The sequence below is a fragment of the Nonomuraea sp. NPDC049486 genome (assembly GCF_040676925.1).
Taxonomy (GTDB): Bacteria; Actinomycetota; Actinomycetes; order Streptosporangiales; family Streptosporangiaceae; genus Nonomuraea; species Nonomuraea ferruginea.
The window spans coordinates 1-110,828 of the sequence record NZ_JBFAPV010000020.1; the positions used below are offsets into that span (position 1 = coordinate 1).

The following is a 110,828-nucleotide window of genomic DNA, read 5'->3' on the forward strand; positions in this document are numbered from 1 at the left end:
GCCGGCGCGCTGGCCGCCCTGGCCATGCCCCGGCGTGCTGAGGCGGCCTCCGCCTCCCTCGGGCGCCGAGCGTTCCAGCAGCCGCTCGACCTGCACGGTCAGCGAATCGTACCCCTCGGACGTGACCCACTCGCCGGCCCACGGCTCGCGCACGTACACCACGCGCAGCGCCAGCCCGCGCCGCCCGGCGTCCGCCGCCGCCCAGTCCAGCGCCAGGGCAGCGCTGTCGGATCCGTCCACGCCCGCGACGACGTGTCTGCCCATGTCCAGCCTCCTCGAGTACGGGAGCGCGGGTGAGCACCCGTGCCTCCTCCCGCCCGCTTCCCGCCGGGGTGTCCGCTTCCATGCTCACCCGACGGCAGCTACCCGGGCAGGGCCGCACGTCACCCCGCCGCCAGGACCTTCGACCTTCAACCGGGCAAACGTTTCACCCAGTGCGGGGAACGTACGAGGCCGACGACGAGCAGCGTGAGCGGCCCGCGACCGCCGGCACCCATCGGAGGTTGACCGGTTCGTCCTGCGCGTACGCCCGTGCGAGCGGGCGCTGTCGTGCCAGGTTCAGCAGGGGGCCGCCGCGCCCGCCGCCACCGGCTGACGCGCGGTGGGCTGTGGGGTCGTCGGTTGCGGGGTGCCGATGACGGCCACGGGGCAGGGCGGCCAGCGTAGGCAGGCGAGCAGTACCGCGCCCAGCCGGCCGTCGCCCGCGTGGTGCGCGGCCGAGCCGAGCACCAGGAGGGCCGCCGCCCGGGCCTCGTGCCACAGGACCACCTCCGGGCGGCCCCTGATGGTCCGCCCGGTCACGGCCACGTCCGGATAGGCGGCACGCGCCCGCAGGACGGCCCGCTCCAGGACCGCTTCCGCGTGTTCGCCGGTGCCGTGCCCGCCCGTGGGGCGCGCGTACGGGGCGAACGCGCGGGCTCGTGGCTCCCAGGCGTGCACGACGACCAGCCGCGCCCCCGCTCGCCGGGCCTCGCCCGCGGCCCACATCAGGGCCGCGTCGCCGCCGCCCCTGCCGTCAACGCCCACCACGATCTGTTCCATGCCTCCATGGTCGGCGACCCCGCGGTGGTGCCGGCAGGGCCGTTCCTCCCGACTTCATGGGTCTTTGGTCAGCGGGTGAGCGAAGTCGGTGTTGTCGATCACGACGTCGGCGCGGGCGATCGGGTCGGCCTCGCGCTGGTAGACGCGCTGGGCGACCAGGTAACGGTCACGGTGGATCGCCTCGGCGCCGGAGCCTGCCCAGTCCTGGTCGCGGGCGGCGCCGCGGGCGACCGACAGCTCCTCGTCGATGTGCATCCAGACGCGGTAGTCCCAGTACGCGTCGATCTCCGGGCGGAAGGCGAACACGCCGTCCACGATGAGCACGCTGTCCGGGGAGAGCGGCGTGACGACCGCCGAGTGGTCCACCTGGGTGAGGGGGTCGATCGAGCACAGGGCGCAGGCGCCGGCCCGCGGGGAGCGGCACGGGTCCAGCAGCAGGCGTCTGGCGGACTCGTAGTCGTAGGCGTTGCGGTAGTAACCCTCGCCGGACTCCCTGTCGTAGAGGTGGCGGTCCTTCCACGGCTGCTTGAAGTCGTCCAGCGTGGCGCGCAGCGCCGGGCGTCCGGCGGCGGCGACGGAGGCGGCCAGCTCGTGGCCGAAACTGGTCTTGCCCGAGGCGGTCAGGCCGTCGATCCCCACCAGGAGACGGCCGTCGCCCAGGGCCAGCACCCGCCGGGCGATCTCGCCGACCAGGGCGGCTCGTTCGGGGGACGCCGGGCCGGGGCAGGGCTGCTGCCACGTGGAGACGGAGTGATCGATCTGCGACACGGCCCCAACCTATCCAACCGCCTGTCGCGTACACGGGCAGGATGCCCCCGGGCCCTCAGGAGGCCGGGACGGGGAAGGAGGCCGCGAGGGTTTCGCCCCACTCGCGGGCCCGGTCCAGCTCGCCGTCCACGAGAGGCCCCTTCGTCCCGATGACGTAGAAGCTGTGGGCGGGCGCGGCGCTCCTGACGCCGAGGCGGCGCAGCCGTCTGGCGGCGCCGCGGGCGGCCGACCCCGGCAGGCGGGGCTTGGCGACGCGGGTGTCGAAGGCGGCCGCGGCCAGCCGGGCGGAGCCGGTACGCAGGCCGGACAGCCATTCGCGGATGCCGTCGCCCCGGGACACCAGCCCGTCCGGGGCGTCCTGGGCGGCGGACTGGCGGGTGGTGGCGCGGGTCATGGCGAAGGCGTGCGTGGGCCCGCCGACCACGAGGAGGGTCACGTCCTCGCCGACGGCGGCGGGCGCGGAGCCGACCTCGACCACGTCGGCCCGCATCCGCCCGGCCAGTCCTTCCGCGACGGCCTCGGCGATCCGCCGGGTGTTTCCGTACATCGACTCGTAGACGACGAGCGCGCGCATGCCGCGCCTCCTGATCAGGGAAGGATGGGTTCGAGGTGGAACATGCCGGTGACGAGCTCGCCCGGCTCGCCGGACGGCTTGACGCGCCCGGCGACGGCGGCGAGCACGTCACCGGCGGTGATCAGCCCGACGATCCCGCCGGCGTGGACCACGGGCACCGCGTCGCACCCGGCGTCCAGCATGACGGCGGCGACCCGGTGCAACGGATCCCCGGGTTCGACCCGCGGCCGGCGGCGGCCGGTCAGCAGCGAGCCGACCTGGCGGCCGGACTGCTCCTGAGGCCCGCAGGACCAGGTCGCCGCGAGTTCCTCGCGGGTCAGCACGCCGAGCACGTGCCGCCCCTCGACGACCGGCAGGTGGCGGACGCCGGCGCGGCGCATCAGCTCCCACGCCATGAGAGGCGACTCCCCCGGCTCGACGGCGACCAGCACGCGGCTCATCACCTGTTCGGCGGTCAGCTCCGCGACCGGCCTCGCCTGCGCGGCAGGCTCGCCGGCGGGACGCGCGCCTTCCTTCGGCACGGCACGCGGGGCGGTTGTGGTGGCACGGATGGCGGTCGGAGCGGTCATGATGTCTCCTCCGTTCGGGGACGGACGACGGCGACAGGGCAGATGACGTGGTGCAGCACGCCGTGGCTGACGGAGCCGAGGACGGCCGCGGCCAGCCCGCCGCGCCCGCGCGAGCCGACGACGACCAGGTCCGCCTGCTTGGAGGCCTCGATCAGCAGCGAGACGGGGTGCTCGCAGGCGTGCCCGTCGGTGATCCGCACGTCGAGGTTCTTCTCCCGCCACGGAACGACGCGCTCACGCGCCGCGCGGGCCTCCTCCTGCATGACGTCCTCGATGAGCGAGTTGTAGGCGACCGCGTACGGGGAGTACGCCGGCATGGTCCAGCCGTAGGCGACGTACAGTTCGGCGTCGCGGCGGCGGGCCTGCTCGATGGCGTACTCCATGGCGGCCTCCGCGTGCTCGGAGCCGTCGTAGCCGACGACGATCCGCCCGTGCGTGATCGGGGAGGTGCCGCGGACGACGACCACGGGCCCGGCGGCGTGACCGGCGACGGCGATGCTGACCGAGCCCATGACCAGGCCCTGGAACCCGCCGAGCCCCCGGCTGCCGATGACGACGCTGTCGGCGGAGGCCGACTCGGCGATGAGCGCCGGGGCGACCTCCCCGGTGAGCAGCTCGGTCGTCACCTCGACGCCGCCCGCGAGGGCGCGGGCCCGGTCCGCGGCGGCCTCCAGGGTGCCCGCGCAGTATTCGGACTCGCCATGGCCGTGCCGCCACTGCTCGCAGATGTGGACGATGCGCAGGTCCAGCCCTCTGCGCCGGGCGTCGGCGGCGGCCCATTCCACCGCCGCGGTCGCCGGTGCCGATCCGTCGATGCCCACCACGATCTGCCGAGCCATCACGACGCCTCCTTCACCCGTTCTGCCGTTCTCACCTCCAGTTTTTCCGATCGGGGGCGGCGGTGCCCGGGGAGGAGGACCCCGATCGGATGGCCTTTAGTCCCGAATTTGTGCTGCGTTCACCTTCTGGTGGTGGGCGTCCAGCCGGGGGTGCGGGTGACCGGCTCGCGGCTGCGGTAGACGATGTACGGGCGGGTCAGGTAGCCGATGGGCGCGGTGAGCATGTGCACCAGCCGGGTGAACGGCCAGATGGCGAAGAGCACCAGCGCGCTGAAGGCGTGCAGCTGGAACAGCGGCGGCGCCCCGGCCATCAGCTCCGCCCGCGGCTGGAGGGCGAAGACCGACCGGAACCACGGCGAGACCGTGACCCGGTAGTCGTAGCCGCCGCCCAGCACGTTCGCGGCCACGGTGGCGGCCAGCCCGAGCACGATCACCAGGGCCAGGACGGCGTACATGAGCTTGTCGTTGCGGGTCGTCGCGGTGAACACGGGCCCGACGGTGCGCCGCCGGTAGATGAGGATGGCCAGGCCGGCGAGCGTGCACACGCCCGCGATGGTGCCGAGCACGACCGCGACCACGTGGTACATGCTCTCGGTGACGCCCACCGCCTCGGTCCACGACTTGGGGATCACCAGCCCGCCCACGTGCCCGAGGATGACGACCAGGATGCCGAAGTGGAACATCGGGCTGCCGATGCGCAGCAGCCGCGACTCGTACAGCTGTGAGGAGCGCGTGGTCCAGCCGAACTTGTCGTAGCGGTAGCGCCAGACGTGGCCGAGCACGAAGACGGTCAGCGCCACGTACGGGGCCACGACCCACAGCAGCAGGTCGAGCGCGTTCATCGGAATCCTCCATCGGTGGGGAACGACGGTGTCGGCCCCGCCTCGGGGCCGGAGCCGTTCACCGGGTAAGGCGGCAGGCCGACCTCCTCGGCCGGCGGCCCCTCGGCGGCCAGCTTGGCGGCGGCGGCGCGCTCGCGGGCGGTGGCGGGCGGCAGCGTGGCCAGCACCGCGGCGACCACGTGCGCGTACGGGGAACGCTCCGACTCCAGCGCCCGCAGCAGCAGGTCCAGGCCCGGCCGGTGCTCGCGCAGCAGCCGGGAGGCCTGGGCGGTGCCGCCGCGCGCGGACAGCTCGCACACCACCGCCAGATGGTCGGGCAGCTCCCCCTCGGCGGGCTCGAACCCGGCCTCGCGGAAGGCGTGCTTGAACCGCAGCAGCGCCATCCCGCGCTTCCTGGTGTCGCCGTAGGTGTAGTAGGTCAGATACGGGCAGCAGCGGCGCTTCAGGTCGAAGGTGGCCACGTAGTGCTCGGCCAGGTCCTGCGGCGGTGTGGCGGCGGCGTGGTCGAGGAAGGCGCGCAGCCGCCGCGCCGGCTCGCCCGCGGGCAGCGTCCCGACCGTTTCCGTCAGCAGCGGCAGCGCCTCGGCCAGCCGCTCGTCGGGGTAGCTGAGCAGCACCGACGCGGTGAGGTGGACGGCGCGGTCCATCACTGGCCCTCCTTGTCGCGCCGGGGGAACAGGCCCTCGGGGGTGCCCTTGCCGTCCCAGTTCAAGAGGTTGACCCGGCCGCGCAGGTCCTCGCTCCGCTCCAGCTCGTCCCCGCTCTGCCGCTCGCGCAGCGCGTGGAAGTTCTCGACCGCGATCGGCGCGGGCGTGCCGGACGCCTCGCCGAACGGCCCGCCCATGCCGGGGCCGCCCTCGTAGTCGAGGCTGCACCCGGTGGCGAGCTCCTCCAGGTCGGCGGCCTGCTCGGCGTGCGCCTTGGGGATGACGTACCGCTCGCCGTAGGGGGCCAGGGCCAGCAGCCGGTGCATGGACTCGATCTGGGCGCCGGTCATGCCGACCGCCTCGGCGATGCTCTCGTCGGGCTCCTGGCCGAGGTTGAGCCGGCGCATGTACGAGCGCATCGCCGCCAGGCGGCGCAGCACCAGCCTGACCGGCGCGGGGTCGCCCGCGGTGAACAGCTCGGCCAGGTAGCCGATGGGGATGCGCAGCGACTCGATCGCGCCGAACAGGTTGCCGGCCTCCTCGCCGTCGTGCCCCGTCTCGGACAGCACGTCGACGACCGGCGACAGCGGCGGGATGTACCAGACCATCGGCATCGTGCGGTACTCGGGATGCAGCGGCAGCGCGACCCCGTACTCGAAGATGAGCTGGTGGATGGGCGAGCGCCGGGCCGCCTCCAGCCAGTCCTCCGGGATGCCCGAGACGCGGGCGCCGGCGATCACCTCCGGGTCGTTCGGGTCGAGCAGCACGCTCTTCTGCGCCTCGTACAGGTCCTTCTCGTCCGGCGTCCGAGCCGCCTCTGCGACCCGGTCGGCGTCGTACAGGATGAGCCCGATGTAACGCAGCCGCCCCACGCACGTCTCGGAGCAGACGGTCGGGATGCCGACCTCGACCCGGGGGAAGCAGAACGTGCACTTCTCCGCCTTGCCGGTGCGGTGGTTGAAGTACACCTTCTTGTACGGGCAGCCGGTCACGCACATCCGCCAGCCGCGGCAGCGGTCCTGGTCGACCAGGACGATCCCGTCCTCGGAGCGCTTGTACATCGCGCCCGACGGGCACGAGGCCACGCAGGAGGGGTTCAGGCAGTGCTCGCAGATGCGCGGCAGGTAGAACATGAACGCCCGCTCGAACTCCAGCTTGACCTGGTCCGACACCTTGCGCAGCACCGGGTCGGCCTTGGTCAGCTCGGGGCCGCCGCCCAGGTCGTCGTCCCAGTTCGCGGACCACGTGATCTTGGTGGGCTCGCCGGAGATGAGCGACTTGGGGCGGGCGACCGGGGTGTCCTCCGTCGCGGGGGCGGAGAACAGCCGGTCGTAGTCGTACGTCCAGGGCTCGTAGTAGTCCTGGATGGACGGCATCAGCGGGTTCGCGAAGATCGTCAGCAGCTTGCGCAGCCGCCCGCCGGCCTTCAGCTTGAGCCGGCCGCGCGAGTTCAGCTCCCACCCGCCCTGCCATTTCTTCTGGTCCTGGTAGGTGCGGGGGTAGCCCTGTCCCGGCCGGGTCTCGACGTTGTTGAACCAGACGTACTCGGTGCCGGCCCGGTTCGTCCACGCCTGCTTGCACGTGACCGAACAGGTATGGCAGCCGATGCACTTGTCCAGGTTCATCACCATGGCCAGCTGGCCCATGACCTTCATCAGTAGTCCACCTCCTGGGAGCGCCGCCGGATCACGGTCACCTCGTCGCGCTGGTTGCCGGTGGGGCCGAGGTAGTTGAACGCGAACGACAGCTGGGCGTAGCCGCCGATGAGGTGGGTGGGTTTGACCAGCAGCCGGGTGAGCGAGTTGTGGATGCCGCCGCGCCGGCCGGACGTCTCACTCTTGGGCACGTCCACCACCCGCTCCTGCGCGTGGTACATGTACACGGTCCCCTCGGGCATCCGGTGGGAGACGACGGCGCGCGCCACGACCACGCCGTTGCGGTTGACCGCCTCGATCCAGTCGTTGTCCGCGATGCCGGCCTTGGCCGCGTCGGCGGGGCTCATCCAGATGTTCGGCCCGCCGCGCGACAGCGTCAGCATGAGCAGGTTGTCCTGATACTCGGAGTGGATGGACCACTTGGAGTGCGGCGTCAGATACCGCACCGTGATCCCCTCCGCCGTCGAGTCGCCGATCCCGGGCTCGCCGAACATGGCCGTCATGTTCAGCGGCGGCCGGTAGACCGGCAGCGCCTCACCCGCCTCCTGCATCCAGTCGTGGTCCAGGTAGAAGTGCTGCCGCCCGGTGAGGGTGTGCCAGGGCTTGCGATGCTCGACGTTGATCGTGAACGCCGAGTAGCGGCGGCCGCCGCTCTCGCTGCCCGACCACTCCGGCGAGGTGATCACCGGGACGGGACGCGCCTGCGTGTCGGCGAACGTGATGTGCCGGTGCTCCTCGGCCAGCCCGTCGAAGGAGGTGCCTGTGCGCCGCGACAGCGTGGCGAACCCCTGCGCGGCCAGCCGCCCGTTGGTGGTGCCCGACAAGGCCAGGATGGCCTCGCACAGGTCCACGTCCCGCGCCAGCGACGGCCGGCCGTCCGCGGTGGACCCGTTGACCCGCCGCAGCCGGTCGATCTCGCCGCTCAGGTCGTAGGTGATGCCCTTGGTGGTGGCGCCCAGCCGCTCGGCGAGCGGGCCGAGGGAGGCCATCTTCGCGGCGATGGCCGCGTAGTCCCGCTCCACTTCGACGATCTTCGGGAAGTCCAGGCCCGGCGTCGGCGTATCGCCGGTCCGCCGCCAGTCGCGCACCCGCCCGTGCGGGGTGGCCAGCTCGTCGGGGGTGTCGTGGATCAGCGGCATCGCCACCAGGTCGGTCCGCGTGCCCAGGTGCTCGGCGGCCAGCGTGCTGAAGGCGCGGGCGATGGTGTGGAAGGCGGTGAAGTCGCTGCGGGTCTGCCACGGCGGGTCGATCGCCGGGTTGAACGAGTGCACGAACGGATGCATGTCCGTCGAGGACAGGTCGTGCTTCTCGTACCAGGTCGCGGCCGGCAGCACGATGTCGGAGAACAGCGTGGTCGAGGTCATCCGGAAGTCGAGCGACAGCAGCAGGTCGAGCTTGCCCCGCGGCGCCTCCTCCCGCCAGGCGACGCCCTCGGGCCGCTGGCCGGGCCCCGCCTCCCGCGCGCGCAGCGAGGCGTCGGTGCCGAGCAGGTGGCGCAGGAAGTACTCGTCGCCCTTCGCCGAGGAGCCCAGCAGGTTGGCCCGCCACACGGTCAGCACCCGCGGCCAGTTCTCCGGCGCGTCCGGGTCCTCGCAGGCGAACCCCAGCTCACCGGAGGCCACCTTCTCCGCGATGTACGGGCCGGGCTCCTGCCCGGCGGCCCGCGCCTCGTCCGCCAGGTCGAGCGGGTTGCGGCCGAACGTGGGGTACGACGGCATCCAGCCCAGCCGCGCCGACTGCGACAGCAGGTCGGCCGTGGTCTTGCCGGCGAACACGCCGTCGCCCAGCGGCGAGGACACCACGTCCGCCTTGTAGGTGTCGTAACGCCACTGGTCGGTGTGCAGATACCAGTACGCGGTGCCGATCATCTGGCGCGGCGGCCTCGACCAGTCGCCGCCCGAGGCCAGATGCGCCCACCCGGTGACCGGCCGGCACTTCTCCTGGCCGACGTAGTGGGCCCAGCCGCCGCCGTTGACGCCCTGGCAGCCGGTGAGCGTCACCAGCGCCAGGAACGCCCGGTAGATCGTGTCGGAATGGAACCAGTGGTTCGCCCCGGCCCCCATGATGATCATCGACCGGCCGCCGGACTCGTCGGCGTTGCGGGCGAACTCGCGGGCGATCCGCGTCGCCTTCGCCGCCGGCACCGACGTGATCGCCTCCTGCCAGGCCGGCGTGTACGGCTCGCCCGCGTCGTCGTACCCCTGCGGCCAGCGGCCCGGCAGCCCGCCGCGGCGCACCCCGTACTGGGCCAGCAGCAGGTCGAACACCGTCGTCACCAGGTGGTCGCCGACGCGCCGCACCGGCACGCCGCGCTCCAGCACGCCGCTCTCGGCCCCGTCGAAACGGGGCAGGCCCACCGGGACCGACTCGCCCGTGTCGAGCATGGTCAGCGCCGGCGACACCTCGCCCAGGTCCAGGTTCCACCGGCCCTGGCCCTGCTCGGAGAAGCGGAACCCGAGGGAGCCGTTCGGGACGGCGACCTCACCCGCGTCCGCGTCCCAGACCGCCGTGCTGAACGCCGCCTCCTTACCTTCCTGCCCGAGATCGGCGGCCGTGAGGAACTTGTCCGGCACGTACTGGCCGGGCTCGCGCTCGCGCAGCCGCACCAGGAACGGCAGATCGGTGTAGCGGCGCACGTAGTCGGCGAAGTACGGGGTGGCGGAGTCGACGAAGAACTCCTTGAGGATCACGTGCCCCATCGCCATCGCCAGCGCCCCGTCGGTGCCCGGATGCGGGGCCAGCCACTCGTCGGCGAACTTCGCGGCGTCGCTGTAGTCCGGCGACATCACCACGACCTTCTGCCCGCGGTAGCGCGCCTCGGTCATGTAGTGCGCGTCCGGGGTGCGGGTGACGGGCACGTTCGAGCCCCACAGCATCAGGTACGACGCGTCCCACCAGTCGGCCGACTCCGGCACGTCCGTCTGGTCGCCGAACACCTGCGGCGAGGCCACCGGCAGGTCGGCGTACCAGTCGTAGAACGACAGCATCGCCCCGCCGATCAGCGAGACGAACCGGGAACCGACCGCGTGCGAGGCCATCGACATGGCCGGGATCGGAGAGAACCCGGCCACCCGGTCCGGCCCGTACGTCTTGATCGTGTGCACGTGCGCGGCCGCGATCATCTCGGTCGCCTCGTCCCAGGAGACCCGCACCAGCCCGCCCTTGCCGCGCGCCGACTGGTAGCGGCGGCGCTTGCCCGGATCGGTGGTGATCTCCGCCCAGGCCGCGACCGGGTCGCCCAGCCGCGCCTTCGCCTCCCGGTACATCGACACCAGCACGCCGCGCGCGTACGGGAAACGCACCCGGGTCGGCGAGTAGGTGTACCAGGAGAAGGCGGCCCCGCGCGGGCAGCCGCGCGGCTCGTACTCCGGCCGGTCCCCGCCCACGCTCGGGTAGTCGGTCTGCTGCGCCTCCCAGGTGATCACGCCGTCCTTGACGTACACCTTCCACGAGCAGGAACCGGTGCAGTTCACGCCGTGCGTCGACCGCACGACCTTGTCGTGACTCCACCGGTCACGGTAGAACGCGTCGGCCTGACGGCCGCCGATCTGGTGCAGTGTTCGCAGGTCAGGGGACATCGTGCCGGGGTGCAGATAACGTCCCAGCCGGAGCAGGGCATCGGTGAGAGGCCCGTCCATGCCCGACATGTGGCTCTCTTTCTGTTAGGGGTGCGCGCGAGGGCGCAGAATGAACCAGCAGTAGACGAAGGCGCCGAAAGCCATGGCGGCCAGCAGCATCAACCCGATCGAGTACGAGCCCGTCGCCTGAAAGATCAGCCCCATCACGATCGGCGGCAGGAACCCGCCGAGGCCGCCGGCCGCGCCCACCACACCGGTGGCGCTGCCGACCATCGCGACCGGGACGGCCCGGCCCAGGATGGCGAACACCGCGCCGTTGCCCAGCCCGAGCGCCGCCGCCATCGCCAGGAACCCGACCGTGGCCACCGGCATCCCGGGCGCGAACGAGACCACGATCGCGCACGCGAACACCACCGCCAGCACGTACGCCAGCACGGACTCGCCGCCGACCCGGTCCGACAGCCAGCCGCCCACCGGGCGGGCGAGCGTGGCCAGCACCACGAACCCCGCCGCGCGGGCCGCCGCGTCCGCCACCGTCAGCCCGTACACGCTCTGCAGATACAGCGGCAGGTAGACACCGAACGCGACGAAACCACCGAAGGTGAGCGCGTACATCCCCGCCAGCTCCACCGTGACCCGCATCCGGGCGGCGGCGGTGAACCTCTTGAGGAACGGCTCCGCGGCCGGCTTCACGCCGGGGGCGTCCCGCCCCACCAGCAGGAAGACCACGCCCGTCACCGCGAGCGCCGCCGCGACCACGTAGAAGGGGGCGCGCCGGCCGAACTCGTCGGCCAGCCACGGGGTGGCGAACCCGGAGATGGCGGTGCCGATGTTGCCCATGCCGAAGACGCCCAGCGCCAGGCCACGCCGCTCCGGCGGGAACCAGGCGTTGACGAACGGGACGCCGATCGCGAACGTCGCACCGGTCAGGCCCAGCAGCAACCCGCCGACCAGCAGCAGCGAGTACGTCTCCACGAAGGCGAGGAAGACGACGGGGATCACGCCGATCAGCGTCGTCACGCCGAACACCAGCCGGCCGCCGTAACGGTCGGTCAGCGCGCCGAGCACGATGCGGCCCAGCGACCCGACGATCACCGGGACGGCCACCAGCACCGACACCGCGGTGGCGCTCAGCCCCAGGGACCGCTGGTAGACGGGGCCGAGCGGGCTCAGCAGGGCCCAGGCCCAGAAGTTCACCGCGAACGCGATCGTGGCCAGGATCAGCGCGGTCACACGGCTCGCCGTGGACGTGACCGCGGCGGGGGACGGTGCGGCAGGCATGGCGGGGACCACCTCCGGTCGGACGCTAGGGCCACCCCAGTCTTCTGGACTGCACCATGCCCACTTAAGGGTCTTTAGTCCCATCAATAAGGATCAAACAACGATCATCTTCGTGGCCCGCCCCCCGGCGCGCGAGGGATCCGCGGGGCGGGGGCCGGCCGGCCGCACGCGGGGCGCCGGCCGACAGCGAGCGTCCTGATTTTTTTCCTGACATAGTTGAAAACTGTGCTTTTCACAGTCTGTCAGGACGAATTTCGCATCCACCCCAAGAAACGGCGGACCAGAATCACCAGATAAAGCACCCAACCCGCAGCGATCACCACCAGCGCGGCCACCGGTTCCCACAATGCCCCCGAAGCCAACTCCCCCATCGCCCGGCGAACCACCGCCACCGTGATCGGCACCGTATAAAGGGCGAAAAACGCCAACCCCAGCACCCGCCCCACAACCACGAACCACGCGTACACCCGCACACTCCGCCGCGCCCCACCACCCCGCCCACGCAGATACGCCTGCGCGTCCGCCATCAAATTCTTGTTCCCCGTCGCGTTCGCGAAGACGTAGTACACATCCGTACGCATGAAGAACAGGAACTGCCAGACCACCTGCGCCAGACAGATCACCATCACCAGCCGCGCCGGCGCCGACTCGGTCACGTACAGCACGCACGCCGACCCGCAGATCAGCACCCAGTCCACCCGCATCCCCGCCAGATGAGCGCGATAGCGCGCCCGCCGCGGCACCCCCCACACCCCGGTGATCCGCGTCTGCACCACCAGGAACTGCAACCGCGTACCCAGCGACAACTCCGCCCGCACGCCCAGCGACCGCGCGGCGGCCACATGCCCCAGCTCGTGCAGCAGCACCAGCGCCCACGACCCCGCCGCGAACGCCAGCGTGAACGACAGACTGCCCGGCCACACCAGCGACGACACCCCCGGCCGCACCCTCGGCTCGGCCACCGCGGCGGCCACCGCACACCCCGTGAGCAGCACCAGCACGACGTCGGCCGGACGGGAGAAGAACCAGGCCACCTGCCGCGGCCGGATCCGGTCCCACACGTTCGGCCGCCGCTCCGGCCGTCTCATCAACCCCGCGTCCGCCAAGCCGCCGACGAAGGCGGCCACGTCCACGTCCACCCCCCGCTCGGCCCGCACCCGCTCGCGCGCCTGCGCCACCGTCCGCGTGCCGTCGAGCGCCGACACCACCGCCGCCGCCACCGCCGGCACGTGCACGAACGTCTCCCCGTTGCCGATCACGTAGTCGTCCGGCCCGTCAGCCACCACCGTCAGGAACGACAGATCGGTGTTCACCCGCAGACCCCGCACCGGTCATACCGGTGGAACTCCCTCGTCGTGGTCGTCAACGTCAGCAGATCGAGCCACACGCTCCGGCCCTCCACCGCCGGCGTGCCCGCACCCGTCAGATAGCGGAGCACCTCCGAGGCCAGCATCCCGGCCACGATCTGGCACAACGGCCCGAACGACGGGATCACCCGCCCCGGGTTGTCCCCGGTGGGCAACTCCGTCCGGCCGTAACGGGCGGCCAGCGAACGCTCCTGACACGACAGGCAACCCGTCTTGCCGGGCACGACGAGCGGCCCCACCAGCCCCACGTGCTGGTTGAACCCGCCCGTCACGAACGGCACCCCCGCCTCCACACACGCCCGGTTCACCCAGCGCGCGATGTGCGGCTGCGGCGTGTCCACCGTGCTGACCACCAGATCGGCGGCCACCACCACGTCCCGCGGCCCGCCGATGCGCCGCTCGACGGTGTCCACCCGCACACCGGGACGGTGCGCCCGCAACCGCCGCGCCGCCGCCACCGTCTTGAGCTCACCCACGTCCCCGGCCGTGTACAGGTACTGGCGATGCAGATTGCTCGCCTCCACCCGGTCGTCGTCGACCAGCGTCAACCGCCCCACCCCGCTGGTCGCCAGCTGCAGCGCGACGGCGCCCCCGATCGCCCCCGCGCCGAGCACCGCCACATGCGTACGCCGCAGCTCGCCGAGCACGGCCGTCACCTCGGCGGCCGGCCGGAACATCGACAGGAAGAGCGCGAACCGGGAGAGCCCCGCATCGGCCGCCAGCGCGTCGAGATCGTCGGCGGTGACCAGGATGCGCGCCTCCAGCAGCCGCGCCACGGCCGCGTCGATCTCGGCCGGAGGCACCTCGCCGAGCAGCGCGTACAGATCGGCCCGCTCCACCGGCTCACGGGCGCACAGCCGGATCAGCCGGCGCAACGGCGCCGCCGCCGGGTCGAGGACCAGGCCCGTCGGCGGGAAATCCCCCAGCCGCACCCGCTCACGCAAATCATCAATGAAAAGGGGAAAAGCCGGATTCACCTGAATCCTGGGCATGAAGAAGACTCCCGTAAGCACGAAGGCGGGGCCCTCGCAAAGAGGGCCCCGCGACAGTTCAGCAGCTGTTGCTGTTACCTGTGGTCTCGACTTCTTCGACCTTCCTGATCTCGATCGTCATGCGCGATCCCTTCATAGATCGTGTTGGCCGATGTGATCGTAAGAAGAATCATCGGCACCAGGGAGGCCCAATGACGTTCTGTGCGGCAATTGATGCCCTAAGTCGCGGAAACCTAGAATTCTCAATAACTTCGCGCACTGGTCGCGGATGGTGTTGTTCTGACGTTTGTGATATCGGGGTTGCTTCCGGCCCAGCGCCTTTACAAAGTAGATCACGACAGGGTCGCCATCCCGGAGCGCGACATGTCGCCACTGTTTGGTGTATCAATGTAATGATTGACCAGAGCGCCAAGCTCCCCACGAGGAGCCCGTAGGAGCCCCCGTGAAGTTCACCGTCGAGTACCCGATCAGCGCGCCCGGCTACGACCCCGCCCTCGTCCGCCCCGGCGGGATGCGCCGCGTCGTGCGGGCGGCGGAGGAGGCGGGTTTCGCCGCCGTCGGGTTCACCGAGCACCCGGCGCCGTCGAAGAAGTGGCTCGACGCCGGCGGGCACGAGGCCCTCGACCCGATCGCCGCGCTGAGCTACTGCGCCGCCGTGTCGGAGCGGATCCGGCTGATGACCCATCTGCTCGTGCTCCCGTACCACAACCCGTTCCTGCTGGCCAAGAGCCTGACCACGGTCGACCTGCTGTCCGAGGGGCGGCTGACCGTGGTCGCCGGGGCCGGTTACCTGCGCTCGGAGTTCCTGGCGATGGGCGTGGACATGGCCGGGCGCAACGCCCGCTTCGACGAGTCGATCGAGGTGCTGCGGGGCGTGTGGGGGAACGTGCCGTTCGACCACAGGGGGCCGCTGTTCGAAGGCCGTGACGTGGCCGCCCTTCCGGCTCCGCTCACGCCGGGCGGGCCGCCCATCTGGATCGGCGGCAACAGCGCGCTGGCCCGCCGCCGGGCCGCTCGCAACCAGGGCTGGAGCCCGTTCATGACGGACGGGGAGCTCGCCCGTACCGCCCGCACCGCGGCGATCACCACGGTGGAGCAACTCGCCCGGCACGTCGAGGAGGTGTGTGAGCTGGCCGGCAGGGCCGTCGAGGTGCAGGTGCGCACGCCGGCGCACCGCTACATGATCGACGGCGGTTCCGCCGAGGAGCACCGCGACCACCTGGGCCGCCTGGCGGAGGCCGGCGTCACCTCGTTCGTGGTGCGGCCACCGGGCGCGAGCGTGGCGGCCGCGGTCGAGGCGCTGCACGGCTACGCCGAAACGTTCCGGCGGGGCTAGGGTCCGTCAGGCATGTCCGATGACCACCCAGGGTGCCCGGGCGGACACGTACGGCCACTGCCCGTGAGGACGGTCCAGCCGTGCGCGGACACGAGAAGGGGATCGGCGCCGTCCGGGTGCGAGCTCTCGGCGACCGCGAGACCTGAGGTGTCCAGGGGGAACCGGTACGGCTCCGGTCCGGTGTTCAGCAGGGTGAGCAGCCTGCCTGCACCCGTGCTCTCCAGGGCCACGGCCGTGTTGGTCAGATGGGGCACGGCCGTGCGGGCCCGGGCCAGCCACGGGTGGCGGCGTCGCAGCCCGATGAGCCGCTGGTGCAGCCGGTAGACCGGCCACCCCGCCGGATCGAGCTCCGCGGGACCGGCGGGGAAGGCGGGCCTGACGGCGTCGTCGCCGCCCGGCCGGTCCTCCTTCAGCCCGCGGAAGCCCTGCTCGTCGCCGTAGTAGACGCTCGGGACCCCGCCCACGGTGAAGAGCACGGCGAGCGCGTGGCCCAGGTGGCGCTCGTCGGCCAGGCGGGTGGCCAGCCTGGTCACGTCGTGGTTGCCGACGAACGTGAGCGGCTCGAACGACTCCAGCAGGGCGTCGTGCCGGTCCACCGCCCAGGCCAGCTCGTAGAAGTTGCCGTCGTTCAGCGAGCTCCAGATCGCCTTCCACAGCTCGTACTGGGTGACCGAGTCCAGCCCGCTCTCCGCCACGTAGCCCGCGAAGTCGCCGTGGATCACCTCGCCGGCGAACCAGGCCGCGGGGTGGCGCGGGCGCACCCGGGCGAGCGCCTCGCGCCAGAAAGCGGCGGGCATCGCGTACGCGGCGTCCAGCCGCCATCCGGACGCCCCGCGGCTCAGCCAGTGGTCCATGACGCGGACCACGTGGTCGAGGACCTCGGGGTGGTCGTGGTTGAGGGTGACGAGCCCGGAATGGCCCTCGAACGTGGCGTGACCGCCGCCTTCGGGCACGAACCAGTGCGCGAAGCGCGGGTCGCCGAACTTCGGATGGCCCCGGCCCACGTGGTTGAACACCCCGTCCAGGACGATCAGCAGGCCGCGCTCGCGGGCCGCGCGCACCAGCCGGTCGAAGTCCGCCTCGTCGCCGAGCCTCGGGTCCACGCGGAAATGGTCCAGCGTGTCGTACCCGTGCGTCTCGGACGCGAAGATCGGCCCGAGCTGCAGGACCGAGCAGCCCAGCTCGGCGGCGTAGTCGAGCCACCCCTCCAGCCGTCGCAGGCGATGGCGCACCGGCGTGCCGGGCGGCGGAGCCGCGGGCTCCGCGCCGGTGAAGCCGAGCGGGTACACGTGCCACCAGACACCGTCTCTCACCATGACGGAACGGTCCTTCCCGCGTCGCCGCCCGCTACTCAGCCGTCGAGCAGCCGCCACGCGGTGAGGGCGAGCCTGGCCCGGGTCAGCCCGGCGGGGTCGCCGAGCTCGATGCCCAGAGTCCTGCCGAGCGCTTCGAGGCGGCGCGCGACGCTGCTGTGGTGCAGGTGGAGAAGGTCGGCGGCCTGGCGCAGGGAGCCGGTGGCGCAGTAGGCGTCGAGCGTCTCCAGGTCCTCGGGACTGCCGGCCAGGAGGGTGATCGCGGCCACGTCGGGGTTGCCGCGCAGGGAGTCCGCGGGGATCTCGGCCAGGAGCGCCAGCGCGCCCAGGTCGTCGTGGTGGACGACCGGCCGGCGCGGCGTGGCGAAGCGCAGGGCGGTGCGGGCGTGCGCCCAGGACCGGTCGGGGCTTTCGGCCGTGCCGACGCCCGCCCGCACGCCCGCCGGGAAGCGGGCCAGGTCGACGGTGGTGGCCAGGATGACGCCCACGTCGGCGAGGGGCGCGGCCTTCACCGGGCGGGCCGGGCAGATCAGGCCGCCGACCTGGTCGAGCGGAAGCCGCGACCGCACGGCGACGGCGCGGACGGGCAGGTCGGCGGCGAAGCCCAGCAGGCGCAGCGCCCGCGCCCTGGCCGCCTCGTCGCTGTCGGAGCTGATCACCAGCTCGACGAGCGCGGGATCGGCCATGGTGGTGCGGGCCGGGCCGTACTTCTCGACGACCGTCGCGGCGGCGATGGCCAGCCGGTCCAGCACCACCTCGTCGAGCGACTTCGGCGGGCCGGGGCGCTCCAGCCAGACCGTGCCGATCTCCTCGTCGTCGAGGGTGATCGGCGCCGAACTGGACGCCGGGGCGACCGGGCCGCGCGCCGGCATGCCGTCGTCCGCGACGCGGATGACCCGTCCCGTGCCGTGGAGCCGGATGCCCGCCACGCACCCGGCCAGGCCGGCCGAGGCCCGGGCCAGCGCGGGCAGGTCCACCCGGCGGCGCATCAGCGTGTCGTAGAACATGACGACCCGGAGCGCGCCTTCGACCTGCGTGTCCAGCTGCGACAGCCGTTCGGCCAGTGCCTCCATGATTCCCAGGGTATGCGCCGATCGGCGCGCGGGCGGGCGTCGTGCCCGACATCTGGCGGGTCCGCCCGCTGACCGGCGACGATCCGGCGGACAGTACGATCAGCTGGTGACCGAGATAACCGAGACCTCGCCCGGCTGGCTCGCTCCCGAGGAGCTCGAGTCGGTGCGCGGCCGCATGCCGATCCTGTACGTCGACGCGGTGCCGGTGCGGGTGGACGACACGGGCGCCGTGACCCGCGTCGGGCTGCTGCTCCGCATCGCCGCGGACGGGACCGTCAGCAGGGCCCTGGTCTCCGGGCGGGTGCTCTACCACGAGCGTGTCCGCGACGCCCTCCTGCGTCACCTGGAGAAGGACCTCGGCCCGGTCGCCCTGCCCAGCCTGCCCGTGTCGCCGGTGCCGTTCACGGTCGCCGAATACTTCCCGACGCCCGGCGTGACGCCCTACCACGACCCGCGCCAGCACGCCGTCTCGCTGGCCTACATCGTGCCGGTCCGCGGCGACTGCCGCCCCCGGCAGGACGCGCTCGACCTCGTGTGGTTCACGCCGGAGGAGGCGGCCTCGCCGATGGTGCAGCAGGAGATGACGGGTGGCCAGGGTGTGCTGCTCAAGCAGGCGCTCGCGCACGTGGGCCGGCTGACCTGAGTCACTGGTGCCCAGAACGGCCTGACTTCCGCGGCTGGTTGCGCTCGCGAACCAGTGATGTGCGCGTCTCCCCCGCCACGTAGGCGGCACCCGTGTCGCCCGGGCAGCACCGGTGACGCCGCCGCGGCGCACCCGCCGCAGGTCGTGCGGGCTCGTCGCTTCCCAGCACCTCCCGTACACCCACTCCCCTCCCCCAGCGCGCGGCTTCGGACGGCTTGGCCGTACGAGCCCCCGGCTTGACCTGGAGTGCGCTCCATTCCGTAACGTCGCGGACATGACCACAGCGCAACAGAGCATCGGATCCGGCTTCGGCGCCCGCAGCACCGCGCGCGAGGTGCTGCGCGGCATCGACCTGACCGGGAAGCTGGCGATCGTCACGGGCGGCTACTCGGGGCTCGGCCTGGAGACCACGCGGGCGCTCGCGGAGGCGGGCGCCCGGGTCGTGGTGCCCGCCAGGCGGCCCGAGCACGCCGCGGAGGCGGTCGCCGGGGTCGCCGGGGTCGAGGTGGACGCGCTCGACCTGGCCGACCTCGGCAGCGTACGCGACTTCGCCGAGCGCTTCCTCGGCTCCGGCCGGGACGTGCACATCATGATCAACAGCGCGGCGGTGATGGCCGCCCCCGAGACGCGGGTCGGGCCCGGCTGGGAGCTGCAGTTCGCCACCAACCACCTGGGCCACTACGCGCTGGCCAACCGGCTCTGGCCGGCGATCCGGCGCGGCGGCGGACGGGTGGTGTCCGTGTCGTCGAACGCCCACCGCATGACCGGCATCCGCTGGGACGACGTGCATCTCACCACCGGTTATGAGAAGTGGCTGGCGTACGGGCAGGCCAAGACCGCCAACGTGCTGTTCGCCGTCCACCTGGACAGGCTCGCGGCTCCGTACGGGGTGCGCGCCTTCGCCCTGCACCCGGGCGGCATCCTCACCCCGCTCCAGCGGCACCTGCCCAAGGCGGAGATGGTGGCGGCCGGCTGGATCGACGAGGACGGCAACCAGGTCGCCGACAGCTTCAAGACCCCGGAGCAGGGGGCGTCCACCCAGGTGTGGGCGGCCACCTCGCCTCGGCTCGACGGCCTGGGCGGCCTCTACCTGGAGGACTGCGACGTCGCCCCCCGGTCGGACGGAACCGCCCCGGGCCCGGGCGTCCGCCCCCACGCGACGGACCCCGACGAGGCCGCCCGCCTGTGGCACCTCTCAGCGGAACTCACCGGCGTGAACGCCTTCTCTCAGAGATAGACGATCGCGAACGAGTGACCGGCCACTCCCGTCCGGACACTCACCCGCGCCCGCCCTCAGACTTCCGTACCGGACCCCCGCAAGATCTGGCCAGCCCGCCCTTGGCACCCGCCGCAGGCTATGACCGGCCAGATCCCGGTCGGCACTCGCCGCACGCCAGGCCTATTGCTCTGACCAGCCAATTCCGTCCCGGAAGGTTCGTACTGGGTTACGTGAGGGGGTGGTGCGGCGGTAGGCGCCCGGGGCGAGACCGTACTCGCGCTTGAACGCGTGCGCGAGGGCGTGCTCGGAACCGTAGCCGACCTGGGCGGCGATGGCCGTGAGCGGCTCGTCGGTGTCGCGGAGCAGGCGGGCCGCGCTGGTGAGACGCCACCAGGTGAGATAGGCCAGCGGCGGCCGCCCCACCAGTGCGGCGAACCTCCTGGCGAACGCCGCCCTGGAGAGCCCGCCCTGCCTGCCCAGCGCCTCGACGGTCCACGGCCTGGCCAGGTCGCCGTGGACGGCGCGCAGGGCCGCGTCCACGGCGGGATCACGCAGGGCCCCCGCCCAGCCGCCGGACTGCTCGGCCAGCCAGGCCCGCAGGATGTAGAGCAGCAACAGGTCGAGCAGCGCAGGCAGAGCGGCATCACCACCGGGCGCGCCACCCCCGAGGGCAGGCACCCGGCCATCCTCCTGGCCGGACAGCACCGGCAGGCCGTCACCGTCGACGCCCCGCGCCTGGCTGGACAGCAGAGGCAGGGCGTCGCCCTCGGTGGTCGGCGCCCGGTCGAGTTCCTGGGCGAGCAGTTCGACGACCGCTTGCAGCGACGGATCGCGGCCCACCTTCGCGGGCAGGTGGACGATCTCGGGCAGTTCGGTGAGCAGCGGGTGCACCCGGTCCTGGTCCATCGGGTAGCCGCCGCACAGCAGGACGACGGTCCCGCCGGGCGGCGCGGCGGGGGCGGAGGCCAGCCCGTGTGCGGCGGCCGTGGGCAGGAACACCACGTCGCCCACCGCGAGCGGCACCGGATCCGCCTCGCGGGGCAGCAGCAGGCACGAGCCCTGCAGCACGACGTGGAACCCGGCGCAGCCCTCCCCCGCTGGGAAGTCCGCGGCGAAGGGCACCTTCCCAACGAGGCGGCTGGAGTGCGGGCGGCCCACCCGCGCGGCCGTGACCGCGTCCGACAGCACATCCATGCCGGGAGCATAACGGGAGACGCTCCCGCAAAAGCGGAGCAACCTGGAGCATCAGCCGTCTTTCCGGTTCCAGCGAGCGACCGCCCACGGCCACGACGTAGACATGAACAGCTCCATGCGGCCGGTGACGCAGGCGCCCGCCCCCGAGCAAGTCCCGAACACACTCGTCCTAACCTGGAGAACACGGGAGCCGTCAGGGAAGGAACTCGCCTGATACACGTACTTTTCCCTGTTTTCCCAGATCAGAGGGACCGATCCTGATCTCGCGATCGTTCACTGGAGAAAGCGAGACCTGCGATGACCACCGACCTGAGCCTGGACACCGACCGCACCGACCGGCTGGTGGACCGGTTGTTCGAGGGCACCGTCGGCGCCCTGGAGCTCTATTCGGTCTATCTGGGCACCGAACTGGGCCTGTACCGGGTGCTGCACGAGCAGGGCCCGCTCACGCCGGTCGAGCTCGCCCACGACGCCGGCATCGCGCCCCGGTACGCCCGCGAGTGGCTGGAGCAGCAGGCCGTGGCCGGGCTGCTGGACGTGGAGGAGCCGCCCGGCGGCGAGCGCCGTTTCGCCCTGCCGCCCGAGCACGCCCGCGTGCTGGTGCACGCCGACGACCCGGCGTACGTCGCCCCGTTCGGGCATCTGCTGGCCGGCATCGGCGGCGTGCTGGACCTGGTCGCGCACGCGTACCGCACCGGCACGGGCGTCCCCTACTCCTCGTACGGGCGCGCGTTCCGGCACGGGCAGGGCCACATCAACCGGCCCGCGTTCACCCACGACCTGACCGGCGAGTGGCTTCAGGCCATGCCCGACGTGGTCGAGCGGCTGCACGCGGCGCCCCGCCCGCGCATCGCCGACGTCGGCTGCGGCCAGGGCTGGTCCACGCTCGCGCTGGCCCGCGCGTTCCCGAACGCCCGGGTGGACGGCGTGGACCTGGACGACGCCTCCGTCGCCGACGCGCGGGCCAACGCCGCTGAGGCCGGGCTCGACGGCCGGATCAGAGTGCTGCATGCCGACGTGGCCCGGCTGCCCGAGACCGGCCCGTACGACCTGGTCGTCATCCTGGAGGCGCTGCACGACATGGCGCAGCCGGTGGAGGCGCTGCGCGCGATGCGCGACGCCCTCGCCCGCGGCGGCGCGGTCCTGGTCGGCGACGAGCGGGTGGCGGACACGTTCACCGCGCCGGGCGACCAGGTGGAGCGCCTGATGTACGGGTGGAGCGTCACGCACTGCCTGCCCACCCAGCTCGTGGACCGGCCGACGGCCGCGACCGGCACGGTGATCCGCGCGGGCGCGGTGCGGGAGCACGCGGCCGCCGCCGGCTTCGGCCGCTGCACCGTGCTGCCGGTGGAGCACGACTTCTTCCGCTTCTACCGGCTGGACGCCTGACCGTCGCGCCAGGAACTCGGCCTCCACCTCGTCCGCCCGCGCCCGGGCGAACAGGGTGCCGGAACCCGGTGGGTCAACCGGTTATCGGCCGCTCCAGTGGGCGGGACGGTCGAGGGCGGGCGGCAGCCTGGTGGCGGTGTCGCCCTGGGCGGAGCCGATCTGGGACCGGGTGAGGAAGAGGCTGCCGGTGAGGTCGGCGCCGCTGAGGTCGGCGGCGCGCAGGTCGGCCCCGATCAGGTCGGCCTGCCGCAGGTCGGCGCCCTTGAGCTGGGCGCCGATGAGGTAGGCGCCGCGCAGGTCGGCGCCACGCAGGTCGGCGCCCTTGAGGTTGGCGCCCATGAGGTCGGCGCCCCTGCGCTTCTTGCCGCGCAGCCCGGCCCGGGCCAGCTCGCTGGCGCGCAGCAGCAGCGGGTTGACCCGCTCGCGGCAGGCGGCCACGTCGGCGGCGAGGATCTCCTCCGGGGTGGCGCGGGTGAGCCGCCCGGTCTCGTCCAGGAGCGCGCGCAGGTCGGCGTGCAGGGGGCGGGCGGCGGGGAGCGCGAGCGCCTCGGTGAGGTACCACAGCAGCTCGTGGAGCTGCCGCACCACGGGGAAGACGGCGAACATCTCACGGGCGGACCCGGGCCGCCGCCGCCAGTCGCGACCCTCGTACACGACCTGGGTGACCTTCTGGCCGGCGCCGAAGCAGTCGTAGGCCACGCAGCCGGGGAAGCCCTCGCGGCGCAGGTCGCGGTGGATGCCGCAGCGGAAGTCGTCGCGGAGGTTGCGGCACGGCTCGCCGGCCGCCTTGTCGACGGCGAAGTCGGCGGAGCGGGAGAAGGGCAGCGCCACGCAGCACAGCCCGGAGCAGCTCGCGCAGTCGGCTTTCAGTTCGTGCACGCGCGTCGTCGCCCCCGGGTCAGTCGTCCAGATAGCGCAGGATCGCCAGCACCCTCCGGCTGTAGGCGGGGGTGGCCGGCAGCTCCAGCTTGTCGAAGATGGCTTGGATATGTTTCTCGACCGTGCTCAATGATACGTGCAGGCCTTCGGCGATCGCCCCGTTGGCGTAGCCCTGTGCCAGGCGGTGCAGGACCTCGCGCTCGCGGCCGGTGAGCCGGCGCAGCGGGTCGGCGCGGCTGGTGCGGGCCAGGAGCTGGCGGACCACCTCGGGGTCGATGACGGTGCCGCCGGCGTGCACCCGTTCCAGCGAGTCGAGGAACTCGGCCACCTCCGACACCCGGTCCTTGAGCAGGTAGCCCAGCCGGTCGCCGGACCCGGCGAGCAGCTGGGCGGCGTAGGTCTTGTCGACGTACTGCGACAGCACCAGCACGCCCACCTCGGGCCAGCTCTCGCGGATGCGCAGCGCAGCGCGCAGGCCGTCGTCGGTGTGGGTCGGCGGCATGCGCACGTCGACCACGGCCACGTCGGGCCGGTCGGCGGCGACGGCCTCGACCAGGGCGGGCGCGTCGCCGACCGCGGCCACGACCTCGTGGCCGGCGTCCTGGAGCAGGCGGGCCAGCCCTTCGCGCAGCAGCACGGCGTCGTCAGCCAGGATCAGCCGCACGCCCCCTCCTTGGGCAGAACCGCGGTCACCCGGGTGCCGCCGCCCGCGGGGCTCGCCACCTCGAACGTGCCGTCGAGGGCGAGCACCCGGCGGGCCAGCCCGGACAGGCCGCCGCCGGAGGGGTCGGCCCCGCCCTGGCCGTCGTCGGAGATGTCCACGCGCACCGCCTTCCCGTCCTCGCCGAGCACGACCAGGATGTCACGGGCGCGGGCGTGCTTGACCGCGTTGGTGATCGCCTCCCGGGCGACGAAGTAGAGCGCGGTCTCCACCTGCGGCGCCGGCCGGTCGCCGAGCCCGTAGTGCACGGTCACGGGTACGGGCGAGCGCTCGGCCACACCGGCCAGCGCGGCGCGCAGTCCCAGCTCGTCGAGCGCGGTCGGGTAGACGCGCCAGGCGACGCTGCGCAGCTCGTCGAGCAGCCGGCGGGACTCGGCGTAGGCCTGGTCGACCAGGGCGGGGGCGTCGGCGGGGCTGTGGCGGGCGCGGCCGAGCAGCATGGCCAGGGCGACGCCGCGCTGCTGCACGCCGTCGTGCAGGTCGCGCTCGATGCGGCGCCGCTCGTCGTCGACGGCGCGGACGATGCCGGACCGGGTCGTGGTCAGCTCGGCGATGCGCCGCCTCATCTGTTCCTGGACCCCGGGGCCGAGGAAGCGGGCGGCCAGGCGGCGCTCGGCGGCCACCGTCGCCCAGCAGCAGAGCGCGGTCAGGGCCAGCAGGACGGCGGCGCAGACCAGGCCGATGATCAGGCTGTCGGTGGTGAGGTTGATGCCGGGGAAGCGCAGCACCACCGGGGTGGCCGACCCGGTCACCACGGCCCATCCGGCGCCGCCCAGGAACAGCGCGCCGACGAAGCCGAGCGCCAGTGTCAGGTAGCCGCCGGCCAGGCCGGTGACCGCGCGGGCCGCGAGGTAGCCGGTGCCCGCCGTGCCGGCCTCGGCGTCGTACCCGAGCAGGGCCCGCAGCCGGGCGCGTTCCAGCGCCACCAGCCGCGGCGCCCAGCGGGCGCGGGCGGGCCAGGCCAGCGCGAGGAGCAGCAGCTCGGCTCCCCCGGTGACCGCCCCGGCCAGCACCCCGGCGAGCCTGCGCAGCATGACGTCCACGGCTGCGCAGTCTAGGCGTCGCGCCGGCGCAGCACCGCGTAGCCCGCGGCCACGGCCAGCGCGGTCCAGGCGGCGAGCCAGGCCAGGCCCTCGCCCGGCGGGTAAGGGAGCGGCCCGCCGGTGAGGTTGTCGGTGCTTCCCAGGAACGCCATCCCGGCGAACGTCGGGAGCCGCAGCGACACCTCCACCGCGGCGGGGACGCCCGTCATCACCAGCAGCAGCGGCAGCCCGAGCGTCGCCATGAACAGCGCCGCGAGCGACCCCGCCGAGCCGCGCAGCGCCGCGCTCACCCCCACCGCCAGCACCCCGACCAGCGCGTGGAAGACGCCGAGCCGCAGCAGGTCGGCCGCGGTCTCGGCGGGCGCGAGCGCGGGCGCCGAGCGGAACACCGGCGCGAGCAGCACCAGGTAGGTGGCCAGCGCGGCGGCCGCCCCGGTCAGCACTCCGGCGGCGAACAGCACGGGCGCCACCACGAGCGACTTGGCCGCGAGCATCCGCCCGCGCACCGGCACGGCCTGCAGGGTGGGCCTGATGGTGCCGGAGGCGTACTCGGTGGTGACGGCCAGCACGGCCAGCGCGATGGCCGCGTACTGGGAGAACAGGATCACCGACACGACGGGCTCGGTCGCCTGGACGTGCTCGCTCTCCATCGCCGCCGCGCCGCCCAGCGTGATCGCGCCGAGCACGCTGACCACGACGCCCGCGGCCAGGCAGAGCCAGGTGGAGCGGATCGACCGGAGTTTGACCCATTCGGCCGCCATCGCGTCCCTCATCGGGTCACCCCGTACTCAACGCTGCCGGCCGTGAGCTCCTGGAAGGCCTGTTCCAGCGAGGGTTCGCGAGGGCTCAGCCCGTGCAGCCGCACGCCCGCCTCGTGGGCGAGGTCGCCGACCCGTTCCACGGTCGCGCCGGTCACGACCAGCTCGTTCTCGCCGCGCCGGACGGCCGTCAGGCCGGCGGCGGTCAGGCGGTCGGCCAGGTCGCCCGCGTGCGGGCTGCGGACCAGCACCTCGGTGGCCGCCAGCAGCCGCGACAGCGGCGCGTCCGCGAGCAGTCGTCCCTTGCCGATCACCACGAGGTGGTCGGCGGTGAGCTGCATCTCGCTCATCAGGTGGCTGGAGACGAACACGGTGCGGCCCTCGGCGGCGAGCGACCGCATCAGCTCGCGTACCCAGCGCACCCCGTCCGGGTCCAGCCCGTTGACGGGCTCGTCGAACATCAGCACCTCGGGGTCGCCGAGCAGCGCCGCCGCTATCCCCAGGCGCTGGCTCATGCCCAGCGAGTACGTGCCGGCCCGCTTGCCGGCCACCGTGGCCAGCCCGACCCGTTCGAGCACCCGCGTGACGCGCGCGGCGGGGATGCCGTTGGCGCGGGCCAGGGCCAGCAGGTGGGCCCTGCCGCTGCGTCCGGGGTGCGCGGCGCGGGCGTCGAGCAGCGCGCCGACCGTGCGCAGCGGCCTGTCCAGCCGGTGGTACGGGGTGCCGCCGACGAGCGCGGTGCCGGAGGTGGGCCGGTCGAGTCCGAGGATCATGCGCATCGTGGTGGACTTGCCCGCGCCGTTCGGGCCGAGGAAGCCGGTGACGGCGCCGGGCTTCACCTGGAGGGTGAGGCCGTCGACGGCGGTGCGCTCGCCGTACCGCTTGGTGAGCCGGTCAAGAGTGATCATGTGTTCTCACGCTAGGCGGGCGCGGGTGCCGCGACCATGGGGCCGCCCGTCGACTCGTATGGCGGATTCCCGTATTGCACAGATCAGTCCAAAACGCTACCGTACGGAACATGGCACGACCGAGGACCTTCGAGGAGGAGCAGGCCGTCGAGGCGGCCATGCGGGCGTTCTGGGAGTCCGGCTACGAGGCGACCTCGACACAGGACCTGTGCGCGGCGACCGGGCTGGGCCGCAGCAGCGTCTACAACGCCTTCGAGAGCAAGCGCGAGCTTTTCCTGAAGGCGCTGCGGCGCTACATGGAGCGCAAGGACGCCGAGCTGGCCGAGCTGCTGGACAGCGAGCTGCCGATCAGGGAGAAGGTGCGCACCCTGCTGTGGTACGCGGTCGACAGCCCCGAGGGCGAGCCGCCGGGCTGCATGGTGGTCAACACCCTGGTGGAGCTGGGGCCACGCGACCCAGAGCTGGCCGAGCCGGCCAGGCGCCACCAGGAGGAGCGGGTGGCCAGGCTGCGTGACGCGTTCGCGGCGGCGCGCGCCGAGGGCGAGCTGGGCCCCGACCGGGATCCCTGCGCGCTCGCGCACTTCCTCATGGCCACGGTCGGCGGCATGCGGGTGGCCGCTCGCGGCGGCGGCGACCGGGCGGCGCTGGAGGCGATCGCCACGACCGCGCTGCGGGCCTTCTGAGCTTTTCCCGCCCTTGTTTTGTACTGATCTATCTAAAATTGGAGTGATCATTGTGCCGCTAGCCGTCTACATCCTGGGCGTGGCCATCTTCGCCCAGGGGACGTCGGAGCTGATGCTCGCCGGGCTGCTGCCGGAGATGGCCGCCGACCTGGGCGTGTCCGTGCCGGAGGCGGGCCTGCTGATCTCCGGGTTCGCGCTGGGGATGCTGGTGGGCGCCCCGGTGCTGGCCGTGCTGACCCTGCGCTGGCCGCGCCGCGACGCGCTGCTGGCGTTCATGGCGGTGTTCGCCGTCACCCACGTGGTGGGGGCGCTGACCTCCTCCTATGGGGTGCTGCTCGCGACCCGCGTGGCGGGGGCTTTCGTGTACGCCGGATTCTGGGCGGTGGCGGCCGTGACGGCGATCGGCCTGGTGCCGGTCAGCGCCCGGGGGCGGGCGATGAGCGTGGTGGCGGGCGGGCTCACCGTGGCGACCCTGGTCGGCCTGCCGGCGGGCACCCTCGTGGGGCAGAGCCTGGGCTGGCGTGCCGTCTTCTGGGCCGTGGCCGCGCTGTCGGCGCTCGCCGCGGCCGGCGTGCTCGCCACCGTCCCGGCCGCCCGCCCGGAGCCGCCGGCGGGCGGGGAACTGCCGCTGCGCGCCCAGGTGCGCGCGCTCGCCCGGCCGCAGGTGTGGCTTGCCTGCGCCACCACCGCCGTCTCCACCGCCGCCCTGCTGGTCGTCTTCGCCTACCTCGCCGCGCTGCTCGTCGACACCACGGGCCTGGCGCCGGCCTGGGTCGCGGGCGTGCTCGCCCTGTACGGGCTGGGCTCGCTGATCGGGATCACGCTCGGCGGCCGGGTGGCCGACTCCCGGCCGTTCGCCCTGCTGTTCACCGGACTGTCCGGAGTGACGCTGGTGTCGGCCGGGATCGCGCTGGGCGCGGAGGCGGCGTGGGCGGTGGTGCCGCTGGCGTTCCTGCTGGGCGGGTTCGGCTTCGCCGTCAACCCTGCGCTCAACACCCGCGTGTTCGCGCTGGCCGCGGGCGCGCCGGCGCTGGCGGCGGCGGTGAACGTGGCGGCCTTCAACACCGGCATCACCGTGGGCCCCTGGCTGGGCGGGCTGGCGCTGGAGGCGGGGTTCGGGTACGGGTCGATCGGCTGGATCGGCGCGGCCCTCGGCCTCGCTGCCCTGGGCACGGTGGCGCTGGCGCGGGTGACGCGGGCGCCGGAGGTTCAGGCGGCGCCGGTCGAGCCGGTCGGCCGCGCCTGATAGACGCACACCGAGAACGGCCGGTGCGCCGTGGTCTCCACCCGCTCGCTCACCTGGGACAGCGGGCTCGCGTGCACGAAGCGGTGCAGCCGCCTCGCCTCCGGCCACGGATGCACCAGCACCAGCACGCCGCCGGGACCGAGCAGCCCGGCCAGCTGCTCGCTGGCCCGCTTCAGCCGGTCGCGGCGGCCCAGGTAGTAGAGCGTCTCCGCGCAGAACACCAGGTCGTAGCGGTGCTCGGAGGTGAAGGTGAGGATGTCGGCGGCCAGCAGCCTGGTCCGGCCGGACGCCTTCTCCACCCGCTCGGCCGCCCTGGACAGCGCCCGCTCCGAGATGTCGAGCCCGGTGATGTCGGCGTCGGGATAGGCCTCGGTCAACAGCTTCGTGAAGACGCCCTCGCTGCACCCGACCTCCAGGATCCGCCCGTAGGGGCGGTCGGGGATCTGCGCGAGGGTGGCCGCGTACTTGGCCTGCTCGTACGCGTCCGTGCCCATGTGCCAGGGGTCGGGGTTGCGGTGCCACCAGTCGAAGTAGCGGCGCAGGAGGGCTCCCTGACCGCGGGAGCCCAGCAGGGAGAGCGTCCGGAAGAAGGTCCGGTGCATGAGATCCCCGACGTCCTTGACACCCGCCATGCGGCCCCCTTCGGGTCGGAACTCCGGCCGTTTCATCCTGCATGATGAGATCGCCGCGCGAGCGGCGGCGACGCGGCCCCTCTCTCCGGCTCCGGCGAGAAGGGCCGCCGCGTCCGCTGAGCCGCTGGTCGGAGAGACGAAAATGTCGGTGCCGGTTGGAAGGATGAAGCTCATGACCGACACCGCGCCCCACACCGTCCTGGCCGACCGGGCCGCCTATGCCGAGGCCGTGCGGCGGGCCCTCGACGCCAACGCCGCCTATTACGGCACCGGCGAGTCGGAGCTCGACGACGACGACTACGACCGGTTGTTCCGCGGCATCCAGGCCTACGAGGCCGCCCACCCCGGCGAGGTGCTCCCCCACTCCCCCACCGGCAAGGTGGCCGGCGGCGCGGTGACCGGCGACGTGCCCCACACGGTGCCGATGCTCAGCCTCGACAACGTGTTCTCCGCCGAGCAGCTCGCCAAGTGGGTGGCCGGGCTGGAGCGGCGGCTGGGCCGCCCGGTGGCGGCCTTCAGCGTGGAGCCCAAGCTCGACGGCCTGGCCGTGTCGGCGCGCTACCACCGGGGCGGGCTCGTGCAGCTCGTCACCCGCGGCGACGGCGCGGCCGGTGAGGACGTCTCCCACAACATCGGCGCCGTCACCGGGCTGCCGCGGCGGCTGTCCAGGCCGGTCACCGTGGAGATCCGCGGCGAGGTGCTGATGACGGCCGAGCAGTTCGAGGCCGCGTGCGCCAAGCGGCAGGCGCACGACGGCACGACCTTCGCCAACCCGCGCAGCGCCGCCGCCGGCACGCTGCGCGCCAAGGACCGGCCCTACGTGTGCGAGCTGACGTTCTTCGGCTACAGCGCGCTGCCGCTGCCGCCCGATGACGACTCCGAGCTGGCGGCGAGCCTGCGCGAGCTGCCGCACAGCGAGATCATGGAGCTGGTGGCCGAGCTGGGCGTGGCCACGACGGCGGCGACCCCGGTGGCCGGCATCGTGGCGACGACGGTGGAGCGCATCCAGGAGCGCATCGGCGAGGTGGCGGCGGCGCGGGCGACGCTGCCGTTCGGCATCGACGGCATCGTGATCAAGGCCGACAGCGCCGCCGACCAGGCGGCGGCGGGTTTCGGCACGCGCGCGCCGCGCTGGGCGACCGCCTACAAGCTGCCCGCCACCGAGAAGATCACCAAGCTGGTCGGGGTCGAGTGGGGCGTCGGCCGCACCGGCGTCATCGCGCCCCGGGGCGTGCTGGAGCCGGTCGAGCTCGACGGCAGCACCGTCACCTACGCCACCCTCCACAACCCCGCCGACATCGCCCGCCGCGGCCTCAGGCTGGGCGACCAGGTCATGGTCCACAAGGCGGGCGACGTCATCCCCCGGATCGAGGCGCCGGTGGTCCACCTGCGCACGGGCGAGGAGACGGAGATCGTCTTCCCCGAGTCGTGCCCCAACTGCGCGGGCGAGATCGACCGGTCGCAGGAGCGCTGGCGGTGCGTGCGGGGCCGCGCCTGCCGCGCACTGGCGTCCATCCTCTACGCGGCGGGGCGCGACCAGCTCGACATCGAGACGCTCGCGGAGAACCGCATCGTCCAGCTGCTCGACGCGGGCCTGATCATCGACTTCGCCGACCTGTTCACGCTGACCCGCGACCAGATACTCGGGCTCGACCGGATGGGCGAGACCAGCGCCGACAAGCTGCTGGCCGCCCTCGACCAGGCCCGCGCCAGGCCGCTGAGCAGGGTGTTCTGCGCGCTGGGCGTGCGCGGCACGGGCCGGTCGATGTCACGCCGCATCGCCCGCCACTTCCGCACGATGGACGCGATCCTCGCCGCCGACGCCGAGGCCGTGCAGCAGGTGGAGGGCATGGGGCCGGAGAAGGCCACGCTCCTGGTCGCCGAGCTGGCCGAGCTGCGCCCGCTGATCGCCAAGCTGGCCGCCGCGGGGGTCAACATGACCGAGCCGGGCCAGGCTCCGGACCCCGCCGGGCCGGCCCCGGCCGGCGAGACTGCCGAGCTTCCCCTCACGGGCAAGACCGTGGTGGTCACGGGCGCCATGACAGGCGAGCTGGCAGCCCTGACGCGCAACCAGATGAACGAGCTGATCGAACGGGCGGGCGGCAAGTCGTCGTCGAGCGTCTCGGCCAGGACCAGCCTGCTGGTGGCGGGCGAGAAGGCGGGCTCCAAGCGGGCCAAGGCGGAGTCCCTCGGCATCACCGTCATCACCCCCGACGACTTCGTCACGCTGGTCGCCGGCCACCTGACTCCGGCGACCTGAACGGATCCCGAAGACGACGTCCTGGGGTCCGGTGCCGTCACTCGCCGTGAATCGGCGGCGTGGCGTGCTTCAGGCCGCCGAGCGGGGATCTGCCCGGCCTGTAATGAGTTCTCATGTCTGGCGTGGCGTTTCCTCCGAAGCCAACTTGGCTACGTATAGTGACGGATCGATACCACTTCGTGATCAAGGGGAGATCATGAAAACTTCGCTCATCGCCGCGGGTGGCCTGCTGTTCGCTTCGGCCGCCTTCGCTACCGCCATGGCCGTTCCGGCCGCTGCCACCGTCTCGTACCCGCCGTGCACGTTCGACGCGGAGTACGACGGCGCCTGGATCAAGACGCACGGCGACGACGTCGCGCTCGGCACGCGTGACGTCGAGGTGTGCAAGCGGTTCTGGGGCTTCCACCACGACCACGGCTTCGAGCCATTCGGCGAGGACTGATACGGGCTCCTGATAATGACGACCGGCGCCGGCACGGATCTTCCGTGCCGGCGCCGGCGCTTGTCGCGGATATCCTCGACGCGTAGAGAGATCCCCGAGGAGCCGCACGTTGGTCGTCTACGCCGGGCAAGGTGATCCACGCCGGTCGATGGCGCTGCTGTGGCGGGCCGGGCCCGCCCAGGAGGCCCGTCCCGGCCCCAAGCCCGGGCTGAGCGTCGACGAGATCGTCGACGCCGCCATCGCCATCGCCGACGCCGAGGGCATGGCCGCGGTGTCCATGCGGCGGGTCGGCGAGCGGCTGGGCCGCAGCGGCATGGCGCTCTACACGTACGTGCCGGGCAAGGGCGAACTCGTCGACCTCATGTACGACCGGGCGCTGGCCGCGTTGCCCGCGGCCTACGACCTGTCGGACGGCTGGCGGGCGGCGGTGTCGGCGTGGGCCCGCGAGGTGCGTGCCTTCTACCTGCGCCACCCGTGGGCGTTGCGGCTCTCGCAGGCCCGGCCGGTGCTCGGGCCGAACGAGTTCACGCTGCTGGAGTCGCTGGCGGGGATCCTGCACGAGACCGGCCTGCCGCCGGAGGTGCTGCGCGGCGCCGTGTCGCTGCTCACCGACTTCGTCCGCGGGTCGGCCGCCACCGTGGCCGAGACCCGGCGGGCCGGGGCCGAGACGGGCGTGTCCGACGAGGAGTGGTGGCGGGCCAGGGGCGCGATCCTGGCGGAGGTCGCACCCGGCTTCGCCGGCCGCTATCCGATGCTGTCGCGGGTCGAGGCCGGGCCGCCGCGGCCGGGCGAGGAGCCCGTCGCCTATCTGGAGCGCAAGTCGAGCCAGGCGTTCGAGACGGGGCTCGCCCTGGTCCTCGACGGCCTGGAGGCCGCCAGGTCACGCCGCCCATAGCTCACCGCTCCCCCGCCGGCACCGGCACGGGCCGCGACGCCGCCGCCGGCCGCAACGCGCCGGCCAGCAGGCCCATCACGGCGGTGAGTGCGGCGAACACCCAGAACACGGCGGGGAAGGACGCGGCGTCCGCCAGCCAGCCGGTCGCCCCCGGCGCGGCCAGCCCGGCCAGGTACGTCATCGTGGCGGCCCCGGCCACGCCGGTGGCCGTGTCCTTGCCCGCGTTGCCGGCGGCGGCGAACACGAGCGGGATGACGACCGCCATGCCCACCCCGAACAGCGCGAACCCCGTGACGGTGACGGCCGGGACGCGCCCGGCCGCGATCACCACTGTGCCGAGTGTGGCCAGCACGGCGGCCCACCGCACGGTACGGACCGGGCCGAACCTGCCGATGACCGCGTCCGCGCGGAACCGGGCGAGCACCATGAAACCGGCGAAGACCGCGTACGCGACGGCGCCCACGGCCTCGCTCGAACCGGTGACCGCGATGGTGTAGACGGCGGCCCACTGCATGCTGGACAGTTCGACCACCGCGGCGCACACCCCGACCAGGCCGATGACGAACACGGCCTTCGACGGGAGGGCGAAGTGCGGCGGCGCGTGCCCGCCCGAGGCGGGCCGCCCGCCGGGAACCCCTCGGAGCGCCGGTACGGTGGCGGCCATCAGCAGTGCGGCCACCATGACGTGGTGGGCGCGGGCGTCGAGCCCGGCGTGCGCGGCCGCCACGCCGACGCCGGCCCCGGCGAAGTTGCCGACGCTCCACATGCCGTGCAGACCCGCCATCACCGAACGGCCGACCCGCCGCTCCACCTCGACGCCCTGCGCGTTCATGACCACGTCGACGGCGCCGGCGGTGGCGCCGAGCAGGAACATCACCAGGCACAGCCAGCCGAACCCGGGCGCGAACGCGGGCAGCACCAGCGCCGCGCAGTTGAGCGGGAGCAGCACCCGCAGCACGGTCCGCGCGCCGAAGTGGTGGGCTAACCGGCCGGTCGTGGGCATCGTCAGGAACGCCCCGACCGGCGGGCAGAGCAGGGCCAGCCCGAGCATGGCGGGCTCCAGGCCGAGGTTGTCCTGGATCCACGGCGTGCGGGTGACCAGGCTGCCCGTGACCGCTCCGTGCAAGGCGAAGGCAGCGGCGATGGCGCGATGATGGGGATGTCTCATGGGTAGTAAATTATCAGGCAGGGTTCCTGATGAAAAGAGGAAAGATGCGTACGGCGACCCCGAGCACCGCTCGCGCGATCAACGACCGGCTGGCCCTGGACCTCCTGCTGGAGCAGGGCCCGCTGACGGCGCCGCAGCTCAAGACGCTGACCGGGCTGTCGCGGCCCACCGTGTCGGACCTCATCGAGCGGCTCCAGGCCGGCGGGCTGGTCGAGGCGCACGGCATGACCGGCGGCGACCGGCGCGGCCCGAACGCCAAGCTCTACCGGATCGTCGCCGGACGCGCGCACGTGGCGGGCGTCGGCGTGCGCCGCGACGCCATCCACGCGGTCGTCACCGACCTGGCGGGCACGACCGTCGGCACCCGCACCCGCGAGGCGGGCGGCGACCTGGCCGAGCAGGTCGCCGCGGCGGTCACCGAGGCGGCGGCCGGCCGGGCCGTCGACGCGGTGGCCGTCGGCGTGCCCGGCGTGGTGGACCCGCGGACCGGCGACATGCTGGAGGCGAGCATGCTCCCCGGCTGGCGGCCCGGCCTGCTGGGCGACCTGCGCGCACGGCTGGCCGCGCCGGTCGTGCTGGAGAACGAGGTCAACCTGGCCGCGCTGGCCGAGCACCGCGAGGGGGCGGCGGCCGGGCGGGACGACTTCGTCATGCTCTGGCTCGACGAGGGGATCGGCGCGGCCGTCGTGCTCGGCGGCAGGCCGCGGCAGGGGGCGTCGGGCGGCGCGGGCGAGATCGGCTTCCTCGACTCCTCGGCCGGCTCGATCTGCGACCTGCTCACCAGGCAGGAGGTCTCCCGGCTGGACCTCGGCGAGCTGGCCCGCCGGGTGGTGCTGGCGGCGTTCCCCGGGGTCGCGGTGCTGGACCCCGGCCTGGTCGTGCTGGCCGGCGACACCGGGCGCGAGGGCGGCGCGGAGCTGGCAGCCCGGGTCGCGGACGGGCTCGCGGCGGTGGCACCCGTCCCGACCGAGGTGCGGGTGACGGAGGTCGAGGGCGACCCGGTGGTCAAGGGGGCGGTGGTGACGGCCCTGACGACGGCCCGCGACGCGATCTTCGGCGCGCCGTGAGTCCTAAGCCGTCGGCGGAAAGCCTGGCCGGGTAACGGGCGGCGTGATCCGCTGAGGAGATGAAGGCCGCTTACGACGAGATCGCCGACTGGTACGCAGAGGAGTTCCTCGGCGCCGGTGACCCGCTGGGCATCGAGGGGGTGCTGCGCGGGCTGCTGGGCGAGGGCGCGGGCCCGTGCCTGGAGATCGGGTGCGGCACCGGCGTGCACGCCCGGGTGGTGCGCGAACTGGGGTGGGCGCCGTTCGGGGTGGACCTGTCGGAGCGGATGCTCCGCCACGCCCGGGGCCGCCTGCCGACGCTGCGGGCGGACGCGGCGCGGCTGCCGTTCGCGGACGGCCGCCTGCCCGCCGTGATCGCGGTGATGGTGCACACCGACATGCCCCGCTACCCCCAGGTGCTGCGCGAGGCGGCCAGGGTGCTGCGTCCCGGCGGGCTGTTCGTGCACGTGGGGGTGCATCCGTGCTTCTGCGGCGGGTTCGCCGACCGCAGCGACCCGGGGGCGCTGGTGATCCGGCCCGGATACCGCGACAGCCACTGGACCAAGGAGTCGTGGACCGACAAGGGCGTGCGCGCCAAGGTGGGCGCCAGCCACTGGCCGCTGTCCGGCCTGCTCAACGACTTCCTGGCGGCGGGGCTGACGCCGGAGCGGTTCGAGGAGAGCGGCGGGCCCGTCCCGCTGGTGCTGGCGGTACGGGCCCGCAAGGCTCAGCCGTAGAGCCGTTCCAGCCAGGCCCGCCAGGCCGGGCCCTGGCCCGAGGCGTCGCCGAACACGTGGTGGGAGGCGATCATCGGGCCGTGGAAGCCCTGCATGAACCGGTAGAGCGCGTCGGGTGCGCGGATGCCCAGCGTCTGGTCGCCGCGGTGGTAGACGACGCCCTCCACCCCGGCCGCGTCCAGCCGGACCTTGTCGCCCGGCGTGGCGTGCCCGAGTTCCGCGTACAGGATCTCCCAGGCGCGCGGCCAGTCGGTCACCGGCGGGCCGAACTCCACGACCGGGGTCGCGTGGCGGCCGCGGAAGTGCGTCAGATACTCCACGAGCGTGGCGAAGAACAGGGACAGGCCGCCGGACATGGCCTCGAACTCGTCGGCCCAGTCGTCGCCTGGCAGGAAGCCGCTGGTGACCATGCGCACCATGGTGCTGCCCTGGCCGCGGCCCTCGACGAGGAACTCGTAGGCGACGAAGCGCCCGTCAGCGGCGATGTCGCTGGTGTGGGCGAAGTGGCGCGGCTCCTCCGCCGCGGTCACCCTGGACGGCTCCATCTCGCCGCCGCCGAAGGCGGTGCGCACCACCCCGCCGGCCACCTGGCTGCGGCCCAGGTACCACGAGTCGATGCCGGGGCCGGTCGAGATGGCCGCCCACACCTCCTCCGGGGTCGCCTCGACGACGGCCTCCTGGGGCAGCTCGAACTCGCGTCCCACCTCAGCGCTCCTCCTTCACCGCGGGGTGCACGGCGACGACGAGCCGGTGCTCGCGACCGCCCGCGGCCTGCTCGTCGTGATACTTGCTCACCAGATGGGTGACGGCGTCGGCCAGCTCCTCGGCGAACGCCGCCCGGTCGGCGGCCGAGGCGAAGCGAACCTCTCCGTCGATGGCGAACGTGGCCACCCGCTTGCCCGCCGTGGCGGCGCCGGTGATCAGCGTGCCCACGTCGCGTACCAGCTTGGCGGCCACGGCCAGCAGCCAGCGGGCCGACAGCCGGTCGGGGGCGCGCTCGGGGTCGGGCTGCACGGCGGCCAGCGCCACCGGGGAGATCACGAAGGACGCGGCCTTGGCCTGCATCACCCGCTCGGTCACGTTGCCCTTCTTGCGTTCCTCGACCAGCTCGACCAGGCCGTGCTTCTCCAGCGTGCGCAGATGGTAGTTGACCTTCTGCCTGGCCAGGCCGACCTTGGCGGCGAGCGAGGTCGCCGAGCCCGGCTCGACCAGCTCGGCCAGCAGCCTGGAGCGCATGGGATCGAGCGACGCCTCGGCCGCCGCGGGATCCTCGATCACCGTCACTTCGTACATGGGCCCAACATCGCACCGAAAAAAATAATTGTCAACTATTGGGTCAGCGCACCGCGGCCGCCCTGTCCTCCAGATAGCGGCGCTCGGGCAGGCTGGTGGTGCGGCGGGCGGCCTCACGGTAGGCGTCCGCGGCCGCCTCCGGCTCACCCGCGCGTTCGAGCAGGTGGGCGCGGACGGAGTGGAGCCGGTGATGGCCCGCCAGCCGCCCGTCATGGGCCAGCTCGTCGAGCCGCGCCAGCCCGGTCCGCGGGCCGTGCACCATCGCGGCGGCGACCGCCTGGTTGAGCGCGACGACGGGATTGTCGTCCAGCTCCGCGAGCACCCCGTACAGGGCCAGGATCTGCCGCCAGTCGGTGTCGGCGGCAGCGGGCGCCTCGTCGTGCACGGCCGCGATCGCGGCCTGCACCTGGTAGGGGCCGAGGGGCGCGCCGGTCAGCGCGCCGGTGACGAGCTCGACGCCCTCGGCGACGAGCCTGCGGTCCCACAGGGCGCGGTCCTGCTCGTCGAGGGGGACGAGCCGGCCCGCCTCGTCGGTGCGGGCCGGGCGGCGCGCCTCGGTCAGCAGCATGAGCGCCAGCAGGCCCGTGACCTCGCCGTCGCCGGGCAGCAGCCGGTGCAGCTCCCTGGCCAGCCGGATCGCCTCGGCGGTCAGCTCGGGCCGGTGCAGGTCGGGGCCCGAGGTGGCGGCGTAGCCCTCGTTGAAGATCAGGTAGAGCACGTGCAGGACCACGCGCAGCCGCCCCGCGCGCTCCGGCTCGGGCGGCGGCGCGAACGGCACGCCGGCGGCCCTGATGCGCTGTTTGGCCCGGCTGATGCGCTGCGCCATGGTCGCCTCGGGCACCAGGAAGGCGGCGGCGATCTCGGCGGTGGTCAGGCCGCCGACGGCGCGCAGGGTGAGCGCGAGCTGGGAGGGCTGTGACAGCGCCGGGTGGCAGCACAGGAAGAGCAGGGTGAGCGTGTCGTCGCCGCCGGGCGCCCGCTCCTCGCCGGGAGCCGGGGCGACCAGTTCGTCGGCGGGCGTGCGGGCGGCGGCGTTCTCCTCCCTGCGGCGGCGGGCGGACTCGCTGCGCACCTGGTCGGTCAGACGGCGGGTGGCCACGGTGAGCAGCCAGGCGCGCGGGTTGTCCGGCAGGCCCTGCGCCGGCCACTGCACGGCCGCGTCGATCAGCGCCTCCTGGACGGCGTCCTCGCAGGCGTCGAACTGCCCGTGGCGGCGCACGAGCACGCCGAGAACCTGGGGGACGAGCTCGCGCAGCAGGTCGTCGGCCACAGCCGTGCTCACGCGGTGACCTCGTTGATGATCGGCCGCACCTCCATCGCGCACAGGCGGGCGTCCGGCCAGCGGGCGGCGATGTCGGTGGCCCGCTCGACGCTGTCGCACTCGACGATGAGGTAGCCGGCCAGGAACTCCTTGCTTTCAAGGAAGGGCCCGTCGGTGACCGCGGGCACGCCGTCGCGCACCACGACCGTCTTCGACTCGGCGGGCCCGGCCAGGGCCTGGCCGCCGACCAGCTCACCGGTCGCGGCCAGCTCCTTCATCAGCGTGTCGACCTCGGCCATGACCTGGTCACGCGCGCGGGCGATCGCCTCCTGGGACGCGGGGTTGCCGTAGATCAGCAGTAGGTACTTCATCGGCGTTCCTCATGCACGCTGACAACCCTAACGCGGCGCCCTACTCCAAGGACTTGAGCTCTTCCAGGTACTCGGCGAGCGGCTGCAGCCCGGCCTCGGCGCGGCGCTCCTCCACCCCGGCCTCGTCCTCGATAGGGGTGCGCGGCCGCCACTGGCCGTCCTGGGTCGGCTCCCACTGGGTGCCGTAGCGCTGCGGCTTGCCCTCGGCGACGCGCACCCGGTCCTCCAGGTAGGCGAGGTTGCCCGGGGAGGCGTCGCCCTTCGCGACCGCCTCGCGCAGCAGGGCCAGAGCCCGGCGCTGCAGGTCGAGGGCGCGGTCGGCGTGCTGGACGAGTGCCCAGGCGGCGTCCTCGCCGTCCTCCCCCACCAGCTCGTAGCCGGGCCAGCCGTGTTCGTCCAGGATCTGGCGCATGCGCTCGGTGTTGGCGCGTTCGATCCGGTCCCAGTCGGCCTGATCGGCGTCGGGGGTCCTGACCTCCTGGTCCAGCCGCAGCATCTCCAGCAGCTCCGCGCGCAGCCGCGGGTCGGCGGGGGCGGCGTCTCCGCAGGCCGTGGTCAGCAGCAGGGCGGTGATGAGGCACGTCAGTAACGTCCGCATGCCCGACCGTACCGCGCGGCTGATCGCCGACCAACGCGGAACGGAGCTTTCCGCGTCGTCTCGTACGGTGAAGGCGTGATCGAGATGACGTGGAGCCAGGTGAGCGCGCGGCGGCTGGCCCGGGCGGGGCTGGACGGAACGGCGGCGGGCGGCGGCCGGCCGGCCGGGGTGGTGGCGGCGATGTGCGGGGCGCACGCCCAGGTGATGTCGGCGGCCGAGGTGTCGGTGGCGCTGCGCATGGATGACGCCACGCGGGCCGACGTGCGCGAGGCGCTGTGGGGCGCGCGCAGCCTGGTCAAGACGCACGGGCCGCGCGGCACCGTGCACCTGCTGCCCACGCGGGACCTGCCCCTGTGGGTGGGGGCGATGTCCTCCATCCCGGCCGGGACGAACGCGTTCTCCGAAGGGGTGCGGATGACGGCGGAGCAGACCGAGCGGGTGGTGGCCGCCATCCGGGAGGTGGTGGCGGGGCGGACGCTGACGATCGACGAGCTGAGCGAGGCGGTGATCGAGGTGGCCGGGCCGTGGGCGGGCGACCTCGTGATGCCGGCGTTCCAGACCATGTGGCCGCGCTGGCGGCAGGCGATGGCGCTGGCGGCGCACCGGGGCGCGTTCGTGTTCGGGCCGGTCAGGGGCCGGAAGGTGACCTACACCGCGCCGCCGGGCGAGCTCCGGCCGGTGGACGGGCGGGCCGAGCTGGTCAGGGCCTACCTGACCGCGTACGGGCCGGCCACGCCCGAGCACTTCGCCCAGTGGGCGGGCGGGCCGAAGCGGTGGGCCGTGGCGGCGTTCGAGCTGGTCGAGCTGGAGGAGGTGCGGCTGGACGGCCGGTCGGCGTGGGTGCTCGCGGGCGACACCGGGGTGCCGGACGAGCCGCCGCGCGGGGTCCGGCTGCTGCCGTACTTCGACGCGTACGTGGTCGCGGGCCGGCCGCGCGAGCTGCTGTACGAGGGCGCCGCCGCGCGGCGGGCGCTGGCGGGCGGGCAGGCGGGCAACTATCCGGTGCTGCTCGTGGACGGGCAGGTCGCCGGGGTGTGGCACCAGCGGCGCTCGGGCAAGCGGATCGACGTCACCGTGGAACCGCTGGCCGAGCTGTCCGCCGCCGCGCTGCGTGAGCTGGACGAGCAGGTGGCGCGGATCGGCGGCATCCTGGAGGGGACGCCGCGGCTGACGGTGGGCCCCGTCGGCGTGGGAGCTCACGCCTAGGCCGAGACTTGGTGAGAATTTGGGCTTGCGCCCACTGGCCAGGCGGTAGGTCTGAGGAGAAGACTCGTGCGAGGAGTTGCACCATGTATGGCGAGTCGCCGTCTCAGACCCGTCCCGCCGCGCGGCGATGCGCGCGCCGGTCGGTTCCTGTCGTCCCCGGACGCCGGCCGGTCCCGGCCGTGGCCGGGCGGCGGTCAGGCACGGCCGCGCCCGGATGCCGCCGGCCCCACCGCACCTTAACCCGCCTGCCCGGATTCCGGCCGGCCGTCCGCCCGCCCGGTTTCCGCCCCGCGATTCACCTGGCCGCACGCGGATCGCCGAACCGCCTGTCCGAATGCGGGTTCCCGATCCAACCGGCCGACTGCGAATCGCCCGTCCGCCTGGCCGGATGCGGCTTGCCGGCCCGCCTATCCGGTTGCCGGTCGACGATCCACCTGCGTGGATGCCGATCCACCGCGGAACTGCAGCGTCACGGGTCGCACTCGTTCGAACCGGACCCCAGCCGCGCGCCCGTCTCACACAAGTGGGGGGCGACGTCGCGGAGGGCATGGGGAGCCGTCTTCCGGCCTTCGGCCGCCTGGGAGGCCGTCCACCAGCCCGGTGATGATCAGGGGGAAGGACCGGTGCAGCCCGCCGGCCACGAGAGCCTGCGGCAGGGATGGCAGCACCTCGGCGGAGTCCGCCGCCCGCGCGACCGCTTACAAGCCGGTCCCCCGCAGATCCCCCCGCATCCCCCACCGATCAGGCACCACCGCCCAGCCACGCGTCGATGCCCTCCAGCATCTCCGCCTTCAGCTCCGGCCCGGCGAACGACGCCACGACACCCGCCCTGGCCAGCGCCGCCAGCTCGGCGTCCGGCCACCGGAACGTGTCGCGCACGCGGGCGTACTCGTCCGCCAGTGACGTCTCCCCGTCGGTGTTGAGCGTCACCACCAGCCCCGCCTCGCGCAGCAGCGGCAGCGGATGCGCCGCCAGCGACGGCACCAGCCCGAGCAGCACGTTCGACGTCGGGCACACCTCCAGCGCGATCCCCCGCCCGCGCACCTCCCGCACCAGCTCCGGATCCTCCAGCACGCGGATGCCGTGCCCGATCCGCCCGGCGTGGCCGAGGGTGAGCGCCTCCCGGATGCTGCCGGGCCCGCCGAACTCGCCCGCGTGGTGCACCAGGCGCAGCCCCGCGTCCCTGGCCGCGTCGCACACCCCGGCGAACGGGGCCAGCGGGTAGCTCTCGTCGCCGGCCAGCCCGATGCCCACCACATCCTCGTACCGCTGCGCGAGCTTCAACGTCCGCCACATGCGCTCGACCGGGCGGCGGCGGGAGTGGTCGAGGAGCAGGCGGCACTCGATCCCGTACCGCCGCCCCTCGGCCAGCCCGTCGAGCACCGCCTCCAGCAGCATCTCCGGCGCGCCCACCCGCTCGCCGTGGGAGGCCGCGGTGAAGGTCACCTCGGCGTAGCGCACGCCCTGGGCGGCCTCGTCGGCGCAGAACTCCACCGCGATCCGCCGGAAGTCGCCGGGGGTGCGCAGCAGCTCGCGCACCCGCGCCCGCCGGTCGGCGAATTCGCGGAAGCTCCGGAACGGCGTGTCTCCGGGGGGCGTGCCGCCCAGGTCGCGGATGGTCTCGGGCCGTACGGTGCTTTCGAGGTGGACGTGCAGGTGGGCCTTGGGCAGTGCCCGGATGTCTCTCACCCGGGCACTCTAGGGACCCGCCGGTCCCGGACGCATTCCGATATTTCAGGACCGCCGGGTGACGCGGATCTTCGACTGCTTGTGCGGGAGCTGCTCCCAGTCCTCCATGAAGACGGCGTCGAGCCCGTGGCGGGCGGCCAGCGCGACGAGCGTCTCGGTGCGGTAGTAGAAGTCCTCCCGCAGCACGTGGTGCTCCTTGCCCTCGGTGCGGTCGAAGGTGAAGTCGAACCAGGCGTGCGGCTTCATGACCCGCCCGACGTGCGCGAAGCACTCGTCGATCACCTCGATCGGCGAGTGGGAGAAGACGCTGTGGGCGTGCACGACGTCGAAGTGCTCGTCGGGCAGGAAGGCGAAGCGCAGGTCGCGGACCGGGGTGAGGTGGGGCAGCTTGTCGCGCAGCCCGTGCGCGACCAGGGTGTCCTGGGCGGCCATGAGGATGTCGGGCGAGATGTCGAGGCCGTAGTAGTTGCCGGTGTCCAGGTAGTCGACGAACAACCTGCCGGCGCGCAGGTTGCCGCAGCCGATCTCCAGCATCCGGCACTCCGGTTTGAGCCCGTGCTCGACCAGGTAGTCGAACTGCATCTGGCCCATCGCCAGCCAGCGCCGGTGGGAGTGGGACCCGACGGCGCCCTCGGGGCTGCGCGCGGCGTCGTCCTTCATGACGGCGCGGTAGTAGGAGACGTGGTCGCGGGTGCGCAGCCGCAGCCAGGTGTCGCGGCTCAGTCTCCGCAGGTGCGGCATGATCTTCCGCGGATTCTTGAGCGCGTAACCTGCCTGGTGGACGAGGCTCGAACGGGTGCGTGTCACAAGGGTCACCACCGAACGGGTGTGTGGACGTGGGCCTGGTGCTGGGAATGTAAAACAGCGTCGGGAGTTTGTGATCCGGCGACACGGAAATCTTGATCTCCGCATGGCTTTTCCTGGCCGGTACCCGCCGATCTGATGGTCATCCATGAGGAGTTCGATGCTGCGCGTCAGTTACGCGAGCGCCGCCGCCCCTGGCCGGGCGAACGAGGACTACGTGCTGGCAGGCCCGTCGTGGGTGGTGGTGCTCGACGGCGCGACGCCGGCGCCGGGGGTGGAGCCCGGGTGCCGCCACGGGGTGCCGTGGCTGGTGCGCACCCTCGCCGGCGCGCTCGCGGCGGGCATCGAGGGCGGCGGACCGCTGCCGGAGGTGCTGGCGGCGGCGATCACCGCCACCATGAAGGCCCACGGCGGCTCCTGCGACCTGGGCAACCCCCATTCGCCGTCGGCCACGGCGGCGCTCGCCCGGCGCCGCGACGACCGGCTGGAGTACCTCGTGCTGTGCGACTCGGCGGTGGCGCTGTGGCGGCGCGACGGCTCGGTGACGGTCGTCCGCGACGACCGGCTCGACCACCTGCCGGGCGGGCGCCCGTACTCGCTGGAGCTGGTGACCTCGCTGCGCAACCGCCCGGGCGGCTTCTGGGTGGCGGGCGCCTGCCCGGAGGCCGCCGGGCAGGCGCTGGCGGGCGCGGTGCCGGTGACCGAGCTGCGCGGGGCGGCGCTGTTCACCGACGGCGCGACGAGACTGGCCGACTGGTACGGGCGAGCCTGGGAGAGCCTGGTGGCCGGCGCCGCCGAGCCGGAGAAGCTGCTGGCCGAGACTCGCGAGCAGGAGCGGGCCAGAGGCGTGCCGCACGGCAAGCTCCACGACGACGCGACCGCCGCCTGGGTGTCCTTTCCGCCCGGGTGATGGCAGTCACAACCATTCCAGGGCGTTGGGTAGCTTGGAGTGGAGATTTCCGTCTTCATCAGCCAGGGAGCCGATGCCCGCACCCCGCGACCGCCGCCCAACCGTCCACCGCCGAGCGAGGAGAGTGTCGTGACCCAGACCGCAGAGGTTATCGAACTGGACGACAGCGCAGCCGATGCTGTCGCGACCGTGGGCGCCGACTCCGTCAAGACGTATCTGAAGGAGATCGGGCGGGTGCCCCTGCTCAACGCCGAGCAGGAGATCGAGCTGGCCAAGCGGATCGAGGCCGGCCTGTTCGCCAGGGAGCGGCTCGACACCGAGCCCGACCTCGACGACGAGCTCCGCGCCGACCTGACGTGGATCGCCGACGACGGCGAGCTCGCCAAGCGGCGCATGCTGGAGGCCAACCTGAGGCTCGTGGTGTCGATCGCCAAGCGCTACACGGGCCGCGGCATGCTCTTCCTCGACCTCATCCAGGAGGGCAACCTCGGTCTGATCCGGACGATCGAGAAGTTCGACTACCGGCTCGGCTACAAGTTCTCCACCTACGCCACCTGGTGGATCAAGCAGGCGATCACCCGCGCCATGGCCGACCAGGCGCGCACGATCCGCATCCCGGTCCACATGGTGGAGCTGATCAACAAGGTGGCGCGGGCGCAGCGCCGGCTGCAGAGCGAGCTCGGCCGCGAGCCCACCCCCGAGGAGATCGCCGAGGAGACGGAGCTGACCCCGGGCCGGGTGGTCGAGGTGCAGAGCTACGGCCGCGAGCCGATCTCCCTCGACACGCCGCTGGGCGACGACGGCGACAGCCAGTTCGGCGACCTGATCGAGGACACCGAGGCGGTCTCCCCCGCCGACGCGGTCTCCTTCACGCTGCTGCAACACCAGCTGCGCGCGCTGCTGGACGAGCTGTCGGAGCGCGAGGCGGGCGTGATCTCGATGCGGTACGGGCTGGTCAACGGCAGCCCGATGACGCTCGACGAGATCGGCCGCGTCTACGGGGTGACGCGCGAGCGCATCCGCCAGATCGAGGCCAAGACCATGTCCAAGCTGCGTCACCCGTCGCGGGCCATGGCCCTGCGCGACTACCTGGGGTGACCCGCCCGGCGGCCCTGACCGGGCCGCCGGGTGCGCCTCATCGCTTGAAGGACGCCTCCGCGTCGAGCAGCTCGTCGAGGGAGTCGCGCAGGTAACCGGTGAGCTCCCACGCGTCCGGCACCATCACCCGGTCGGTGACCACGCCGAAGTCGACCGACCCGTCGTAGGAGAAGGCGGTGATGTTGACCCCGCCGCTCATGTCGGTGATCACCGAGACCGGGTAGAAGGAGAGCAGCCGCGCGCCGCACACGTACAGCGGGAACTGCGGGCCCGGCACGTTCGAGACCATCACGTTGATCGGCGGCGCCGTCTGGCCGAGCAGCCCGAACGCCGACCGGGAGGCCAACCCCATGAGGGCGGCCGGCATCGACTCGCTGAACTCGCGCAGCCACCGCGCCGGCGCCAGCCCGAACCGGTCCTTGATCCGGCACATCACGTCGCGCACGTCACGCAGCCGCTCCACCGGGTCGTCCACGTGCGCGGCCAGCGGCGCGGGCACGAGCGTGACCTGGTTGCCCGCCTGCTCGTCACCGAGCTCGCGGAGCGAGAACGGCACCCCGGCCACCAGCGGCCGGTCGGGCGCTCCGCCGTGCGCGGCCATCCAGCGACGCAGCGCGCCCGCGCACACGGCCATGACCACGTCGTTGACCGTCACCTCGAACCGCTTGCGCACCGCCTTGATCTCGGCCAGCGGCAGCGACACGAACGCGAAGCGCCGATGCTGGGAGACGGGACCGCTGAACGGCGTCCAGGGCGCCGGCGACGCCGGCAGGTCGGGCACCTGTCCCACCCCGGCGGCCTTGCGGGCCAGCCCGGACAGCGTGTGGCTGCCGGGCAGGGAGGACAGGACCGGGATCTCGTCCATGTGCGGCACCGCCTGCGCGATGAACCGCACCGCGTGCGCCGGGTTCAGCGCCATCCTGGCCAGGCCGCGCAGCAGCATCTCGGCGGCCCCGGGCGGCGGCTCGTCCCGCTCGGGCGCGTGCGGGGGCGGCGGCGCGGGCGTGGGCGCCAGGTCGAGCAGCGCGGCCAGCACGTCCGCGCCGCCGACGCCGTCCACGGCCGCGTGGTGGATCTTCGTGTAGAGGCCGGTGCGGCCGCCGGCCAGCCCGTGGATCAGGTAGATCTCCCACAACGGCCGCGACCGGTCCAGAGCGCGCGCGTGCAGCCTCGACACCTGCTCGGCGAGCTGCCGGTCGTCGCCGCCCGGCGGCAGGCCGATCTCGCGTACGTGGTAGTCGAGGTCGAGATCGTCCTCCTGCTCCCAGTACGGGTGGTCCAGGCCGAGCGGCACCGGGGCCAGCTTGCGGCGCAGCGCGGGCACGTACGGGAGCCGCGCCTGCAGCAGGTCCTGCAGGTCGGCACGGTTGAGCTCGCCGTCCAGGATGGCCAGTCCGGCGATGTTGGCCACGTTGGTCGCGGTCTCGAAGTGGAGAAACTGCGCGTCCAGGGCGGAAAGCTGTGGCATGGGTTCACCTCTGCCCTGACCCAACCATCTATGTCCCGCCGCGGGCAAGCCGGGGTCCCGTGGGTGGCTCGGTTGACGGCTTCGCGCGAGAGCATGATGGCATCATGACTTTTCCTCTCGCATCAGTGCGCGCGGCCTATCCGGCGCTGGCCGACGGGTACGCCTACCTCGACGGCGCGGCGGGCACCCAGGTGCCGCAGCCGGTCATCGACGCCATCGCCGGCGCCTACCGTCAGGGCATCGGCAACGTGGGCGGCGCCTTCCCCGCCAGCCACCGGTCGGACGCGATCGTGGCGGGCTGCCGGGCGGCGGTGGCCGACCTGGTGGGCGGTCACCCTGACGGGGTCGTCCTGGGGCCGAACATGACGACGCTCACGTACCGGCTGGCCGGAGCGCTGGCCAAGGAGTGGGGGCCGGGCGACGAGGTGGTGCTGTCGCGGCTCGACCACGACGCCAACGTGCGGCCGTGGGTGCACACCGGGGCGACGGTGCGGTGGGCGGAGGTGGACCCGGTCACCGGGGAGCTGCCGGTGGAGCAGTACGCGGACCTGATCGGGCCGCGCACCCGGCTGGTGGCGGTGACGGCGGCGAGCAACGTGCTCGGCACCCGCCCCGACGTGGCCGCGATCTGCGCGCTGGCGCACGAGGCGGGCGCGCTCACGTACGTGGACGGGGTGCACGCGACCGCGCACGGGCCGGTGGACATGAAGGCGCTGGGCGCCGACTTCTACGCCACGAGCGCCTACAAGTGGTCGGGGCCGCACATCGGCGCGGTGATCGCCGACCCGGCGCTGCTGGAGACGGTCCGGCCGGACAAACTGGCGTCCTCGTCCGACGAGGTGCCCGAACGGTTCGAGCGGGGCACGGCCGCCTTCGCCGACCTGGCCGGGGTGACCGCGGCCGTGGACCACCTGGCGGCGATGGTGCCGGGCACGGGGACGCGGCGCGAGCGGCTGCTGGCCTCGATGGCCGCGGCGGAGGAGCACGAGCTGGAGCTGTTCGGCCACCTGCTGGCGGGCCTGGAGTCGATGCCGCACGTCACGGTGTACGGCAAGCCGGCCCGGCGCACGGCCACCGCCTACTTCACGGTCGCGGGCAAGACGCCGCGCGAGGTGGCCGAGCACCTGGCGGCGCGCCGGGTGAACGTGTGGAACGGCCACAACTACGCCTGGGAGCTGACGGCCGTGCTCGGCATCCGCGACGCGGGCAGCGCGGTGCGGGCGGGCCTGGTGCACTACAACGACCGGTCGGACGTGGACCGCCTGCTCGACGCGCTCCTGTGAACGGACGGCGCCGCCATTAAGATCGGGCGGGTGAGCCTGCCCGCCGTGCCCGAGGTGGCGGCGCCGAACGTCGAGCCCGCCCGCGACCCGTACCACGTCTATCTCGACTCGCTGACCAGCTCCGAGTCGCGCCGGACGATGCGCGGCTGCCTCGACCGGCTGGCCCGGCTGCTCACCGGCGACGAGAACGCGACCGGGGCGGGCCAGCCGTGGCACCTGCTGCGCTACGAGCACACGGTGCGCATCCGCACGATGCTGGTCGAGCGGGGCTGGTCGGCCGCGTACGTCAACAAGCACCTGGTCGCGCTGCGGCGGGTGCTGAAGGAGGCGTGGCGGCTCGGGCAGACCGGCGCGGAGGACTACGCGCGGGCCGCCGACCTGGCTCCGGTGCGGCAGACCCGGCTGCCGGTGGGGCAGCACGTGCCGCCGGAGGTGGTGGGCGCGGCGCTGTCGGCCTGCGACGACTCGGCGGCCGGGAAGCGCGACGCGGCGCTGATCGCGGTGCTCTACTCGACGGGCTGCCGCCGGGCCGAGGTCTGCGGGCTGGCGCTCGCCGACTACGACCCGGGCGCGCGGTCGCTGCGGGTGCGCGGCAAGCGCGACAAGGAGCGCCTCGTCTACCTCACGCCGGACGCGCTCGGGCTGGTGGAGCGCTGGCTGGCGGTACGGGGACGCGCGGCGGGCGCGTTGTTCAGCCCGATCAGCAAGGCGGGCCGGCTGCGGTGCCGCGACGGCCGGCCGGTGCCGCTGACCGGCCAGGGCGTCGCCGACATCCTGGCCCGGCGGCTGGCCTCGGCGGGCGCCTCCCCCCGGACCGCGCACGACTTCCGGCGCACGTTCATCGGCGAGCTCCTGGACGCGGGCGTGGACCTGGCCACGGCGCAGGCGCTGGTGGGCCACTCGTCGCCGGCGACCACGGCACGTTACGACCGCCGTCCCGAGAAGACCCGCCGCGACGCGGTCGACCGTCTCCGCCTGCCGCCCCCGCGCCCGCTGGCCTGACGGCCGGGCCGGGCGCGGACCCTCCCGGCCTGCGGGGATCCGGCTCGTCCGGGGCCCGCGGGTATAGCGTGAACGGCATGATCACGCTCGACCTCACCGGCAGGACCGCGCTCGTGACCGGCTCCACGCAGGGCATCGGGGCGGCGATCGCGCGCCGGCTCGCCGACGCCGGAGCCCGCGTCGGGATCAACGGCCGCCGTGCCGAGACCGTCGGCGACGCCGTGGCGGCCCTGGCCGCGGACGCGGGCGCCGGCCGGTTCTTCGCCGCGCCGGGCGACCTGGCGACCGAGGACGGCGCGGCGGCGGTCACCGGGGTCGTGCCCTCGGCCGACATCCTGGTCAACAACCTCGGTGTCTTCGGCGCCACGCCGGCCCTGGAGATCACCGACGCCGAGTGGCGGCGCTACTGGGAGGTCAACGTCCTGGCCGGCGTGCGGCTCATCCGCCATTACCTGCCGGGGATGGTCGAGCGCGGCTGGGGCCGGGTGCTCAACATCGCCAGCGACTCGGCGATCGTGATCCCCGAGGAGATGATCCACTACGGCGCGAGCAAGACCGCGCTGCTCGCGGTCTCCCGCGGCTTCGCCAAGCACGCCGCGGGCAGCGGCGTCACCGTGAACGCGGTCATCGCCGGCCCGACCCGCACCGGTGGCGTCGAGGAGTTCGTCTACCAGCTCGTGGACCGGTCGTTGCCCTGGGAGGAGGCGCAGCGCGCGTTCATGCGCGAGCACCGGCCGCTGTCGCTGCTCCAGAGGCTGATCGAGCCCGAGGAGATCGCCAACGTGGTGGCCTATCTGGCCTCTCCCCTGGCCTCGGCCACCACGGGGGCGGCGGTCCGGGTGGACGGCGGCTACGTCGACTCCATCATTCCCTGACCCCTCCGCGAATCGGCGATATCGATAAATTGTTAGCACTGTTCCGTATCGGCGGAAACTGTGCGATGCTATCGCTGATATCAACGCCGCGGAGGAGTCATGGACGCGAAACTGAAGATCCCGGTCCTCATGGCGGCCGTCGCGACCGTGATCGGGCTGACCGGGTGCGCCCCGGCCCCGGCGCGGTCGGAGCAGGCGGTCGCGCGGCCGGGCGAGCGGACCGAGCTCGTCACCGGCCTGAGCGCCCCCTGGGGCCTGGCCTTCCTCCCTGACGCATCCGCGCTGGTCTCCGAACGGCTGACGGGACGGATCCTGCGCGTCCCCGCCGCAGGCGGCTCCGCCGCCGTGGTCGGTGTGGTGCCCGATGTGGCGGCCGGCGCCGAGGGCGGCCTGCTCGGCCTGGCGGTGTCACCCGGTTTCGCGCACGACCGGACGATCTTCGCGTACGTCTCCGGGGTGCGAACCAACCGCGTCGTCGCGCTGGAGGTCGGCGAGGACTTCCGATCGCTGCGGCGGGCCCGCGTCGTCCTCGACGGCATCGGCACCGCGGACCGCCACCACGGTGGCCGGCTGCGGATCGGCCCGGACGGCCACCTGTGGATCGGCACCGGTGACGCGTTCGACCCGGAGAAGGCCGCCGACGACGCGTCGCTGAACGGCAAGATCCTCCGCGTCGGGCTCGACGGTTCGATCCCCGGCGACAACCCGTCCGGGACCGCGATCTACTCCTCCGGGCACCGCAACGTCCAGGGCATCGCCTTCGGCCCCGGCGGGACGGCCTACGCCTCCGAGCTCGGCCACCGCACCTGGGACGAGGTCAACGTGCTGCGGCCGGGGCTGGACTACGGGTGGCCCGAGACCGAGGGCGTCGAGGGCGACACCGGTGAGCCGCCGATCTTCACGCTCCACCCCGACGAGGCGTCGCCGTCGGGCGTCGCCTACGCGCACGGCTCCCTCTGGATGGGGGCACTGGGCGGGCAGCGGCTGTGGCAGCTGCCCGTCGACGGGGGCAAGGCCGCCGGCGAACCGATCGGGCACTACGCGGGCGAGTACGGCCGCATCCGCACGGTCGAGGTCGCCCCCGACGGGGCGCTGTGGATCGTGACGTCCAACACCGACCGGGCGACCTGGGGCGGGACCGACCCGCGCCCGGGAGACGATCGGATCATCCGGGTCGAGCTCATCCCCGCCGGCTGACGCCGCGCTCCCGCCTGAACGCGCCGGGGGTGCTCGCGTACCACTGCTTGAAGGCCAGGTGGAAGCCGACCGCGGACCCGTAACCCACGCGCCGGGCGATGGTCTCGTGGGACAGGGACGTGGTGGCGAGGAGGCGAGCGGCCTCCTGCATGCGGCGGGCCGTCAGGTGCCGCATCGGCGGCTCCCCCATCAGCTCGCGGAACGTGGCCGCGAACGCCGATCTGGACAGCCCCGCCTCCGCCGCCAGCCCGGTGAGCGTCCACGGCTCGGCGAAACGGGTGTGCACGGCCAGCAGGGCGGGCGCGATCGCCGGGTGGCGCAGGGCCGGCAGCACCGGTACGTCGCCGAGCGAGGTCAGGGCGGCGCGCAGGGCCAGCACGTACGCCAGCTCGAAGCCGCGCAGCGCCACCAGCGCGAGTCCCGGCTCCGCCTGGTCACACTCCCCTGCCAGGTGCGCGAGCGTGTCGCCGAGCAGGGGCTGGCCGGCCACCGCGGCCGACGGCAGCACCAGCACCGGCGGCAGCGACCGGTACAGCGGGGCGGCGGCGGAGGCGTCGTAGTGCAGGCCGCCGCAGAGCAGGGTGGTGGCCGGCCCCGGCCCGTCGATGCGGACGGTGCCGATGGCGCCGGGTTCCCGCGCGGGGAGCAGCCGGGCCAGGGGGATCGTCGCGCGGCCCGGGGCGTCGGCGAGCGTGTGGGCGGTGCCGTGCGGGAACACGGCCAGGTCGCCCGCTTCGAGGCGCACCGTCCGCTCCGGCAGTTCGACCAGGCAGGCGCCTTCCTGGACGTAGTGCAGCAGCGCGCAGTCCTCCCGCTCGCCCGCCACGCCCCACGGGGCGCGGGCGGTCCAGCGGCTGTGGAAGACGCCGCGCAGGCGCAGCGGGGCGAGCAGCTCGCTCAGCAGGTCGTCTTCCACGGACGTTCCTTAAATATCAGGAGATGATGCTTTATGGAGCGTATCGGAGCGTCTGCCGTTGACTTGCGTGCATGAGATTCCTGGTGTTCGGCGCCGCGGGCGCCCAAGGCGGCGCGGTCGCGCGCCGGCTGGTGGAGAGCGGGTACGAGGTGCGCGGGTTCACGCGTACGGGGAAGGTCCCGGAGGGGGTGACGCCGTTCCGCGGCGACCTGGGCGACGCCGGGCGGGTGAAGGAGGCGTTCACCGGCGTGACGCACGCGTCGGTGGTGCTGCCGTTGGTGTTCGAGGCGGAGACGGTCGCGGCGTTCACGCGCAACGTGATCGAGGGGGCGCGGGCGGCCGGGGTACGGCGGCTGGTGTTCAACACCGGCAACCGGCTGCCGGACGGCGAGACCGGGGTGGCGGCGTTCGACACGCGGCGGGCGGCGGTGCGGGCGCTGCGGGAGTCCGGGCTGCCGGTCGTGGTGCTCCGCCCGGCGCTTTACCTGGAGAACCTGCTGGCGCCCGGAGTGCTGGGTTCTCCGCTGCCGGACAACCACCCGGGGGACGGGGTGCTGCGTTACCCGCTGCCCGCTGATCTGCCCGTCGCCTGGCTGGGGCATGCCGGCCTGGGCGCGCTCACGGTCGCGGCGCTCACCGGGGACGGGCTCGCGGAGAGCGTGGTGGACGCGGGCGGCCCCGCCGCGGTGACCGGGCCGGAGCTGGCGGCGGCGTTCGGGCTCCGGTACGAGGAGCAGGACGTGGCCGTGTTCGAGGCGGGCCTGGCGCGGGCGGTCGGCGCGGCGACGGCGGCGGAGGTGGCCGCGACCTACCGGTGGATCGCCTCCGCGGCCCCGGCGGATCTGTTCGGGCCGGGGCCGTCGCTCGGCGTCACGCTCATGACCCCGGCGGCGTGGGCGGCGGCCCTGTGATCGCGGCCGAGATCGTCCGCCATCACCAGGTCATCGAGCGGTGGCTGGCGGGGACGGCGGCGCGGGACGAGTTCGCCCGGTTCGCCGGCGCTCACGGGCCCGCCTTCACGATGGTGACGCCGGACGGCCGGGCGCTGGCGCGCGAGCGGGTGCTGGCCGAGGTCGAGGCCGCGTACGGGACCGCGCCGGGGCTGGTCATCGAGATCCGCGACATCCGTGTGGTGGCCGGTGAAGGATCGTTGGTCGTGGCCTCGTACGAGGAATGGCAGGGCGGGCGGGGCCGGCGGTCGTCCGCCGTGCTCCGGGCGGACGGCGGCGCGCCCGTGTGGCTGCGTCTGCACGAGACGTGAATCGGCTGACCGGCTCCCGGGTCACAGGCGCAGCAGGGTGTAGGCGTGCCGGGCGGCGCGGACGGCCTCCGGCTCCTGCTCGGCGAGGGGGACGCCGAGGGACAGGGCCTGCCAGTTGCGGCGGGCGAGGATGCGGTGGACGGTCAGGACCTGGCCGGCCACCAGCGACGCGGTCAGCTCGTCGACGGTCTCCGCGAGCGCCTCGGCGAGCGCCGCCTCGTCCTGGGCCGTGTGGTGGGACAGGCGGGCGGCCAGGCCGGGCGTGGTGAACACCATCCGGTGGAACCCCATGACCTCCGGGTCGTCGTTGAGCCCGGTGACCGGGTCGCGGCGGGCGAGGCCGTCGAGGAAGTGGCGGCGCAGCGCCTCCAGCGGCCCCTCGCCGGGCGCCCGGGCACGCACCACGCGGGCGCCCTCGCCCTGGTGGTCGGCGATCCGGTGCAGGACCAGGTCCTCCTTCGTCGGGAAGTACTTGAACAGCGTCGGCTTGGACACCTGGGCGGCGGCGGCGATCTCGGTGACCGGCACCTCGTCGAAGCCGCGCTCCAGGAAGAGCCGGATGGCCGCGGCGGAGATCGTCTCCCGCACCCGCCGCCGCTGGAGCTCGCGCAGTCCCGTCATGAGCACACCCTAGCAAAGCGTTAACCTGGTCAATATCTTAACCGAGTTAACGCTTAGGAGGTGCGATGACGGCGCTCGACGAGGAGAGACGCCACGCCGAGCGGTGCCGGGCGGGGCTGCGCGGGATGCTGGACGCCGCCAGGGAGAACGTGATCGTCGGCGAGACCGTGGCCGGCGACCGCTACAGCGCCGAACGGCTGGGCCGCCACCTCAAGAGCCTGGCCGAGGAGCTCGGCGAGGAGCCGGACGGGCCGCCGTTCTTCGGCAGGCTCGACTTCGGCGCGGGCTCGGAGGACCACGCGGGCCGCACGTACCACATCGGCCGGCGGCACGTCGGCGGCGAGCGCGGCGGCCCCCCGCTGGTGATCGACTGGCGGGCGCCGGTGTCGCGGGCGTTCTACCGGGCGGGCACCCGCGACCCGCTGGGGGTGGCGGTGCGCCGCCGGTTCGGCTGGGCCGGGACCGTCCTGACCGGGTACGAGGACGAACGGCTCGGCCAGGGCGAGGAGGAGCGGGCCGGGCGCATCCTGACCGCCGAGATCGAGCGCCCACGGGTCGGCCCGATGCGCGACATCGTCGCCACCATCCAGCCCGAGCAGGACGACCTCGTACGGGCAGGCCTGGAGGAGTCGATCTGCGTGCAGGGCGCGCCCGGCACCGGCAAGACCGCGGTCGGCCTGCACCGGGCGGCCTACCTGCTGTACGCGCACCGGCAGCGGCTGCGCCGCGGCGGCGTGCTGGTGCTGGGGCCGAACCGGGCGTTCCTCGGCTACGTCTCGGCCGTGCTGCCCGCGCTGGGCGAGGTGGACGTCGAGCAGACGACCCTGGACGAGCTGCTCGCCACCGTGCCCGTGCGCGCCGAGGACACCCCGGAAGCGGCCGCGGTCAAGCACGACGCGCGGATGGCGCGGGTGCTGCGCGAGGCGCTCTACGGGCGGATCCGCAAGCCGGTCGAGCCGCTGGCGGTGCCCGACGGCTCGGCCCGGTGGCGGGTGGGCGAGGACGAGCTGCGCCGCGTGGTCGACGGCACCCGCCGTGACGGGCTCCCGTACGCGACGGCGCGCGAGCGGGTGCGCGCCCGGGTCGTCGAGCTCGTGCGGAGGCAGGCCGAGGCGCGCGGGCGGTCCGCGACGGCGGCGTGGCTGCGCGGTGTCGGCCGGGCGGTCACGCCGTTCCTGGACGTGGTGTGGCCGGCCGTCCGGCCGGAGGAGGTGCTGTACGAGGTCCTGTCCGGCCGGGCCCCCGCCCCGTCGCTCACCGGCGCAGAGCGCGAGGCGATCGTGTGGGCCCGGCCGCCGCGCGGGTTCAGGGGCGCCCGGTGGTCCGCGGCCGACCTGGTGCTGCTGGACGAGCTCGCGGGGCTGATCGAGCGGCCGCGCGGCTACGGGCACGTGATCGTGGACGAGGCGCAGGACCTGTCCCCGATGCAGTGCCGGGCGGTGGCGCGGCGCAGCGGGCACGGTTCGCTGACGGTCCTGGGCGACCTGGCGCAGGGCACCACGCCGTGGGCGGCGGCCTCCTGGCCGGAGCGCATGGCCCTGCTGGGCAAGCCGGAGGCGCGGGTGGTCGCGCTGACGGCGGGTTTCCGGGTGCCCGCGGAGGTGGTCGAGGTGGCCAACCGGCTGCTGGGGACGCTCAAGGCGGACGTGCCCGTCACCCGCGCGCACCGCGCCGGCGGCAGGCTGCGCGTGCGCGCCGCCGGCGACCTGGCCGCCGGCCTGGTGGCGGCGGTGCGGGAGGCGCTGGGGTTCGAGGGGTCGGTGGGGGTGATCGCCGCCGATCCGGCCGCCGGGGCGCTGGAGGAGGCGCTGCGGGCGGCCGGGCTTGAGCCGGACGAGCGGCTCGCCGTCCTGCCCGCCTCGCTGGCGAAGGGGCTGGAGTTCGACCACGCGGTGGTGTGCGAGCCCGGTGACATCGCCCGCTCGGGCGAGCGCGGCGCCAATCTCCTGTACGTGGCGCTGACCAGGGCGGTGTCCCGGCTGGACATCGTGCACGCGGGGCCGTTGCCGGTGGAGCTGGACCTCGGAGGCGGCGCGGGTATGTGATGGGCTGACCTGCCCCTCCAAGAGAGGCCGCGATGACCTCGCCAGACCCGCACCCCGACGAGCCGCGCCCGGGTGAGCTGCGCGGTCCCGCGGCCGAGGTGCTGTCGGCCGCCGGGTTCGCCTGTGCCGCCGTCGCCCTGCTCTACCTGCCGATCGCGTTCGGCCTGGCGGGGATCCTGCTGGGCATCGCCGGTCACGCCCGCGGCGAGGCGCTCGGCAGGTGGGCGGCGGTCGGCGCGGCCGCCGCCATGGCCGCGGGGACCGCGCTGGGCGCCCTGCTGGCGGCGTGAGATCCTGAGCGGATGCTGCCGCCCATCGACGAGCTCCGGGACCTGGTCACCGCCCGGCTGCGGGCCTTCGACCGGCGAGAGGTTCCGCCCGCCGACGGGATCCGCCGGGCCGCCGTGACCGTGTGCGTGCTGGAGGACGAGCGGCGCGACCCGTACACGATCGTGATCAGGCGGGCGCCGCACGGCCGGAACCCGGGGCAGTGGGCGCTGCCCGGCGGGCGGCTGGACGACGGCGAGACGCCCGTCGAGGCGGCGCTGCGGGAGCTGCAGGAGGAGACCTCGGTCGGCGGCGTGACCGTGGCGGGGCTGCTCGACGACTTCGTGACCGACTCCGGGTTCGTCATCACGCCGGTGGTGGCCTTCGGCGGCTCGCAGCGGCCGGTGGCCGATCCGCGCGAGGTGGCGTCGGTGCACGACGTGCCGCTGGAGTGGCTGCTGGCGCCCGGGGTGCCGCGCTGGCGGGGCGAGCTGCTGCAGCTGCCGCTGGGGCCGTCGATCGTGATCCACGCGCCGACGGGGGCGATTTTGTGGCAGTTCGCGGAGGTCGCGCTCCGTGGCCGTGAGCAGCGGGTGTTCGACGTGGCGCAACCGCACTGGACCAGAACGTGACCGAATCTTGGGCCCGGATGGAATACCTCCAGCCGGATGTCCGTTAGCATCGAATGGCCGATGTGGTCTGTGTCCCCCGGGCCGCAAATTACCGCCTTCACGGAATACCGTTCGGCTGGAGCCGTGTTGTGCATCTCGCCGAGGAGGCGACCGCCACATCGGCCTTAACGCGTCCTCGTGCCCCGTCCCCGGACGGGGCACGACGCGTTTAGGGTGAGTGGCCGGACCGACACGATCGCCTCCTGGAGCGCCAAGTTGCTTTATCACGTGGTCAAGTTCGCCGCGGTGCCGCTCACCCACGCCATGTGCAGGCCGCACCTGTCGGGCGCGGCGCACGTGCCGCGGACCGGCCCGGCCATCCTGGCGGCCAACCATCTGTCGGTGATCGACTCGTTCCTGCTGCCCGCGCTGCTCCCCCGGCACGTCACGTTCGCCGCGAAGAACGAGTACTTCTCCGGCAACCCCGTCTCCAGCTGGTTCATGCGGCTGGGTGGCAGCCTGCCGACCGACCGTGAGAGCGCCAGAGCCGCGCAGGAGATGCTCGACGCCGCCGCCGGGCTGCTGGAGCGCGGCGAGCTGTTCGGCATCCACCCGGAGGGCACCCGCTCCCCCGACGGCCGCCTCTACCGCGGCAAGGTCGGCGTCGCCTGGCTGGCGCTCAAGACCGGCGCCCCCGTGCTTCCCGTGGCGCTCAGCGGCACCGACAAGGTGATGCCGTTCGGCGCCCGGGTTCCCCGCCCGGCCACCGTCGGCATCAGGATCGGCGAGCCGCTGCGGTTCGACGGCGACCATCGCGACGCCCGGGAGCGGCGCCGCGTGACCGACGAGGTCATGGCCGCCATCCAGCGGCTTTCCGGGCAGGAGTACGTCCCGGAGTACGCGTCCGGTCACAAGCCGTCCCATGGCACGTCGTGATGCCGCCCCGCTAAGCTCGGTCCCCTGTCGACGGTCAGGGGGCTGACAGTGGCGCGTACGCGCACCATCGTGATCGTGTCCGTCGCCACCGTGGTGGCGGTGGGGGCCGCCGCCGGTGGCGCCTACTACGTGCTGCACACCCGCGGCACACCCGCCGAGACGGCGCAGCGCTTCGCCGCCGCGTGGCAGTCCGGCGACCAGGCGCGGATGAGCGCCGAGCTGGCCGTGCCGCGCGAGCTCGGCCTCTACGGCCGGCTCCGCGAGGGCCTCGGCGTCGAGTCCACCAAGGTGACGCTGGGGCAGCCGCGCGAGAGCGACGACCGCGCCACCGTCCCCTACACCGCCACCCACCGGCTGAAGAACCTCGGCGACTGGACGTACGAGGGAGAGCTCGTGCTCAAGGTGGCCGACCGCCACTGGAAGGTCGACTGGGCCCCCGCCGCGGTGCATCCGAAGCTGACCTCGGAGGCGGAGTTCACGCTCAAGGCGAAGTGGCCCGAGCGGGCCAAGATCGTCGACGCCGACGGCAACCGCATCGACACCGGCGAGGTCGGCGGCTCGGTCCAGCAGCTCGTCGGCTTCCTCGACAAGGCCACGAAGGACGACGTGCGGCGGCTCGGCTCCGCCTACAAGACCGGGCAGGCGGTCGGGCGGGGCGGGCTGCAGCAGACGTTCGAGAAGCGGCTCGCCGGCACGCCGACGACCGAGATCAGGGCGGGCGAGACCACCCTGGAGACGATCGAGGGCGAGGACGGCGAGTCCCTGACCACCTCGCTCGACCCCCAGGTGCAGGACGCCGCCGTCACGGCGGTCAAGGACCTCGACAAGCCCGCCTCGCTGGTGGCGATCAGGCCGGGCACGGGAGAGATTCTGGGCGTGGTCAACAACCGGGGCGGGTTCAACCGGGCCATCGACGGCCGCTACCCGCCGGGCTCGACGTTCAAGGCGGTCACCGCGGCCGGGCTGCTGGCCGCGGGGCTGAAGCCGGGCGACACCGTGACCTGCCCGAAGTACGTGACCGTGGGCGGGCTGCGCATCCGCAACTCCGAGGAGGCCGCGTACGGCAAGGTGTCGTTCTCCGACTCGTTCGCCTACTCGTGCAACACCTCGTTCGCGCCGCTGGCCAAGCAGCGGCTCGGCGCCGACAAGCTGCTGAAGACCGCCGAGCTGGTCGGCTTCAACACGGCGCCGGCCATCGGCCTGCCCGCCACCGAGCCCAGCTTCCCCAGGGCAGAGTCCGACGCCGAGCTGGCGGCCGAGTCCTTCGGCCAGGGCCGCATCACGGCCAGCCCGCTGTCGATGGCGTCCGTGGCCGCGGCCCTCGCCGACGGCACCTGGCGGCCGCCCACGCTGGTGCCGGAGGCGGAGCAGAAGGTCAAGCCCCGCCCGCTGCCCGACGGGGTGACGGAGGACCTGCACGCGATGATGGCGGCCGTCGTCACCAAGGGCACCGCCAAGGCCGCCGGCCTGCCCGCCGGCACCCACGGCAAGACGGGGACCGCCGAGTACGGCACGGGGCCCGAGCTCGACTCCCACGCGTGGTTCATCGGGTTCAGGGACGACGTGGCGTTCGCGGTGGTGGTGGAGGGCGGTGGCGGCGGCGGCAAGGTCGCCGCGCCGGTGGCCGCCGACTTCCTGCGCGCCCTGCCGTCCTCCCGCTGACCCCGGCCCATTCAGGCGAGGCCCGCGGGACGGGCGGGGTCAGGCGGCGGTCAGGGCGAGGGCGGCCGAGGCCCCCTCGCGCAGGACGAGGATCAGGAGCGTGGCGACGAGCGTGGCGATCAGGAACCAGCTGATCACGATGATGACGGTCGAGCGGCTGGGCGCGTGCCCGCCCGCCGACCTCTCCTCACTGCGGCGCGCGCGCTCGTTGAACGACTCCAGCCGTGCGACGAGTCGCGGATCGTCGTCGACGAGGTGCTGCTCGATCTGGGCCAGCATCCGCTCTTCGTCCTGCGACCAGGCCATGGGTGCACCTCCGGAACGCAAGCTCTGTGCCGCATTCCTGCCCAACCATGAAGATCATTAGCCGTGGGCCGACCTGCCAATTGCGATCTCTTTTGGTTTGCGATCACTGTCGAACCTCTGTTCTAATCATGGCATGCGCTGGGACAACCTGCGTCTGACCGACGCCGGGCCGGACGATCCGGCCGCGCCGCTGTTCGCCCGCGGCGCGGTGGCCCGCACCTTCGACACCCCCGGCTTCCGGGGCATGACCTTCTACGAGATCCAGGCGCGTTCGATCATCAACCGGGTGCCGGCGGCCAGCCGGGTGCCGTTCGACTACACGATCAACCCTTACCGGGGTTGCGGCCACCGGTGCGTCTACTGCTTCGCTCGGAAGACCCACGAGTATCTCGACCTCGACGCGGGGGCCGACTTCGACTCGAAGATCGTGGTGAAGGTCAACGCCGCCGAGCTGGTCCGCAAGGAGCTCGCCGCGCCGCGCTGGCGCGGGCAGCACATCGCGATGGGCACCAACGTCGACTGCTACCAGCGCGCCGAGGGCCGCTACGAGCTGATGCGCGGCATCCTGGCGGCGCTGCGCGACGCGGCCAACCCGTTCTCGGTCCTCACCAAGGGCACGCTGATCCTGCGCGACCTCGACCTGCTCACCGAGGCGGCCGACCGCGCCGACGTGGGCGCGAGCTTCTCGGTCGGCTTCCTCGACCCCGACGTGTGGCGCTCGGTCGAGCCGGGCACCCCCGACCCGCGCCGCCGCCTGGAGGCGTGCGCGACGCTCAACGCCCACGGCATCGGCTGCGGTGTCCTGATGGCCCCGGTGCTGCCCTACCTCACCGACTCCCCCGCCCAGTTGGAGCGGACGGTCAGGGAGATCGCCGCCGCCGGCGCCACCCATCTCACCCCCATCGTGCTGCACCTGCGCCCCGGCGCCCGGCAGTGGTGGCTGGCCTGGCTCTCCCGCGAGCACCCGCGCCTCGTGCCGCGCTATCTGGAGCTGTACGGTCGCGGCGCCTACGCGCCCAGGGCCTACCAGGAGCGCGTCACGACCCAGATCAGGGAGCTCGCCACCCGCTTCGGCATCGGCCGCGCCACCCAGGCCAGGGCCCGCCGCCTCCCGCCGCCGCCACCGCCTTCTCCCCAGCAGCTCACCCTGCTGTGACCCCTGGGCAGCGGGATGGGTGGGGCCTGAGCTTTTCGCGTTCTGGACTCGTACCAAATTGATGGTATGTCGCGTTTTGGTGGAGTAGGGGTATTACGGGGTTAGTGCGTTATATGAGGCGCACTGTCCGTACAGGGGGGACACCATGTCTGACATGAAGAAGAAACCCAGCGCGAAGTCCGGCAAGGCGAAGAAGCAGGCCCTCAAGGCGAACCGGCAGGACAAGGAGATGAAGAAGGAGGCCGCGAAGCCTGAAGAGGCGTAACGACTGGGCACTGGCGAGGCAGCCGGGCCGTCCACATCCCGGCTGCCCTGTCAGATTCGTCTGAAAAGTGTTGACTTCGCAAGCAACGTTATCCCGCCATATGGCGTCTAAAGATCATAGAAGTGGATAGCGCCACGGGGATGAACGGCGCAAACCACTCGAACTCGGTAAGGGCCGACGGGGGGCGACTCCTACCGCCGGCCTCGCCGATCCATCACGTTGTCAACCGGCGGGGGGACGTTCCAGGTGCGGACATGGGCGCGTAAGGGCAAGTCAGCGGCGGCCCGGGTGTACAGGGGTTACAACCGGCGCAGGGCGCGCAAGGCGCCCCCGCCGTCGACGCGGGAGATCAAGATCCTCCTGCTCCACGCCAACGGCATGGGCGGCACCATCAGGACCGTCTTCAACCTCGCCGGCCAGCTGGCCGAACGGCACGACGTGGAGATCGTGTCGATCCTGCGGGAGGACGAGGAGCCGTTCTTCCCGCTGGACCCGCGGGTGCGGGTGCGCTATCTGGACGACCGGCTGACGCCCGGCTCCGACCCGGTGCGGGCCATGCTGTCGAAGCTGCCGAGCAGGCTGATCCCGCAGGACGAGACCGCCTACCACCGGTTCACCCTGTGGACGGACCTGAAGCTGGCCCGGTTCATCCGCTCGGTCGGCACGGGCGTGCTCATGGCGACCAGGCCGGGGCTCAACCTGGCGGTGGCCCAGTTAGCTCAGCCCAGCGTGATCACGATCGGGCAGGAGCACGTGGCGCTCAAGGTCAAGGACCAGGGCCTGCAGGAGCTGATCAAGTGGCGCTACCGCCGCCTGGACGCGCTCGTCACGCTCACCAAGGCCGATCTGAGCGACTACCGGGCCGCGCTGCCCAAGCCGCCGAAGAAGCTGGTGCGCATCCCGAACGCGGTCCCGCCGATGAACGGCGACCTCGCCAAGGGCGACGCCAAGGTGGCGGTCGCGATGGGCAGGATGACCAAGCTGAAGGGGTTCCACCGGCTGATCAAGGCCTGGGAACAGGTGGCGGCCGCGCACCCCGACTGGACGCTGCGCATCTTCGGCGCCGGCCCGCAGGAGGACAACCTGCGCGAGCAGATCGCCGAGGCCGGCCTGGAGGGCAAGGTGGAGCTGCCGGGCAAGACCGCCGACATCGGCGCCGAGCTGGAGAAGGCGTCCATCCACGTGATGAGCTCCCGCCACGAGGGCTTCTCGCTGACGATCCTGGAGGCGATGGCCAAGGGGGTCGCGATCGTCTCGTTCAACAGCCCGCACGGCCCCAAGGAGATGATCACCGACGGGGTCGACGGGCTGCTGGTCAAGCCTCGCACCGAAGACAACCTGGCGGCCGCCATCATGCGGGTGATCGAGGACGAGCCGCTCCGCCGCCACCTGGCCGCCGGCGGCCTGGAGACCGCCAAGCGCTACGACATCGCCGCCATCGGCGCCCAGTGGGAGGAGCTGATGGACGACCTGCTGGCCCGGCGCACCCGCGTCAGGCTTCCGGCCCCGACAGCTCCACCGGTTCGGCGATGACGTCGACCAGCGCGCCGTTGCGGTAGACGGTGATCGGCAGCGGCCGCCCGATCGCGTCGGCGAACATCAGCCGCTGCAGGCTCTGCGCGTCGCCCACCGGGTTGCGGCCCGCGCTGAGCACCAGATCGCCGGCGCGCAGCCCGGCCCGGCCGGCGGGCGAGCCGGCGATCACCTCCACCACGCGCAGCGCGCCGTCCTGGCCGGTGCGCCGCCGCAGCGCCTCGGGCAGCGGCGCCGGCGAGGTGACCAGCCCCAGGAACGCCCGCCGCACCCGCCCGTCGCGGATGAGCGCGGCGACGATGGCCCGCGTGGTGGCGTTGACCGGCACGGCCAGCCCCACGCCCACGCCGGCCACGGCGGTGTTCACGCCGACCACCCGCGCCCGGGAGTCGGCCAGCGCGCCGCCGGAGTTGCCGGGGTTGAGCGCCGCGTCGGTCTGGATCACGTCCTCGATGAGCCGTACGGCCGAGCCGCTGCGGGCGGGCAGCGACCGGCCCAGCCCCGACACCACGCCCGCCGTCACCGATCCGGTGAGCCCGAGCGGGTTGCCGACGGCGACCACGAGCTGGCCGACGACGAGCTCGTCGGCCTGACCGAGCTCGGCGGGCTCGGGAGCGGGCACCCCGGAGCGGATCACGGCCAGGTCGGACAGCGGGTCGCGGCCGATCACGGTGAACGGGCCGGAACTGCCGTCGGCGTAGGCCACGGTGCCGGACCGGGCGGAGCCGACCACGTGCGCGTTCGTCAGCAGGAACCCGTCGCGGGTGAACACCACGGCGGAGCCGCTCCCCCTCCCGGCGCGGACACTGGCGACCTTGGGCAGCAGCTCGGCCGCCACGGAGGAGACGATCTGCGAGTAGGAGTCCACGGGGAGCCTCCCGACATGACGGCCGGTGATGTGATTACATCATTACCCATCACGTCAAGCTACGCTCAAAGGGCGATCCAGTCGGTCACCACGTTGGTGCCGCTGCTGGGGCTGCACTGCAGCCGGAACGCCTGCGACGGCGCGGGCCTGAACACGAAGCAGCCCGACTCGTCGATCGCCGACTCCACCACCGCGCCGGTGACCAGGTGCGTGTAGGCGGTGCCCGGCCGGGCCGGGACCACCTGCCCCATCAGCGCCTCCCTGCCGACCTCCAGCTCGATCGTGACCTCGCCGGTGGCGAAGATGAGCGCCCGCAGCGGCACGTGCTCCGCGCCCCGCGTCGGCGACAGCTCCTCCCGCTCCGCCGCCGAGTCGTAGGTCAGCGACGCCAGTTCGGCGTCGACGTCGTGCCAGGTGAAGATCGCCTTTCCGGCCGCCACGAACTCGGGCGGCACCTCGCGGGCCGCCTCATCGGCCCGTCTGAGCGCGGCGAGCAACCTGTCTTCGTCCTTCCACCACGGCGTGGCCATGCCTCTCGCCCTCTTCCTGCGTCTCACGTTCGGACCTGATCAGGGCGGCCACCGCCGGAGAGCGGCGCAGCTTGGCCAGGCACCGCGCCCGCGTCGGCCCGATCGCGCCGACGGGCATCGACAGCTTGTCGCTGATCTCCGCGTACGAGGCGGGCGGCACCCGCATCAGCATGGCCAGCAGCTCCCTGCAGCGCGCTTCGAGCTGCCGGAAACCGGCCATGAGCGCCGCGTTCCGCTCCGCGTCGAGCAGATCCTGATCCAGCGCCGCCGCCCGCTCGTCCACCAGCGCCTCCTGGTCGACCTGCTGGCTGAGCCGCTGCTGCCGTTCGGCGCCGTGAGCGAGCCTGAGGCACTCGCGCCGGGTGGCGGTGGCCAGCCAGCCGGGCAGCGCCGCGGGCTCACGCAGCCTCGGCAGCTGTTCGACCAGTGACAGCCACACCGTCTGGCCCACGTCGTCGGCGTCGGCCCGGCTCAGCCGGAAGGCCTTGCAGATCGACCAGACCAGGGGCGCGTAACGTTCGACGATCTCGTCCCACGCGTCCTTCTCACCGGCCCTCGCCCTCATCACCAGGGCGACGACCGATGGATCGTCTCGCATGTCCGTGTGCTCCTTTCCGGGCCCGGCCCACCCCGTCAGGGTGAACGCGAATGCGCGGTGCGTCCAGGCGTGACGCTGCAACGGACGATGCGAGCAGTAAAGGGGCATGACGTCTCTTCGCTACTCGGTGACGGCGGTCACCCTGACGGAGCGGCCGGACCGCGCTCTGATACACCGGCCGCTCCTGGAGAAAAATCACCCGTATCAAATCGGGACCACCGGACTCCTACAGGCGTAAGCACCCGCCCGCCAGGCGAGGGGCGGACACCGGGAGCACCGGCGCGGGCACAGGGGCCCCGCGACCGGTGATCCGCGGGCCGGAGCGCGCCATCAGGCCTGCCCGCACGGGAACAACGCCCTGCCCACTCCCTGCAGATCCTGCGCCGAGGCGAGCACGGCCGCCCTGGCGTCCTGCGCCGACTCCCCCGTACGCGCCATCCGGTCCGCGATCAGCCCCGCGACCAGCGGCGCCGCGAACGAGGTGCCGTCCCAGCGGGCCATGCCGGCGAAGTTCTGCACGGCCGGCCGCTTCGGCGGCTCCTGGTAGGTGTACTCCCCGGTGGCGTAGGCGTTGACGTGGCCCTCGCCGAGCGCGTACACGTCCACCCACGGACCGTAGTTGCTGAACCAGGCGCGGTGCGTCTGGTCGGGTCCGAGCGCGCCGACCGACACGGCCCAGTCGTAGGCGGCCGGGTAGAACGGCCGGTCGGTGGCGTCGTTGCCGGCCGCGGCGACCAGCACGACGTCCGGATGGTCCTGCTGGAACAGCTCGAACCCGATCGACGACCAGTTGTCGCGGGTGTACGTGCCGGCCGAGAGGTTGATCACGTCGGGCGCCGGCGACTGGGCCACCAGGTCCTCCAGCTTGCCGACCATCACGTCCTCCAGCTCGGCGCCGGAGGTGGAGAAGTGGTCGGCGACGGACACGCGCGCCGTGGGCGCCTGGCACTTGGCCACCCCGGCCACGAACGTGCCGTGCCCGCGGAAGGCGGGGATGATCGGCAGCCCGCTGATCGGCGAGGGCGGGCCCAGCGGCTCGGGGTCGCCGCTGACGCCGCCCAGCCAGGGGTACACGGCGGGGTCGAGCTGCAGCCAGCCGGTGTCGCACACGCCGATGGTCACCTCCCGCGCCTCCTCGCCGGCCTCGCACGGCGGCGGCCACGGCACCCCCGGATCACCCGGCGGCACCTCGGGCTCGGTGCCGGGGCACAGCCGGGAGATGTGCATGACGTGCACCGGCGAGGCGATGGGCGCGCGCTCCCGCGTGGCCTCGCCCGCGTGGCCGGGCCGCCGGTCGAGCGGGCGCGCGCCGGTGCCGAGCCGCTGCTCGATGCGGGCCAGCGCCTCGGGTACGGTCATCGTGCCGCCCTCGATCCCCTCCAGCGACAGCACCGACAGCTCGCCCCGGCCGCGCCGGTCGAGCTGCCTCAGCCCGGCCGGCAGCGCCTCGGCGATCCGTCCGACGTCCCCGCGTCGTGCCAGCAGACGGCCCGCCTCATAGAGGTAGTCGACCTCCCCGGCCGGCGTGTAGGCCACCGTCACCTCGATCCCCCGTGAGGCGAAGGCGTCCTTGATGATCCGGAACTGAGCGTCGAACACCGCGTCCATGTATGGCCTCTCCCCAGGCGTCGCATAGGTGGCTCTGGCGGTCGGTTTCCCCCTCCTATATCGGCGCGGGCTTGCGGGTGATACACGTGATCCTCCAGAGTCGAAGAATGCCGGCGGATTCCGAACTCCCCCGAACGGACGCGGCCGGTCTGCCGCCGCTGGCCCTGTCGCGCCCGCACGAGGCTCTCGGCAAGGCCCGTGACCTGCTCGCCACCGGGCCGCCGCCGCTGGAGGCGTCCTTCGCCCGCCAGGCCGTCGGGATCGTGCTGCGCGAGTTCGGCGACATCGAGGCGGCGGTGCGGGAGCTGGAGACGGCCCGCCGGTTGGCCCGCCGGTCCGGGTCGGCCGAGCGGGAGGCCGACGTGCGGGCGACGCTGGGCGTCGCGCTCGCCTTCGCGGGCCGTACGACCGCCGCGCGCAACACCCTCAACGCGGCCGTCCGCCAGTCCACCGGCCATCTGCGCGGGCGCATCCTGCTGCGCCGGGGCGGCGTGCTGGCCACCCTGGGCCATCACCGCGACGCCCTGGCCGACCTGAACAGCGCCGTCACCGCGCTGCGGGCGGCCGGCGACCCGATCTGGGAGGCGCGGGCCCGCACCGAGCGCGCCACCTGCGACCTCGCGCTCGGCGGCCTGAGCAGGGCCGCCACCGACCTGAGCAGGGCGGAGGAGCTGTTCAACGCGACCGGCCAGGAGCTGGAGTCGGCCGACGCGATCGTGCACCGCGGCGTGCTCGCGCTGCGCATCGGCGACCTGCCCGCCGCGCTCCACTGCTTCGACCAGGCCGCCGAACGGTTCGGCAAGCTCGGACTCCCCGACCCCACGCTGTCCGTCCAGCGCTGCGCGGCCCTGCTCGCCGCCGGCCTGCCCCGGGACGCGCTGGACGAGGCGCACACCGCGCTGGACCAGCTCGAACGCAGCCACGGCCAGGCCACCAAGAAGGCCGAACTGGAGCTGGCCGCCGCGGGCTGCGCGCTGGCCGCCGGACAGAGCGACGCCGCGCTGCGCCACGCCACCCGCGCCGCGGACCTCTTCGACCACCAGCGCCGCCGCTGGTGGCGCGCACACGCCCGCCTGGTCAAACTACGCGCCCAGGTAGCCGCGACACCCCCCACCGCCGACCCCCGACGGTCAGCCGCCAGTACGGAGCGGCACCACGCGGCCGACGCGGAGCCGCGACGCGGAGCCGGCACGAACCCGCAACGCGTAGCTGGCACAGAGCTGCAACGCGCGGCCGGCGCGGACCCGCACCGCACGGCAGATCACCGGCCAGCGGGCGCGGACACGCACCGCGCGACCGATCACCACCCAGCCGTCACAGACCCGCGACGCGGAGGCGGGGGGGACGGGGTGGAGTTGTTGCGGGAGGCCGCGCGGTGCGCTCGTGAGCTGGCCGCGTTGTCCTCGCCCGATGTGCCGCTGGCTCATCTGATCGCCGGGCGGCTGGCGCTCGCGTTAGGGCGCACCGCCGTGGCGCGCACGCATCTGGCCGCCGCCGCGCGCGGGCGCCGCCACGGCCCGGCGCTGTCGCGGGCCGTCGCCTGGCTGGCCGAGGCGCTGCGCGCCGAGGCCGAGCACGACCCGGCCCGGCTGATGCGGGCCTGCAGACGCGGCCTGGACGTGCTCGACCAGCACCGGGCCACGCTCGGCTCCAGCGAGCTGCGCGCCCAGGCCAGCGCCCACGGCGCCGAGCTGGCCGCGCTCGGCCAGCGCCACGCCCTGCGGCTGGACCGTCCCCGCCTGCTGCTGGCCTGGAGCGAACGCTGGCGGGCCACCGCGCTCGCCGTCCCCTCCGTACGACCGCCCGACGACGAGCGCCTGCAGGCCGACCTGGCCGCGATCCGCGCCGTCACCGACCGGCTGGCGCAGGCCCGCGCCCAAGGGCTGCCCACCGCGCACCTCGCGGCCGAGCAGCTGCGGCTGGAGCGCGCCGCGCGCTCCCGCGCCCTGCACGCCCCCGGCCAGGACGCGGACGCCACGACCGGTTGCGACGTGCCGGCGTTGCTCGCCGAGCTGGGCGGGGACCGCCTGCTGGAGCTGGTCGACGTGGACGGCCGGCTGCACGTGCTGGTCTGCGGCTCCGGCACGGTGCGCCGCTTCCCCGCGGGGGACACCGAGGAGGCCGCGCGCCACATCGACCTCGCCCGCTTCGGCCTGTCCAGGCTGGCGCACGGCCGATCCACGCTCAGCCCGGCCGACCTGCTCGCCCAGGTGGAGAAGAGCGGCCGCGCGCTGCAGGAGGCGCTGCTCGGCGACGCCGCGCACCACCTCGGCGACGGCGAGGTGGTGATCGTCCCGCCGGGCCGGCTGCACGCGGTGCCCTGGGCCCTGCTGCCGGCCCTGCGCGAGCGCACGGTGAGCGTCGCCCCCTCGGCGGGCACCTGGCTGCGCGCCCGCCGCGCCGGCTCGCCCTCCACCGGCCGGGTGGTGCTGGTACGCGGTCCCGGCCTGCGCTCAGACGGCGCCGAGATACGCCACATCGCCCCCGAGTACCCCGGCCGGGTCGTGCTCGGCGACGGAACGGCCACCGTGGCCGGGATCCTGCGCGCGATGGACGGCGCCCGGCTCGCCCACGTGGCCGCGCACGGCACCTTCCGCGCCGACAGCCCGCTCTTCTCCGCCCTGAGGGTGGACGACGGGCCGCTGACCGTCTACGACCTGGAGCGGCTGCGGCGCGCGCCCCGCCAGGTGGTGCTGTCGAGCTGCGACTCCGGACTGACCGCGCCCACCGGCGCCGACGAGCTGCTCGGCCTGGCCAGCTCCCTCATCCAGCTCGGCACGACCGGCATCGTCGCCAGCGTGGTCCTGGTCAACGACAACGCCGCGGTGCCGCTCATGGTGGAGCTGCACCGCCGGCTCTCGCGGGGCGCCTGCCTGCCGGCCGCGCTGTGCGAGGCCCGCCGCGCGGCGGCCACCGACCCGGTCGCCACCGCCACCGGCTGGTCCTTCGTCGCCCTCGGCGCCTGCTGACCCGCCCGGCGCGCCGCTCAGCCCAGGGTGCGGGCGAGCAGCACGCCGCCCGCCGCCGCCGCCAGCCCCAGGGCCACGCTCGCCACCGCGTTGGCCACCGCGTGCCGCCCCGCACCCCGCTCGGCCAGCCGCACGGTCTCGTAGCCCAGCGTCGAGTACGTGGTCAGCGCCCCGCAGAACCCGGTGCCCAGCAGCGCCGTCCAGCCGGGACCCACCGGCAGCGCCGCCAGGAACCCCAGCAGCGCCGACCCGGCCACGTTGACCAGCAAGGTCCCCCAGGGGAACATCGAGCCCTGCCTCGCCCGTACCGCCTGATCGACCGCGTAGCGCAGCGGCGCGCCCACGGCGGCGCCCAGCACCACCAGCAGAGCCGTCATCGCCGCACCAGCGCCCGCGTGATCCTCATGCCCGCCCAGGTCGCCGCCACGGCGGCCACCATCGTCCCCGCCAGATAGGCCGCCGCCACCGCCGTCGTCCCGGCCGCCAGCAGGCCGTGCGCCTGCACCGCGTACGTGGAGAACGTGGTGAACCCGCCCAGCACCCCGGTCCCCAGGAACGGCCGCGCCAGCCGATGCGCGACCCGCCCTTCCGAGACCACCACCATGAGCACCCCGATCAGCGCGCACCCGGCCGCGTTCACCCCGAACGTCGCCCACGGGAACCCGCCCGGCGCCGCGGGCAGCAGCTCTTCGACGGCGAGGCGCGCCAGCGCCCCGGTCGCGCCGCCCGCCGCGATCGCAGCGACATACTCCTTGCCCAACAGCCTCACACTCCTCACCGTGTCGGAACGCGCCGGCGTGGGAACCTCTCCAGAGAAGTCCGACGCAGCACCACGGAGCCCTGTTTGAGTCTCAAGGACGCCGTCGCCATCTTCGCCGGAGCGGTCATCGTCGTCGCCCTCGCCAACGGCACCGACACCACGGCCCCCGCCACCGCGGCCAGCCCGCTCGGCAACACCAGCGGAACTCTACCCGGCCTCGCGCCCATCACCTCCCACCAGGACAAGGACCGCGCCCGCGCCATCATCGCCAGGCTCAAGGTCAAGGGCCGCGGCCCCAGCACCGGCTACCACCGCGGGCGCTACGGCGAGAACTGGGCCGACACCGCCACCGGCGTGCCCTACGCGCGCAACGGCTGCCGCACCCGCGACGACCTGCTGGCCCGCGACGGCCGCAACGTCCGCTACCGCGAGGGGTCCACCTGCGAGGTGATCGCCATGGACCTGGACGACCCGTACACCGGCCAGCGTATCGGCTGGTCCAAGAGGGACGCGGGCGCGGTCCAGGTCGACCACGTGGTGCCGCTCGCCTACGCCTGGCGGATGGGCGCCTCACGGTGGGGCGGAGGCAAGCGCGTCGACTTCGCCAACGACCCGCTCAACCTGCTGCCGGTCAAGGGCGCCGCCAACGAGCAGAAGGACGCCTCAGGACCGGCGAGCTGGCTGCCGCCGCAGCGCCGCGTGCGCTGCGCGTACGTGACGCGCTTCGCCCAGGTGGCCGTCAAGTACGCCGTGCCCGTCACCCGCGCCGACAAGAAGGCGATGCTCGCCCAGTGTCGCTGAGGGGGCCGTTATCGGGGGTCGGCCCAGGTGAAGCCGTTGCCGAAGGTGAGCTCGGCCAGCACCTTCTGACCGGCCACGTTGGGGTGGAAGTAGTCCCACCGGCTCACCTGCTTGAGCGTGAACGGGTAGGAGAACACCGCGCCCCGGTCGGTGCGGCACCACAGGCGCGCGGCGCACACCTCGGCGGCCTCCCGGTTGTAGTCGATGACCCGTTCGCGCACGTGGGTCCGCCGCAGCACGTCGGCCTTCGCGGTGGAGGTGGGCCTGGCCAGCATCGACGGGCAGATCCGCCCGACCCGCCACACCCCGCGCGCCACGGCCTGGTCCTTGGCCACCCGCCACAGCCGGTGCACGTCGGGGATGCTCGCGACCAGCACCCGCACCCCCGACACGCCCGCCCGCAGCTCGTTGAGCGCCTGCTCCAGCCGCTGACGGTAGACCGACACCGGCGTCATCTGCCGCTCCGAGGCGGTGCACGCGTCCTGCGCCCCGATCAGCACGGTCACGTAGTCGGCCCGCGCCGCCACCGCCTTGCGCACCTGCCCGAGCAGGTCGGCGCTGGTGGAGCCGGGCACCGCGTAGTTCTTCGGCGCGAGCCCCGGGCCGAGCGCCGCCAGCCGCCCGTAGTGGCTGTCCACGGCGGCGTTCCGGCCGGACGACCAGGACCGGGACCGGCATGAGATGAAGAACCCGCAACTGTTGTAACCGGACGAGATCGAGTCGCCGAGCGCCGCCATCACCCGCGGCACGGGCTCCCCGGGCGTCGTCGCACGAGCCACACCCGGCGCCACCAGCACCCCCGCCACCGCCAGCACCGGCACCACCTTGATGATCATGCACTCACGGTAGGCAGATGATCACCACGCGTCCATCACCTGGGGGTCACGCCTGCCATGTCAGGACCAACTCGCTATCGGCGCTTGACGAAGGGACCGTAACCGGCCGTTCACGGGGGTCCAAGTCGAACACGTTCAGTTCCCGCATAGAGTGTCTCAAGTGAGTGTCGCGCTCGGAACAACCCGCCCGCTACCGGTTCGCACGACCCCTGTACGCGACCCCGGTAACCTGATCGTCAGCCTGCCCATGACGGCGCCCTACGCGTGGATCAGGCACGGCGAAGGGCTCGTCGGCTGGGGCGAGGCGGCGCGCGCCGACGTCCCGCCGGGTCCCGGCCGGTTCGCCTGGGCGCGCGAGTGGCTGGCGACCGTCTTCGACGGCGCGCTCGTCGACGACTCGGTGCGCTCCCCCGGCAGCGGCCCGGTCGCCTTCGGCACCTTCACCTTCGACGAGAACTCTCCCGGCTCCACCCTGGTCGTCCCCCAGGCGGTGCTGGCCCGTAAGGACGGGCGGGCCTGGCTGACCACGATCGGCGACCAGCACCTGGAGACGTTCACCCCGCTCGCCGACCCGGGCCGGATCAGCTACGGCGACGGCAGCCTCACCGCCCCCGAGTGGGAGCACGTGGTGGCCCGCGCCGCCCGCCGCATCCGCCAGGGCGAGCTGGAGAAGGTCGTGCTCGCCCGCGACCTGCTGGCCACCGCCGAGCAGCCGATCGACATCCGGCTCCTGCTGCTGCGCCTGGCCCGCCGCTACCCCGAGTGCTACGCGTTCTCGGTGGCCGGGCTGGTCGGCGCCACCCCCGAGCTGCTGATCCGGCGCACCGGCCAGGAGATCGAGTCCCTGGTGCTGGCCGGCACCACGCCGCGCGGCACCGGCCCGGCCGACGACCTGGCCCGCGGCGAGGCGCTGCTCGCCTCCGCCAAGGACCGCCACGAGCACGAATGCGCGATCTCCTCGGTCCGCCAGGCGCTCGCTCCGCTCTGCTCCTCGCTGCGCACGCCCGACGAGCCGGAGCTGCTCGTGCTGCCCAACGTGCAACACCTGGCCAGTCACGTGACGGGCCGGCTGGCCGACGGCGCCTCCGTGCTGGACGTGGTGGCCGCCATGCACCCGACGGCGGCCGTCGGCGGCACCCCGACGGCCACGGCCATCGAGGTCATCCGCGAGCTGGAGGGCATGGACCGGGCCGGTTACGCGGGCCCTGTCGGCTGGATCGACGCCCACGGCGACGGCGAGTGGGGCATCGCGCTGCGCTCCGGCATCGTCGAGGGCCGCCGCGCCCGCCTGTTCGCCGGCGGCGGCATCATGGGCGACTCCGACCCGGCGGCCGAGCTGGCCGAGGCCCAGGCGAAGTTCCGCGTCATGCAGTACGCCCTCGAAGGCTGACCGGGCCGCTCAGCCCGGCAGGTGCACCGGCTCGCCGGGCGTCACGCGCGCCCGCCCCGCCGTCAGCGTCGCCAGCCAGTCGGTGAACCCCGCCACCTCGTCCTCGCCCACGGCCACCGCGAACTCCACCGCCTGCCCGTAGGTCACCTCGCGCACCGGATGGCGTGAGGCCCGCAGGTCGTTCTCCACCCTGCCCGCCTGGTCGTGCGCCACCGACACCAGCATCAGCCTGGCCGGCACCATCCGCACCGGCTCGGCCCGGTCGAGCGTCTCGGTCACCGCCGACCCGTACGCGCGCACCAGCCCGCCCGCGCCGAGCAGCGTGCCACCGAAATAGCGCGTGACCACCGCGACCACGCGGTCGAACCCGCGTCCCACCAGCGCCTGCACCATCGGTGTGCCGGCCGTGCCGCCGGGCTCGCCGTCGTCGTCGCCCTTGCGCTCCTGCCCGACCACGTACGCCGTGCAGTTGTGGGTGGCCGACGGATGCAGCCGCCGCCGCTCGGCGATGAACTCCGCCGCCCGCGCCGTCGTCCCGGCCGGGGCGATCGCGCAGATGAAGCGCGAGCGCCTGGCCTCGGTCTCGTGCTCGATGGGGCTTTTCAGGGTGAGGTACGAGGACACGCCTCCCAGGCTAGGGCCCGCGGTTGCCACCCTTGAACCGTATGGTGTACGGTACAGCGTACTGAAGTTGACTGGAGGCTCACGCTTGACCGACATCCGCCCGTACCGTCTGGAAACCCCGCAGGCCGACCTCGACGACCTGCACGCCCGCCTCGACCGGGTGCGCTGGCCCGACGAGGTGCCCGGGCAGGGCTGGCGCCTCGGCGTCCCGCTCGCCCATCTGAAGGACCTCGTCACCCGCTGGCGCCACCACGACTGGGCGGCCGCCTGCGCGGAGCTCAACCGCCACGACCAGTTCGTCACCGAGATCGACGGCCAGCGGATCCACTTCCTCCACGTGCGAAGCGCCGACCCCGGCGCGCTCCCGCTGCTCGTCACCCACGGCTGGCCCAGCTCACCGTTCGAGTACCTCGACGTCATCGAGCCGCTCAGCCGCGACTTCCACCTCGTCATCCCGTCCCTGCCCGGCTACGGCCTGTCCGGGCCCACCACCGAGCTGGGCTGGGGCTCCACCCGCGTCGCCCGCGCCTGGCTGGAGCTCATGACCCGCCTCGGCTACGAGCGCTTCGGCGTCCAGGGCGGCGACTGGGGCACCTGGATCTCCCGCGAGACCGGCGTCCTGGCCCCCGATCGGGTCGTCGGCATGCACGGCAACGGCATCATCTGCTTCCCGATCGGCGCCCCCGGCGAGCTGGACGACCTCACCGCCGCCGAGCGGGAGCGGCTCGCCTTCCGCGAGCGCTACATGAGCGAGCAGTACGGCTACAAGCTCATCCAGTCGGCCAGGCCGCAGACCTTCGCCTACGGCATGGCCGACTCCCCCGTCGCCCTGCTCGCCTGGTTCGCCGGCGTCTACCACGAGTGGAGCGACGGCGGGATCGACCCCGACCACGTGCTCACCACCACGACGCTCTACTGGCTGACCAACACCGCCGGCTCGGCCGCCCGCTCGTTCGTCGAGACGCCCGACACCGAGCAGGACACCTCCGTGGAGTGGGAGCTCAAGCCGGCCACCGTGCCGACCTCCGTCTCCGTCTTCCCGAAGGACATCCTGCGGCCGATCCGCCGCTTCGCCGAGCGCGACAACACCATCGTCGGCTGGGTCGAGCACGACCGCGGCGGCACCTTCGCCGCCCTGGAGCGGCCGGACGCGTTCGTCGCCGACGTGCGGGAGTTCTTCGCCACGTTGCGCCGGCCGGGCGCCTTTACCATGTAGATTTCAGTCGCGTTCGAGTTCGTGGGCCAGTTCCTTCAGCTCCGCCTCCCCGGCCATCATCGAGGTCAGCTTCTCCCTGGTGATGTCCGCCTTGGCGAACTCCCCCAGGCTCGTCCCACGGTTGAGCAGGAGGAACCGGTCCCCCACGGGGTAGGCGTGGTGCGGGTTGTGGGTGATGAACACCACCCCCAGCCCGCGGTCACGGGCCCTGGCGATGTAGCGCAGCACCACCCCGGCCTGCTTCACGCCGAGGGCGGAGGTCGGCTCGTCGAGGATGAGCACGCGCGCGCCGAAGTACACCGCGCGCGCGATCGCCACCGACTGCCGCTCGCCGCCGGACAGGGTGCCGACCGGCTGGTCCACGTCCCGGACGTCGATCCCCATCGCCCGCAGCTCGTCCCGCGCCACCCGCCTGGCCTTGGCCACGTCGAAGCCCAGGCCCTTGCGGGGCTCGGAGCCGAGGAAGAAGTTCCGCCACACCGACATCAGCGGGATCATCGCCAGGTCCTGGTAGACGGTGGCGATGCCGCGGTCGAGCGCGTCGCGGGGGCTGCCGAACCGGGTCTCGGCGCCGTCCACCAGCAGCGACCCGGCGTCGTGCTGGTGGACCCCGGCCAGGATCTTGATGAGCGTGGACTTGCCGGCGCCGTTGTCGCCGAGCACGCAGGTGACGTGGCCGGCCTCCACCGACATCGACACCTCGCGCAACGCCAGCACCGAGCCGAACGACTTGCCGATGCCCTTCGTCTGGAGGATCAATGCTTCACCTCCTCGGCGTAGCGGCGGACCAGGCGGTTGGCGAGCGTGGCCAACAGCAGCATCGCGCCCAGGAAGAACATGAACCAGTCGGCGTCCCAGCCCAGGAAGACGATGCCCTTGTCGGCCATGCCGAAGATCACCGCCCCTATCGCCGCCCCGATCGCGGACCCGTACCCGCCCGTGAGCAGGCAGCCGCCGATCACCGCCGCGATGATGTAGATGAACTCCTGCCCGATGCCGACGTTGGCCTGCACGGACGTGTAGCGCAGCGCCAGGATCGAGCCGACCAGCCAGGCCGCGAACGCCGTCGTCATGAACAGCGCGATCTTCGTACGGGCGGCCGGCACCCCGACCGCGCGGGCGGCCTGCTCGCCACCGCCCACCGCGAAGATCCAGTTGCCCTGCCGGGAGCGCATGAGCACCCAGGTGGCGACCGCGGTGACCAGCAGCCACCACAGGATCGCCACCCGGAACGAGGCGCCGCCGATCTGGATCGTGCCCGCGAAGACCGTGTGCGCGCTGTCGAACCCCCAGGCCGTGCGCAGGCCGCTGACCTGCACGGTGCCGGTGAGCGCCTTGGTGACGCCCAGGTTCACGCCCTGCAGCATGAGGAACGTGCCGAGCGTCACGATGAAGCTCGGCAGCCTGGTCCTGGTCACGATCAGCCCGTTGAACAGGCCGACGGCCAGCGCCACGACCAGGCCGACGAGCATGGCCGCCCAGACGTTCATGCCGTAGCGCGTGGCGAGCGTGACCAGGATGAGCCCGGTCGTGCCGGTCATCACGCCCGCCGACAGGTCGAACTCGCCGCCGATCATCAGCAGCGCGATCGCCACCGCCATGATGCCGAGCGTGGCCGCCGGGTCGAGCCAGTTGGCGATGCCGGGCAGGGACCGGAACACCGCCGACTGGCTCGCGAAGAACGCGAACACCACGACCGCCCCGACGACCGCGCCCAGCTCGGGCCGGATCAGCAGGCGGCGCAGCGGCCCGACCTCGGCGACGCGCTCGTCCGCGCGGCCCGCGGTGGCCGTCATCGCGTGCCCGCCTCCGCGAGCTTGGCCACCTGCTCGGCGTTCTCCTTGGTGACGAACCCGGGCCCGGTGTTCACCGGCAGGCCGCCGCCGACGGTGTTCAGGTTGTTCTTGTACAGGTGGAGGAAGGTGATCGGGAGGTAGCCCTGCAGGTACTGCTGCTGGTCCACGGCGAACATGATCTCGTCGGCCTGGATGGCGGCGACCACGTCGGCCGACAGGTCGAAGGTGGCGAGCTTGGCCTGCGAGCCCGAGTCCTTGATCGCGTCCCTGGCGGCCACCGCGACGGCCGGGTTGAGCGCGAGCACGCCGTTGACCGCCTGGTCCGACTGGAGCTTGGCAGTGACCTTCGAGGTGACGTCGGCCAGGTTGCTCACGTCCACCTGGAGCCGCTCGACCGTGCCGCCGAGCGTCTCCTCGGCGCCCTTGCAGCGCTGGTCGAGCCCGATGTTGCCGGCCTCGTGGATCACGCACAGCAGCTTGGTCACCCCGGCGCCCTTGAGCTGCTCGCCCGCGCCGCGCCCGGCCACGTCCTCCGACTGGCCGACGTGCGTGACCGCGCCGAACTCCTTGGACGAGTCCGCCCCCGAGTTGATCGTCACCACCGGGATCTTCGCGGCCACCGCCTTGCCCACGGCCTCGCGCAGCGCGTCGGGGTTGGCCATGGACACCACGATGCCGTCCGCCTTGCCGGACACCGCCTGGTCGATGAGCTGCGACTGCTTGGCGGGGTCGCCGTCGCCCTGGTACGTGACGGTCACGCCGTACTCCTGCCCGGCGGCCTCGGCTCCGTTCTTGACCACGTCCCAGAAGGAGTCTCCGGGGGCGCCGTGGGTGATCACCGCGTAGGTGCCGCCACCGCCGGCGGGGGGCGCCGAGCCGGGTTCGTTCTGCGTATTCTGCTCGGCCGGCGCGGAGCAGGCGGTCAGCGCCAGAGCGCTCACCAGGGCCAGCACGACAGGGGTTCGTCTCATGGAACACCTCCAGAGCGTTGGGCTCGCCCCCGGTTCTACCCCAATATCAACTCTATGTATAGACATGCGGACTAACTGAGCTAGAACGGAATTCTTCGTTCCGATAAGCTCCGAGGCATGACCACCGCACCCATGAGCGGCCGCAAGGCCCAGGCCGCGAGGAACGACGAGCTGATCCTCGCGGCCGCCCGCGCCGTCTTCACCGCCGACCCCAACGCCCCCATCGCCGCCGTGGCCGAGCGCGCCGGCGTCGGCATCAGCGCTCTCTACCGGCGTTACCCCAGCAAGGAGGCGCTGCTGCAGAAGCTCTGCGGCGACGGGCTCAAGCGGTACATCGAGGTGGCGCAGCGGGCGGTGGACGACGACGAGGGCGACCCGTGGGAGGTGTTCGCGGCGTACCTGCGCGGCATCGTGGACGCCGACAGCAGCTCGCTGACGATCAGGCTCGCGGGGACGTTCCAGCCGACGGAGGAGCTCTTCGCCGACTCGGCGCGGGCCTCCCGGCTGGCGGTGGAGGCGCACCGGCGGGCCGTCGAGGCCGGGGTGCTCCGGCCCGACGTGACGCCCGCCGACATCGCGCTCCTGTTCGAGCAGCTCGCCTCGGTCAAGCTCGGCGACGAGCGGCGCACCGCCGAGCTCCGCCACCGCTACCTGGCGCTCGTCATCGACTCGCTCCGTCTCCCTCCGGCCCGCCGCGCGCTGCCCGGCCCCGCCCCCGACGACGAGGAGCTCGGACGACGCTGGATCCCCGGGACCTGACGTCCCCGGGCCGTCAGGAGTCGGCGAGCTGGGTGGAGAGGACGAGGGTCCGGCGGGCGCGGGCCACGATCGGCGCGTCGACGAAGCGGCCGTCCGGCAGGGCGAAAGCGCCCGCGCCCGCGGCGTCGGCCGCCTGCACGATCTCGGCGGCCCGCGCCGTCTCCTCCGGCGTCGGCCGGAAGGCGGCCCTGATCACCGGGATCTGCCGCGGGTGGATGGCCGTGCGCCCGAACATGCCGAGCGCTCGCCCCTCCGCGCACGACGCGGCCAGCCCGGCCTCGTCCCGTACGTCCGGATACACCGCCATGGGCACCGGCGGCAGCCCCGCCGCGGCGGCGGCCAGCACCGCCCGCAGCCGGAGGTGGTCCAGCGCCGGCCCGCCCGTGATGGCCAGCTCGGCCGCCAGGTCCTGCTCGCCGAGCGCGATGCCGTCGACGCACGGGTGGGCGGCGACGGCCCGCGCCTCCAGGATCCCGGCCGCCGACTCCAGCAGCGCGTACGCCCGCACGCCCAGCCGCTCCACCAGGTCGAGCGCGGTCGCCGACTCCACCTTGGGCAGTCGCACGGCGTCGGCCGACCGGCCCAGCTCGTCCAGGTCGTCCAGCCCGCGCTGGGTGGTCAGGTCGTTGACCCGCACGTGCACCGGCGGCCCTCCCGGAGGGCGGGAGCGCAGGTATCCGGCCGCGTTCGCGCGGGCCTCGTCCTTGCGGGCGGGCGCGACCGCGTCCTCCAGGTCGATGATGACCACGTCGGCGCCGGAGTCGGCCGCCTTGGCGAACCGCTCGGGCCGGTCGCCCGGCACGTACAGCCAGGTGACGGGGATCCTCACGCGATCACCCCGGCCTCGCGCAGCCGGGCGATCTCCCCGGCCGGGTACGCGAGCTCGCCGAGCACGGCGTCGGTGTCGCGCCCGAGACCGCGGCCCGGCCAGCGCACCTCGCCCGGCGTGGCGGACAGCCGGAACAGCACGTTCTGCACGGTGACCGCGCCCAGCTCCTCGTCCGGCACCTCGACGAACGTGTCCAGGGCCGCGTACTGCGGGTCCTCGGCTATGTCGGCGACGTCGTAGACGGGCGCGACCGCGGCCTGCGCCTCCTCGAAGCGGGCGACGACCTCGGCGGCGTCGCGGGCGGCGATCCAGGAGGCGACGGCCTCGTCCAGCTCCTCGACGTGCGCGACGCGCCCGGCGCCGCTGGCGAACCAGGGCTGCTCGACCAGATCAGGCCGCCCGACCAGGGTCATCACCCGCTCGGCGATCGGCTGGGCGCTGGTGGAGATGGCCAGCCAGCGTCCGTCGCGGGTGCGGTAGGTGTTGCGCGGCGCGTTGCTGGAGGACCGGTTGCCGGTGCGCCGCGGCACCACGCCGAGCGCCTTGTAGGCGGTCATCTGCGGGCCGAGCAGGGCGAGGATGGGCTCGATGATGGCCAGGTCGACGACCTGGCCGCGCCCGGTGTGCTCACGGGCACGCAACGCCACCATGATCGCGTACGCCATGGCGAGGCCCGCGATGCCGTCGGCGAGCGCGAGCGGCGGCAGCGTCGGCGGCCCGTCGGGCTCCCCGGTCATCGCCGCGAACCCGCTCATGGCCTCGGCCAGGGTGCCGAACCCGGGCCGCGCGGCCATCGGCCCGAACTGCCCGAACCCGGTCATCCGCGCCACGATCAGCCGGGGGTTGCGCTCCAGCAGCACCTCGGGCCCGAGCCCCCACCGCTCCAGCGTGCCGGGCCTGAAGTTCTCCACGAGCACGTCGCAGCCGTCGGCGAGGCGGCGCAGGATCTCCTGCCCCTCGGCCCGCGACAGGTCGACGGCGGCGGCGCGCTTGTTGCGCGAGAGCGTCTTCCACCACAGCCCCACCCCGTCGGCCGAGGCGCCGTGACCGCGCGCCGGGTCGCCGCGCCTCGGATGCTCGATCTTGATCACGTCGGCGCCGAAGTCGCCCAGCATCATCGCGGCGGTGGGCCCGGCGAACAGCGTGGCGGCGTCGATGACCCGCAGTCCCGCGAGGCTTGTCATGGGTATGTAACTTATAAGAAATATGTCATAGGTCAACCGAGATTCAAGAGACACTTGACCCATGACCGCCGACCATCGGCCGCCGATGAGCAAGGCCGACTACGTCTACAGCGTGCTGCTGGAGGAGATCCGCACCGCCCGCATCCCCGGCGGCACCGCGCTGCGCGCCGGCGCGGTCGCCCGCCGGCTCGGCGTCTCCGTCACTCCGGTACGGGAGGCGCTGCGCAGGCTGGAGAAGGACCGCCTGATCAGCTACGAGGCGCACCACGGCGCGACGGTGGTCGAGCTGGGCGACGACGCGCTGGAGGAGTTCTACGGGCTGCGCGCGGTGGTCGAGGGCCTGGGCGCGCGGCTGGCGGCGGCCCGGATCACCGCGGGCGAGCTGGCCTGGCTGCGTGATCTGCACGCGTCGATGGCCCGTGACGCGGAGGCGGGCCGCCACGACCGGCTGGGCGAGCGGAGCAGGGACTTCCACCTGCGCATCACCGACATCGGCGGCCCGGCGTTCCTCGGCCAGCAGGCCAGGGCGGTGCGCAACAGCTTCCCCGTCCCGGCCGCCGCCTCCCAGTGGCTCGACCCCGGACAGGCGCGGCGGCACCTCGACGCGCACGCCGGCGTGCTGGCGGCGCTGGAGCGGGGCGACGGCGAGGCGGCCGAGCGCGTCATGGCCGGCCATGTCCGCGAGGCCGGCGAGTACCGCAGGAACGCCTGACAGGATGGAAACGTGATCAACGGCATTCTGTTCGACCTGGACGGCACCCTCCTCGACCACCGCACCGCGGCCGACACGGCGATCGGCGCCTGGGTGGCGGAGCGGGCTCCCGGCCACCCCAGGCTCGGCGACGCGCCCGCGCTCTGGGCGGCGCTGGAGGAGCCCCACCTGGCGGCCTGGCACGCGGGCGAGTGCTCCTGGCAGGAGCAGCGGCGCCGCCGCGTCCGCGCGCTCTGCGCCGAGCTCGCCATCGAGGTGCCCGCCGACCTCGACGCGGCCTTCGCCGGGTTCGCCGAGCACTACCGGCGCGGCTGGGTGGCCTTCCCCGACGCGGCGCGGACGCTGGCGGCGCTCGGCGGGTTCCGGCTCGGGGTGCTGACCAACGGCGCCCAGGAGATCCAGGAGGAGAAGGTGCGCGCGATCGGCCTGGACGGGCTGGCCGGCCCGGTGCTGACGGGCGAGGTGCTGGGCGGCTGCTACAAGCCGGCGGCGGCCTGCTACACGGCGGCCGCCGCCGCGCTCGGGCTGCCGCCCGAGGAGGTCCTGCTGGTCGGCGACGACATCGCCAAGGACGTGACGGGGCCGGCGGTGACGGGCATGCGCTCGGTCTGGCTCGACCGCCTCGGCGTCTCCCCGCCCCCGGACGGCTTCCCCCGCATCACGACCCTGGCCGACCTCCCGCCCCTGGTGCACGCCCCCTGACACCGGGCACGATGCGCCTACCGCTTCTCCACGGCCACCTCCGCGAGGGCGGACGAGGCGAGGTCGAAGCCGCCCACGTGCGCGAGGTAGTCGCCGGGGGCCAGGGGGTCGCCCAGGTAGACGCCGCCTGCCCGGTGGACCAGGAGGGCGCCCGCCGCGACGTCCCACGGCTGGGCGCGGGTGCCGTAGACCGCGTCCGCCCAGCCGGCCGCGACGTGCGCCAGGTTGAGCGCGGCGCTGCCGGGCCTGCGCACGGCCGCGAAGGCGTCCACCAGCCGCCCGTAGCGGCGCAGCCCCTCCTCGCCGTCGACCTCCAGGTCCAGCGGCGACGGGTAGCTGCACAGCAGCATCGCCTCGCGGTCGCGCGCCGCGCCCGCGCTGCGGATCGGCGCCCCGTTGCACCAGGCGCCGTCGGTCGTGGCGGTGAACTCGTCCTCGCGTACGGGGTCGTACACCACTCCTGCCACCAGCTCGCCCCCGACGGCGGCGGCGATCGACACGCAGAAGAACGGCAGGCCGGCCGCGAAGTTGGCGGTGCCGTCGATGGGGTCGACATACCAGACCAGCTCGCCGGAGCCGGTCGTGCCGCCCTCCTCCCCCACGATCGCGCTGCCGGGGAAACGGCCCTCGATCACGCCCCGGATGGTCTCCTCGGCCGCCTTGTCGTGCTCGGTCACCGGGTCGTGGAAGTCGCGCTTCACGGCCACCTCGGGCCTCGAACGGAACGCCTCCCGCAGCCGCGGCCCCACGGCCCTGGCGGCCTCGGCGGCGGTCTCCAGCAGTGTGGTCGTGTCCATGATCCCCCCAAGAGAAACAGTCATCACCGACAACCATGGCAGGTCGGGGTCACCCGGCCCGAACCGCCCTCGTACTCAGGGGAAGAGATATTTGTCAGGACATTCTTACCTCGGATAACCTGATCAGCATGACCGCGAACCTGGCGATCGACCTGGATCGATCCAGCCCCGTGCCGCTCTACTTCCAGGTGGCCGAGCAGATCGCCGAGGCCATCCGGCGGGGTGACCTGGCCCCCGGCTCCCGGCTGGACAACGAGATCCTGCTGGCCGACAAGCTCGGCCTCTCGCGGCCCACGATCCGCCAGGCGATCCAGTATCTCGTGGACAAAGGCCTGCTGGTACGCAAGCGCGGCGTCGGCACCCAGGTGGTCCACGGCCAGGTCAAGCGGTCGGTGGAGCTGACCAGCCTCTACGACGACCTGCGCCGCTCCGGGCAGGAGCCGGCCACCCAGGTGCTGCGGCTGGAGCCCCGCGTGGTCGAGGAGGAGGTCGCCGGCATCCTCGGCGTCGAGCCGGCCACCGAGGTGCTCTACCTGGAGCGGCTGCGGTTCGCCGCCGGTGAGCCGCTGGCGCTGCTGCACAACTGGCTCCCGATCGGGCTGGCCCCGCTGACCCCCGAAGGCCTGCAGAGCCGGGGCCTGTACGAGCTGCTGCGCGGGGCGGGCGTGCGGATGCGGGTGGCCAACCAGCGCATCGGCGCGCGGGCCGCCAGCCAGGCCGAGGCGCGGCTGCTCGCGGAGCGCCGCGGCGCCCCGCTGCTGACCATGGTCCGCACCACCTACGACGACCAGGGCCGCGCCGTCGAGCACGGCTCCCACGTCTACCGCGCCTCCCACTATTCGCTGGAGGTCACGCTCATAGAGCGCTGACCTCGTACGGTTTCGGGATCTATGCCGATTACCCTCAGGGAATCGGGTTCTTCCGGCGAAACACGCCGACCCCCCGCTAGCATCCAGCGTGACAGCGTACGGCGACGCACATGCGCCGTCCGGCCCGCGGCCCGCCGGCCCCTCACACCGGCGAGTCCCCCGGGACGGCGGCGGGACCCCCCTGGCGTCGCGCGACGACGTTCACCGCGAGGGGTCCCATGCACGCATTCCACCTGACGACGAGCGTGCGCGACGACGTCGTGACCGTATCGGTCGGCGGGGAGCTGGACATCGCCTCCAGGGAGCTGCTCCGCGCCCACGTGCTGGAGCTGCTGGACACGATCGCGCGCCCCGCGGAGATCGTCCTGGACCTGGGCGGGCTGGCCTTCATCGACGCGGCGGGCCTGGGCGTGCTCGTCGCCGTCCAGCGGCGCGCACGCCAGTGCGAGGCCGGGCTCACGCTGACGGGCGTGTCGCCCAGGACGTCCGGGCTCATGCGCGTCACCGGTCTGGACGAGCTCTTCGGCACCGCCGGCGCGGAGCGGAACTGACGGCGCGCGCTCAGGCGAGCGCGGCGCGCACCGCCTCCTGCGCGGCGTCCTTCAGCCGCGCGTGGACGAGCGCGTTCGACTCGCGGTCCGTGCGCACCTCCACCACCCGCGGCCCCTCCCCCCGCAGCGCCTTCGGCAGCTCGGAGATGTCCTCCACGAGGGTGTGAGGGGTGCGGGTCGCGGCCGTGACGTAGCCGAGGTCCACCCCGTGCGGGGTGCCGAAGACGCGCTCGAACGGGTCGCGCACGGCCGCCTGCGGCAGCATCGAGAAGATGCCGCCCCCGTCGTTGTTGACCACCACCAGGCACAGGTCCGGGCGCGGCTCGCGGGGGCCGAGCACCAGGCCGTTCTGGTCGTGCAGGAACGACAGGTCGCCGATGAGGCCGTAGGAGGGCCCGTTGTGGCCGAGCGCCGCCCCCATCGCCGTCGACACCAGCCCGTCGATGCCGGACGCGCCCCGGCTGGCCATCACCCTGATGCCGCGCCGCGGCCGCATCGCCTGGTCCAGGTCGCGGATCGGCATCGACGACCCGCAGAACAGCAGCGCCCCGTTCGGCAGCGCGTCGACCAGGTCGCGGGCCAGCCTCGGCTCGCTCAGCCCGGAGGAGTCGAGCACCTCGTCCATCGCCGCCCTGGCCGCCTGGTCGGCCCGCCGCCAGGCGTGCAGCCAGGCGTCGTCGCCGGAGGCCACCGGGATCTCCACCGCCTGGGCCACCTGGGTGGCCGAGCGGGTCGGGTCGGGCCAGCGGTCGAGGTCGGGGGCGACCACGATGTGCTCCGGGGCGCGCGTCAGCCACGACAGCAGCGGGCGCGACAGGCCCGGCCTGCCCAGCGTGACCACCACGTCCGGCGGGTGGGCGTCGGCGAACTCCGGCATGCCGAGCAGGAAGTGGTAGGTGGACACGGCGTGGTCGCCGTAGCGGCCGCCGCCCTGCGGCTCCGACAGCACCGGCCAGCCGGCCATCCCCGCCGCGGCGACGTACCGGCGCACGTTGGGCGCGCCGTCGCCGACCACCAGGACCCCGCGCCTGGTCGGCGGGAGGTGCAGGGCGACCGGCGGCGGCGCGACGCGGACCCGCACCCACGGGCCGTTCGCGTCGCCGCCGAGCGGCTCGCACCAGGAGGTGTCGCCGTCGGGCAGCAGCGGCTCCCTGAACGGCAGGTTGAGGTGGACCGGGCCGGGGTCGCCGGGGCCGAGCGCGCGCTGGTAGGCGCGGCAGGCCAGCGACCGCCAGTAGGCCACCTGGCCGGGCCGGTCCTCGGGCACGCCCAGCTCGGCGAACCAGCGCGTGGCGGTGCCGTACAGCTTGAGCTGGTCGATCGTCTGGTTGGCGCCGGTGCCGCGCAGCTCCGGCGGCCGGTCGGCGGTCAGCACGAGCAGCGGCACGCCGGACTCGGCGGCCTCGATCACCGCCGGGTGGAAGTTGGCCGCGGCCGTGCCCGACGAGCAGATCACCGCCACCGGCCGGTCGGTCCGCTTGGCCAGGCCGAGCGCCAGGAAGGACGCCGACCGCTCGTCGACGCGGACGTGCAGGCGCAGCCTCGACTCGGCGTGCGCGGCCAGCGCCAGCGGCGCCGACCGGGAGCCCGGCGCGATCACGACGTCGGTGAGGCCGCAGCGCACCAGCTCGTCGACCAGGACCGTGGCCAGCGCGGTGGCGGGGTTCACAGTGACGCCTCCTGCATCCGCCGCAGCCACGGCGGAGAATCGATCTCGAATGCCGACAGCCGCCCGGGGTCCACGTCCGGACGGCGCACGGTGAGCACGCCGCCCTCCGGGACCAGCGAATCGGCCACCACGTCGCCCTCCAGCAGGGACATCGTGCCGAGCCCGCACGCGTACGGCAGCTCGGGCAGCGCGGCGGCCAGCGCCAGGCCGGCGGCCAGCCCCACGGACGTCTCCACGGCGCTCGACACGACGGCGGGCAGCCCGCACGCCTCCACCACGCGCAGCGCCGCACGCACCCCGCCCAGCGGCTGGACCTTCACCACCGCGATGTCGGCCGCCCCCGCCGCCCTGACCCGGAGCGGGTCCTCGGCGCGGCGGATGGACTCGTCGGCCGCGATCGGCACGTCGCAGGCCCGCCGCACGGCGGCGAGCTCGTCCAGGGTGGCGCAGGGCTGCTCGGCGTACTCCAGGTCGAACCGGTTCAGCTCCTTGAGCCGGCGCACCGCCTGGGAGACGTCCCAGGCGGCGTTGACGTCCACGCGGAGCCTGCCGGACGGGCCGAGCGCGTCGCGCACCGCCTCCACCCTGGCCAGGTCGTCGGCGAAGCGCTGGCCCGGCTCTGCCACCTTGACCTTGGCCGTGCCGCATCCGGAGCGCCGCACCATCGCGTGCGCCTGCTCGGGGCCGACGGCGGGCACGGTGGTGTTGACCGGGACCGTGTCGCGCACCGGCTCGGGCCAGCCCTCGAACGCGGCCTCGCGCGCGCAGGCCAGCCAGCGGGCGCACTCGCGCGGCCCGTACTCGGGGAACGGCGAGAACTCGCCCCATCCGGTGGGCCCCCGCAACAGGACCCCTTCCCTGACGGTCTGACCACGGAACCTGGTGCGCATCGGAATCCGGAACACCACGGGGGAACGCGTCACGACCCTCCCTGCCGCCTTGCCCGTTCTGACGTCACTAACCTTACGAGCATGTGGAGAAACCCGTCGCATCCGGACCGTCCGCTGAACGCGGTCGTGCGGCCCGCAGGCCCCGAGCTGTACGCGGCGGTCCGCGACGCGCTGTCAGGCGAGGGCCCCGCGGTGCTGCCGCTCACCCCCGGGCAGGCCGGCGCCGCCATCGCCGCGCTGCGGCCCACGCACGTCGACGGCGAGCCGCGCGACGGCGGGCACGGGGTGCCGCCTGACGTGGCGGTGGTCATCGCGACCAGCGGCAGCACGGGCACGCCCAAGGGCGTCATGCTGTCGGCGACGGCGCTGCGCGCCTCGGCGGCGTCCTCCCTGCGGCGGCTGGGGGCGGCCAAGGGCGAGCGGTGGCTGTGCTGCCTGCCCGCTTCGCACGTGTCGGGGCTGCAGGTGCTGGTGCGTTCGCTGCTGGCCGGGAGCGAGCCGATCATGCACGAGCGCTTCGACCCGCGGGCCGTGCTCGGCGCGGGCGCCGACCACGTGTCGCTGGTGCCCACCCAGCTGCACAGGCTGGTCGAGCTGGGAGCCGACCTGTCCGGGTTCCGCACCATCCTGCTGGGGGGCGCGGCTCCGCGTCCCGGCCTGCTCGACGAGGCCCGCGACCTCGGCGCCTCGATCGTGACCACGTACGGGATGAGCGAGACGAGCGGCGGGTGCGTGTACGACGGCCGCCCTCTTTACAATGTAGATCTGAAGATCGGCGAGGACGGGCGCATCCTGGTGTCGGGGCCCGTGCTGTTCTCCGGCTACCGCTCCGGCGAGCCCGGCCCGTTCGACGGCGGCTGGTTCGTCACTTCCGACCTGGGCGAGCTGTCCGGCGGCCGGCTGCGGGTGCTGGGCCGGGCCGACGACGTCATCAATACCGGCGGCGAGAAGGTGGTGGCGGGCGCCGTGGCCACCGTGCTGGGCGGCCATCCCGCGATCGCGGACGTGGCGGTGGTCGGCAGGCCGGATCCCGAGTGGGGCGAGGTGGTCGTGGCCGCCGTGGTGCCCGCCGACCCTGTGAATCCGCCCACACTCCAGCAGTTGCGCGCCTACTGCGACGACCGGCTGCCGCCGTACGCCGCGCCGCGCGACCTGCGCGTGTTGCCCCGGCTTCCGCTGCTGCCCAACGGCAAACCTGATCTGTTGCGGCTGAAGTCCGGAACCTGATGAAGTGCGGATGCGTCATAGTGGGGAGAAGGAGGGAGCCTTGATGAACCAGTCCCGCAAGACGTGGGCGTCCGCGGCAGTGGTGGGCGTCGTCGTCGCCGGCGGCGTCTGGGTCGCGGCGGCCGCCTCGGCGGGCAGGCTCGACCAGGTCAGGCAGTCGACCAGGGCCGTCGTCGAGCAGGTCAGCCCGCCCCCTTCCGAGCCGACCGACATCGTGGTGTCCACCGGGGTCAACCCCGACCCGGAGGACGTCCTCCAATATTGGACCGACGAGCGCCTGGAAGACGCCCAGCCGATGCCCATGCCGGAGGTCGGGGAGTTCGAGATCGGCGAATAGCGCGATCAGGACCCGCGAGGGCGCGCCGCCGTCCGGGCGGCCCGCCCTTTTTCGCGTCACGGGAACAAATCGCGCCGCATGGCGTTATTGATACTGGTGAGTAGAGCGGCCGGAGCCGGGGCCGCGCCACCACACCCGCCTACATTTCGCTTCCACTCCGTTATGGAGGAGGTGTCCTCATGCCCCGAACCGCTGTGGCCCCAGCCGCCACCCTCGAGCAACTGATTGACCGAGGGCGAGCCCAGGGCCGCCTCTCTCTCGCGGAGCTGCGCGACGCTTTCGCCCAGGCCGGCATCACCCCGGCCGAGGGCCGCTCGATCTTGCGCGAGCTCACCGAGTCAGGGGTGAACCTGGCCGCCGAGAACGAGCCGACCACCCCGAAGAAGGCCGCAGGACGGCCTGCGAACAAGCCCGAGGCCAAGCGCTCCACCAGGAAGGCTTCGCGCTCAAAGACTACCGACTCCAAGGCCCCGGAGGCAAAGGCCGCCGAGGTGAAGACGGAGATCGACGCGGAGGGTCCCGACGACGCCGCGCTGGAGCCGGAGGAGGCCGAGCTGGAGACCGAGGCGCTCGACCTCGACGACCACCAGTCCGCCATGGGCGACTCGGTGCACACCTACCTGAAGTCCATCGGCCGCCGCACCCTGCTCACCGCCGCCGAGGAGGTCGACCTGGCCCGCCGGATCGAGGCCGGCCTGTACGCGGAGCACAAGCTGGAGAGTGAGCCGGACCTGTCCCCCGAGGACCGCGAGGAGCTGCTCCTCGTGGCGGAGGACGGCAAGGCGGCCAAGGACCACATGCTGGAGGCCAACCTCCGGCTGGTGGTCTCGGTGGCCAAGAAGTACACCGACCGCGGCATGTCGCTGCTGGACGTCGTCCAGGAGGGCAACCTCGGCCTGATCAGGGCCGTGGAGAAGTTCGACTACACCAAGGGCTTCAAGTTCTCCACCTACGCCATGTGGTGGATCCGCCAGGCGATCCAGCGCGGCTTCGCCGACTCGGCCCGCACCATCCGGCTGCCGGTGCACGTGCTGGAGATGCTCTCCAAGCTGTCGCGCGTCGAGCGTGAGATGCACCAGCGGATGGGCCGCGAGCCCACGCCGGAGGAGCTGGCGGTGGAGCTGGACAGGACGCCCGACCAGATCGAGGAGCTGATGCGGACCAGCCGCCAGCCGATCTCGCTCAACGCGACGATCGGCGAGGACGGCGAGACCACGATCGGCGACCTGATCGAGGACGTCGACTCGCCGGAGGCGTCGGAGATCGTCGACCGGCAGCTCCTCGGCGCCCAGCTGCGGGGCGTGCTGCAGAACCTGTCGCCGCGCGAGGCGAAGATCATGGCGCTGCGGTTCGGCCTGATCGACGGCAAGCCGCACACGCTGGACGAGATCGGCAAGCACCTCGGGCTCACCCGGGAGCGGATCCGCCAGCTGGAGAAGGAGTCGCTGTCGAAGCTGCGCCACCCGAGCAACACCCGCCCGCTGCTCGACTGGGCCAGCTGACCGGGGTCACCGCCGGGCCCGGCCGGGATGAACCCCGCCTGACCGTACCCGGGCCGGCTGACCCGGCGAACGCGACGAGCCCCGGCCTGCGCCGGGGCTCGTCTGCGTCTTGGCGGCCGGGCCGGGCTCACCGCCCGGGGAGGCCGGTCACCTGGCGGAGGGCACGGGACGGGGCACGCGCGGGATGCCCCACATCCTGTTTTCCTCGCGGAGCGTGCGCAGCTGCTCCACCTCCATGGTCCACATGGCGCCCTTGGGCGTCGCCTTGGCCTTGCGCCGGGCGATGCGGTCGTCGTAGGACTTGACCCCGAACGCCGCCCGCTGCCCCGCCTCGGCCGCGCGCAGCGCCTCGGTCAGCTCCTTGTCGAGCGCCCGGCCCGCGGCCCGCAGCTCGATCTCGTCGGCGTCGGCGGCGCGCAGGTCACGCAGCACCTGCTCCGCCTCCCTGGCCCTGCCGAGCAGCTCGGGGTAGCGCTTGGAGATCTCCAGATCCGCGTGGTAGCGGACCTCGGCCTCGCGGCTCACCCGCGGACGGAAAAACGCCATCGACTCTGCCCTTCACGCTGTCGTTCTTATCAGCGACCAGGGTACGCGCTCCGCGCCCCCGCCCCGTAACCGGTCCGGCGCGGCACTCCGGCGCAGCCTCCTTTACATAGTAAGATGATCACCATGCCCGCCAAGCGACCACCGGTCCCCCTGTCCCGCGAGCGCATCATCGAGGCCGCCCTGCACATCGCCGACAGCCAGGGCCTGCGCAGGCTCACCATGCGCAGGCTCGGCGACGCCCTCCAGGTCGAGGCCATGGCCATCTACCACCACCTGCCGCGCGGCAAGGAGGCGCTGATGGACGCCCTGGCCGAACACGTCACCTCCGTCCACGTCGAGCAGGCGGCGACCTGGCAGGAGACCGCCAGGGCGTGGTGCAGGGCCGGCCGCGAGATGCTGCGCGAGCATCCCGGCGTGCTGGCGCTGGCGCTCACCAAGCCGCCCAAGGGCGCCACCGTCATCGCCATCGGGGAGCAGATCGAGCAGCTCGCCGACGGCGGCCTGCCCGGCGCCGAGGAGGCCGTGCGCACGCTGCGGGCCTTCGTCTTCGGCAGCGTCGCGGTCGAGGTGCAGCGCTCGGGCTGGGCCGACCCCGAGGTGGACGAGTGGGTGCGGCGCGACCGCGACGCCGACGCCGACTTCGAACGCGGGCTCGACGCGTTGCTCCGAGGGCTCCAAACCTAGTGTGCGTGTCATGCTTGGCCCGTTATCCTGCATAAGGCACGCTGTGTCGGAGGTCACACTCCAGGGGATCCTCCCTTAACAGTCCAAACGGGCTATGTCGGAACGTGTGACGCACATCGCACACTTGCTGCACACTTACTGGAAAGAGAAACCCGAGCCGCTCCCGACTCCATGATCGGGGGCCATCCACGAGATATCGGAGGCACGCCGATGTGCCCGCACGACCCGGTCTGTCCGTCTGCCGACGCGCCTGACCGCGAAGCCGCCCGCACCCTGGCCTGCCACCCCGAGCAGGGGTGGAGTCTGCTGTGCAACGGGGTCGTCCTGTTCGAGGACACCGGTGAGCTGCTGCCCGGCGGCACCGCGATCGCCCCGCACCGCCCCGACCCGCTGGTCGGGGCAGCCTGAGCGCACCGCCGACCGGTTACCCGAGATAACGGGTCAGCCAGTCGGCGACCACCTCGCCCACCCGGGCGGGTTCCTTCTTCAGGTCGTGCCCCTCTCCCGGGAGCACCACGAGCCGCGTCGCGTCCGCCGCGTCGGGCACGCCGAACGGGTCCCTGTCACCGTTCACCACCAGCACATCGACTCCGGCGCCGCGCAGCTCGTCCGCCCTGGAACGGTCCGGCTTGCCGGGCGGGTGCAGCGGGAACGCCAGGGCCACCACCGCCACCGCCCCGGCCGCCCGCGCGGTCCGGCAGGCGACCCGCGCCCCGTTGCTCCGGCCGCCCTGCACGAGCGGCAGCCCGGGCCACCGGCCGCGCAGCTCGGCCAGCACGGCCAGCCACGCCTCGTCCTGCCGCTCGGCCGATCCGGGCGCCCGCGCCCCCGCCATCCTGAACGCCTGTGTCACCCTGGCCACGGTCACGCCCATGCCGAGGGCCGCCTCGCGGACCGCCAGCAGGTCGGGCGCGTCGACTCCCCCGGCCGACCCGTGCGTCAGCACCAGCAGCAGCCGGCCGCGCTCCTCCTGGTCGACGTCGACACGCGCCGGCCCCCGGGGAGTCATGATCTCCATGGCAGCACCGTACCTGGGGAGGAGCTCAACATAGCTCCCAGGTCTGATGACGGCGCGCCTCCGGACAGGGCAGGATGTCCTCTATGCAACCGGAGAGGGATGTCCGCGACGAACTGCGGGCGACGATCGACGCCCGCCGCGACCTCGGCCCCGACTACGAGCCCGCTCTTGTCGACTCCCTGGCCGACCGGCTCGACGCGACGATAGCGGCCCGGGTCGAAGCCGAGCTCAAGCGGCGCGGCAAGGAGACCAAGCGCAAGAACGACAGCTCCCGCTCCATGGTGCCGATCGCGCTGGGCTCGATGGGCATCGGCGTCCCGCTGACGGCCATCGCCGCCAGCCAGGCGGGCACCGTGGGGCTGATCGTCGCCTGGCTGTCCATCGTCCTGATCAACATCGCCGCCGCCGGCGCCCTGATGCGCCGCCCCTGACGGCCAACCCCGTCCCCCTCTCCCCCAGGCGCCACCCCGGAACTCCGGCGAGCCGAGCGGGCCGAAGGCACGCCTTACGGCGCCCGACCCGTGGGGGTTCCCAAAAAGGGTCTTGACCTGCCGCCAGCGCGCTGATGCGCCGCCTGTTACGGTCAAGGCAAGCCCGGCCACCACGCCCCTGGAACTACGGCGAGCTGAGCGGGCCGAAGGCACGCCTTGCGGCGCCCGACCCGTGGGGGTTCCCGAAAAGGTCTTGACCTGCCGCCGAGAATCGGCCGCCCGCCCCGTCAACCCACAGCGGCGAGCCGCCCACACCCGAAAGGGATCACACGGCTGCCCTCACTCCACAACCCAAGCGGACGAGATCGACCATGACGCGGCCGAGAGGCTTTCAAGCGATCGCCCGCACTCCACACGAGCAGACCGACCACTGACGCGGGCCGAAGGGTTCTCACACGGTCAGCTGCGCACCCTCCACCTCGTCCACCCGTGACCCATCGGGTTCCCATGCGGTCAGCTGCGATCCGCAACCCATGAGAGGGCAGAGCCGGCGCGGCCTGGAGAGGTTCTCAACCGCAGTTCGCCCGCACTACCCGGTGGCCGTCGGCACGCTTCCGGACTCATCGACGGTGGCCTGTGTTCGAAAATCACTGCGGGGCACGCACAACGGTGCCCTGACTCGAAAGCTGTGGGGTCGGCTCAGGTGTCGCGGTCGTAGCGGAGGCGTACTTCGGCCGCCAGGCCTTCGTCCTGGTGCTCCAGCCCGTACGCCCACACCTGCCCGGCGGCGTCGTCGCGGCCGCGCAGGGGAAGCGTGCGGGCCAGCAGCTCGATCGCCAGCGCGCTCACCTGCGCCTCGCCACCCTGCTCGACGGCCTCGGCGAACTCGGCGCAGGCCATCTCCAGGTGCGCGATGCCGAGTTGCACGCGCAACCGCGCCGCGTCCTCACCGGAGGCGGCGTCCTCCAGTGCGTCGAGCAGCACGTCGGCGGCCTCCCCCGGCTCCTCGCGCCCGATCAGCAGGTCGGCGAGCTGTTGCGCGGCGTGCACCCGCACCTCGGCGACGGGTCCGTCCGGCTGAGAACCCTCACGCGACGCTTCCCCGTCGGCCGGGGCGCCGTCCCCGCTCTGGTGGCCCGTCTCGATGGCGGCGCGCAGCTCGGCCTCCGCCTCGTCGTAGTCGCCCACCTCGCCGGCCAGCCGGGCCAGCGCCAGGTGCGCGAGCGGCACGTACGAGGGGGTGCCGACGCCGAGCACGGCCTGCCAGGCCCCGCGCGCCTGGTCCAGCCGCCCTTCACGCTCGAACCCCTGGGCGAGGTGGCAGGCGGCTTGGGCGGCGAACTCGGGATGCCCGGTGGCCAGCGCCGTCCTGGCGGCGGCCCGCGCCCCCTCCACGTCGCCCGCCTGGTCGAGCACCACGGCGAGCCCCACGGCGGCCTGCGCCCGATCGGGGCTGCCGGGCTGCGCGGCGAGCTCGGCGAGTATGGCGGCCGCGCCGTCGAGGTCACCGCCTTCGGCCAGGCGGCGGGCGGTGTCGAGCGGCGGGGTCTCCAGCTCTGAGAACGTCAAGAGAGCTCCTTCGGCGACGAACGCCCCGAGCCTAACGAGTTCTCGCGATCATGTCTGCTCGGTTGACCCCATCGGTCTGGCTGACGCCCGATTGGTCCGAAATGCCCCCCTGGAACGCGAACAGGCCCGGCCGCGCAGGGCCGGGCCTGGACCGCCGTTGTCAGTCCTCGTACGCCTCCAGAGGCGGGCAGGAGCACACCAGGTTGCGGTCGCCGTACGCCTGGTCGATCCGCCGCACCGGCACCCAGTACTTGTCCTCGCGCAGCGACGGCACCGGATAGGCCGCCTCGCTCCGCGAGTACGGGTGACTCCACTCGTCGGCGGTCAGCGCCTCCGCGGTGTGCGGGGCGTTCCGCAGGGGGTTGTCGGCCGGGTCGTACTCGCCGGAGGCCACCTTGGCGATCTCCGCGCGGATGGCGACCATCGCGTCCACGAACCGGTCCAGCTCGGCCAGGTCCTCGCTCTCGGTCGGCTCGATCATGAGCGTCCCGGCGACGGGGAAGGACATGGTGGGCGCGTGGAAGCCGTAGTCGATGAGCCGCTTGGCCACGTCGTCGACGGTGACGCCGGTCTCCTTGGTGATCTGCCGCAGGTCGACGATGCACTCGTGGGCGACCAGCCCGCCCCTGCCGGTGTAGAGGACGGGGTAGTGCGGGGCGAGGCCGCGGGCGAGGTAGTTGGCCGACAGGATGGCCTGCTCGGTGGCTGCGGTGAGGCCGTCGCTGCCCATCATCCTGATGTACGCCCACGAGATCGGCAGGATCCCGGCGGAGCCGTACGGAGCGGCAGAGACGGGCCCGACGGGCGAGCCGTCGCGCAGCGGGTGGCCGGGCAGGTAGGGGGCGAGGTGGGCGCGGACGGCGACCGGGCCGACGCCGGGCCCGCCGCCGCCGTGCGGGATGCAGAACGTCTTGTGCAGGTTGAGATGGGAGACGTCGGCGCCGAACTCGCCGGGCTTGGCCAGGCCGACGAGCGCGTTGAGGTTGGCCCCGTCGACGTACACCTGGCCGCCGGCGTCGTGCACCTTGGCGCAGATCTCCGTGACGGTCTCCTCGTAGACGCCGTGCGTCGACGGGTAGGTGACCATGATGGCGGCCAGCCGGTCGCGGTGCTTGCCGATCTTGGCGTCGAGGTCGGCCAGGTCGACGTTGCCGTCGTCGTCGCAGGCCACGACCACGACCCGCATGCCGGCCATGACGGCGCTGGCGGCGTTGGTGCCGTGGGCGGACGACGGGATGAGGCAGACGTCGCGCCCGGTGTCCCCGTTGGCGCGGTGGTAGGCGCGGATGGCCAGCAGCCCGGCGAACTCGCCCTGGGAGCCGGCGTTCGGCTGGATGGAGACCTTGTCGTAGCCGGTGACCTCGGCGAGCCAGTCCTCCAGCGTGCGGATCAGCTCGCCGTAGCCGAGCGCCTGCGCCTCGGGCGCGTACGGGTGGATGCCGGCGAACTCGGGCCAGGTGATGGGCTCCATCTCGGTGGTCGCGTTCAGCTTCATCGTGCAGGAGCCGAGCGGGATCATCGAACGGTCGAGCGCGATGTCCTTGTCCTGGAGCCTGCGCAGGTAGCGCAGCATCGAGGTCTCGCTGTGGTGGGTGTTGAACACCGGGTGGGTGAGGAAGTCCGACTCGCGCAGCAGGGAGGACGGCAGCGCGTCGTCCACGGCGTCCAGAGCGGCGTCCGTGCGCTCGACGCCGAAGGCCGCCCATACCTTGGCGAGCTCGGCGGCGCCGGTCTTCTCGTCGCAGGCGATGGAGACGTGGTCGGCGTCGGCCTGCCACAGGTTGACGCCGCGCTCGGCGGCCGCGGCGACGATGCCGGCGGCCCGGCCGGGGACGCGGGCCAGCACGGTGTCGAAGAACTCGGCGTGCACGACCTCGACGCCGCCCTCGCGCAGCCCCGCGGCGAGCGCGGCGGCGTGCCGGTGCACCCGCCGGGCGATCCGCCGCAGCCCGTCGGGCCCGTGGTAGACGGCGTACATGCCGGCGATCACGGCGAGCAGGACCTGCGCGGTGCAGATGTTGCTCGTGGCCTTCTCGCGGCGGATGTGCTGCTCGCGGGTCTGCAGGGCCAGCCGGTACGCGGCCGCGCCGTCGGCGTCGACCGACACCCCGACCAGGCGGCCGGGCATCTGGCGCTGCAGTCCCTCGCGTACGGACATGTAGGCGGCGTGCGGCCCGCCGTAGCCGAACGACACGCCGAACCGCTGGGAGGAGCCGACGGCGATGTCGGCGCCGAGCTCGCCCGGGGCGGCCAGGAGCGTGAGCGCCAGCAGGTCGGCGGCGGCCACGACCAGCGCGCCGGCCTCGTGCGCCCGCTCGGCCACGGCGCGGAAGTCGCGCAGCCGCCCGGACGCGCCGGGGTACTGGACCAGCACGCCGAAGCATTCGGGCAGGTCGCCGGTCAGGTCGCTCTCGACGAGCTCGATGCCGAGCGGTTCGGCGCGGGTGGCCAGCACGGCCTTGGTCTGCGGCAGCGTGTCGGCGTCCACCACGAACACCGGGCTCTTGGCCTTGCCGGCGCGGCGTGCCAGCGTCATGCCCTCGGCCGCGGCGGTGGCCTCGTCGAGCAGGGACGCCCCGGCGACGGGCAGGCCGGTGAGGTCGGAGACGACGGTCTGGAAGTTCAGCAGCGCCTCCAGCCGGCCCTGCGAGATCTCCGGCTGGTACGGGGTGTAGGCGGTGTACCAGCCCGGGTTCTCCAGGAGGTTGCGGCGGATGACGGCGGGCGTGACCGTGTCGTGGTAGCCGAGGCCGATCATGGAGGTGAGCACCTGGTTGCGGCCGGCGAGGGCGCGCAGTTCGGCGATGGCCTCGGCCTCGCTCGCGGCGGCCGGCAGTTTGAGCCGGTCCTTGGCCCTGATGGCCTCGGGCACGGCCACCGCGACCAGGTCCGCGACCGATTCGAAGCCGACGGCCTCGAGCATGCGCTGCTGCTCGGCCGCTGAGGGCCCGATGTGCCTGCTGGAGAACGGCGGTGCTGACAGGTCGGTCATGGAGATGCCTCCCGAGGCTGTGGAGACCGGCGCTGGGCGCGGGCGTATGCCGGATCTCCCCCTCTGTCATGGCGACCTGAGAGCTTCACCCCGCTACGGGGCTTGCACCGTCGGTGAAGTGCGCCTGGCGGACGCACCTGCTTTCCAGAGTTGCCTCACCCGAGCGGTACGGGCGCCTGAGAGATTCCGGGGAGGGTTGCTCCTTCGGCGCCCCGGCGGTGCCGGGGACTCTCCCGCACGGGGTCGTCAGCATGTCCTAGATTACAGCCTCGACCCGAATTGGGGTGGTACGGGGCGTCACCCGATGCGGCGCGCGCGCCGCCGCCGGGCCAGTTCGTCAGCGGGATGGTCGGCCGGGACGTCGTCCACGACCGCCGCCCGTTCCCCCGGCAGCTCCGCGAGGGATCCTTCGACCTCGCGCCAGACCCGGCCGAGCGCTATGCCGAACACGCCCTGACCGCCCTGGAGAAGGTCGATGACCTCGTCGGCCGAGGTGCACTCGTAGACGCTGACGCCGTCGCTCATCAGCGTGATCTGCGCGAGGTCGGCGACCCCGCGGTCGCGCAGATGCTGGACGGCGGTGCGGATCTGCTGGAGGGAGACTCCGGTGTCGAGGAGCCGCTTGACGACTTTCAGGACCAGGATGTCGCGGAAGCTGTAGAGGCGCTGGGAGCCGGAGCCGTGCGCGGCTCTTATCGTGGGCTCCACCAGGCCCGTGCGCGCCCAGTAGTCGAGCTGCCTGTAGGTGATGCCGGCCGCCGCGCAGGCTGTCGGCCCGCGGTATCCGATGTCGTCCGGCAGCGTGGCAGGCTGCTCGTCGAAGAGCAATCCTTGTTCTCCGGCACGCTGCCGCGCACTCTCGCGCCGCACCGGATCTTCCTGGCCGGCCGTCTTTCCCTCGCCGCTGCTGACCGCCACGCGGACCTCCGGCTTTCTCTCATCCCGTGGCCTCATCTGGGGGTTCGTAAAAGGTCGACCACGGGTTTCACTTGCACCGTAGGACCGTGACCATGCTCAGTCAACGATCCGGCTCGGCGCGTCGTGAAGCGTAAATGCACTGAAATACCTACCCCGCCCGGCCGAAGTCCTCGGGTGAGATCGTGTCAAGGAACTCCCTGAACTTCTCCACCTCGTCCTCCTGGTCGTCGGGGATGATCACACCGGCCTCCTGGACCACCTCCTCGCTGGCGAAGATGCGGGCTCCGGTGCGGAGCGCCAGCGCGATCGAGTCGGAGGGCCGGGCGCTGACCTCCACGCCGTTGGAGAACACGAGGTCGGCGAAGAAGATGCCGTCACGCAGAGCGACGATGTTGACGGCGCGCAGACCCACGCCGAGCGCGCTCAGCACGTCCCTGAAAAGATCGTGGGTGAGCGGCCGGGGCGGCGGCTCGTCGGCCTGTGCCAGCGCTATGGCCGTCGCTTCGGTCATGCCGATCCAGATCGGCAGGAACCGCTCCCCGTGTGCCTCCTTGAGCAGAACGATCGGCTGATTGGTGGGCATTTCTACCCGAACGCCCACTACCTCCATCTGCAACACGGGCTGCTCCATATTCGACTGGCCGGTGGCCCGGCTCAGGTCATCGCTGGTCCGCTTCTGCATTTCAACGTAACACCCGCCGAGCCCTGAATGTCCCGCAGGCCGCTCATCGGCCCAGAACGCCACGAACCCCCGTACGCAGCAGGGCGGCATGGAGGTCGAGCAGGAGTGCCGACAGCTCCCTGGCCGCTTCGTCGGCCTCACCGATCGCGCCGGGCTTGCGGCGTTTGAGTATGGGCGCGACCGTCTGCTCGACCAGACCGGCCTCCCGCTCCGCCGCGGCCTTGACGGCGCGCAGATGACGGGCGTGCAGGCCGAAGCGGGCCAGCCCGCCCACGGCCCGGGCGATCTTCAGCGCTTCCTCGTCGTAGCGCCGGGCGACCGGCGCCAGCAGCCCGTAGTCCTCCAGCTCGGTCAGCGTCTCCTCGTCGAGCCCCGCGGACTCCAGCAGCTCGGCCCGGGTGAGCTTGACCTCCTGCTTGTCGTGCAGCGCGCGGGGACGGCCGAAGCTCTCGGCCATCTTGTCCTTGATCACGCGCAACGGGAGGTAGTGGTCGCGCTGCTCGGTCAGGATGTAACGCAGCTGCTCGACGTGCAGGTGGGTGAACTTGCGGAAGCCGGACGGGGTGCGCTCCGGCTCGATCAGCCCTTCGCCCTCCAGGAAACGGATCTTGGAGATGGTGACGTCGGGGAACTCGCCCTGCAGCAGGGCGAGCACCTCCCCGATGCTCATGTGCGAGCGTGCCGCCTGTGAGCTCATGTGCCGGCGGGGGTCCGCATCAGGAACAGCAGCCGGAACTTGCCGATCTGCACCTCGTCCCCGGAGTGGAGCGGGACCTCCTCGATGCGCTCCCGGTTGACGTAGGTGCCGTTGAGGCTGCCCACGTCGCGCACCGAGAACTGGCCGCCGCGATGGCGGTAGAACTCGACATGACGGCGCGAGACCGTGATGTCGTCGAGGAAGATGTCGCTCTCCGGGTGGCGGCCGGTGGTGGTCAGCTCCTTGTCGAGCCGGAACCGGCTGCCCTGGTTGGGCCCCCTGGTGACGGTGAGCAGCGCCGCGCCCGGCGGGAGCTGCTCCACCAGCGCCCGCTCGGCCAGCAGCATGTCGCCGGTCTCAGCCTCGTACGCCTCTATTCCCGCGACAGAGATCGTCGATGTCGTGTCCCCGGAGACCTCGGGTCTGGTCAGCTGGGTCCCACAACGGGAACAGAAACGGGCATCCTCGGGGTTGGCATGCCCGCACTGCGTGCAGTAGACGCTCGGCATCGATCGGCTCGGCCTCCTACCGCGAAGTCGCGGCAACGGTGCTCGGGGCGCGCCTCGCTTCGCTCTTCACGTTTTGGCGAATGCCGCAACTTACGCTGATCAGCGGCAAAGGTCAAGGCGGGGCGCTGGACGACAGGTTCGGACGCTGACAAAGTTACAACCGCCCCTACCTGAAGGTCCATGCCGCCGCGCGTCTTAACATTACGATCTTGCGGTCCTTCCAGACAAATCGTGGACAGGATCCGGCCTGTTATGGATCATGTCGCCTGCTCGACCACCTGGGCCCAGCGTTCGAGCAGGATCTGCGCGGTGTCGACGTCCGACGCCTCCGCCCACAGGTCGGTCGCCGGTTCGGTGGCGGCGGGCAGGATGAGCACCCAGCTGCCGTCGTCGCCGACCACCCGCACCCCGTCGGTGGTGTCGATCCGGTGACCGTCGCCGCTCGACTCGGCCGCCTCGATGACCGAGCGCATCACCGCCCCCTTCGCCGCCCACTGCGTCGGGATCGTCCGCTTGAGCAGCTTGGCCTCGGGGATCCTGGCGTCGATCTGGCTGAGCGAGAGCCGGGTGCGGGCCACCAGCCCGAGCAGCCTCATGAACGCGGCCAGCCCGTCGATGGCCGGGCTGAACTCGGGCACCACGAAGCCGCCCCGCCCGTCGCCGGCGAAGATCATGCCGGGGTCGCCGGCGGCCGAGGTGAGCGCGTCGACGGCGGTCGAGGTCCACCGCACCTGCACGCCGTGGAAGCGGCACACCTGCTCGGCGACCCGGGTGGTGGTGACGGGCAGCGCCACCTGCCCGCCCCTGCGCTCGGCGGCCACCAGGTCGAGGACCACCAGCAGTGCCCGCTCCTCGCTGATGAGCTGGCCCTGCTCGTCCACCAGCGCGATGCGCTCCCCCACCGGGTCGAACCTGACGCCGAAGGCCGCGCGTGAGGAGCTCACGAGCTCCGACAGCCGCTGCAGGTCGCGCCGGCGCTCGGCGATCGTCTCGGTGGGCGACAGGTCGTCCAGCACCGCGTTGACGGTGAGCACCTCGATCCCGGCCCGGCCCAGCAACCGCGGCAGCACCAGCGAGGAGGTGCCGCCCGCGCAGTCTGCCACCACCTTCATCCCGCGCACGCCGGTCATGTCGACCCGGCCCAGCAGCTCGTGCGAGTAGTCCTCGACCGCCCTGGCCGGAAAGGTCAGCTCGGCGATCTCGCCGGGGAAGGCGCGGCGGAACTCCTGCCGGGAGAAGACCCGCTCAAGCTTGCGCTGGGCGCCGGGGGGCAGGTCGGCGCCGCGGTCGTCCATGATGACGATGTCGACGCTCTGCGGGTCGCCGGCGGTGGTGCGCAGCGTGATGCCGCCGGCGGCGGTGCCCCTGGCGGTGTGGAAGCGCGCCACCGGCAGCGGCGCCGCCTCGAGGTCGTGGACGTTGATCGCGCTGGCGTTGAGCGCGCCGATCACGGCCCGCTTGAGCGCCCTGGCGGCCAGCGAGGAGTCACGCGAGGTGACGACGTACTCGCCCTTCTTCAGCGTGGTGGCGTACGCGCTGGCCAGCCGGACGCAGAGCTCGGGCGTGATCTCGACGTTGACCAGCCCGCTGACCCCGCGCGGGCCGAACAGGCCGCGCTGGCCGCGCGACTCCCAGATGACGCTGGTGTTGACGACCGCGCCGGCCTCGATGGTCTTGAACGGGTAGATCTTGACCCCGCTGGAGACGTACGCCTCGGCCTCGATGACGCACTCGTCGCCGATGATCGCGTTCTCCTCGATGCGGGCGCCGCTCATCACGTCGGTGGCCTTGCCGATCACGCAGCCGCGCAGGTGGGTGCCGGGGCCGAGGTAGACGTTGTCGTGCACGATCGCGCGGTGCAGGAAGGCGCCCTCGCGCACCACCGCGTTGTTGCCGAGCACCGTGTACTCGCGCAGCTCGGCGCCGGCCTCGACCTTGGCGTACTCGCCGACGAACAGCGGCCCCTTGAGCACGGCGTCCGGCTCGACCGAGGCGGAGCCGGCCACCCAGACGCCGGGCGACACCTCGAAGCCGCCGATGTCGAGCCTGACCTTGCCGGACAGGGCGTCGGCCTGGGCCTTGCGGTAGCTGTCGTGGCTGCCGACGTCCTCCCAGTAGCCGTCGGCCACGTAGCCGTAGATGGGGGCGCCGCGCTCCAGCAGCCTGGGGAAGACGTCGGCCGACCAGTCGGCGGGCTCGCCGGTGGGGACGTCGCCCAGCACCTCGGGCTCCATGACGTAGATGCCGGTGTTGACGGTGTCGGAGAAGACCTGGCCCCAGGTGGGCTTCTCCAGGAAGCGCTGCACCCGCCCGGCCTCGTCGACGATGACGATGCCGAACTCGAGCGGGTTCGGCACCCGCTTGAGCCCGATGGTGACGAGCGCCCCCGTGTCGCGGTGGAAGCGGATCATGTCGGTCAGGTCGATGTCGGTGAGCGCGTCGCCGGAGATGACCAGGAAACGGTCGTCACGCAGCCGGGCGGCGGCGTTCTTCACGCTCCCCGCGGTGCCCAGGGGCACGTCCTCGGTCGCGTACTGCAGGCGCATGCCGAGCTCGTCGCCGTCGCCGAAGTAGTTGCGCACCAGCGCGGCCAGGAACTGCACCGTGACCACGGTCTCGGTGATGCCGTGCCGTTTGAGCAGGCGCAGCACATGTTCCATGATCGGACGGTTGACCACAGGGAGCAGGGGTTTGGGCTGGTTGGCCGTCATCGGCCGCAACCGGGTGCCTTCGCCGCCCGCCATGACAACCGCCTTCACCGCTCACTCCTTCGTGGTCGCGGTCACGAGCCGGCGCACCTGTAGCACGTACAACACGCCTGCCCACCAGTAGAGGCCCGTTCCCCACAGCGCGAACGCCCACCCGACGATGCGGGCCACTTCGGCATACCACCCCGTGTGGGAGGCAAGGAAGAGGAGAGGGAAGGCATACATGAGGTTAAACATGGCGGCCTTGCCCAGGAAATGCACCTGAAGTGCCCGATATCCATGCTTGCGGAGTACAGGGAAGGAACAGGCGACGAAGATTTCCCTGGCCAGGATCACGGCCACCAGCCACCACGGGATGATCTCCCGCACCAGCAGCGCCACGATGGTCGCGAACACGTACAACTTGTCCGCGGCCGGGTCGATCAGCCGCCCGAGCCTGCTGGTCTGGTTGAACGCGCGAGCGATCTTCCCGTCGAGCCAGTCGGTGAACCCGGCCACCGCGAGCACCCCGAGTGCCCACCCGTCGGCCCGCGGCCCCAGAGCCAGCCACAGGAACACGGGCACGCCAAGGAGACGCAGGAAGCTCAGCAGGTTGGGAACCGTCCAGATTCGGTCCTCGGCGGAAGTTTCACTCACGCCCCAGACCCTACTGCGCGAACTTCCGGCCCAGCGGGGCCGCATCCGGCCAAGCTCCCGCCGTCAGGCGCGGACGAAGTCGTGCGTGCGGCCGATCTCCGCGAATCCGAGGCGGGCGTAGAACTCCCTGGGCCAGTCGCCCGCGTCGGCCACCAGGAACACCAGCCCGGCCGCCGCGGTGGCCTCCGCCAGGAGTGAGAGCATCAGCGCGCGGGCGTGCCCCCTGCCCCGGTGCGGGACGGCGGTCACCAGGTCCTCGATCTGCGCCACGCCGTCGTGGACGTACAGGTCGGCGCGGGCGGCGATCTCGCCGCCGGAGCTCCGCACGCCGCGGAACCCGACCCGGCCGGCGCCGCGCAGTCTGGTCTCGGCCCGCCGGGCGAGCTGCTCGATCACCTCGTCGCCGGCGTCCGGCAGCGTCTCGCGCCAGGTCTCGCGCAGCACGGGCAGCAGCACCGCCAGGGAGAGCTCCTCGGCGTGCGGGACGCGGGGCGGGTCGCCGCGGTAGGCCATGAGCACGTTCTCCTCGTGCCGGTAGCCCGCCGCCGCGAACGCGGGCGCGAACTCCCGGCCGAGCCGGTCGTCGTGCACGCACACCATCCGGTGGCCGCGCGCCCCCAGCACCTCCTCCGCCGCCGCGAGCACGGCCCGCGGGTCCTCTCCGTGCCACACGACGAGCTTGTTGTCGTCGTACGAGGCCGCGTAGCGATCGTCGAGCACCCCGAAGCCACCGGGCACCGGCACCACCCGCGGCGCCCGCCGCCGCGCGAACCCGCGCAGGAACTCCCGCGCCCGCTCCCCGCTCTGTAAGCGTTCCCCGGACATCCCGTCGACTCCGTTCCCCATGGCGCTCCGAGAGCGCGTCACCTCGCCCTGAGAGGGCGCGTCAGGAGGCGGCGCGGGCGGCGTCGACGAAGGCGGCGATCAGCGCCGGGTCCTTGACGCCGGGAGCGGTCTCGACGCCGCTGGAGACGTCGACCCCCCAAGGGCGGGCGGCGGCGATCGCCTCGGCGACGTTGGACGGCGCCAGGCCGCCCGCGAGCAGCCACTGCCCCGAAGGGCGGCCGCGGACGGCCGACCAGTCCCACGGCTCGCCGGAGCCCGCCCGGGGCGCGTCGACGATGAGCATGCTCTCGTCGAAGGCGCCGCACCGCAGGTCGGCCCGCGCGTCGACGGCCCTGATCAGGGTGCGGCCGAGGTCCTTGAGCGCGGTGAAGTCGCCGTGCGGGTGGTGGCCGTGGAGCTGGACGGCCCGCACCCCGGCGGCGAGCGCCGCGGCCCGGACCGTGGCGGGGTCCTCGCCGCGGAAGACGCCCACGGTCAGCACCTCCGGCGGCACCAGGGCCCCCAGCTCGGCGGCCCGCTCGGGCGTGATCCGGCGCGAGCTGCTGGTCAGCACGAAGCCGATGGCGTCGGCGCCGGCCTCGACGGCCGCGGCCACGTGGCCGGGATCGGTCAGGCCGCAGATCTTCACGTACACAGGAACGAGATTAGCGGCGGCGGGACGCTCCCGGCGACCACGACCAGATGAGCAGCGCGGTGGCGAGCCCGGACATGACGATCCCGTTGGGCAGGTGGGCGCCGAGCATCTCCCAGGTGAAGTGCTGGCCCATCCCCGCGACGAACAGCGCGAGGCTGGCCAGGGCGGGCCAGCCGGCGCCGCGGCCCGGCCGCCACACGAGCACGGCGAAGACGATCTGCAGGAGCCCGACGAGGTGGACGAGCATCCCGGCCATCACGTGGGGCTCGGCCATCGCCCCGTCGGTGGCGACCGACTGGCCGGCGAGCGAGCCGGCCACGACGAGGCCCGCCGCCTGGGCGATGATCGTCAGCCGCAGCGCGTACAGCAGGCCGGCGTTGACCGGCTTGACGGGGGCCGAGGCGGGCGGGCGCTGGAAGAGATCCGTTTCTGACATGTCCGCAGTCCTTTCGATCGAGGACCAAGGATGCGCGCCGGGCCCGCCGGCGGTCGTCAGCCTGCCGGGCTATCCTGCCCTCCGCCGCGCGGCGGACGTACGGGGCGGAAGGACGCGTCGACGAGGCCGCTGCGGTGCGCGACCACGGCGGCCTGGATGCGGTTGCGCAGGCCGAGCTTCTCCATCGCGGAGGCGACGTGGGTCTTGACCGTGGTGACGCCGACGTACAGCTCCTCGGCGATCTCGGCGTTGGACAGGCCGGTGCCGACCAGGGCGAGCACCTCGATCTCGCGCTCGGTGAGCCCGCGCGGGGCGGCCCCGGCGGACTGCTCCTCGGCGGCCAGGAAGCGTTCGACGACGCGGCGCAGCACCGACGGGGCGAGGAGCTGCTCGCCGGCGTGGGCGCGGCGGACGGCGTCGACCATGCGCGCCGGCTCGTCGTCCTTGACCAGGAAGCCGACGGCGCCGGCGCGGAGCGCGGCGTGCACGTTGGCGTCCTCGGCGAAGGTGGTGAGCACCACGATGCGGCTGGCCGGGCGGGCGGCGAGCACCCGCTTGATCGCCTCCAGGCCGTCGACCCTGGGCATGCGCAGGTCCATGAGGATGACGTCGGGCAGGTGGCGCTCGGCCAGCCGGACGGCCTCGGCGCCGTCGTCGGCCTCGGCGACCACCTCCATGTCGCCGTCGGCCTCCAGCAGCATCCGCACGCCCGCCCGGACGAGCACCTGGTCGTCGGCGACCAGGACACGGATCACGAGACGCTCCTGGCCGCGGGCAGGCTGGCGGCGAGCAGCCAGCCGCCGTCCTCGTCGGGGCCGGCGCTGAGGGTGCCGCCGAGGGCGCGGACCCGCTCCCGCATGCCCGCCAGCCCGCGCCCGGAGGAGGGCAGGCGCTCGATCGTGGTGGGCGGGCGGCCGTTGTGGATCTCGACGCCGACGCCGTGGCGGTCGGCGCTGACCCGGACGCGGACCTCGGTGCCGGGTCCGGCGTGTTTGAGCACGTTCGTGAGCCCTTCCTGGACGATGCGCGCGGCGGAGGCGCGGGCGACGAGCGGGGCGTGGTCGGTGCCCCGGTCGAGTTCGAGATCCACCGCGAGGCCGGCGGCCGTCATCCGCTCGGCGGACTCGCGGATCACGTCGTTGGGGTCGGCGAGCAGGCCGGGCTGCCGGTCGGGGTCGCGTAAGAGGTCGATCAGGCCGCGCAGGTCCTCCAGCACCTGGTGGCCGGTCTCGCGGATGTCGGTGAGCGCGTCGGCGACCGGGCCGTCGGGGGCGGTGTAGCGGGCGGCGCCGGCCCGCAGCACCATCGCGCCGACGTGGTGGGCGACGATGTCGTGCACGTCGCGGGCGATGCGCTCGCGCTCGGCGAGCTGGTCGGCGCGCATCTGGGCGACGGTGAGCCGGGTGGACTCGCGCACCCGCAGCCGCTCGGCCGCGGCGGCGGCCTGCTTGACCCCGAGGTAGCGGCCGATCGCGACCGGGGTGAGGACGAGCGCGCACACGACGGCGGCGCGGAAGAACGTGGTCTCGGTGTCCGGGCCGACGACGGCGACCCCGGCCAGCAGGCAGGTCGCCAGGTAGGCGGCGGCCGTCCACCCCCAGGAGGCGACCCGCATGGCGAACACGCCGAGGGCGATGAGGAGCAGCACCAGACTGGTGTTGACCACCTGGGGGAGGTAGGTGTCGGCGAGGACGACCAGGATGCAGTGGAACAGGAAGACGAGCCCCGGCATGCGCCTGGCCACGCCGAGAGCCAGCCCGGCGGCGACCGCGAGCACGCCCGTCATCCAGGCCGGCTGGGGCCCCGAGTGCCAGCTCGTCCAGGTGCTCAGCATGGTGTAGGCCAGGCCGCCGGCGGCGAGCAGCACGTCGGGGGTGACGTCGCGGTGCTCCAGCTCGCCCACCGGGCCGCGCAGGTAGCCGCCGACCACGGCCGGGAAGATCGCGACGCCCGCGCAGTAGAGCCCGGTCCTGAGCGAGAAGGCGGCGCCGGGGTCGACCAGGTTGACGGCGGTGGCGACGCCCGCCGCGGCCATGGCCACCGCGATGGAGCGCCAGCGCTCCCGGTAGGCGGTGAGCCCGACGGCGACCAGCAGCAGCATCTGGGCGGTGTTCGAGCTGTAGGCCCCCATCTGGTCGGTGAGGACGAGGGCGCCCGCGAGCCACAGCGCGGCCACGAGCGGCCGGCGCCGCACCAGCCCGAGGGGGACACCGACCAGCAGCGCCAGGGGGACGATCGTGTACTGCGGTGCGAGCTCCCCGAGCCGCGCCTGACCGGACATCAGCAGGTCCAGGCTGACGCCCGCGGCGGCGAGGAGCAGGTCGAACGGCACACCGCGCCAACGCCAGCTCATGGCACCCAAGGTATCGAGCGGGGCCTTCCGGACAGTCCTCCCGGCGGAGGATGCCTCCTCCTCCAAGTGGCCGATTCTTCGTCCCCCAGGCGGAGACGCGCATGGGATCCGGACCCTTACCTTTGAGTCATGTCCAACGACACCACGCTGCTTCTGCGCCAGTTCCTGCGTTCGCCCGCCACGATAGGGGCGCTGGTGCCCAGTTCGCAGCGGCTGGCCGCGGCGGTGTGCGCGCCGGTGCCCGAGCGCGGCGAGCCGACCGTGGTGGAGCTGGGGCCGGGCACGGGCCCGTTCACCGCCGAGATCCAGCGCAGGCTGGGCGGTCGCGGCCATCATCTGGCGGTGGAGCTCAACGAGACGATGGCCGCGCTGCTGGCCGAGCGCTTCCCCGCCGTGGACGTGGTGAACGGCGACGCCGCCAAGCTGTCCGCGCTGCTGGCCGAGCGCAATCTTGGACAGGCGGACGTGGTGGTCAGCGGGCTGCCGTGGGCGGCGTTCCCGAAAGGGCTGCAGCTGACGCTGATGGGCGCGGTGACGTCGGTGATGAGCCACGCGGGCGCGTTCACCACCTTCTCGTACGTGCACGCGATCCCGCTGAGCCGGGCGCGGCGCTTCCGGACGCTGCTGGCCGAGCGGTTCGAGGAGGTGGTGGCCGGGCGGACGGTGTGGCGCAACGCCCCTCCGGCGTTCGTCTTCCACGCGCGCAGGCCTCGCCCGCGAACAGAGCTTTCTTCTACCATGGACTGATGGATTTCACTCTCCCGGAGAGCGCGCTCGCGGTTCAGCGTGGCATCGCCGACATCTGCGCCCGCTACGACCTCGACTACTGGCAGCGGTGCGAGAGCGAGAAGCGCTGGCCGCAGGAGGTGTGGGAAGAGCTCGGCAAGGGCGGCTGGCTGGGCCTGGCGGTGCCCGAGCGCTTCGGCGGCGGCGGGCAGGGCCTGCTGGAGCTGGCCGTGGCGACCGAGACGATCTCGGCGTCCGGCGCGGCGGGCGGATCGGCCTTCACGTACGTGCTCACGCCCGGTTTCGGGGCGCTGACCCTGACCCGCCACGGCACCGACCGGCAGCGGGAGGAGCTGCTGCCGCGGCTGGCCACCGGCGAGCTGGAGACGTGCTTCGCGCTGACCGAGCCCGACGCGGGCTCCAACTCGCTGGCGATCACCACGTCGGCCCGCCGCGAAGGCGACGAGTTCGTGATCAACGGCCAGAAGATCTGGATCACCGGCGTGCAGCGGGCCGCCTGGATGCTGCTGGTCACCCGGACGGTGCCGGCGGCCGAGGCCAGGCCGCGGTCCCACGGGCTGACGGTGTTCCTGGTGAACGTGCCGGAGGCGGTCGCCGCCGGGCGGCTGTCGTTCCAGCCGATCCCCAAGATGGGCGCCAACACGACACCGTCCAACATGGTGTTCATCGACGACCTGCGGGTGCCGGCCGCGAACGTGGTCGGCGAGGTCGACCAGGGCGCGGCGGTGCTGTGGGACATACTCAACCCCGAGCGCGTCCTGCTGGCGGCCTCCGCGCTGGGCGGCGCCGAGGTGGCGCTGCGGGTGGCCGTGCAGTACGCCAAGGAGCGCGAGGTGTTCGGCCGGCCGATCGGCGCCAACCAGGCGGTGGCGTTCCCGCTCGCCCAGGTGAAGGCGAAGATCGAGCTGGCCCGGCTGATGATCTACAAGGCGGCGTGGTCGTTCGACCGGCGTCTGCCGTGCGGCACCGAGGCCAACATCGCCAAGCTGACCGCCTCCCAGGCCGCCTGGGAGGCCGCCGACGCCGCTTTCCAGACGCACGGCGGCATGGCGTACTCGCTGGAGTATCCGGTGGCCCGGCTGCTCGCCGACGCCCGGATCGGGAGGGTGGCACCCGTGACCGAGGAGCTTCTGCTCAACTACCTCGCGACGCAGGTGCTCGGCCTCCCGCGCGGTTTCTGACCGCCACCCGGCGCTGACCGCGGCGGGCCGCTGCTTCGTCCCCCGAGGCGGCGTTCTCGGCCCCGGCCGACAGGCTCGCCGTGCGGTCTGCCATGCGTTCCATGCCTTGGCGACTACCCCGGCCACGGCGCCGAAACCCCCCTCAGGTGAAGCGGGGCGGACGCTTCTCGCGCAGCGCGCGGAGCCCTTCGGCGGCGTCGGGGCCGGTGAAACCGAGGAACTCCATGGCGAGCGAGGCGTCGAACGCGGGCCCGGCCATCCGCAGCCAGTTGTTGAGCGCGTACTTGGTGAGCCTGATGGCCTCCTGCGAGCCCGCGGCGAGCTTGACCGCGATCTCCATGGCGGTGTCGTGCACGGCGTCGTCGTCGACGCAGAGGCTGACCAGGCCCATCTTCTCGGCCTGCTCGCCGGTGACGGGCTCGCACAGCAGCAGGTGGTACTTGGCCTTGGCCATGCCGCACAGCAGCGGCCAGATGATGGCGGCGTGGTCGCCCGCGGCGACGCCGAGCCGGGTGTGGCCGTCGATGATGCGGGCGGTGCGGCCCGCGACCGAGATGTCGGCGAGCAGGGCGACGGCCAGCCCGGCGCCCACGGCCGGCCCCTGGATGGCCGAGACTACGGGCTTGGCGCAGTTGAGCACGTTGTAGACGATGTCGCGGGCCTCGGCGAAGACGCGCAGCCGGGTGTCGTGGTCGCGGGTCATCTCCTCGATCATGGACAGGTCGCCGCCGGCGGAGAACGCCTCGCCCTCGCCCCGGATGACCACGGCCCTGACGGAGTCGTCGCGGTCGGCGTCGCGCCAGATCTCGGCCAGCTCGCGGTGGCCGGTGCGGTCGACGGCGTTGAGCCTGCGCGGCTCGCTGATGGTGATCCGCAGCACGCCGTCGGCGGGGGTGTCGGTCTTGAGCCGCTCGTAGGTCACAGCGACTCCTTGAGCCGGGCGGCGATGTACTCGCGGGCCTCGGCCGCCTGGTCGAACAGCCGCGGCAGGGCGAAGAAGCTGTGGACCGCGCCGTCGAAGCGGCGCAGCTCGACCGGCACGCCCTCCTCGGCGAGCCGGGCGGCGTAGCGTTCGCCCTCGTCGCGCAGCACGTCGCACTCGGCGGTCACCACGGTGGCCGGGGGCAGCCCGGCGCATGAGGCCAGCCGCAGCGGCGACAGGCGCGGGTCGCCGGGGTCGGCCCCGGCGGCGTACTGGCGCAGGAACCAGGCCGACTCGGCGGCGTCCAGGCCGTAGCCCTCGGCGAACTCGCGGTAGCTGAGGGTGTCCATCAGCGCGTCGAGCATCGGGTAGACCAGCACCTGGTGGGCCAGGCGGAGCCCGGCGTCGCGGGCCTGCCAGGCCGCCACCGCGGCGAGGTTGCCGCCGGCGCTGTCGCCGATCACCGCCACCTTGCCGTCGCACTGGTAGAAGGCGGGCCGGGCGAAGACGTCGCGCACGACGGTCCAGGCGTCGTCGGCGGCGGCCGGGAACGGGTGCTCGGGCGCGAGCCGGTAGTCGACCGAGACGACCACGGCGCCGGTGCGAATGGCCAGGTCGCGGCCGAGTGCGTCGTTGCGCTTGACGCTGCCGAAGACGAACCCGCCGCCGTGGAAGTAGACGACGACGGGCAGCGGCTCGTCACCGCGGTCGGCGCGGTAGATGCGGATGGGCACGCCCTCGGCCGTCTCGTCGCGGACCGAGGGCAGCTGCGTGAGCGGCCCGCGCTGGGCCGCGAGGCCGTCGACGGCGCGCATCTCCCGGATCCGCTCCAGATCGAGCGTGGCCGGGTCGACGCCCAGGTCAGACGGGTAGGCGGCGATGTACGCGCGTGCCTGGGGATGCAGCGACATGATCGAAGCCTAGCGGGCCGCCTCCACGAGCGCATCGAACA

The 110,828-nt window shown here is 73.1% G+C and carries 112 protein-coding genes and 1 riboswitch (1 of these 113 running past the window's edge); of the genes, 44 read left to right on the forward strand and 68 right to left on the reverse strand.

The genetic code is table 11. The annotated features are described in order from the left end of the window. From AB0K05_RS39005 to AB0K05_RS39065, 13 genes are all read right to left on the reverse strand, one after another. Positions 1 to 264 (reverse strand): universal stress protein (locus tag AB0K05_RS39005; protein WP_364236208.1); only part of this gene is annotated, 264 nt, incomplete at its 3' end. Between the two features lie 294 nt (positions 265 to 558). After that, complete coding sequence (locus AB0K05_RS39010; RefSeq protein WP_364236211.1) at positions 559 to 1,041, reverse strand: universal stress protein; 483 nt, start codon at positions 1,039 to 1,041, stop codon at positions 559 to 561. 54 nt (positions 1,042 to 1,095) lie between these two features. Next, positions 1,096 to 1,809, reverse strand: coding sequence for a uridine kinase (locus AB0K05_RS39015; RefSeq protein ID WP_271278276.1), 714 nt, complete (start codon positions 1,807 to 1,809; stop codon positions 1,096 to 1,098). Positions 1,810 to 1,864: 55 nt separating this feature from the next. Continuing rightward, positions 1,865 to 2,383, reverse strand: a complete 519-nt coding sequence (locus AB0K05_RS39020) for a flavodoxin domain-containing protein (RefSeq protein WP_219545809.1) — start codon at positions 2,381 to 2,383, stop codon at positions 1,865 to 1,867. Positions 2,384 to 2,397: 14 nt separating this feature from the next. Next, positions 2,398 to 2,952 (reverse strand): CBS domain-containing protein, encoded by a 555-nt coding sequence (locus AB0K05_RS39025; RefSeq protein ID WP_148031881.1) that lies wholly within the window; start codon positions 2,950 to 2,952, stop codon positions 2,398 to 2,400. After that, complete coding sequence (locus AB0K05_RS39030) at positions 2,949 to 3,791, reverse strand: universal stress protein (RefSeq protein ID WP_364236216.1); 843 nt, start codon at positions 3,789 to 3,791, stop codon at positions 2,949 to 2,951. The genes AB0K05_RS39025 and AB0K05_RS39030 overlap by 4 nt, the downstream gene beginning before the upstream one ends. Positions 3,792 to 3,910: 119 nt before the next feature. After that, positions 3,911 to 4,633, reverse strand: coding sequence for a respiratory nitrate reductase subunit gamma (gene narI, locus AB0K05_RS39035; protein ID WP_148031883.1), 723 nt, complete (start codon positions 4,631 to 4,633; stop codon positions 3,911 to 3,913). Beyond that, complete coding sequence (narJ, locus tag AB0K05_RS39040; protein WP_271278279.1) at positions 4,630 to 5,280, reverse strand: nitrate reductase molybdenum cofactor assembly chaperone; 651 nt, start codon at positions 5,278 to 5,280, stop codon at positions 4,630 to 4,632. Before narJ ends, narI begins: the two co-directional genes overlap by 4 nt. Then, on the reverse strand, positions 5,280 to 6,935 hold the full coding sequence (gene narH, locus AB0K05_RS39045; protein WP_364236220.1) for a nitrate reductase subunit beta: 1,656 nt from the start codon (positions 6,933 to 6,935) through the stop codon (positions 5,280 to 5,282). Before narH ends, narJ begins: the two co-directional genes overlap by 1 nt. After that, positions 6,935 to 10,582 (reverse strand): nitrate reductase subunit alpha, encoded by a 3,648-nt coding sequence (locus AB0K05_RS39050; RefSeq protein ID WP_364236222.1) that lies wholly within the window; start codon positions 10,580 to 10,582, stop codon positions 6,935 to 6,937. Before AB0K05_RS39050 ends, narH begins: the two co-directional genes overlap by 1 nt. Before the next feature lie 15 nt (positions 10,583 to 10,597). Next, positions 10,598 to 11,794, reverse strand: coding sequence for an MFS transporter (locus AB0K05_RS39055; RefSeq protein ID WP_219545803.1), 1,197 nt, complete (start codon positions 11,792 to 11,794; stop codon positions 10,598 to 10,600). A gap of 242 nt (positions 11,795 to 12,036) precedes the next feature. Next, complete coding sequence (locus AB0K05_RS39060) at positions 12,037 to 13,107, reverse strand: hypothetical protein (protein WP_271278283.1); 1,071 nt, start codon at positions 13,105 to 13,107, stop codon at positions 12,037 to 12,039. Beyond that, positions 13,104 to 14,105 (reverse strand): TOMM precursor leader peptide-binding protein, encoded by a 1,002-nt coding sequence (locus AB0K05_RS39065; protein WP_148031889.1) that lies wholly within the window; start codon positions 14,103 to 14,105, stop codon positions 13,104 to 13,106. The genes AB0K05_RS39060 and AB0K05_RS39065 overlap by 4 nt, the downstream gene beginning before the upstream one ends. Positions 14,106 to 14,595: 490 nt before the next feature. Here AB0K05_RS39065 and AB0K05_RS39070 point away from each other — a divergent pair, with 490 nt between their 5' ends. Beyond that, complete coding sequence (locus tag AB0K05_RS39070; RefSeq protein ID WP_271278284.1) at positions 14,596 to 15,489, forward strand: TIGR03619 family F420-dependent LLM class oxidoreductase; 894 nt, start codon at positions 14,596 to 14,598, stop codon at positions 15,487 to 15,489. Here the strand turns inward: AB0K05_RS39070 and AB0K05_RS39075 are convergent. Then, complete coding sequence (locus tag AB0K05_RS39075; RefSeq protein WP_364236225.1) at positions 15,486 to 16,805, reverse strand: alpha-amylase family protein; 1,320 nt, start codon at positions 16,803 to 16,805, stop codon at positions 15,486 to 15,488. The genes AB0K05_RS39070 and AB0K05_RS39075 overlap by 4 nt on opposite strands. A gap of 35 nt (positions 16,806 to 16,840) precedes the next feature. After that, positions 16,841 to 17,875, reverse strand: coding sequence for a PucR family transcriptional regulator (locus tag AB0K05_RS39080; RefSeq protein ID WP_148031892.1), 1,035 nt, complete (start codon positions 17,873 to 17,875; stop codon positions 16,841 to 16,843). Positions 17,876 to 17,981: 106 nt separating this feature from the next. On the opposite strand from AB0K05_RS39080, the gene AB0K05_RS39085 reads away from it, so the two are divergent. Then, entirely contained in the window at positions 17,982 to 18,518 is a 537-nt protein-coding gene (locus AB0K05_RS39085; protein ID WP_219545796.1) for an NUDIX hydrolase family protein, read from the forward strand. Between the two features lie 274 nt (positions 18,519 to 18,792). Further along, positions 18,793 to 19,755: an SDR family NAD(P)-dependent oxidoreductase gene (locus tag AB0K05_RS39090; protein WP_364236229.1), complete on the forward strand. Its 963-nt coding sequence runs from the start codon at positions 18,793 to 18,795 to the stop codon at positions 19,753 to 19,755. Between the two features lie 162 nt (positions 19,756 to 19,917). Here AB0K05_RS39090 and AB0K05_RS39095 read toward each other — a convergent pair whose 3' ends face one another. After that, positions 19,918 to 20,931, reverse strand: a complete 1,014-nt coding sequence (locus tag AB0K05_RS39095; protein ID WP_364236231.1) for an AraC family transcriptional regulator — start codon at positions 20,929 to 20,931, stop codon at positions 19,918 to 19,920. A gap of 297 nt (positions 20,932 to 21,228) precedes the next feature. On the opposite strand from AB0K05_RS39095, the gene AB0K05_RS39100 reads away from it, so the two are divergent. Further along, a complete protein-coding gene (locus tag AB0K05_RS39100) occupies positions 21,229 to 22,320 on the forward strand; it encodes a class I SAM-dependent methyltransferase (RefSeq protein WP_271278288.1) in 1,092 nt (363 codons plus the stop codon). 81 nt (positions 22,321 to 22,401) lie between these two features. Here the strand turns inward: AB0K05_RS39100 and AB0K05_RS39105 are convergent, their stop codons facing one another. From AB0K05_RS39105 to AB0K05_RS39125, 5 genes are read right to left on the reverse strand one after another with little or no spacing between them, the layout of a single operon-like run. Continuing rightward, positions 22,402 to 23,199, reverse strand: coding sequence for a pentapeptide repeat-containing protein (locus AB0K05_RS39105; protein ID WP_271278289.1), 798 nt, complete (start codon positions 23,197 to 23,199; stop codon positions 22,402 to 22,404). Between the two features lie 19 nt (positions 23,200 to 23,218). After that, a complete protein-coding gene (locus AB0K05_RS39110; protein WP_271278290.1) occupies positions 23,219 to 23,863 on the reverse strand; it encodes a response regulator transcription factor in 645 nt (214 codons plus the stop codon). Continuing rightward, positions 23,854 to 24,954 (reverse strand): histidine kinase, encoded by a 1,101-nt coding sequence (locus AB0K05_RS39115; RefSeq protein ID WP_364236342.1) that lies wholly within the window; start codon positions 24,952 to 24,954, stop codon positions 23,854 to 23,856. The genes AB0K05_RS39110 and AB0K05_RS39115 overlap by 10 nt, the downstream gene beginning before the upstream one ends. A 20-nt stretch (positions 24,955 to 24,974) precedes the next feature. Continuing rightward, positions 24,975 to 25,736, reverse strand: a complete 762-nt coding sequence (locus AB0K05_RS39120; RefSeq protein ID WP_364236234.1) for an ABC transporter permease — start codon at positions 25,734 to 25,736, stop codon at positions 24,975 to 24,977. Next, the gene (locus AB0K05_RS39125) at positions 25,733 to 26,629 is read right to left on the reverse strand and encodes an ABC transporter ATP-binding protein (protein ID WP_271278292.1); all 897 of its coding nucleotides are present in this window, start codon (positions 26,627 to 26,629) and stop codon (positions 25,733 to 25,735) included. The genes AB0K05_RS39120 and AB0K05_RS39125 overlap by 4 nt, the downstream gene beginning before the upstream one ends. 110 nt (positions 26,630 to 26,739) lie before the next feature. On the opposite strand from AB0K05_RS39125, the gene AB0K05_RS39130 reads away from it, so the two are divergent. Together AB0K05_RS39130 and AB0K05_RS39135 are read left to right on the forward strand one after the other, a co-directional pair. After that, positions 26,740 to 27,312, forward strand: a complete 573-nt coding sequence (locus tag AB0K05_RS39130) for a TetR/AcrR family transcriptional regulator (protein WP_148031901.1) — start codon at positions 26,740 to 26,742, stop codon at positions 27,310 to 27,312. Positions 27,313 to 27,355: 43 nt separating this feature from the next. Beyond that, complete coding sequence (locus AB0K05_RS39135; protein WP_364236238.1) at positions 27,356 to 28,558, forward strand: Cmx/CmrA family chloramphenicol efflux MFS transporter; 1,203 nt, start codon at positions 27,356 to 27,358, stop codon at positions 28,556 to 28,558. Here the strand turns inward: AB0K05_RS39135 and AB0K05_RS39140 are convergent. Then, positions 28,522 to 29,190, reverse strand: coding sequence for a class I SAM-dependent methyltransferase (locus AB0K05_RS39140; RefSeq protein WP_271278294.1), 669 nt, complete (start codon positions 29,188 to 29,190; stop codon positions 28,522 to 28,524). The genes AB0K05_RS39135 and AB0K05_RS39140 overlap by 37 nt on opposite strands. A 172-nt stretch (positions 29,191 to 29,362) precedes the next feature. Here AB0K05_RS39140 and ligA point away from each other — a divergent pair, with 172 nt between their 5' ends. The 3 genes from ligA (at position 29,363) to AB0K05_RS39155 (ending at position 32,787) form a co-directional block, all read left to right on the forward strand. Continuing rightward, the gene (gene ligA / locus AB0K05_RS39145) at positions 29,363 to 31,450 is read left to right on the forward strand and encodes an NAD-dependent DNA ligase LigA (RefSeq protein ID WP_271278295.1); all 2,088 of its coding nucleotides are present in this window, start codon (positions 29,363 to 29,365) and stop codon (positions 31,448 to 31,450) included. Between the two features lie 196 nt (positions 31,451 to 31,646). Next, positions 31,647 to 31,892, forward strand: a complete 246-nt coding sequence (locus AB0K05_RS39150) for a hypothetical protein (RefSeq protein ID WP_148031904.1) — start codon at positions 31,647 to 31,649, stop codon at positions 31,890 to 31,892. 109 nt (positions 31,893 to 32,001) lie between these two features. After that, positions 32,002 to 32,787, forward strand: a complete 786-nt coding sequence (locus tag AB0K05_RS39155; protein ID WP_345482568.1) for a TetR/AcrR family transcriptional regulator C-terminal domain-containing protein — start codon at positions 32,002 to 32,004, stop codon at positions 32,785 to 32,787. Between the two features lies 1 nt (position 32,788). On the opposite strand, the gene AB0K05_RS39160 is transcribed toward AB0K05_RS39155, so the two are convergent. Beyond that, complete coding sequence (locus tag AB0K05_RS39160) at positions 32,789 to 33,955, reverse strand: MFS transporter (RefSeq protein WP_345482569.1); 1,167 nt, start codon at positions 33,953 to 33,955, stop codon at positions 32,789 to 32,791. Positions 33,956 to 33,999: 44 nt separating this feature from the next. Between AB0K05_RS39160 and AB0K05_RS39165 the strand changes: the two genes are divergently transcribed. Both AB0K05_RS39165 and AB0K05_RS39170 read left to right on the forward strand, forming a co-directional pair. Beyond that, on the forward strand, positions 34,000 to 35,022 hold the full coding sequence (locus AB0K05_RS39165) for an ROK family transcriptional regulator (protein ID WP_345482571.1): 1,023 nt from the start codon (positions 34,000 to 34,002) through the stop codon (positions 35,020 to 35,022). Between the two features lie 59 nt (positions 35,023 to 35,081). After that, the gene (locus tag AB0K05_RS39170) at positions 35,082 to 35,738 is read left to right on the forward strand and encodes a class I SAM-dependent methyltransferase (RefSeq protein ID WP_148031908.1); all 657 of its coding nucleotides are present in this window, start codon (positions 35,082 to 35,084) and stop codon (positions 35,736 to 35,738) included. Here AB0K05_RS39170 and AB0K05_RS39175 read toward each other — a convergent pair. From AB0K05_RS39175 to AB0K05_RS39195, 5 genes are read right to left on the reverse strand one after another with little or no spacing between them, the layout of a single operon-like run. Further along, on the reverse strand, positions 35,729 to 36,442 hold the full coding sequence (locus AB0K05_RS39175; RefSeq protein WP_219552182.1) for an SRPBCC domain-containing protein: 714 nt from the start codon (positions 36,440 to 36,442) through the stop codon (positions 35,729 to 35,731). The two genes, AB0K05_RS39170 and AB0K05_RS39175, sit on opposite strands and share 10 nt — an antisense overlap. Before the next feature lies 1 nt (position 36,443). Then, on the reverse strand, positions 36,444 to 37,031 hold the full coding sequence (locus AB0K05_RS39180; protein WP_187281186.1) for a helix-turn-helix domain-containing protein: 588 nt from the start codon (positions 37,029 to 37,031) through the stop codon (positions 36,444 to 36,446). Positions 37,032 to 37,074: 43 nt separating this feature from the next. Beyond that, positions 37,075 to 38,313 carry a DUF6596 domain-containing protein gene (locus AB0K05_RS39185; RefSeq protein WP_271280193.1) on the reverse strand — a complete coding sequence of 413 codons (1,239 nt, stop codon included), beginning with the start codon at positions 38,311 to 38,313 and terminating at the stop codon, positions 37,075 to 37,077. Continuing rightward, on the reverse strand, positions 38,310 to 38,663 hold the full coding sequence (locus AB0K05_RS39190) for a YciI family protein (RefSeq protein ID WP_148031910.1): 354 nt from the start codon (positions 38,661 to 38,663) through the stop codon (positions 38,310 to 38,312). Before AB0K05_RS39190 ends, AB0K05_RS39185 begins: the two co-directional genes overlap by 4 nt. A 40-nt stretch (positions 38,664 to 38,703) precedes the next feature. Beyond that, positions 38,704 to 39,261 (reverse strand): DUF6624 domain-containing protein, encoded by a 558-nt coding sequence (locus AB0K05_RS39195; RefSeq protein ID WP_219552178.1) that lies wholly within the window; start codon positions 39,259 to 39,261, stop codon positions 38,704 to 38,706. Positions 39,262 to 39,345: 84 nt separating this feature from the next. Between AB0K05_RS39195 and AB0K05_RS39200 the strand changes: the two genes are divergently transcribed. Continuing rightward, a complete protein-coding gene (locus tag AB0K05_RS39200) occupies positions 39,346 to 40,467 on the forward strand; it encodes a winged helix DNA-binding domain-containing protein (RefSeq protein ID WP_271280196.1) in 1,122 nt (373 codons plus the stop codon). A gap of 741 nt (positions 40,468 to 41,208) precedes the next feature. Here the strand turns inward: AB0K05_RS39200 and add are convergent. Together add and AB0K05_RS39210 are read right to left on the reverse strand one after the other, a co-directional pair. Then, on the reverse strand, positions 41,209 to 42,156 hold the full coding sequence (add, locus tag AB0K05_RS39205; protein ID WP_364236246.1) for an adenosine deaminase: 948 nt from the start codon (positions 42,154 to 42,156) through the stop codon (positions 41,209 to 41,211). A 45-nt stretch (positions 42,157 to 42,201) separates the two neighbouring features. Beyond that, on the reverse strand, positions 42,202 to 42,963 hold the full coding sequence (locus AB0K05_RS39210; RefSeq protein WP_261808583.1) for a class I SAM-dependent methyltransferase: 762 nt from the start codon (positions 42,961 to 42,963) through the stop codon (positions 42,202 to 42,204). A gap of 157 nt (positions 42,964 to 43,120) precedes the next feature. Here AB0K05_RS39210 and AB0K05_RS39215 point away from each other — a divergent pair, with 157 nt between their 5' ends. Together AB0K05_RS39215 and AB0K05_RS39220 are read left to right on the forward strand one after the other, a co-directional pair. Beyond that, complete coding sequence (locus AB0K05_RS39215; RefSeq protein ID WP_345482573.1) at positions 43,121 to 43,870, forward strand: protein phosphatase 2C domain-containing protein; 750 nt, start codon at positions 43,121 to 43,123, stop codon at positions 43,868 to 43,870. Positions 43,871 to 43,909: 39 nt separating this feature from the next. Continuing rightward, entirely contained in the window at positions 43,910 to 44,968 is a 1,059-nt protein-coding gene (locus AB0K05_RS39220; protein ID WP_271278914.1) for an RNA polymerase sigma factor, read from the forward strand. A 37-nt stretch (positions 44,969 to 45,005) separates the two neighbouring features. Here AB0K05_RS39220 and AB0K05_RS39225 read toward each other — a convergent pair whose 3' ends face one another. Next, positions 45,006 to 46,436 (reverse strand): wax ester/triacylglycerol synthase family O-acyltransferase, encoded by a 1,431-nt coding sequence (locus AB0K05_RS39225; RefSeq protein ID WP_271278915.1) that lies wholly within the window; start codon positions 46,434 to 46,436, stop codon positions 45,006 to 45,008. A 104-nt stretch (positions 46,437 to 46,540) separates the two neighbouring features. On the opposite strand from AB0K05_RS39225, the gene AB0K05_RS39230 reads away from it, so the two are divergent. The 4 genes from AB0K05_RS39230 (at position 46,541) to AB0K05_RS39245 (ending at position 50,793) form a co-directional block, all read left to right on the forward strand. Then, positions 46,541 to 47,719, forward strand: a complete 1,179-nt coding sequence (locus AB0K05_RS39230) for a cysteine desulfurase-like protein (protein WP_364236250.1) — start codon at positions 46,541 to 46,543, stop codon at positions 47,717 to 47,719. 30 nt (positions 47,720 to 47,749) lie between these two features. Next, entirely contained in the window at positions 47,750 to 48,721 is a 972-nt protein-coding gene (locus tag AB0K05_RS39235) for a tyrosine-type recombinase/integrase (protein WP_148031917.1), read from the forward strand. A gap of 80 nt (positions 48,722 to 48,801) precedes the next feature. Continuing rightward, positions 48,802 to 49,596, forward strand: coding sequence for an SDR family oxidoreductase (locus tag AB0K05_RS39240; protein ID WP_271278932.1), 795 nt, complete (start codon positions 48,802 to 48,804; stop codon positions 49,594 to 49,596). Between the two features lie 99 nt (positions 49,597 to 49,695). Next, positions 49,696 to 50,793, forward strand: a complete 1,098-nt coding sequence (locus AB0K05_RS39245) for a PQQ-dependent sugar dehydrogenase (RefSeq protein ID WP_364236254.1) — start codon at positions 49,696 to 49,698, stop codon at positions 50,791 to 50,793. Here AB0K05_RS39245 and AB0K05_RS39250 read toward each other — a convergent pair. Then, on the reverse strand, positions 50,777 to 51,709 hold the full coding sequence (locus tag AB0K05_RS39250; RefSeq protein ID WP_364236257.1) for an AraC family transcriptional regulator: 933 nt from the start codon (positions 51,707 to 51,709) through the stop codon (positions 50,777 to 50,779). The genes AB0K05_RS39245 and AB0K05_RS39250 overlap by 17 nt on opposite strands. A 71-nt stretch (positions 51,710 to 51,780) precedes the next feature. Here AB0K05_RS39250 and AB0K05_RS39255 point away from each other — a divergent pair, with 71 nt between their 5' ends. Next, complete coding sequence (locus AB0K05_RS39255) at positions 51,781 to 52,620, forward strand: NmrA family NAD(P)-binding protein (RefSeq protein WP_364236259.1); 840 nt, start codon at positions 51,781 to 51,783, stop codon at positions 52,618 to 52,620. Next, a complete protein-coding gene (locus AB0K05_RS39260; protein WP_364236261.1) occupies positions 52,602 to 52,970 on the forward strand; it encodes a DUF4440 domain-containing protein in 369 nt (122 codons plus the stop codon). The genes AB0K05_RS39255 and AB0K05_RS39260 overlap by 19 nt, the downstream gene beginning before the upstream one ends. Positions 52,971 to 52,991: 21 nt before the next feature. On the opposite strand, the gene AB0K05_RS39265 is transcribed toward AB0K05_RS39260, so the two are convergent. Next, the gene (locus tag AB0K05_RS39265; RefSeq protein WP_364236264.1) at positions 52,992 to 53,591 is read right to left on the reverse strand and encodes a TetR family transcriptional regulator; all 600 of its coding nucleotides are present in this window, start codon (positions 53,589 to 53,591) and stop codon (positions 52,992 to 52,994) included. 65 nt (positions 53,592 to 53,656) lie between these two features. On the opposite strand from AB0K05_RS39265, the gene AB0K05_RS39270 reads away from it, so the two are divergent. The 5 genes from AB0K05_RS39270 (at position 53,657) to AB0K05_RS39290 (ending at position 59,112) form a co-directional block, all read left to right on the forward strand. Then, on the forward strand, positions 53,657 to 55,636 hold the full coding sequence (locus tag AB0K05_RS39270; RefSeq protein ID WP_364236266.1) for an AAA family ATPase: 1,980 nt from the start codon (positions 53,657 to 53,659) through the stop codon (positions 55,634 to 55,636). Between the two features lie 32 nt (positions 55,637 to 55,668). Next, on the forward strand, positions 55,669 to 55,926 hold the full coding sequence (locus tag AB0K05_RS39275; RefSeq protein WP_148031924.1) for a hypothetical protein: 258 nt from the start codon (positions 55,669 to 55,671) through the stop codon (positions 55,924 to 55,926). Between the two features lie 12 nt (positions 55,927 to 55,938). Continuing rightward, on the forward strand, positions 55,939 to 56,535 hold the full coding sequence (locus tag AB0K05_RS39280; protein WP_271278923.1) for a CoA pyrophosphatase: 597 nt from the start codon (positions 55,939 to 55,941) through the stop codon (positions 56,533 to 56,535). 213 nt (positions 56,536 to 56,748) lie between these two features. Continuing rightward, positions 56,749 to 57,450: a lysophospholipid acyltransferase family protein gene (locus tag AB0K05_RS39285; RefSeq protein WP_261808584.1), complete on the forward strand. Its 702-nt coding sequence runs from the start codon at positions 56,749 to 56,751 to the stop codon at positions 57,448 to 57,450. Between the two features lie 75 nt (positions 57,451 to 57,525). Then, positions 57,526 to 59,112, forward strand: coding sequence for a penicillin-binding transpeptidase domain-containing protein (locus AB0K05_RS39290; protein WP_364236270.1), 1,587 nt, complete (start codon positions 57,526 to 57,528; stop codon positions 59,110 to 59,112). A 39-nt stretch (positions 59,113 to 59,151) separates the two neighbouring features. On the opposite strand, the gene AB0K05_RS39295 is transcribed toward AB0K05_RS39290, so the two are convergent. Beyond that, entirely contained in the window at positions 59,152 to 59,418 is a 267-nt protein-coding gene (locus AB0K05_RS39295) for a DUF3040 domain-containing protein (protein ID WP_219544432.1), read from the reverse strand. 133 nt (positions 59,419 to 59,551) lie between these two features. Between AB0K05_RS39295 and AB0K05_RS39300 the strand changes: the two genes are divergently transcribed. Together AB0K05_RS39300 and AB0K05_RS39305 are read left to right on the forward strand one after the other, a co-directional pair. After that, positions 59,552 to 60,574, forward strand: a complete 1,023-nt coding sequence (locus AB0K05_RS39300; RefSeq protein ID WP_364236273.1) for an Rv2578c family radical SAM protein — start codon at positions 59,552 to 59,554, stop codon at positions 60,572 to 60,574. A 553-nt stretch (positions 60,575 to 61,127) separates the two neighbouring features. Further along, entirely contained in the window at positions 61,128 to 62,372 is a 1,245-nt protein-coding gene (locus tag AB0K05_RS39305; RefSeq protein WP_271278927.1) for a glycosyltransferase family 4 protein, read from the forward strand. On the opposite strand, the gene AB0K05_RS39310 is transcribed toward AB0K05_RS39305, so the two are convergent. From AB0K05_RS39310 to AB0K05_RS39325, 4 genes are all read right to left on the reverse strand, one after another. Beyond that, positions 62,332 to 63,240, reverse strand: coding sequence for a trypsin-like peptidase domain-containing protein (locus AB0K05_RS39310; RefSeq protein ID WP_219544429.1), 909 nt, complete (start codon positions 63,238 to 63,240; stop codon positions 62,332 to 62,334). The genes AB0K05_RS39305 and AB0K05_RS39310 overlap by 41 nt on opposite strands. A gap of 65 nt (positions 63,241 to 63,305) precedes the next feature. Then, positions 63,306 to 63,770 (reverse strand): hypothetical protein, encoded by a 465-nt coding sequence (locus AB0K05_RS39315; protein WP_148031931.1) that lies wholly within the window; start codon positions 63,768 to 63,770, stop codon positions 63,306 to 63,308. Next, a complete protein-coding gene (locus AB0K05_RS39320) occupies positions 63,709 to 64,368 on the reverse strand; it encodes a sigma-70 family RNA polymerase sigma factor (protein WP_148031932.1) in 660 nt (219 codons plus the stop codon). Before AB0K05_RS39320 ends, AB0K05_RS39315 begins: the two co-directional genes overlap by 62 nt. Before the next feature lie 330 nt (positions 64,369 to 64,698). Beyond that, the gene (locus tag AB0K05_RS39325) at positions 64,699 to 65,976 is read right to left on the reverse strand and encodes a S8/S53 family peptidase (protein ID WP_364236278.1); all 1,278 of its coding nucleotides are present in this window, start codon (positions 65,974 to 65,976) and stop codon (positions 64,699 to 64,701) included. A 107-nt stretch (positions 65,977 to 66,083) separates the two neighbouring features. Between AB0K05_RS39325 and AB0K05_RS39330 the strand changes: the two genes are divergently transcribed. Further along, positions 66,084 to 68,945 carry a CHAT domain-containing protein gene (locus tag AB0K05_RS39330; protein WP_364236280.1) on the forward strand — a complete coding sequence of 954 codons (2,862 nt, stop codon included), beginning with the start codon at positions 66,084 to 66,086 and terminating at the stop codon, positions 68,943 to 68,945. 17 nt (positions 68,946 to 68,962) lie between these two features. Here the strand turns inward: AB0K05_RS39330 and crcB are convergent, their stop codons facing one another. Together crcB and AB0K05_RS39340 are read right to left on the reverse strand one after the other, a co-directional pair. Next, positions 68,963 to 69,322: a fluoride efflux transporter CrcB gene (crcB, locus tag AB0K05_RS39335; protein ID WP_148031935.1), complete on the reverse strand. Its 360-nt coding sequence runs from the start codon at positions 69,320 to 69,322 to the stop codon at positions 68,963 to 68,965. Then, positions 69,319 to 69,714 carry a CrcB family protein gene (locus AB0K05_RS39340; RefSeq protein WP_261808586.1) on the reverse strand — a complete coding sequence of 132 codons (396 nt, stop codon included), beginning with the start codon at positions 69,712 to 69,714 and terminating at the stop codon, positions 69,319 to 69,321. The genes crcB and AB0K05_RS39340 overlap by 4 nt, the downstream gene beginning before the upstream one ends. Before the next feature lie 75 nt (positions 69,715 to 69,789). Between AB0K05_RS39340 and AB0K05_RS39345 the strand changes: the two genes are divergently transcribed. Then, the gene (locus AB0K05_RS39345) at positions 69,790 to 70,506 is read left to right on the forward strand and encodes an HNH endonuclease family protein (RefSeq protein WP_364236283.1); all 717 of its coding nucleotides are present in this window, start codon (positions 69,790 to 69,792) and stop codon (positions 70,504 to 70,506) included. 8 nt (positions 70,507 to 70,514) lie between these two features. Here AB0K05_RS39345 and AB0K05_RS39350 read toward each other — a convergent pair whose 3' ends face one another. Then, positions 70,515 to 71,342: a GDSL-type esterase/lipase family protein gene (locus tag AB0K05_RS39350; protein ID WP_364236285.1), complete on the reverse strand. Its 828-nt coding sequence runs from the start codon at positions 71,340 to 71,342 to the stop codon at positions 70,515 to 70,517. Positions 71,343 to 71,502: 160 nt separating this feature from the next. Between AB0K05_RS39350 and AB0K05_RS39355 the strand changes: the two genes are divergently transcribed. Then, positions 71,503 to 72,732, forward strand: a complete 1,230-nt coding sequence (locus AB0K05_RS39355) for an isochorismate synthase (protein WP_271279827.1) — start codon at positions 71,503 to 71,505, stop codon at positions 72,730 to 72,732. Positions 72,733 to 72,741: 9 nt separating this feature from the next. Here AB0K05_RS39355 and AB0K05_RS39360 read toward each other — a convergent pair whose 3' ends face one another. Beyond that, positions 72,742 to 73,356: a YigZ family protein gene (locus tag AB0K05_RS39360; RefSeq protein WP_219544422.1), complete on the reverse strand. Its 615-nt coding sequence runs from the start codon at positions 73,354 to 73,356 to the stop codon at positions 72,742 to 72,744. 85 nt (positions 73,357 to 73,441) lie between these two features. Between AB0K05_RS39360 and AB0K05_RS39365 the strand changes: the two genes are divergently transcribed. Next, positions 73,442 to 74,572, forward strand: coding sequence for an epoxide hydrolase family protein (locus AB0K05_RS39365; protein WP_364236288.1), 1,131 nt, complete (start codon positions 73,442 to 73,444; stop codon positions 74,570 to 74,572). A 3-nt stretch (positions 74,573 to 74,575) separates the two neighbouring features. Here AB0K05_RS39365 and AB0K05_RS39370 read toward each other — a convergent pair whose 3' ends face one another. Genes AB0K05_RS39370 through AB0K05_RS39380 form a run of 3 tightly spaced genes read right to left on the reverse strand, consistent with a single transcriptional unit; the run spans position 74,576 to position 77,339 of the window. Beyond that, positions 74,576 to 75,331: an ATP-binding cassette domain-containing protein gene (locus tag AB0K05_RS39370; protein ID WP_271279825.1), complete on the reverse strand. Its 756-nt coding sequence runs from the start codon at positions 75,329 to 75,331 to the stop codon at positions 74,576 to 74,578. Continuing rightward, the gene (locus tag AB0K05_RS39375; RefSeq protein WP_219544419.1) at positions 75,328 to 76,368 is read right to left on the reverse strand and encodes an ABC transporter permease; all 1,041 of its coding nucleotides are present in this window, start codon (positions 76,366 to 76,368) and stop codon (positions 75,328 to 75,330) included. The genes AB0K05_RS39370 and AB0K05_RS39375 overlap by 4 nt, the downstream gene beginning before the upstream one ends. Beyond that, positions 76,365 to 77,339, reverse strand: a complete 975-nt coding sequence (locus tag AB0K05_RS39380; RefSeq protein ID WP_271279824.1) for a sugar ABC transporter substrate-binding protein — start codon at positions 77,337 to 77,339, stop codon at positions 76,365 to 76,367. Before AB0K05_RS39380 ends, AB0K05_RS39375 begins: the two co-directional genes overlap by 4 nt. Before the next feature lie 117 nt (positions 77,340 to 77,456). Here AB0K05_RS39380 and AB0K05_RS39385 point away from each other — a divergent pair, with 117 nt between their 5' ends. Beyond that, the gene (locus AB0K05_RS39385; protein WP_364236292.1) at positions 77,457 to 78,098 is read left to right on the forward strand and encodes a TetR/AcrR family transcriptional regulator; all 642 of its coding nucleotides are present in this window, start codon (positions 77,457 to 77,459) and stop codon (positions 78,096 to 78,098) included. Between the two features lie 13 nt (positions 78,099 to 78,111). On the opposite strand, the gene AB0K05_RS39390 is transcribed toward AB0K05_RS39385, so the two are convergent. Together AB0K05_RS39390 and AB0K05_RS39395 are read right to left on the reverse strand one after the other, a co-directional pair. Continuing rightward, a complete protein-coding gene (locus AB0K05_RS39390; protein ID WP_271279822.1) occupies positions 78,112 to 78,927 on the reverse strand; it encodes a CoA ester lyase in 816 nt (271 codons plus the stop codon). Then, entirely contained in the window at positions 78,924 to 80,111 is a 1,188-nt protein-coding gene (locus tag AB0K05_RS39395; RefSeq protein ID WP_364236294.1) for a CoA transferase, read from the reverse strand. Before AB0K05_RS39395 ends, AB0K05_RS39390 begins: the two co-directional genes overlap by 4 nt. A gap of 61 nt (positions 80,112 to 80,172) precedes the next feature. Here AB0K05_RS39395 and AB0K05_RS39400 point away from each other — a divergent pair, with 61 nt between their 5' ends. Together AB0K05_RS39400 and AB0K05_RS39405 are read left to right on the forward strand one after the other, a co-directional pair. Next, on the forward strand, positions 80,173 to 80,823 hold the full coding sequence (locus tag AB0K05_RS39400) for a GntR family transcriptional regulator (RefSeq protein WP_246639647.1): 651 nt from the start codon (positions 80,173 to 80,175) through the stop codon (positions 80,821 to 80,823). 12 nt (positions 80,824 to 80,835) lie between these two features. Continuing rightward, the gene (locus tag AB0K05_RS39405; protein WP_345482578.1) at positions 80,836 to 81,525 is read left to right on the forward strand and encodes an HAD family hydrolase; all 690 of its coding nucleotides are present in this window, start codon (positions 80,836 to 80,838) and stop codon (positions 81,523 to 81,525) included. A gap of 17 nt (positions 81,526 to 81,542) precedes the next feature. Here the strand turns inward: AB0K05_RS39405 and AB0K05_RS39410 are convergent, their stop codons facing one another. After that, positions 81,543 to 82,322 carry an inositol monophosphatase family protein gene (locus tag AB0K05_RS39410; protein WP_148031947.1) on the reverse strand — a complete coding sequence of 260 codons (780 nt, stop codon included), beginning with the start codon at positions 82,320 to 82,322 and terminating at the stop codon, positions 81,543 to 81,545. A 128-nt stretch (positions 82,323 to 82,450) separates the two neighbouring features. Between AB0K05_RS39410 and AB0K05_RS39415 the strand changes: the two genes are divergently transcribed. Further along, positions 82,451 to 83,191, forward strand: coding sequence for a GntR family transcriptional regulator (locus AB0K05_RS39415; RefSeq protein WP_219544414.1), 741 nt, complete (start codon positions 82,451 to 82,453; stop codon positions 83,189 to 83,191). Between the two features lie 218 nt (positions 83,192 to 83,409). Beyond that, positions 83,410 to 83,742 (forward strand): STAS domain-containing protein, encoded by a 333-nt coding sequence (locus AB0K05_RS39420; RefSeq protein WP_187281190.1) that lies wholly within the window; start codon positions 83,410 to 83,412, stop codon positions 83,740 to 83,742. A gap of 10 nt (positions 83,743 to 83,752) precedes the next feature. Here the strand turns inward: AB0K05_RS39420 and menD are convergent, their stop codons facing one another. After that, entirely contained in the window at positions 83,753 to 85,411 is a 1,659-nt protein-coding gene (gene menD / locus AB0K05_RS39425) for a 2-succinyl-5-enolpyruvyl-6-hydroxy-3-cyclohexene-1-carboxylic-acid synthase (RefSeq protein ID WP_271276574.1), read from the reverse strand. After that, the gene (locus tag AB0K05_RS39430; RefSeq protein ID WP_271276576.1) at positions 85,408 to 86,301 is read right to left on the reverse strand and encodes an o-succinylbenzoate synthase; all 894 of its coding nucleotides are present in this window, start codon (positions 86,299 to 86,301) and stop codon (positions 85,408 to 85,410) included. Before AB0K05_RS39430 ends, menD begins: the two co-directional genes overlap by 4 nt. Before the next feature lie 81 nt (positions 86,302 to 86,382). On the opposite strand from AB0K05_RS39430, the gene AB0K05_RS39435 reads away from it, so the two are divergent. From AB0K05_RS39435 to AB0K05_RS39445, 3 genes are all read left to right on the forward strand, one after another. Then, positions 86,383 to 87,528 carry an AMP-binding protein gene (locus AB0K05_RS39435; protein WP_271276573.1) on the forward strand — a complete coding sequence of 382 codons (1,146 nt, stop codon included), beginning with the start codon at positions 86,383 to 86,385 and terminating at the stop codon, positions 87,526 to 87,528. Positions 87,529 to 87,571: 43 nt separating this feature from the next. Then, a complete protein-coding gene (locus AB0K05_RS39440; RefSeq protein ID WP_148031953.1) occupies positions 87,572 to 87,865 on the forward strand; it encodes a hypothetical protein in 294 nt (97 codons plus the stop codon). A 179-nt stretch (positions 87,866 to 88,044) separates the two neighbouring features. Further along, on the forward strand, positions 88,045 to 89,367 hold the full coding sequence (locus AB0K05_RS39445) for an RNA polymerase sigma factor (RefSeq protein WP_271276572.1): 1,323 nt from the start codon (positions 88,045 to 88,047) through the stop codon (positions 89,365 to 89,367). A gap of 147 nt (positions 89,368 to 89,514) precedes the next feature. Here the strand turns inward: AB0K05_RS39445 and AB0K05_RS39450 are convergent, their stop codons facing one another. After that, a complete protein-coding gene (locus tag AB0K05_RS39450) occupies positions 89,515 to 89,913 on the reverse strand; it encodes a hypothetical protein (protein WP_271276571.1) in 399 nt (132 codons plus the stop codon). A 114-nt stretch (positions 89,914 to 90,027) separates the two neighbouring features. On the opposite strand from AB0K05_RS39450, the gene AB0K05_RS39455 reads away from it, so the two are divergent. Both AB0K05_RS39455 and AB0K05_RS39460 read left to right on the forward strand, forming a co-directional pair. Next, positions 90,028 to 90,597, forward strand: a complete 570-nt coding sequence (locus tag AB0K05_RS39455) for a TetR family transcriptional regulator (RefSeq protein WP_364236300.1) — start codon at positions 90,028 to 90,030, stop codon at positions 90,595 to 90,597. Positions 90,598 to 90,807: 210 nt separating this feature from the next. Beyond that, a complete protein-coding gene (locus AB0K05_RS39460) occupies positions 90,808 to 91,005 on the forward strand; it encodes a DUF5999 family protein (protein WP_148031957.1) in 198 nt (65 codons plus the stop codon). 16 nt (positions 91,006 to 91,021) lie between these two features. Here AB0K05_RS39460 and AB0K05_RS39465 read toward each other — a convergent pair whose 3' ends face one another. Further along, positions 91,022 to 91,615, reverse strand: a complete 594-nt coding sequence (locus AB0K05_RS39465; protein WP_271276570.1) for an alpha/beta family hydrolase — start codon at positions 91,613 to 91,615, stop codon at positions 91,022 to 91,024. A gap of 83 nt (positions 91,616 to 91,698) precedes the next feature. On the opposite strand from AB0K05_RS39465, the gene AB0K05_RS39470 reads away from it, so the two are divergent. After that, complete coding sequence (locus AB0K05_RS39470) at positions 91,699 to 92,046, forward strand: hypothetical protein (protein WP_148031959.1); 348 nt, start codon at positions 91,699 to 91,701, stop codon at positions 92,044 to 92,046. A 699-nt stretch (positions 92,047 to 92,745) separates the two neighbouring features. On the opposite strand, the gene AB0K05_RS39475 is transcribed toward AB0K05_RS39470, so the two are convergent. The 13 genes from AB0K05_RS39475 to AB0K05_RS39535 form a co-directional block, all read right to left on the reverse strand. Next, positions 92,746 to 93,615, reverse strand: coding sequence for a tetratricopeptide repeat protein (locus AB0K05_RS39475; RefSeq protein ID WP_271276569.1), 870 nt, complete (start codon positions 93,613 to 93,615; stop codon positions 92,746 to 92,748). Between the two features lie 160 nt (positions 93,616 to 93,775). Then, positions 93,776 to 96,607, reverse strand: coding sequence for an aminomethyl-transferring glycine dehydrogenase (gene gcvP / locus AB0K05_RS39480; RefSeq protein WP_364236304.1), 2,832 nt, complete (start codon positions 96,605 to 96,607; stop codon positions 93,776 to 93,778). A gap of 154 nt (positions 96,608 to 96,761) precedes the next feature. Beyond that, positions 96,762 to 96,853, reverse strand: a riboswitch (glycine riboswitch). 51 nt (positions 96,854 to 96,904) lie between these two features. Further along, positions 96,905 to 97,525: a MerR family transcriptional regulator gene (locus AB0K05_RS39485; RefSeq protein WP_148031962.1), complete on the reverse strand. Its 621-nt coding sequence runs from the start codon at positions 97,523 to 97,525 to the stop codon at positions 96,905 to 96,907. 148 nt (positions 97,526 to 97,673) lie between these two features. Further along, on the reverse strand, positions 97,674 to 98,144 hold the full coding sequence (locus AB0K05_RS39490; protein ID WP_148031963.1) for a bifunctional nuclease family protein: 471 nt from the start codon (positions 98,142 to 98,144) through the stop codon (positions 97,674 to 97,676). A gap of 106 nt (positions 98,145 to 98,250) precedes the next feature. Next, complete coding sequence (locus tag AB0K05_RS39495; protein ID WP_148031964.1) at positions 98,251 to 98,877, reverse strand: MerR family transcriptional regulator; 627 nt, start codon at positions 98,875 to 98,877, stop codon at positions 98,251 to 98,253. A 23-nt stretch (positions 98,878 to 98,900) separates the two neighbouring features. Beyond that, on the reverse strand, positions 98,901 to 99,413 hold the full coding sequence (locus tag AB0K05_RS39500; RefSeq protein ID WP_364236307.1) for an FHA domain-containing protein: 513 nt from the start codon (positions 99,411 to 99,413) through the stop codon (positions 98,901 to 98,903). Between the two features lie 257 nt (positions 99,414 to 99,670). Continuing rightward, on the reverse strand, positions 99,671 to 102,172 hold the full coding sequence (locus tag AB0K05_RS39505; protein WP_219544407.1) for a mannose-1-phosphate guanyltransferase: 2,502 nt from the start codon (positions 102,170 to 102,172) through the stop codon (positions 99,671 to 99,673). Positions 102,173 to 102,175: 3 nt separating this feature from the next. After that, complete coding sequence (locus AB0K05_RS39510) at positions 102,176 to 102,757, reverse strand: CDP-alcohol phosphatidyltransferase family protein (RefSeq protein ID WP_261808589.1); 582 nt, start codon at positions 102,755 to 102,757, stop codon at positions 102,176 to 102,178. 63 nt (positions 102,758 to 102,820) lie between these two features. Further along, the gene (locus tag AB0K05_RS39515; RefSeq protein ID WP_364236311.1) at positions 102,821 to 103,582 is read right to left on the reverse strand and encodes a GNAT family N-acetyltransferase; all 762 of its coding nucleotides are present in this window, start codon (positions 103,580 to 103,582) and stop codon (positions 102,821 to 102,823) included. 61 nt (positions 103,583 to 103,643) lie between these two features. Beyond that, on the reverse strand, positions 103,644 to 104,237 hold the full coding sequence (locus AB0K05_RS39520) for a phosphoribosylanthranilate isomerase (protein WP_364236313.1): 594 nt from the start codon (positions 104,235 to 104,237) through the stop codon (positions 103,644 to 103,646). 10 nt (positions 104,238 to 104,247) lie between these two features. Next, on the reverse strand, positions 104,248 to 104,673 hold the full coding sequence (locus AB0K05_RS39525) for a hypothetical protein (protein WP_148031970.1): 426 nt from the start codon (positions 104,671 to 104,673) through the stop codon (positions 104,248 to 104,250). A gap of 56 nt (positions 104,674 to 104,729) precedes the next feature. Beyond that, positions 104,730 to 105,428 carry a response regulator transcription factor gene (locus tag AB0K05_RS39530; RefSeq protein WP_364236315.1) on the reverse strand — a complete coding sequence of 233 codons (699 nt, stop codon included), beginning with the start codon at positions 105,426 to 105,428 and terminating at the stop codon, positions 104,730 to 104,732. Further along, entirely contained in the window at positions 105,425 to 107,026 is a 1,602-nt protein-coding gene (locus AB0K05_RS39535) for a histidine kinase (protein ID WP_364236317.1), read from the reverse strand. Before AB0K05_RS39535 ends, AB0K05_RS39530 begins: the two co-directional genes overlap by 4 nt. A 129-nt stretch (positions 107,027 to 107,155) precedes the next feature. Here AB0K05_RS39535 and AB0K05_RS39540 point away from each other — a divergent pair, with 129 nt between their 5' ends. Next, positions 107,156 to 107,773 carry a methyltransferase domain-containing protein gene (locus AB0K05_RS39540; protein WP_148031972.1) on the forward strand — a complete coding sequence of 206 codons (618 nt, stop codon included), beginning with the start codon at positions 107,156 to 107,158 and terminating at the stop codon, positions 107,771 to 107,773. Further along, positions 107,773 to 108,954: an acyl-CoA dehydrogenase family protein gene (locus AB0K05_RS39545; RefSeq protein ID WP_219544403.1), complete on the forward strand. Its 1,182-nt coding sequence runs from the start codon at positions 107,773 to 107,775 to the stop codon at positions 108,952 to 108,954. Before AB0K05_RS39540 ends, AB0K05_RS39545 begins: the two co-directional genes overlap by 1 nt. 142 nt (positions 108,955 to 109,096) lie before the next feature. Here AB0K05_RS39545 and AB0K05_RS39550 read toward each other — a convergent pair whose 3' ends face one another. The 3 genes in view from AB0K05_RS39550 to AB0K05_RS39560 are tightly spaced (at most 9 nt apart) and all read right to left on the reverse strand, a layout consistent with a single transcriptional unit that may run on beyond the window. After that, complete coding sequence (locus AB0K05_RS39550; RefSeq protein ID WP_219544402.1) at positions 109,097 to 109,876, reverse strand: enoyl-CoA hydratase/isomerase family protein; 780 nt, start codon at positions 109,874 to 109,876, stop codon at positions 109,097 to 109,099. Beyond that, complete coding sequence (locus AB0K05_RS39555; RefSeq protein ID WP_271276562.1) at positions 109,873 to 110,787, reverse strand: alpha/beta hydrolase; 915 nt, start codon at positions 110,785 to 110,787, stop codon at positions 109,873 to 109,875. The genes AB0K05_RS39550 and AB0K05_RS39555 overlap by 4 nt, the downstream gene beginning before the upstream one ends. A 9-nt stretch (positions 110,788 to 110,796) precedes the next feature. Beyond that, positions 110,797 to 110,828: the final stretch of a gamma-glutamyl-gamma-aminobutyrate hydrolase family protein gene (locus AB0K05_RS39560; RefSeq protein WP_271276561.1), read on the reverse strand. It continues 670 nt past the right edge of the window; the window shows 32 of its 702 coding nt (coding positions 671–702); its start codon lies off the right edge, out of view — the gene reads right to left on this strand; it ends in the stop codon at positions 110,797 to 110,799.

Coding starts and splice junctions, on each gene's coding strand:
- AB0K05_RS39010 (WP_364236211.1), bottom strand. CDS start 1,041: ATGGAACAGATCGTGGTGGGCGTTGACGGCAGGGGCGGCGGCGACGCG.
- AB0K05_RS39020 (WP_219545809.1), bottom strand. CDS start 2,383: ATGCGCGCGCTCGTCGTCTACGAGTCGATGTACGGAAACACCCGGCGG.
- AB0K05_RS39025 (WP_148031881.1), bottom strand. CDS start 2,952: ATGACCGCTCCGACCGCCATCCGTGCCACCACAACCGCCCCGCGTGCC.
- AB0K05_RS39030 (WP_364236216.1), bottom strand. CDS start 3,791: ATGGCTCGGCAGATCGTGGTGGGCATCGACGGATCGGCACCGGCGACC.
- narI (WP_148031883.1), bottom strand. CDS start 4,633: ATGAACGCGCTCGACCTGCTGCTGTGGGTCGTGGCCCCGTACGTGGCG.
- narJ (WP_271278279.1), bottom strand. CDS start 5,280: ATGGACCGCGCCGTCCACCTCACCGCGTCGGTGCTGCTCAGCTACCCC.
- narH (WP_364236220.1), bottom strand. CDS start 6,935: ATGAAGGTCATGGGCCAGCTGGCCATGGTGATGAACCTGGACAAGTGC.
- AB0K05_RS39050 (WP_364236222.1), bottom strand. CDS start 10,582: ATGTCGGGCATGGACGGGCCTCTCACCGATGCCCTGCTCCGGCTGGGA.
- AB0K05_RS39055 (WP_219545803.1), bottom strand. CDS start 11,794: ATGCCTGCCGCACCGTCCCCCGCCGCGGTCACGTCCACGGCGAGCCGT.
- AB0K05_RS39075 (WP_364236225.1), bottom strand. CDS start 16,805: ATGGTGAGAGACGGTGTCTGGTGGCACGTGTACCCGCTCGGCTTCACC.
- AB0K05_RS39080 (WP_148031892.1), bottom strand. CDS start 17,875: ATGGAGGCACTGGCCGAACGGCTGTCGCAGCTGGACACGCAGGTCGAA.
- AB0K05_RS39090 (WP_364236229.1), top strand. CDS start 18,793: ATGACCACAGCGCAACAGAGCATCGGATCCGGCTTCGGCGCCCGCAGC.
- AB0K05_RS39095 (WP_364236231.1), bottom strand. CDS start 20,931: ATGGATGTGCTGTCGGACGCGGTCACGGCCGCGCGGGTGGGCCGCCCG.
- AB0K05_RS39100 (WP_271278288.1), top strand. CDS start 21,229: ATGACCACCGACCTGAGCCTGGACACCGACCGCACCGACCGGCTGGTG.
- AB0K05_RS39115 (WP_364236342.1), bottom strand. CDS start 24,954: ATGCTGCGCAGGCTCGCCGGGGTGCTGGCCGGGGCGGTCACCGGGGGA.
- AB0K05_RS39120 (WP_364236234.1), bottom strand. CDS start 25,736: ATGAGGGACGCGATGGCGGCCGAATGGGTCAAACTCCGGTCGATCCGC.
- AB0K05_RS39125 (WP_271278292.1), bottom strand. CDS start 26,629: ATGATCACTCTTGACCGGCTCACCAAGCGGTACGGCGAGCGCACCGCC.
- AB0K05_RS39130 (WP_148031901.1), top strand. CDS start 26,740: ATGGCACGACCGAGGACCTTCGAGGAGGAGCAGGCCGTCGAGGCGGCC.
- AB0K05_RS39140 (WP_271278294.1), bottom strand. CDS start 29,190: ATGGCGGGTGTCAAGGACGTCGGGGATCTCATGCACCGGACCTTCTTC.
- ligA (WP_271278295.1), top strand. CDS start 29,363: ATGACCGACACCGCGCCCCACACCGTCCTGGCCGACCGGGCCGCCTAT.
- AB0K05_RS39150 (WP_148031904.1), top strand. CDS start 31,647: ATGAAAACTTCGCTCATCGCCGCGGGTGGCCTGCTGTTCGCTTCGGCC.
- AB0K05_RS39160 (WP_345482569.1), bottom strand. CDS start 33,955: ATGAGACATCCCCATCATCGCGCCATCGCCGCTGCCTTCGCCTTGCAC.
- AB0K05_RS39165 (WP_345482571.1), top strand. CDS start 34,000: ATGCGTACGGCGACCCCGAGCACCGCTCGCGCGATCAACGACCGGCTG.
- AB0K05_RS39170 (WP_148031908.1), top strand. CDS start 35,082: ATGAAGGCCGCTTACGACGAGATCGCCGACTGGTACGCAGAGGAGTTC.
- AB0K05_RS39180 (WP_187281186.1), bottom strand. CDS start 37,031: ATGTACGAAGTGACGGTGATCGAGGATCCCGCGGCGGCCGAGGCGTCG.
- AB0K05_RS39190 (WP_148031910.1), bottom strand. CDS start 38,663: ATGAAGTACCTACTGCTGATCTACGGCAACCCCGCGTCCCAGGAGGCG.
- AB0K05_RS39195 (WP_219552178.1), bottom strand. CDS start 39,261: ATGCGGACGTTACTGACGTGCCTCATCACCGCCCTGCTGCTGACCACG.
- AB0K05_RS39200 (WP_271280196.1), top strand. CDS start 39,346: ATGACGTGGAGCCAGGTGAGCGCGCGGCGGCTGGCCCGGGCGGGGCTG.
- AB0K05_RS39215 (WP_345482573.1), top strand. CDS start 43,121: ATGCTGCGCGTCAGTTACGCGAGCGCCGCCGCCCCTGGCCGGGCGAAC.
- AB0K05_RS39225 (WP_271278915.1), bottom strand. CDS start 46,436: ATGCCACAGCTTTCCGCCCTGGACGCGCAGTTTCTCCACTTCGAGACC.
- AB0K05_RS39230 (WP_364236250.1), top strand. CDS start 46,541: ATGACTTTTCCTCTCGCATCAGTGCGCGCGGCCTATCCGGCGCTGGCC.
- AB0K05_RS39245 (WP_364236254.1), top strand. CDS start 49,696: ATGGACGCGAAACTGAAGATCCCGGTCCTCATGGCGGCCGTCGCGACC.
- AB0K05_RS39255 (WP_364236259.1), top strand. CDS start 51,781: ATGAGATTCCTGGTGTTCGGCGCCGCGGGCGCCCAAGGCGGCGCGGTC.
- AB0K05_RS39265 (WP_364236264.1), bottom strand. CDS start 53,591: ATGACGGGACTGCGCGAGCTCCAGCGGCGGCGGGTGCGGGAGACGATC.
- AB0K05_RS39270 (WP_364236266.1), top strand. CDS start 53,657: ATGACGGCGCTCGACGAGGAGAGACGCCACGCCGAGCGGTGCCGGGCG.
- AB0K05_RS39275 (WP_148031924.1), top strand. CDS start 55,669: ATGACCTCGCCAGACCCGCACCCCGACGAGCCGCGCCCGGGTGAGCTG.
- AB0K05_RS39280 (WP_271278923.1), top strand. CDS start 55,939: ATGCTGCCGCCCATCGACGAGCTCCGGGACCTGGTCACCGCCCGGCTG.
- AB0K05_RS39295 (WP_219544432.1), bottom strand. CDS start 59,418: ATGGCCTGGTCGCAGGACGAAGAGCGGATGCTGGCCCAGATCGAGCAG.
- AB0K05_RS39300 (WP_364236273.1), top strand. CDS start 59,552: ATGCGCTGGGACAACCTGCGTCTGACCGACGCCGGGCCGGACGATCCG.
- AB0K05_RS39315 (WP_148031931.1), bottom strand. CDS start 63,770: ATGGCCACGCCGTGGTGGAAGGACGAAGACAGGTTGCTCGCCGCGCTC.
- AB0K05_RS39320 (WP_148031932.1), bottom strand. CDS start 64,368: ATGCGAGACGATCCATCGGTCGTCGCCCTGGTGATGAGGGCGAGGGCC.
- AB0K05_RS39325 (WP_364236278.1), bottom strand. CDS start 65,976: ATGGACGCGGTGTTCGACGCTCAGTTCCGGATCATCAAGGACGCCTTC.
- AB0K05_RS39330 (WP_364236280.1), top strand. CDS start 66,084: ATGCCGGCGGATTCCGAACTCCCCCGAACGGACGCGGCCGGTCTGCCG.
- crcB (WP_148031935.1), bottom strand. CDS start 69,322: ATGACGGCTCTGCTGGTGGTGCTGGGCGCCGCCGTGGGCGCGCCGCTG.
- AB0K05_RS39350 (WP_364236285.1), bottom strand. CDS start 71,342: ATGATCATCAAGGTGGTGCCGGTGCTGGCGGTGGCGGGGGTGCTGGTG.
- AB0K05_RS39375 (WP_219544419.1), bottom strand. CDS start 76,368: ATGACGGCCACCGCGGGCCGCGCGGACGAGCGCGTCGCCGAGGTCGGG.
- AB0K05_RS39380 (WP_271279824.1), bottom strand. CDS start 77,339: ATGAGACGAACCCCTGTCGTGCTGGCCCTGGTGAGCGCTCTGGCGCTG.
- AB0K05_RS39385 (WP_364236292.1), top strand. CDS start 77,457: ATGACCACCGCACCCATGAGCGGCCGCAAGGCCCAGGCCGCGAGGAAC.
- AB0K05_RS39395 (WP_364236294.1), bottom strand. CDS start 80,111: ATGACAAGCCTCGCGGGACTGCGGGTCATCGACGCCGCCACGCTGTTC.
- AB0K05_RS39400 (WP_246639647.1), top strand. CDS start 80,173: ATGACCGCCGACCATCGGCCGCCGATGAGCAAGGCCGACTACGTCTAC.
- AB0K05_RS39410 (WP_148031947.1), bottom strand. CDS start 82,322: ATGGACACGACCACACTGCTGGAGACCGCCGCCGAGGCCGCCAGGGCC.
- AB0K05_RS39415 (WP_219544414.1), top strand. CDS start 82,451: ATGACCGCGAACCTGGCGATCGACCTGGATCGATCCAGCCCCGTGCCG.
- AB0K05_RS39420 (WP_187281190.1), top strand. CDS start 83,410: ATGCACGCATTCCACCTGACGACGAGCGTGCGCGACGACGTCGTGACC.
- AB0K05_RS39430 (WP_271276576.1), bottom strand. CDS start 86,301: ATGCGCACCAGGTTCCGTGGTCAGACCGTCAGGGAAGGGGTCCTGTTG.
- AB0K05_RS39435 (WP_271276573.1), top strand. CDS start 86,383: ATGTGGAGAAACCCGTCGCATCCGGACCGTCCGCTGAACGCGGTCGTG.
- AB0K05_RS39440 (WP_148031953.1), top strand. CDS start 87,572: ATGAACCAGTCCCGCAAGACGTGGGCGTCCGCGGCAGTGGTGGGCGTC.
- AB0K05_RS39445 (WP_271276572.1), top strand. CDS start 88,045: ATGCCCCGAACCGCTGTGGCCCCAGCCGCCACCCTCGAGCAACTGATT.
- AB0K05_RS39450 (WP_271276571.1), bottom strand. CDS start 89,913: ATGGCGTTTTTCCGTCCGCGGGTGAGCCGCGAGGCCGAGGTCCGCTAC.
- AB0K05_RS39455 (WP_364236300.1), top strand. CDS start 90,028: ATGATCACCATGCCCGCCAAGCGACCACCGGTCCCCCTGTCCCGCGAG.
- AB0K05_RS39460 (WP_148031957.1), top strand. CDS start 90,808: ATGTGCCCGCACGACCCGGTCTGTCCGTCTGCCGACGCGCCTGACCGC.
- AB0K05_RS39465 (WP_271276570.1), bottom strand. CDS start 91,615: ATGGAGATCATGACTCCCCGGGGGCCGGCGCGTGTCGACGTCGACCAG.
- AB0K05_RS39470 (WP_148031959.1), top strand. CDS start 91,699: ATGCAACCGGAGAGGGATGTCCGCGACGAACTGCGGGCGACGATCGAC.
- gcvP (WP_364236304.1), bottom strand. CDS start 96,607: ATGACCGACCTGTCAGCACCGCCGTTCTCCAGCAGGCACATCGGGCCC.
- AB0K05_RS39495 (WP_148031964.1), bottom strand. CDS start 98,877: ATGAGCATCGGGGAGGTGCTCGCCCTGCTGCAGGGCGAGTTCCCCGAC.
- AB0K05_RS39500 (WP_364236307.1), bottom strand. CDS start 99,413: ATGCCGAGCGTCTACTGCACGCAGTGCGGGCATGCCAACCCCGAGGAT.
- AB0K05_RS39515 (WP_364236311.1), bottom strand. CDS start 103,582: ATGTCCGGGGAACGCTTACAGAGCGGGGAGCGGGCGCGGGAGTTCCTG.
- AB0K05_RS39525 (WP_148031970.1), bottom strand. CDS start 104,673: ATGTCAGAAACGGATCTCTTCCAGCGCCCGCCCGCCTCGGCCCCCGTC.
- AB0K05_RS39535 (WP_364236317.1), bottom strand. CDS start 107,026: ATGAGCTGGCGTTGGCGCGGTGTGCCGTTCGACCTGCTCCTCGCCGCC.
- AB0K05_RS39540 (WP_148031972.1), top strand. CDS start 107,156: ATGTCCAACGACACCACGCTGCTTCTGCGCCAGTTCCTGCGTTCGCCC.
- AB0K05_RS39545 (WP_219544403.1), top strand. CDS start 107,773: ATGGATTTCACTCTCCCGGAGAGCGCGCTCGCGGTTCAGCGTGGCATC.
- AB0K05_RS39555 (WP_271276562.1), bottom strand. CDS start 110,787: ATGTCGCTGCATCCCCAGGCACGCGCGTACATCGCCGCCTACCCGTCT.